Here is a 114328-nt window from a genome sequence, read left to right as displayed (position 1 = left end):
CGCGGCGACATTCCGGTGACGATCGTTTCGATGCAGAATGAAAAGACTCGGCGTCAGATGGCAGCCTATCTTTACAAGGGTCCTGGCGGATTCTATGCTAATCCGAACCGATTGAAACTGGCCTACTTGATGGAAGAAATGACGCTCGGAGACAAGCTTGACGGCGTGTTCTACCGATTCATTCCTTACTTCGAGAATCAACAGTTGTCCGATCAAGAGCAAAAAGCCAAGCTGAAAAAGTTCATCGCAGAGTATCTCGATGAAGCCAATCGGCAGAGCAACGGTTTTCTATAAGAAGCCCCTCTAAAACAAAAATGTGCCCCGGTTCTAACTTGGAACCGGGGCACAGTTGTATTTGAAATTGTTGGAGGCGCCGAGCGGATTCGAACCGCTGGATAAAGGTTTTGCAGACCTTCCCCTTAACCACTTGGGCACGGCGCCAAACGAGCCCCTATTGTACCGCACAAGGAGAGAGATCGCATGGCACGTTCTGGCAGGGAACTCGTATACTTCAAACAGATATGTCAAGCATTCACGAATATCCCGTTTCAGTTGTTTGGTCCGGAGGTCGCGACGGAGCAGGTCAAGTCACGGCCGATCGAAGTGGCAAAGTCAACGAGCTGAGCGTCCCGCCAGAATTTGGTGGTGCCGGAGCAGGCACGAACCCCGAGGAATTGCTGACTAGCGCGATTGCTGCGTGCTATTCGATCACTTTTGGCATCGTCGCTGGCGCACGAAAGATCGCCTACAAGAGCATCGAAACCAAAGCTGTCGGCATGGTCGAACAACCCAATGCTGCCACCTTCATCTTCAACAAAGTCGTGATCAAACCAACCATCACGCTCGAAGCTGGCGCCGATGAGGCCACCGTCAAGCTCGCCGAAGAGATGGCTCACAAGGCCGATTCGTACTGCATCGTCACCAACGCTGTCCGCGGAAAGGTCGATATCGTTGTCGAACCAACCGTCGTTGTAGGCTAAGGTTAAAGAGAAAATCCGATGTCACGAACACCCCTCGTTGCCGGCAACTGGAAGATGAATCAGAACCAATCCACGGGGTTGGCACTGATCAATTCCTTCGTTCAGAAAGTGGATATGAAGCAGGACGTGGATGTGGCAGTTTGTCCTCCATTCACGCTGCTGGCGAAAGTCCGTGAAGCTCTGAATTCGACCCATATCCAGCTCGGTGCTCAGGACGTATTTTGGGCCGATCATGGGGCATTCACGGGTTCGATCAGCGCGCCAATGCTGACCGAATTTTGCGTTTCGTTTTGTATCGTCGGGCACAGCGAGACTCGGGGAAGATTTGGAAAGCTCGAGGTCGAAGAAGACACGATTGGTTACTTTGCAGAGACCAACAAGACGGTCAACCTCAAGATCAAGTCGTTGCTGTACCACGGGATTAATCCGATCTTGTGCGTTGGGGAAACCCTTGCCGAGCGAGAAGCGGGGAAAACTGAGTCCGCCATCAAGACTCAGCTTGATGAGGGGTTAGCCGGTATCGATGGCGCAGAACTCCATACGCTGGTGATCGCCTACGAGCCGGTTTGGGCAATCGGTACCGGGAAGACCTGTGCGAGTGATGAGGCAGAGCGAATTTGCGGTTTCATTCGCGACTGGGTCGCGAAGAATTATCCTGAAGATGATCTAGCCAATGATGTCCGGGTGCTTTACGGTGGAAGCGTCAAAGCAGCCAATAGCAAAGAACTGTTCTCCCAGCCCAACATCGACGGCGGACTGGTAGGCGGAGCTAGCCTGGATCCAACCGAATTTGCAGCGATCGTGGCCAACGCATGAAGGATAAGACGGTCAACGAAACCCGGCTGAGGCTGGCGCAGGTGATGACGCCAAATGACGCGAACATCCTGGGAAACGTTTTCGGCGGATCGATTTTGGCGATGATCGACCTCACTGCGAGCGCGACTAGCCAGCAATTTGCCGGCACAACTTGCGTGACCGCTGCGTTTGATCGGGTCGATTTTCACGAACCGATTGAGGTCGGAAATCTGGTGACGATGGAAGGTTACATCGCCTATGCTGGCCGCACGAGTATGGAAGTCACCATCGACGTTTACGCAACGAATCTGGCCAAAGGCGTGGAGCGGCACACGAACACTGCTCGGGTAACGATGGTGGCGATCCGAGATGGCAAGCCAGCCGCCGTTCCAAAGCTGATTTGCGAAACACGAGAGGACAAAATCAACTTCCTTTTGGCCCGAGATCGCCGGGCTCGGCGCAATGTTCACCTCGAAGATCTCGAACGAAGCAAAGCCCAGCTCGAAAACTCTACCGAAGAAGAATTAAATCGGCTACTTTTACCCTAGTAAAATTAGTAGGTTGTGCCAATAATCCTGTTAATTAGACAAGTTTTTGCGTTCGAAATTACTGGTTTCTTCAGCCTGTTTAGTATAATTAGGTTTGGATTCGCGGGATGGTTTTTGAACGCGGAATTTGATTCTTTTGAGAGGAAGAGATGAATAAGACACTAATCGTAGCCATTGCAATGGCTTCCGCTTCTTTCGCTTCGGCACAGTTCAGCTATGCCGGTGGCACTTACACCCAAGACTTCAACTCGTTGGCAACAACTGGTTCGGTCACACGTCCAACTTCCAGCACTGGAACCACCGCGGTTACGGGTCAGCTTTGGAACAACGACTCGACCATTCAGGGTTGGTACAGCTCGTTCGAGAACGGCACCAACGTCGGCGCAGCAGTTCCTACCGGAACTAACGGAAACTGGATCGGCGCAGGCGTTATCAACACTCCAACACCTCACACCATCCCAACCTACGACACACGCTTTATCCGAATTTCGGACGGAACCCCTACTAACCCATCCGGCGCAACTTTCAACTACGGCACAATCAACTCGACCGATCGAGCTCTTGGTATGCTGAACTCGGGTAGCGTCGCAAGCACTGTTCCTGCACGCAACACGATCGGCCTTCGAATCAAGAACACTTCGGGCGGCACGCTCACTTCGTTCACCCTCGCCTATTGGGGCGAGCAGTGGCGACAAGGCGCAGGAAGCGGCAACCCAATTCCAGCAGACCGAATCGACTTCAGCTACCGAGTTTTCAGCGCTGGCACGTTCAACGTAGACCAGATGCCAGTAACAGTCACCTCTGGCTGGACCAACGAAGACAATCTTGACTTCGTTTCGTTGAAGACCGGTTCCGCGCAATCCGGTTTGGACGGAAACGCAGCCGATAACCGACGATTCATCACTTACACCGTGACTGGCCTCAACTGGGCAAACAACGATGAGTTGGTGATGCGATGGACCGACTTCGACCGAACTGGTGCAGATGACGGATTGGCCGTGGACGACCTGGCATTCAGCGCAGTTCCAGAACCAGGTTCGATGATTGCTCTCGGTCTTGGTTTGGCTGCTCTCGCACGAAAGCGAAAGTCCAGCAAGTAATCAATACTTGAACAGAAATCCCCTGTGCCAGATTTGGCGCAGGGGATTTTTTACACCTTCTTAGCCATCACGACGCTGAGATAATTCGTTCCAGGCCGATAGTCAATCTCCCCAACAACCTCGTATCCCCACGATTGGTAGAGGGTGATTAATCCAGTCGCTTCGACAGCGGTATCCAGCGCGATCCAACTCCTGTCCAGCTCACGCGCTCGACGGCACAATCGTTGCTCGATCCATCTTCCCAAACCCAATTGGCGCAATTCTGGAGCGACAGCAAACTGGGTGAGTTCGCAATACGGTTCATTCGGGCAGAACGTACCGTAACACTCCTTGTCCGGACTCTCCAAGGTTACGGTGGCGGCAAGCCGACCGCTCAAATTCACCAACAGGCCTTCTCCAGCGAGCAACCTTCTTTGGGTTGTCTCCGGAGTTTGGTGCGTCGCATTGAACCGCAATCCCGCAGCCGCATTGCGCTCATAGCACCGATGCAGAAAGTCGGTGATCGCGGGGAAGTCTGTTTGCTCGGCGGCTTGGGTCACCGTCAGGGCGCTGCCAGCTTCCAGCGAATCGAAGTCCGCATCAACTTGATAGACCACGTCGGGATAATCCACCTCGTCAATCGGATAGGTGCCGCTCCCGACCAGTCGCCCGGCGCACCGCTCGGAATAGAATTTCCGGGCGGCATGATTCTGCTCAAAAGAAGCAATGATCATCCCCGCGCTACCGTGCCAAAGCGCAATGCCGGACATGTGCTGGACCAAATTGAAGCCAACGCCCTTTCCGGCAAAGTCGGGGTGGACGTAAAGCGACCAAAGCTCAAACTTCGGCGGATGATCAGGATAACGGTTCGGGCCTAGAGTGGCGTAGCCTACAACCAGACCGTCGATCTCAGCCACATGCGCGTGGTGATCGTCCATCATCACCGTCCACTGCTTCCCGAAGTCCTGCGAATCCAGACCATCCAAGATCGAGGCAGGCAAGATGTGCGCATAAGCCTTGCGCCAAGCAGCGCATTTGATTTCGGAGAAAGCTTGCTGGTCTGAGGGTGCGCCAGGACGGATGATCATGAGGGGCCAAATCCAGTATGATCGACCTCCACAATCCAGTGCCTTGATCCAAGCAGAAAAAAGGCCCGCCTTCCATCGGGATTGGAAGAGCGGGCAATTGCTGTGCTTGTGACGGGATTAAGCCGCTCTAAGTTTGGGCGTCTCTTCGTCGGTACTCAATTGGAAGACAGAAACGGATTCTCGGAGAACCTTCGCCTGATCAGCCAGGTTCTGTGAAGCAGATTCGATGTTGAGGAATTCGCTCTTCTGACTGTCCAGGTAGCCGGTGACGACTTGGGCCGAAGCGCAAATCTCTTCGCTCACAGCGCTCAATTGCTGAGAATTGGCCGCGCCTTCGCTGCTCACCTCGCTGGAAACCAGGAGCGCGTTCTTGACGATGCTGGTCTGACCGATCGTGGATTCGAGGCTGCGCTTGAACCCAGAAGCGGATTCGTGGACATCACCAACCGACTGCACAATGGCAGTAAGCGCGGTTTTTGCGGCGGCGCTTTGCTCGGTGCCTTTCTCGACTTCGCGAGTGGTACCTTCCATCTCTTCGGTGGCTTTGCTCACGTTCGCTCTCACTGAGCCGATCAAGTCGCTGATTTCGCCAGCAGCTTGCCCTGCTCGCTCGGCGAGTTTGCGGACTTCGTCCGCGACCACGGCAAAACCGCGGCCGTGTTCGCCGGCCCGAGCAGCTTCGATCGCAGCATTGAGCGCCAGAAGGTTGGTTTGGCCAGAAATATCTTCGATCATCGAGACGATCTCGCCGATCTTAACTTGTTGTTCGCCCAGATCGCGGATCACGTCGGCACTTGCGTGGACCTGAGTCGCAATATTCTCAAGCGAATTGATCGCCGATTCGACCGATTCGCCACCAATCTTGGCGCGGTGGGTCGCTTCTTCGACGAGTTGAATCTGTTCGTCGCTCATCGCGACCAATCCAGCGACGGTGTTTTCCAGCGTCGACATCGCAGCAGAGGCCGAGTTCACTTCGCTGGCGGTCTTTTCGCTGACTTCGGCCAAGCGAGTGCTGGTTTGAGCCAGTTCGTTGGTGGCGTGCAGCACGTCCTGGGTGCTCTGAGCGATCGCGCCAGCCGATTCGAACGCCGACTTCGTGGTGTCCGACAAGGTTTCCGAACTCACAGCAACCAGGTCAGACTGTTGCCGGACGCCAGCAACGACGTTGCGCAAGGTGGATTGGCAAGATTGCAAGGCTTCCAAAGCGGATTCCGTATCCCGGATAAACCGGCCCATCATCTCGCTCAAAACGCCAAATTCGTCCTTGCGGCGAACCACCTCGTCATGTTCAGAAATCGAAATCTTATGCGAAAGGTCACCTTGACCGAGCGCGTTCACGCCGTTGGTCAGCGCGGTCAAATTCTCTTCAAGGACCTTGCCCAACTGCAAAGACATGCCCGCGATGGTGTTCTTCACAACCCGCGAGAAGGCGGACGCGATAACAAGACCAAAGATGACCGAGACCACTGCGGCAATCAGACCAAAAATCTTGCCATTGTGCGCTTCCTGAACCGAAATGTCCTTCGCCTGAGTGTAATAGGTGCTGATTTCTTGCTGGAAGGCAGAAAAGACGGATTCAAACTCCTTTCTCCCCGCCGCATAATCGCCCGAAATCACCTTCAGCGCGGTGGCCTTGTCGCCCTTTTCAAAGGCATCCATCGCCTTCGTTTCGTTCGGGGCGCAGAGCTCTTCGTCGGCCTTGCCAACCTTATCCGCGGCCTCCAGCAGCTTCGAATTGTTTGGCAATTTCTCGATCTTGCCCATGACGACCTTCATCGTCTCGATAAAGTCTTCGTCCGCTTTTTCCTTCGCTTCGGCAATCTTCGGGTCGCCAGTCAAAGCAAAAAGGTACATGTTTGAGCCCATATCTTGGTTATAACTGCGGGCTTGGCTCGCCAATTGATAAATCTCAATCGAAGGCAAAATCACATCCGACATCTGATTCTCGGTGCGGTCAATCGCCCGAGAAAGACCAAGAGTGCCGATCGATCCCACCAAAATGACGCTGACAATAGCGCCGATCAATTTTTGACCCAAACTGAGGTTCCCCAGGAAACCGGCTGGATTAAAAGTCGTACGAGTGCTCGAACCCATGATGTTATAGTTATCGGGACTCCAAAGGGGCGTCCTCATGGCTAGCCGCGAACTTGCGGCAGATTCAGCAACATTCCCAAAAACACGCAGCCCCAAAAAGCAAATCTGGCCCCCAGCGGAAGCTAGGAGCCAGACCCAAAAGGAACGTAAATGGCGGATTAGGCGGCTTCGCTCAGGCCAGCACCGCCCGAGCTAGGATAAGCGGCCACCGGTGGGCAAGGAGCGGAATTCACCCCGGCCCGGGTCGCCGTCACCCGATACCAAACCATCTCTCCGGGAACCTGGCCCGTGTGGTTGAACGAGGCCTTGGTCACCGCGGCGCCAAAAACCCACACCAAACTGTCTGCAGGGCGATACTCCACAATAAAGATCGTGCCGTCAGAATTGGTCGAGCGGTTCCATTTCAGCGAGTTCACGCCGTTGTCACAGCCCGTCACGGTCAGTTCGGTCACCATCACCACCGGCCCGGCGGTGCTCGAAGACACGATGCCCAGCTGGTTCAAAATGAGCGGAGAAATCCCCGGAATCGCCTTGAATTGCTTGGCGTAACCCCGCACCAAGGCGGTCATGGACTTCTTCGAATTGTTCTTGACAGCCACCGTGCCCTGCAAGGTGTCTTTCGCTTCCTGCACGTCCTTGACATCGCTCGCAAAACCGTCGGTCGCGTTGTCGATGGCCAACAAATCAGTGGAATTCAGATTCAATTCCGAGTCGTATTGTGCGCATCGCGCCGCAAAGTTCAGCGCCCACGCCTTCAAGGCCTCGTCTTGATCCGGTAAATAATCATTATTCGGCATTCTTTTGTACCTCTGGGGAACGGTTCCCCCGTATTTTCTCCATTCCATGCCTTCATAAAATTTTCACACAAAGTATATGTTTGGTTGAAAAAAATGCATGATGGTTTCATTATTTGTGCGGCAGCAGCAGGGAAGGCGAGCCGAAATCCCAGGAGGAGATTCCGCGCACCAAGGAGAAATCGGCGCGAACTCCGGGGTGCGCCGCGCGATCTCCGGGGAGAATTCTGCGCACCTGGGAGCGCACGCAATCCACTCCTAGGTGCGCGCAAATATCTCCGGCGTATGCAACAAAAGGCGGTGAACTTGTACAAAATACTCCGGGGAGGACTGCGCAAAATCCGGTGACAAATCGATGCGTCGGCGGGAGGCCGCGGGCAGGTACTGTATGAAGTATGCCCGTCGATCCTCTCACCATCCTGGCGTCGCGATGCCCCAAAATGGCGCAATTGATCCAAGATCATGGCGCGCTGGGATTCGAGCCGAAGCCGGTGAATTTTGACTCGTTTGCCCGGTCGATCATCGGCCAGCAGGTGTCGGTGGCGGCGGCGCGCTCGATCTACAACAAGGTGCTGGCGGGGCTGGGGCTGGAGGGGGAAATGAACCCAGAAGCGTTTGCCGGGCACACGCCAGAGAGCCTGCGCGAGGTCGGATTGAGCCGGCAAAAGGCGGGCTATTTGCTGGATTTAGCCGAAAAATCGCGCCAAAACCAAATCCATTTTGCAAAATTCGACCAGATGGAGGATCAAGCGATTCTGGACGAGCTGATCGCGGTGAAGGGGATTGGCGAATGGACGATCCAGATGGTGCTGATGTTTAGCCTCGGGCGGCCGGACGTGATGCCTGCCGGCGACCTCGGGATTCAGGAGGGGATTCGGCGGCTGGACGGCCTGGCGGAACGCCCAAAACCGAAGCAGATTTTGGAGCGGGCGGCGGTTTGGGCGCCGGTCCGCAGCTATGCCAGCCTGTACCTTTGGAAGCTGAAGGACACCCCCAATGTTGGCTGATGGAGTGGTTTGCCACTGCGTCGCGAAGGGGACCTCGCTGGAAAAATTCAGCGGCAAATTCCAGCGGTATGTTGTGCTGGCGTACCACAACGATGTCGACGCTTTTGTGTACCCTCTGACTTCGGTGCGGTCATCCAACCGGGCTTTGGCGGTGGATTCGAAGTCGTTTTTGGTGCTAGATCACGGCCTTTTTCGGGTGGATTTGAAGCTGTTGACGCCAACCGACCGGCGATTTGGGCGGCTTGGGGAGCTCGCGCACGTCGTCCAGCAGCATCTGGCCGACCACGGAATTCGGATGGAAAAGGGCGGAAATCGGCCGCTTTCTCACCAGCCACTGCGGGATTTGGAACGGCTGAAGAAGGCCACCGAACCGAAGAAGATCACCCGGCCCGCGCCAAAACCGCTGAGCGATCACGAGCTTTTTGAGCGGTATATGAAGGACGAGGTGGACGAGGACATCGACCGCCGAGGTGGCGATGGCCGCCGTAAATCGTGAGCCCGGCAAACCCCTCTGCCGGACCACTCCCACGAGTGCCAACTCGTAACATTTGTTTTACAACGGTTGTGGCGGCTTGAGGAAAAAGACCTAGGACCTTAGCGGATTCCGGCGTTGTTTCTGCGGACGACGGCGGCCCACCGGGTCTCGCCCGCGTAGACATCGAACCCGTAGGAGTAGTTTGGTTTGTTGTCGAAATAGACATCTAGCCAGACTCGGCGGGTGCGTGATCCGTTGTTTCGGACATACACTCGGTAGGGATGTTGGGAGGCCTGGGAGCTTGTGGTGAACCTGATTTGGGTGAAATCTGGTCCGATGAGCCGCCCGCAATCAAACCCGATGTAGCTCTCGCTACACGCGACTGTTGCGTCTGGCCCGCCTTCGTTTGGGACGACGATGAGATCGAGATCTTCGATGGCCGCGGAGTTGATCTCTACCGTGGCGAGCTGGTTTCTGCCCCACGCCGCGCTCCCGCCGCACCCTGAAAGTAACGCCAACCCGCCAAGAATTGGCAGGACAAAAAATCGAACCGGTACCCCTCTGGTTCTCACACAAATTTGACGGTTTGCGGTGGGTGCGGTTACCAAAAAAGCCAGGCCGTTTGGCCTGGCTTTTTGTGATCTGATCGCAAGATTAGCCGTTTAAGGCTTCTGCTCCGCCGACCACTTCCAAGATTTCCTTGGTGATGTTGGCTTGTCGCTCGCGGTTTGCCTTGAGCGTGAGGCTCTCAATCATTTTGCCTGCGTTATCCGTGGCGCTTGTCATGGCGGTCATTCGGCTTCCGTGCTCTGAGGCTGTGGACTCGAGCATAGCTTGGAAGACCTGGTTCATGAGGTACTTCGGCAACAGCGTCCCGAGGAGGGAAGCGGCGTCTGGTTCGAACGTGTAGGATTTGCTGGCGGTGGGTTCTTCGTCGGTGACTGGCGGCTCGATTGGCAGAATCTGGACAATCTGCGGCACCTGTCGGATCGGCGAGTAGAACTTGCTGTAGCAGATGAAAATTCGGTCGTATTCGCCGGATTCAAACTTTTCTCTGGCGAACTTGCAAACGGTGACGGCGTCGTCGTACTGCGCTCCGGCTGTCGGAACGGTGTGCGATCCTGCGATGTGGTAGCCGCGCTTGCCGAAGAACTGGAGGCCCTTCTTTCCGACGGTGAACACGTCAGAGGTGTTTCCGCCTTCCTTAAGCCAGTCGAACGCCTTTCGGATCAGGTTTGTGTTGTAGCTTCCCGCGAGTCCGCGATCGGCTGAGATCATGATAAGGCAGGTTTTGGTTCCGCTGCGCTTTTCGAGCAGTGGATGCGTTGGCAAATCTCCCCCGGAAGAAAGGCTGAGCATGAGCTCTCGCATCTTCTCGCTGTAGGGACGTGCCTCTGTCACTCGGTCCTGCGCCTTTTTGAGACGTGCAGCTGCCACGAGCTTCATGGCTCGTGTGATTTGCCGAATGTTCTTTGACGTTCGGATTCTCGCCCGGATCTGCTTCAGGTTTGCCATAAATCTAGATTAGTCTGGACCGGGTTAATGGTGGACCCGGTCCAAGAAGTGGTTAATTAGCCCTTGAAATTGCTCAGGGCTTCGTCGTAAGCCTTTTTGAGTTTGTCTTCGATGTCTCCTGACATGGACTTTGTGGACTTGAGTGTCTCGACCACGTCTGGGTACTTCTCGTGCACATGCTTGAGGATGGCTTGTTCCAGTGCGGAAACTTGGCTATTCTCAACCTGGTCGAGCGTTCCTGCAGTACCTGCGAAGATGATGATAACTTGATCGATCACGTCCATTGGAGCTGCGAGTCCTTGCTTGAGAAGCTCGGTGAGTCGCTGACCTCGCTGGAGCTGCATTTGAGTGGCCTTGTCGAGGTCGCTTGCAAACTGTGCGAATGCAGCAACGTCTCGGTACTGTGCCATTTCAAGCTTGATCTTACCGGCGACTTGCTTCATCGCCTTGACTTGAGCGTTACCACCCACACGGCTCACCGAGATACCGACGTTAATTGCGGGGCGAACGCCAGCAAAGAACAGGTCGGGCTCAAGGTAAATCTGACCGTCTGTAATCGAAATCACGTTGGTCGGAATGTATGCGGAAACGTCGCCAGCTTGGGTTTCGATGACTGGGAGTGCCGTCAAAGAACCGCCACCCTTTTCGTCGCTGAGCTTTGCAGCTCGTTCGAGCAAGCGGCTGTGAAGGTAGAAAACGTCGCCTGGATAAGCTTCTCGTCCTGGAGGACGTCGGAGCAAGAGCGATAGTGCGCGGTATGCCTGAGCATGCTTGGAAAGGTCATCGTAGACCACCAAAGCGTGCATGCTGTTGTCGCGGAAGTATTCACCAATTGCCGCACCAGCGAACGGTGCGAGGTATTGCATTGCGTTCGAGTCCGAAGCGGATGCAACCACAACCACGGTGTATTCCAGAGCACCAGTTTGTCGCAGGGTTTCTACCACACGTGCGACGTTAGCCATTTTCTGGCCGATCGCAACATAGATGCAGAACACTGGGGACTCGCCGGGCTGGTGAGTGGTTCGCTGATTGATGATAAAGTCGATGCAGACCGAAGTCTTTCCGGTCTGGCGGTCGCCGATAACGAGCTCGCGCTGTCCGCGGCCCACAGGAATCATGGCGTCAACAGCCTTGATACCGGATTGGAGTGGCTCCTTCACTGGTTGTCGTTCGACAACGCCTGGGGAGTTCGACTCGATCAATCGGAATTCGTCTGCGTGGATTGGTCCAAGACCGTCGAGAGGCTGACCGAGAGCGTTGATAACGCGGCCGAGCAGACCCTTACCAACTGGAAGCTGGATGATCTTTCCGGTTTCGCGAACCTTGTCGCCTTCCTTGATTTTGGTTTCGTCGCCAATAAGCACCGCACCGATCGAATCTTCTTCGAGGTTCAATGCCAGGCCAGAAACTCCTTCAGGGAATTCCAGCAGCTCGCCCATTTGACAATCGGGCAGGCCGTAGACGCGGGCAATACCGTCTCCAACTTGGAGTACGGTGCCAACATTGTCTACTTCAACGGACCTTTCGAACTTTTGAAGTTCTTGGGTGAGAATAGAAGTGATTTCTTCGGGTCGAATCGCCATGTGTTCTTACCAGGTTAACTTTGTTTTAAAACGTCGTAGAGGATCCGGTCCTTCAACCGGTTCAGAGAGCCGCGGACGGTGCCGTCCAAAACGAAATTGCCGATTTGCGCCTTGACCCCGCCCAGCAGGTGAGGATCAACGCTAAAAGTGGCTTCAATTGATTTGCCGGAGCTTGTTTCGAGCCGCTTGATGATGGCCTTTTGCTCCGCTTCCGAAAGAGTGTCTGCGCTCACGATTTCGGCGTAAGCGATATTTCCAGAGGTTCTTCGCAGGGTCTCGAACTGTTCAGACACGAGGGAGATGAGCCCTTCGCGTCTTTTTTCGAGGAGCAACCTCAGCAAGTGCATCGTCAAGGCGGTGATCCGGTCGCTGAATACCGATTCGAGCAGCTTGAGCTTCTTATCTCGGTTGGTCGATGGATCGTTGACGAATTGGGCAAACTTCGGATCGGCCTTGAGGGCGTAGCGAATGGCATTGAGGTCGTCGCTCACGCTCTGAATGGTGCCGTCCTTCTTGGCGACATCAAACAGTGCTTGTGCGTAACGTGCGGCGACTCGGGAATCCATTAGACGCTAGGCACCTCTGCCTTTTCGATGAATTCAGCCACGAGCTTGCGGTTCTTTGCAGAATCCACGTTCTCGCCGAGAATTCGCTCGGTTGCCGAAAGAGTGAGGTTGGCGACTTCCGTTCGCAGTTCGGTCATCAACTTCTCCTTGGAGAGGTTGATTTCTTGCTGAGCCTGAGCGATCATTTGCTCCTTGGCTTTTGCGGCGTCGGCCATCAAAGATGTGCGCAGGTCTTGCGCTTCTTTGATTTGGCTTTGAATCTTTTCGCGGGCGTCTGCTTCAGTATCCGAGATTCGCTTTTCGTAATCGGACTTCATTGCAGCCATTTCAGCGCGCAGTGCTTCGGCTTCCGAGAAGGTCTTTTCAAGTTCGGAATTGCGCGAAGTGATTGCTTCTTCCAGTGGGTCGATAAAGAAGGACCGGATCACTGGGAACAAGATCAACATGACGCCGATGACGGACACGGTCTTGCCCAGTTGGAGTGGAATGCCCTGTGCCATCAGTGGGTCTTCGATGAATTTGAAGAATCCCACATGATTCGCGTACATGCCGGCAACCATGGCGACAGCTCCAACGACCATGCGCGAAACTGCGCTTGCCGTGGATTGCTTGTTCTTAGCCTCGTTAGACATAAATTCGAGTGTAAAAATCGTGAAGAAGGTTAGGGCTGGTCCGAATCGTTAGAATCCGGACCAGCGAAGACGATAGAAGTGGGTTACTTAACCGAGCCGAGGCCAACGAAGACGGTAAGCAAGAACACGAGTTCGACGAACGCAAGAGCGATCAACATTGCGGTCTGCAATTTGCCGATAGCTTCTGGTTGTCGGCTCATGCCAGCCATAGCTGCGTTGCCGATCATTCCAAGACCGATGGCCACGCCAAGTGCGGCCAAACCAAGTGCGAGAGGTACCATGCTCATAGTATTTTCTGTTTCTTTCTCCTAAGTTTTTGTTTTCGTAGTTGAGGTGAGTTAAATTCGTTTTAGACGGCGGCTTGCAGTTCATGGTGAGCCACATCGTGCCCGTCACCAGCGTGTCCGTGATCGTCGTGATGCTCGTCATGGTCGTGATGCGTCACCAAGCTCAGGTAAACGCAGAACAGCAAACTGAAGATCAGTGCTTGAACCACGCAGGTGAGGAGCTTGATTGGCATCAAGAACGCGCCAATTGGAACGTAAGCGGATTCGCCCAATGCGTTCATCGCTTCGGCAGCCTTGTGGCCGCCATCGATGTTTCCGAACAGTCGGAGTGAGAGCGAAACCATCTTCATCATTTCCGAAACGAGTTCGATGATGAAGATCATGCCAGTGATCGGGATGAGTGCCATCCCAAGCTTCGGGCCAGCAAAGTGCGAAAAGTGGCCGAACACACCGTTCGCCCGAATACCTTCCCACTGGACATACATGATCGCAATGATTGCCAGTGCTGCGTTGAACCCGAGGTCAGCGGTTGGGCCAGTTGGGAAGAACAACGCGAAGATGTTCGAAACAAAGATGATCATCCAGAAAACCATCACCATCGGGATGTATTTTCGACCGTGGGAGCCGATGATTCCAACCGCGAGGTTTTCGATGAAGTAGTAAAGTTGCTCAAATGAGGCTGTGAGCTTGTTCTTGAAGAAGCGGGTGTTGAGGCCTTGCTTGGCGAAGTGCATCAATCCGAACAATGTGATGACGACCAGCCCAAGGTAGAACATGATTCCCCAGTAAGCAACTGGGCCGTGACCACCGCCATGCTCTTCGCCGTGTGCTGCCCCGGCCGCGAGCATCGTTCCTCTTCCAATTAAGTCCCACATATACAGAACAATAGGGGGCTCAACGTTTGACCGTTTGGCTCCACCCTATGGCCCAGCAGTATACCACCCCGAGTCCCACAAAGAAATGGATTGCCGGAACTTCGCCAAACGTTCGGGCGTACATCATCAACCCGATCATCACCGGTAGCTTGATGAAAAACAGGAGCACGAGAAACACGGCGGCTCCCTTGGGTTGAGCTTGTTCTTTGAACGATGCGCCGAGCAAATGGATGATCCCGTACAGTCCCAAAGTGTTGATCAGCGTCCCGACCAACCCGATGAGGTAGCACCACATGAACGGGAGTCCCAGCGTGAACGGGTAAATGAGCGCGATTGCCGCTGACACCGCCAAGAACCACCGGTAATCCAGAAAGATGGTTTCAGCCGCGCTTCTTTTCTTCACGATTAAGAATGAGTATTGCGTAAGCTACGCCTGCGACGGAGCCGATGAGTCCGAGAATCCCTTTCCAAGTGTCGCCACCGTTTGCCTTGTCGATCAGGAATCCAGCCCCGAATCCCGCCAGCGGCGCACCGATGATAGCGTAGGCGACAGCCAGGCCAATGCCCAATCCCCTTGCCGAATCTCCAGATTCCTTTCGCTCGGTTGCGACCTTGGTTTTGGTGGCTTCATAGCGAGCCTTTGCGGCGGCACCGCGCTTCTCGAGCTCAGCCATCCTGGCTTCAAACTCGTTCGAAGTTTCGGAAATCTTCTGCCGCGCTTCCTCAGCAATTTCTTCAGGAGAATTGGGGGTGTCGTCGCTCATGCGCTATTTTAGTTTGAATCGGCCTGAATCCGAAACAGGTTGACGTGCGTCTATTAGTATTGAAATTGGGGAATTCGCCAGTGGATCAAGTTGTTTCAGAGCTCCAATATGTAAAAGGGGTGGGGCCGCGACTTGCCAAATCCTATGAGAAACTTGGGATCCGCACTCCTCAAGAGCTCCTCGAACACTTTCCCCGTCGCTACGAGGATCGAAGCAAACTTCCGAAGATCGCTTCGATTCGGCCCGGACAGCAGGTCACGGTTCGTGGGTACATCCGCCAGCTTGATTACCGCCCCTCGGGTGGCCGTTCGCTTCCAATCAAAGCGACGTTGCACGATGGAACGGGATCGGTGCAACTTGTTTGGTTCAATCAACCTTGGATCGCGAAAAAGCTCCGAGATTGCGAAGGGGAGATTATCGCGTTTGGAACAGTCAAAGAGGGCCGTTACAGCTACGAAATCGCTTCGCCTGAGTTCGAGGTGTTGGACGCCGAGGATGACGGCGAGTCCTTTGCGCGCATTGTTCCCATATATCCTGCGACCGACGGTCTGAACCAAGGCAACATCCGAAAAGCGGTCTCGTCGGTGATGGAGAAGTTGCTTCCGTCACTTCAGGACTTTGTGCCATCCGATTTGCGGCGCAAGTTTGGGCTCGGAAATCAGCGCGAGTGCATCGCCCGATTACACCACCCAGAGAGCTTGGATGATGTGCCCAAAGCACGTCGAAGATTGGTGTTTGACGAATTCCTGGTGCCACAAGTGGTGATGGCGCAGCTCCGAGCTTCGACCCATCGCGAGACAGGGATTGCATTCGATTTTGATCATTCGTCCGGCGGCCTTTTTTCGCACGGTGAAATCTGGGAAGATGTCGCCAAAATGCTCCCGTTTGAACTCACTGGTGCCCAACGCCGAGTTGTCAATGAAATATGGGATGATATGCGCGCGCCGTTCCCGATGCATCGCCTGGTGCAAGGCGACGTAGGTTCGGGTAAGACGGCGGTTGCGGCCTGCGCGATTCTCGCCGCAGTGCGAGCTGGCTACCAAGCCGCATTGATGGCGCCGACAGAGATTTTGGCCGAGCAGCATGCCGCCGGATTGAAGCGGTTCTTCCATCCGATTGGGATCGAAGTCGAACTCGTGATGGGCAAGCAGAATGCCAAGGCGCGAAAGAAGAGCCTAGATAAGATCGCAAACGGCGAAGCTCTGGTGGTCGTCGGGACTCATGCTCTGATCGAGGACACGGTGAAGTTTCACCGGTTTGGACTTGGCGTGATTGACGAACAACACCGATTCGGAGTGAAGCAGCGGCAGGCGATCAAAGAAAAGTCTGAAATCCCGCCGGATATTCTGGTGATGACAGCGACCCCAATTCCGCGGACGATGGCGATGGCGTTTTATGGGGACCTCGACAAGAGCGTCATCGATGAACTACCGCCAGGCCGAAAGCCAATCAAGACGCACTGGAAAAGGACCAATGAGCGGCAGTCCGTCTACGAAGGCGTCCGCAAGCTCGTGCAAGAGGGTCGCCAGGCATACGTTGTCTGCCCGCTGATCGAAGAAAGCGAAAAGATGCAGGCGCAAGCGGCGACCGACCTCTTTTACCGATTGAAAGTCGAGACCTTTCCTGAATTCCGAGTGGGGCTGCTTCATGGTCAGATGAAGCCGGCGGAAAAGGAAGCGGTGATGGAGGAGTTTCGCGATCACAATCTGGACATCTTGGTCAGCACGGTGGTGATCGAAGTCGGCGTTGATGTCAAGAACGCTTCAGTGATGGTTATCGAGGACGCCAACCGCTTTGGACTGAGTCAGCTTCATCAGATTCGCGGGCGGGTAGGACGTGGCGAGCACGCGAGCTATTGCATTCTAGTCGCCGATGCCACTACTCCCGATGCAGAGGAGCGCATGAAGATCATGGTGGAAACTCAAGATGGTTTCAGGCTGGCGGAAGAGGATTTGCGGATTCGTGGCCCGGGAGACTTGATGGGGACCAAGCAGAGCGGGCAAGTATTCAAAATTGCCGATTTGATCCGTGATGCTGAAATCTTGGAAGATGCGCGCAAAGCCGCCGCAATGATTGTTTCGAGCGATCCGAGTTTAGAAAAGTCTGAGCATGCATTGTTGCGTCCTCGAGTCGAAGCGGCTGCAGCTCAAAGAGAATCCGTCGCAATAGGTTAGAATGATATCGTGGCCATTCCTGAAATACAACCTTCGGAACTTGCGGAATTTAGGACAAGATTTCCTAATTTAGTTTTGCTAGACGTTCGGGAGGCAGATGAGAGAGAAGTTTCAGTGTTGCCAAACGACGTTCACATTCCGCTAGGCATGATCGCATCAAAATTTGGTGAGCTCGACCCGAATGCGCCAACGGTCGTCTATTGCCGATCGGGCGCCCGAAGCGCACGCGTGGCAGGGTTCCTACTGGATTCTGGATTCAAGCAAGTCTGGAATTTAGCAAGAGGGATCAACGCCTACGCTGTAGAAGTTGATCCCTCGTTGAAGCCGTATTGAGCCGAATCAGGGTTTGGACGGAGAGGTCTTAGCTGTCTCTGGCTTGGTTGCGCCATCCGACAGAAGGGTCTCGATCGCTTTACCGATGAACCCAGAATTTGGTTCTTCCCGTGGCATAAATCGGTAGCGAACCTTGCCTTGCTTGTCCACCAAGAACTTTGTGAAGTTCCACTCAATCTCGTCTTCTGGACGGTCGGAGTGCTTGATCAACCAATCGAAAAGCGGGTGCTTGTCCGGGCCATTGACCGAAATCTTCGACATCATCGGGAAGGTGATGCCGTAGGTTTGAGTGCAGAACGCCTTGATCTCTGCTTCTGGAGCAGGCTCCTGGTTCTTGAAGCTGTTGGCAGGGAATCCGATAATCACAAAACCTTTAGATTTGTACTTCTTGTACAGGTCTTCTAAGCCGGAGTACTGCGGCGTGAGACCGCACTTGCTAGCTGTGTTCAGGACCATCACGACCTTGCCGCGTAGTGACTTGAAAGCAAAATCCTTGCCGTCAATGTCCTTAACTTTGAAACTATAGAATCCTGTTTCGGCTGGTTTGCAGCGAGAAAGGGAGCCGTCTTGTGGGGACGGAGAGGCCATGGTGAGGCCAGCGAGTATCAACGAAGTCAACATTACACTTTATTTTACGCGCGACTTGCCCCGACGAATCACCCTCTTTGTTTTTGTCGGTCCTGCAGCAGCCTTTGCGAGCAAAATTTTCAGCGCTTCATCGGCTGAAATCGACTCGGGCGCGGTTCCTTTTGGAAGTGTGGCGTTCGTCTTGCCGTCGGTGACATAAGGGCCATAACGACCAGAAAGCACGCGGACATTCCCTTCGGCCCCTTCTAGCTTCCCAAATTCTTGGATCGCGGAGGCTGGTGTTCGGCTTCCTCGAGTGGCTTTCGGAGTGCGGAAGAGTTCGATCGCATCCGCAACGCTCAACTTCGCCGCCGCGCGCCAGTCTGGAATGTTTCGAAACTCGTCGCCGACTTTGAGATATGGGCCAAATCGTCCGATGGCGATGGTCATGGGCGCGCCGGAATCAGGGAATTCACCGAGATCGCGCGGGAAGAGCACAAGCAGCGGGACATCCTCCTCGGCGACTTGATCGGCCTTCATTCCCGGTGGCAGGCTGACTCGCTGGGGCTTGTCCCCACGGGCGATTTCTTCTTCGGTCTGTTCGATTTCTAGGTACGGGCCAAATCGACCGGTCTTGAGGAAAACCTGTTTGCCCGAAGTTGGCACGGTACCGATTGACTTCGGTCCGTCGGCGGATCCAGCGAGCATCGCAAGCGCCGAATCGAGTGTGAGGTCTGCGGGCGGCAATTCTGGATCGAGACTGGCGGTGTTTCCTTGACCACCTTCGCCGCGTTGGAGATACGCCCCGGTGCGTCCGACCTTTACGACAATCGGATTATTCGAGCCCGGATCATCGCCTATCTTGAGCGCAGGGAACGGGATGTTTGGCGCCTTTTCATCGATCTGCTCGATCAAGCCAGGATTGCCATTTGACCCGCGATAGAACGCCTTGAGGTGTTCGGTCGCGTCGCGCTTTCCGTCGGCGATGTCATCAAGCTGGTCCTCCATCTTGGCCGTGAACTCGATGTCGACTAGCTCTTCGAAGTTGTTCTCAAGAAGTTCAGTGACGGCAAACGCGGTGAAAGTAGGCACGAGTTCGTTGCCACGCTTAAAAACGTATCCGCGATCTTGAATCGTGCTGATGATGCTGGCGTAGGTACTCGGCCGACCAACGCTCTCGGACTCGAGCTTGCCCACCAAGGATGCCTCGGTGTATCGCGCGGGCGGCATCGTGAAATGCTGCAGCGATTTCGCATCTTTGAGCACGGCGGACTGTCCTTCTTTGAGCGGTGGCAGGATTGATTCCTTTTGGTCGAGTTCAGCCTCAGGATCATCGCTACCTTCGACATAAGCCCGGAGGAAGCCAGGGAACGTAATTTGGCGGCCGCTGGCAGAGAATACAAGATCGCGACCTTTGCTCTTTGTGCCAACTTCGACCGTCGATCGAAGAACTTGGGCCGGCAACATTTGACAGGCGATGGTCCGCTTCCAGATCAACTCATACAGCTTGAATTGTTCGTCGGTGAGATATCGTTGGACATCTTGCGGCCGCTTCGAAAGATCGGTCGGTCGGATAGCTTCGTGCGCTTCCTGCGCGTTCTTTGCTTTCGTTCGGTATTGGACCGGCTTGTCGGGCAAGTACTCTCTGCCATACAGGTCAACGATCACGTCGCGAGCTTGTTTGAGTGCATTCGCGCTCAGCATCAAGCTGTCCGTTCGCATGTAGGTGATCAGACCGACGCGCTCGCCACCCAGGTCAATACCTTCATAGAGGTTCTGGGCGATCTGCATCGTGCGCTTCGATGAAAATCGAAGCTTCCGGTTGGCCTCTTGTTGGAGCGTCGAGGTTTGAAACGGCTTCGGAGGGTTTTCTTGTCCCGGCTTCGCTTCGATCTTTAAGACCTTGTAAGGGTTGCCTTCTTTGGCCGCTTCCAGAAGGCTTTGGCAAAGTGCCTGATCGATTAAGAACGACTTGTCTTTGAGCTTTCCAGTGGTCGAATCAAACGATTGACCGGAGGAGATTTTTTGGTTATCGACTCGGATCAGCTTGGCGTCGAAGCTACCAGCATCGACTTTGAAATTCGCCGTAAGGTCCCAGTATTCCGACTTGACGAACTGCATTCGCTCGCGCTCTCGCATCACGGTGAGCCGGACGGCGACGCTTTGCACTCGCCCAGCACTGAGCTTTGGCGCGACCTTTTTCCAAAGGAGCGGCGAAAGAGAATAGCCGTACAGCCGGTCTAGGATTCGCCGGGTCTCTTGGGCCTTCACCAGGCTCTCGTCAATATCGCGAGGATTTCGAAGTGCCTCGTTGATCGCTTCTGGTGTGACCTCATGGAAGACGATGCGGCGAACTTTGGTGGATTTCTTTGGCTTGACGACCTGCAAGATGTGCCACGAGATCGATTCGCCCTCGCGGTCTTCATCAGTCGCGAGTAAGACTTCGTCCACATCCTTGGCGGCCTTCTTTAGGCTATCGACGTGTCGCTTCTTGTCGTCGGGGATGATGTAGAGAGGTTCAAACTCTGAATCTGTGTTGACGCCGAGCTTTGCCCACTTTAACTTCTTGAACTCGGCTGGAATGTCGCTTGCACTTTGTGGAAGGTCTCGGACATGCCCAAAACTGGCCAAGACCTCGTACCCTTTGCCCAAGAACCGAGAGATTGTTTTGGCTTTCGCCGGAGATTCAACAATGACAAGCTTAGACATAGGGCTCTCAAAGGATACGCGACATCGAGAGGTTCCGGCGGCGGGGTCAGCCCCCTTTCGGCGACAAAAGTCCCCTAACCGTCCTCTGTTCCTCACTTTGACGTAACCATTGCCCCGATTCGACCAGTAAAAATAGAGAAAGATGAAAAGAGCGCTCTCAGTTTTTCTTGTGGCGATTGCTTCGGCGGCAAGCTTTGCTGCCGATTCTTGGTTTGGGATCTATATCGGAGATTCGAAGATCGGCTACTCCATGATGAGGTCGTTGCCTCCGGCGATTCCCGGTGGACCAGCCTCCTCGCAGAGCCTCACCGTGATGAAAGGCAAGCTGCTGGGTTCCGATCTCGACATGCAGATCAACAGCCGCACGGATTACAACAAGGATTCGAGCCCGCTGAAGCTCACTTACGATATGGAAAGTAGCGGGCGAACGCAGACCGTAGTCGCCAATTTTGAACCTGGGAAGATCATCGCTCAGATCAACAACAACGGTCAGATTTCGCAAAAGATTATCGAAGTCCCCGCCGGTGTGAAGGTGGTAGACGACGCAACCAATATGCTCGTTTTGGGCGGGGCGAACGCCACAAAGAGCTTCAAAGTGATGGTCTTGGACCCGACGACGGTGAGCTTGATCGAAAACGAAGTGGTAGTGAAGGGGCCGGCTGAATTGCTCGTCAAGGGGCAAAAGCGGTCCGGGACCCTGGTCGAGGTTCGTGATCCTCGTTCTTTGACCAAAATCTACTTCGACGGTAAAGGAGAAGTCATTCGTATTGATGCCGCGTTGGGCATGATGATGGTGCCGGAATCAGAACCTGAAGCCAAGCGAGGCGTGGGCGAAGATCGGCCAGACATTGGCACGACCGCCGCGATCCGAGTTGAACCAAACCTCGAGCGATCCCTGGATACCATTTTGGTGGAGTACGTCGTTTCTGGTGCAGATTTGTCCAAGATTCCGTCCGATAATTATCAAACTCTGGGTAAGGCCGGACCGACATGGGTGGTCAGCGTCCATCCTACGCAAGAAGACCGCTCGAACGGAGATTTGATCTCGGTCGCCGCGAGCAAAGCGAACAAGCGTTGGATTCAGCCGAGCTTGCACATCCCTTCGGACCAGAAGCGCTTCAAAGATTTGGCGGCCAAAGTCGTTGGGAATTCCAAATACTCCTTGGAGGCTTCGCGCAAGATCAGCAAGTACGTCATGGGCGTGATGAACGACAACGGCTCGATTGGTGTTCTGCGAAACGCAAATGAGATTTTGGATTCAAAAGAAGGGGTTTGCCGGGACTACGCCATTCTCGCCGCTACGATAATGCGGGCGGCTGGTATTCCTACCCGAGTCGTCAGCGGGCTCATATACTACGACGGTCAAATGCTGTACCATGCTTGGGTCGAGGTTTTTTCAGGTTCAAAGTGGATCATGCAAGATCCCACCCGGGCAAATCAGCCGACGAATGCAACCCGAATTAAGCTCGCGCAGGGTGATGTGGAGGATGCGTTTACTTTTCCCGTCTTTGAGGGCGTCGAAATAGGGCTCGGAGACGTACGATATCGATAGGTTGAGGGATTTTTGAGGACACTGCAAATTGGGTTGATCGTTTTGGGCGCTTGCCTTGGCGTGGCTCTGTTTTATGAGCCGGGCGCGCAGGGACTCGCCTACGTTTACGGCAATCTCGCCGCAGCTGGCAAGCTGAAAATCGAAAACCCGAACGATGCAGCGCTAAACCCATTCACCCGATCGGCAATGGCTGTCATCGGTGGTTTCGTTGGATCACTGCTCGGGAGCCTGGCATTCCGTTTTATTTCGAAGTTGGTCGGTCGCTGGGACGACATGCACGGCGGCGAAAAGGCCAACATCTTCATTGGCTGCTGCGTCGGCGTGATCATCACCGTGCCGTTTATGGTGCTCTTCAATTCGCAGGGCATCATCAATGGGGTGATCATGAGCCTAGGGCTGATGGTGCTCATCAGCGCAGTGGCGGTATTTGCGCTCAAGTCGATGGAAGAGGTTCTGCCTTGGTCTAGAAACTTTGGGCGGGGCCGACGTTCGAACATCAAAATTTTTGACACGAATGTGATCATCGATGGGCGGATTTACGACATCGTCCGAACTGGATTTTTGGACGGACAGATGTACGTTCCGAAGTTCGTTCTTCACGAGCTTCAGTACATCGCCGACAACGCTGACCCGCTGCGGCGACAGCGGGGAAGAAGAGGGCTTGATGTTCTCAAACAACTGCAGTCCCAGTTCACCTTGGAAGTGGGGTCACATGATCGGCTAGCACCTGAGGGTAGCGATGGCGTCGATGGCCGACTGGTGAGGCTGGCGCGCGCGTTGGGGGCGGACCTCGTCACCAATGACCACAACCTCAACCGAGTAGCCGAACTACAAGATGTTCGTGTTTTGAACATTAACGATTTGGCCGTTTCCGTTCGATTCGTCGTTCTGCCTGGTGAGTCGATGGAGGTCCATGTCCAGCGCGAAGGATCGCAAATTGGGCAAGGTGTCGGCTACCTTGAAGACGGGACGATGGTTGTCGTTGACGGTGGGAAGCGTGCGATTGGTCAAGACGCGATCGTCGTGGTGAATCAGGTTCACCAGAGCGAGCGCGGCAAGATGATTTTCGCCGAATTGCCACCAGATTCTGACGTCCCCGAAGAAATCGCGAAGCCTCGCCGATAAGCTACGATAGATTTCATGCCGCGAGTCCACGCCCTCATTCTTTGCGCCGGATCGTCCCAGCGTTTTGGCCAGGACAAGTTGCTGCTCTCGCTGGCGGGGGTTCCAGTCTGGAAGCGTTCATTCGATGCCTTCGCGAACCACCCCGAAGTCGGTACCGTGTTGATCGTCGCCCATCAAGGTTTGATGACCGAAGTACCGGGCGCGGTGCTGGGCGGAAGTTCACGAATTGAAAGCGTCCAACGGGGCCTGGCCGCACTCCAGGCTGAACCAGATGATTTGATCCTCGTCCACGACGGGGCCCGGCCTTTGGTGAGTGCTGACCTGATTTCCCGGTGCATCGCCGAAGCTAAAGTGCACGGCACCGCATGCCCTTCCTTGCCAATCGCCGACTCATTGAAGTCGAGCGATGGACGGCATGTTGATCGAGATTCTCTGGTGGCTGTCCAGACACCGCAATGCGCTAAGTATAAGTTATTGGTTGAATCTTATCGCAATGCGCCGGATTCTGCGACCGACGATATGGGTGTATTAGAAGCGAACGGCATCGTTATTCACCTGATTCCTGGCGATAAATCGAACCTCAAAATCACTACCGAAGAAGACTATGCATTGGCGCAATTTCAGCTTGGAGCTAGAACCGTGATTCGAACCGGGTTTGGCTATGATATCCATCCATTTTCGACAGATCCGGATCGAAAATTGTGGCTTGGTGGCGTGTGCTTTGAGGACGCTCCAGCGCTGGACGGGCACTCGGATGCGGACGTGCTACTGCATGCGGTGGTTGACGCCTTGCTTGGTGCGGTCGGCATGGGAGATATCGGCCAACTGTTTCCGAACACGGATCCAACATGGAAGAATGCCTCTTCGATGATCTTCTTGCGCGAGGCCGGAAAGCGGCTCGCTGATAATAACTGGACGATCAGCAACATCGACATCACGGTGGTCTCGGAACTGCCCAAGGTGATGCCGCGCAGCAGCGAGATTCGAGCATCCATTGCGAATGAACTAAATCTGGATCCTCAGCAGGTGAACTTAAAGGCGACGACGAACGAGAAATTAGGTGCGATCGGAAGAAGCGAAGGGATTGCAACAATGGCCACCGCGACGGTCGTACGAATTGAATGAGGAACCACGAAAATGATGGAAGTCATGATCCGAAACGCAGATGGAAACCTTGAGCAAACCGACCGCGATTACGCCGCAAAGAAGCTCTCAAGACTTGATCGATATTTCAACAAAGCAACTCGGGTCGAAGTGGTTCATCGTGAACTCAAATACAGCAAATCACCGACTCACCTGATCGAGGTCACGATCTTCGCTGATGGCAAAACGATTCGTGGGGAAGAGACCCACAGTACGGTTCACGCCGCGATCGACTTAGTGGGCGAAAAGCTCGAAAATCGTCTCAGGAGGATCAAAAAGCGAATTGTCGACAGCTATCGACACCAGAAAATGGAGGTGCCGAAAGGGTTTGATGAACCCACGGAGCATCACGAAGAAGACGATGCCCCGATTCGAATTCGTGAGCGCAAACGGTTTTCTCTGAAACCCCAAACGGTGGAAGATGCCGCGCTAGAAATGGAGATGTTGGGCCATTCGTTCTTCGTTTTCAAAAACCAGGACACCAGGAAAGTTGAGGTTCTGTATAAGCGCAACGAGGGCGGATACGGGCTGATCGAACCCGAAATCTAAGGGTCGTTGACGCCGCCATAGCCCGCAAAGGTCAGTACACTGATGTGGCTTGCACCAGCCTCGCGCAATGCGATGGCGCATGCTTCGGCGGTCGATCCCGTCGTGTAGACATCGTCGACCAGCAAAACGACCTTGCCCTTGACCTCTTCGCCAGCGCGGAAGGCTCCCAGCATATTGATGCGCCTTTGATCTGGATCTAGGCCGACTTGGGGGCGGGTGTACCGAACGCGAAGCAGGGGATTGTGGTCTTCGAACTGTGGAAATTTGGTCGCGAGTATCGCGGCTTGGTTGAACCCGCGCATGCAGAGCCGTCGCCAGTGGATCGGAACGGGGAGAACGATGTGTGGCATCGCCAGCCCTTGTGCGCTATAGAACTCAAACAGTCGCCGAGCCATCGGTGGGCCTAGGCCGGTGGACCTCGAGTATTTGAGACGGCACACCGCCTGAGAGGCTCGTCCGGAGTAAGAGTAAACGCAGAGCACACGCTGGATCTGATCAGCCGTGCTGAAGAGACTCACTGGGTTCTGGCTAGGCTCCATTTCCTTCCAGCAGGAGTGACAGATCGCCTCGGATTCTGGCTGGCCGCAGAGCGCGCACCTTGGAGGATAGATGAAGTCTAAGAGCCCCACGTCGGACAAAAGTTACCCTGAAAAAAGCGAGAGCCCCCTCGTTTCCCGATAAACGAGAGGGCTCATGACAAAGCTGATATTGACCGCTTAGGCTTCGCTTCCGCCACCAAACACAGGATCAAATGGAATCAATCCCAATCTGGTTGCCATTCGCAGGGCTTGTACCCGGTTATTCACCTGGAGCTTGTCATAAATGTTCGCCAAGTGGAAATCCACCGTGCGCTTCGAGACAACAAGCTTGTCCGCTGCTTCTTTACTACTGTGGCCCTGAGCGATTAAGCTCAAAACCTTGACCTCCGTCGGTGTAAGTCTTACACCTCGTGGTCCCATTTCTGTTCGTGCTGTGCTAGGCATAGCCATTCTTCCAACCCCTTACTTTTTGTTTATAAGTGTTGCCGCCGAGAAGTCAATTCCACGTCCTGATCAAATTCTTGATATCGATTTTCGACTTTTTGCAAAATAATCGCAATATCTGCCGCAAATCGATGGCTCATTCAACCGCAATCCTTACTACGGTTGGTAGTCAACTTGTTCATCGAAGTTCCAGATATTTGTTTGTACAAGAGAATATCGCCTGTGAATTCGTATGCTGGTGATTTTACTAGGACTTTGGTCGGATTGACCGACAAAAATAAAACGGGCGCCTGGGCCATTGCGGCGGCGTTGATGACCCTAGGACGCCCGCAAAGGATTCGGTTCCATCATAGTGAGCAGGCTGACAATATCAAAGATACGAGGATTTCGCCGGAAACTCGGGATAAGTTCAAAGTATCCTGGTAGGCATGCCAGAGCAAACCATCAAGGCGATCCAAAAATGGCTTGACGAACATCAAGCTGAACTTCTCGAGAACTACCAAAAGCTGCTTCAGATTCCAAGCGTCGAATCCGAAGCGGCACCGAATGCTCCGTTTGGTCAAGCCAATCGAGAAGCGCTCGACATGGCTTTAGGGCTTGGTAAGAAGTGGGGAATGGAGGTCACCGATCTCGAAGGGTTCTGCGGTTACGCAGAGTACGGATCTGGTGAGAAGATGATCGGAATCTTCGGTCACCTTGATGTGGTTCCGGTTGGCCCGGGCTGGAAGTACGATCCGTTCAGCGCGACAATCGACAATGGGTATGTGTATGCCCGTGGCGCGATCGACGACAAGGGACCGACCATCGCTGCTTTTTACGCTGCTCGTGCGATCAAGGAAGTTGTCGGCGATCCAGGTGCCCGCATTCGAACGGTGTTTGGTTGCGATGAAGAATCCGGATTCGAGTGCATTCACCGGTACACCAAGACCGAAGAGGCACCGACCTATGGCATCGCTCCAGATGCGGGTTGGCCATTGATTCATGCCGAAAAGGGGATCGCCGGATTGGTAACCGATGTGAAATTCATCACTGGCGGAATCACCATCAAGAGCTTGACTGGTGGCCAGCGTTCCAACATCGTCATTGACCACGCTGTTGGCGAACTCGTTGTGTTGGATGCGGCTCGGCCTGAGATTGAGGAGAAACTCGCTAAGAATTGGGATGCAAACCTCACGTACGCATGGAACGGCAATATTCTGACCGTGGATGCGAAAGGAAAGGCGGCTCATGGCGCATGGCCGTTCGGCGGCGACAATGCAGCCACCCGAGTGTTACGGTTCTGGATGGAAATCGCGCCTGCTGATCAAAAAACTCAGTTCGAACAACTATTTGAGATGGCACATGTTGCCGGCGATGGCCTGGGAATCCATGGGTCGGATGATTTGACTGACCTGACCGCGAATTTGGGCGTGGCAGAAACAACCGCCGACTCGCTTCGATTCACTTACTCGGTACGCTACCCGGTGACCTGGAAGGGAGAAAACGTGCGGGCAATGTGCGAGAAGCACCTCGCCGGACTCGAAATCACGGCCTCGGTCTATTCGTTCACCGATAGCAAGCCACTGTATTTCCCTCTGGAACATCCGCTCGTCAAGACCGTTGTCGATGCTTATGAAGCTGAAACTGGCTTGAAGAAAACCCCAGGCGTGATGGGCGGCGGCACCTATGCCCGCGCAGTGCCGAATACTGTCGCTATCGGAACAGGTTGGGACGGAGATGGCGAAGCACACCAGACCGATGAGCGATGCAAGATCGAGCACATCTTCAAGATGTCAAAGATTTATGCGCGAATCCTATACAAATTGACTCAAGCCTGATCCGGCGAGAGATCACCAATTGCCGTAAGTGGAGCCTTCAGCGATATCGGTTCGATAATCGCTGATGAGCTTCTTGGCGAGCTCTGGGCCGTGCCAACCCACCACATCCACGAACTTCTCTTCTAGGTCTTTGTAGACTTGGAAGAAGTGCATGATCTCTTTCAGCGTGTGCGGGCTGATTTGGTTGAAGTGGGTTCGATGCCCAAATCTCGGATCGCGAGCTGCCACGCAGAGAATCTTCTCGTCCGGGCCTTTGTCGTCCTTCATTTCCAACACGCCGATCGGACGTGCTTCAACGATGCACCCGGGGAAGGTGGGGTGCGAAACCATCACCAAAACGTCGAGCGGGTCACCATCAAGATAGTGCGTCTGCGGAATGAAGCCGTAATCGAATGGATAGAACAAAGGCGAATAAAGCACTCGGTCGAGCTTGAAATAGCCTGATTCCTTGTCCCATTCGTACTTGTTCGTACTCCCACGAGGAATCTCGATGAGCGTATTGATCTCTTCAGGACAGTTTTTTCCGATCGCAACCTCGATGGGCATAGTGCCCTGAAGGGTACCGGATTCTGACGGATAGATTCAGCGACATCGCGCTTTGGCCCACGACTTGCTGATGAAAGAATTCAGGAATTGACCATGCAACAATCAGCCCGATCAAACGCACAACAACTCTGCTTCCAAACCGCCATCTGGACATCTATTGCCTCGATGTTGCTCGGTGTGATTGGCGCAGGCGCGTATGGCTATGGTCAACTCAATGAGCTCTCAGAATTGGTCCAACTTGGTACCGCCATTTCAGGGTTCTCGCTGCTGGTTTACATCTATTCGACGATCCAGTTCACGCTGTCAAAGGGATACCACTGGGCATGGTCCATCATCGGATTGTTCGGAATTGTGGGATGGTTTGTCCTCAGCCTCCTGCCGATCAAGCGATCTGGAGTCGTGATGAGTTCGCCAAAGAAGCTCGCGAATCGTTACCAACCAGTGCCGAAAATCTCTGCGGAATGGGATACCCACCGCTAATCAGATTAGTTCGCCCGAAATGCCCCACTTGTGCGCGGCAGTAGCCCTGACATGGACAATCTCACCCCGCAATTCGTCCTTGCCCGAAAAGTGGACCATTTGATATTCGCGTGAATAACCTTGGAGTAATCCGGGGTTTTTCTGCGATGGACCTTCAACCAAGACCTCGAGGACATCGCCAACCGCTCGCTCATTCTCTTCGACAGTGATCTTGGTTTGCAGGTCGATGAGCGCGTTGAGGCGATCCCGTTTGACAGATTCTGGAACTTGATCGAGGCCTGCCGCGGAAGTGCCAGGGCGAGGAGAATACGCAAACATGTATGCGCCGGAAAACCTGATTCGGCGCATCACTTCCATCGTTTCCTCGAACAACTCATCCGTTTCGCCAGGGAATCCCACGATCATGTCGGTGGTGATTTTCACCTGAGGCATGGTCTTTCGCAACTCGGTCAGGATCGCTTCAAATTCAGCCACCGTATACACGCGCTTCATCTTGCGCAAGACTTCATTGCTGCCAGATTGAAGTGGCATGTGAACGTGCTCCATGACCACCGGGCAGTCCTTGATTGTCTGGATGAGATCGGTTTTGAAGTCGCGTGGATAGGGCGAGACGTACCGCACTCGCTTGAGATTGGGAACGTCGTTTAGCATCCAAAGGAGCTTGGCGAACGATACACGACCTTCGGCGAGGTTTTTGCCATAGCTGTTGACGGTCTGGCCGAGTAGAGTCACTTCGCGAGTGCCCAATGCCGCGAGTTTGGTCGCTTCTTCAACGATCTCTTCGGCGGGGCGGCTTCGCTCCCGGCCGCGAGTCGTCGGCACGATGCAGTACGTACAGAATTTGTCGCAACCGTACTGGATCGGGATGAACGCCTTGAGCTTTGCAGCGCTGCGCACCGCTCGGACTGGGATATCTGTTACGACTGCGCCGCGCCGTTCGGGAAGTGCAAGGCGAGCCTGGAATTTGCGTCGCTGGAGTGCTTCTTCGACCAATCCGGGAATCTGTGCCAGCTGCGCTGTGCCGATCACGAAGTCCACGTGTGGTGCCTTCTGGCGAATCTCTTTGGCGCGAATTTGAGCCATGCAACCCGCTACTCCAATGATCATGTCGGGGCGATTGCGCTTTTGAACTCCAAGCTGCCCCAGAAAGCTGAATGCTTTGTCTTCGGGCTTTCGCCGGACACTGCAAGTATTGAGGATGATCACGTGAGCGTGCCGAGGACTATCGGCGGGCGTGAAACCGATTTGCTCTAGAGAGGCTTGAATCTGCTCCGAGTCTTCTTCGTTCATTTGGCACCCCCAAGTCTGCACAAAATAAGTGCCTCGGACGGATTCTGTCCGAGGAGAATTTTGCAGACTTGAGGGAGAAATAAGAAGGTCAGACATGGTTCAGCGAATCTAAAAAGGGTACCCGCTGAACCTAGATGAGTGGCAATTTTCGAAGCTAGTCTTTGGATTCCAGATTAAATTTGCCTGACATTTCCAACTTCATTTCGAGACCAACGAAGTTCATCGTGCAGTCCAGTTTCATGTCGCTGGTTTGGAGCAAGACCTTCTTGTCGGATTTGCGGACGAAGTAGACGACCTTGCTGACCAAAGTGCCTTCCATGGTGATGTCAACTTCTTCCATATCCCCGGAAGGTGGGGTCGCACCCTGCTCGCGTAGATCTTTCTCGTTGAGTTCGAATTTGGGTGACATCGTGGCTTCAACTACCCAAACCAGTTGGCCTTTGTACTCCTTCTCACCGATGAACTTTCCTGTGGCTACGGAGTCTTTTTCGAACAGTCGATCCTTGGGGTCCGGTTCGAGTGGAATCGTCCATGTATCGCCTGGAACGACCGGTTTGGTGGGCAAGAACGAGGTGCCTCCGGTGCCAGAGGTCAGCGAATCCAGCGCGCTGACGACGGGGTCGCCCTCTTCGTCTTCTTCAGAGGGTTTCTTTTCTTCTTTGACTTCTGTTTGAGTTCCAAACGGGTCAATCTTGGCGGTGCCTTTGATGTCGTCGTCCTTCTCCTCGCCATCTTCCTCATCGGCAGGATCGCTGACGGTGACCGACTTGCCGTTGGTGAAAAGAAAATCTAGGGTTGCCGTGCCATCGGCTTGAACCTTGGAGTAGGTGAAAATCGCATCCGCGGTCGATTTGATGTTCGAACTGGATTCCTCGCCCATGAATGCCATCCGCATGTTCATGTCCGAACTCATCAAGTACGTATCCTTCATGCCTTCGGTGTAGGTTCGCTTGAAGCTGACCGGAGTTTGAGCGTGGCTGATTGCCGAGATTAGGGCAAATGCTGCAATGGAAGTTCTTAGGCGCATCATAAGATGTAACGATCCTTTTCGAGAGTACGTTACCTGAATCGAGTTCTGGTACCCGTGAACTGGAATTTGCGAGGGTTCCAAGACGTATAATTTCGCAGTGCTAGCGACGAACCTCAACCGATTATTGATCTTGCTGGGCGGCGTAGGAATCTGCATTGCCTCGGTGCTGAGCTATTCGCACTCTCAGTTCAAGATCGTCCCGTGCGGCGGTGAAGGTGGATGCGAGTGGCTGATCGGTAAGCAAGAAGCCCTCGTTTTCGGGCTATTCCCGATCGCCTTTCTCGGGCTCGCTGCATACCTTGTGCTGTTCACGGTAGCAGTGCTCCGGGCGTTCAATCATTCTAAATATGGGTTCCTAGTAAAGTTCGGGCTGATCTTTAGCGGCATTGGCACTGCCATCAGCGCTGGCCTGGTTTACCAACTCACTCAGGTTCTCCACCGAAGTTGTTCGTGGTGTTTCGGATCGGCCGTCACGATGACGTTGACCTTTATCGTCACCCTGCTACTTTCTAAGCAACCGCAGCCAGAGCCTGGAGATAGCGGCGCTGAGTCGTTCATGGCTCCATTCGCGTTAATCGCATCGATCGGAATCGCCTACGCTGTGGTGACCACCAAGACGGGCAAGCCAGGCTCTCAGCCTGTGCCCGCATTGCGATACGAAGATATCATCCCTGATCCGAGCTACCTTCACGGGAATCCAAATGCGCCGATCACGATCGTAGAAGTGGGAGATTTTTATTGCCCATCCTGCCGGCAGGTCGGCACCTTCATCTACGATTTCGAACGGCTCGGCAAAGGGAATGTGAACATCGGATTTCGCTCGCTGCCGCTCTACCGGTTAGAGGGCCATGAGCTAAGTCTTCCTGCGGCGCTTGCCGCGGAATATGCGCGAGAGAAAGGAAAGTACTTTGAGTTTGTGAAGATCATGTTTGGTACCGGAGGCTCGGTGGCCACAAGCATCGACGGAATCTCGAAGGTGCTTGACCGTGTCGGAGTCAAAGGTTCGGAATGGAAAAAGATCTATCAAGACACCGACCAGAAGATGTTCGTCGGCTTAGACCAAGGCATGAAGGTCCTGGCTGATGCAGGGATTAACACGACGCCTTCCTTTATCGTGTACCTGAACAAAAAGGATCCTGTCGCGTTCGACTACGAGCAAATCAATAACTTGGCCACAACACCTCCTTACGACAAGTACTTCCCGGACGAGGCTCGGCGCTGATGCCAAAGAAAACTGGCACGGTCCTAGTCGCCATGTCTGGCGGAGTAGATTCGAGCGTCGTCGCGGCGATCCTGAAAAAGAAAGGCTACGATGTAGTCGGCGTCACGTTGCAGATTTGGCAAGAATCGCAGAAGGATCCACGCCACGCGGGGTGCTGTTCTCTTGGCGCGGTGGAAGACGCTCGCCGAGTTGCTCGAATGCTGGATATCCCGCACTACGTTCTGAACTACAAGGATCGATTTAAGCAGACGGTGATCGAGAATTTCATCGACGAGTACGCGGCTGGTCGCACGCCGAATCCATGCGTGCAGTGCAATAAGAAAGTGAAGTTCGAGTCGATGTACGAAACGATGCAGGAACTAGGCTGCACGCATCTTGCGACCGGTCACTACGCCCGAATTCGATATTCTGCAACCACGGATCGTTACCGATTGCTTCGCAGTTGTGGTGGCAAAGACCAGAGCTACGTGCTCTATATGCTGGACCAAGAACGGCTTGCCAAGACCTTGTTCCCGCTCGGTGAGATCTCGGAGAAAGCAACGACACGTCAGATTGCGGCGGACTACAATCTGCCGGTCGCGCATAAGCCTGATAGCCAGGAAATCTGCTTTGTGGCAGAAGCGGGCGGATACACTGAATTCCTAAAGAAGTCCCGTCCGGAGATGTTCGAAGGCGGAGAAATCGTGGATTCTTCCGGAAAGAAGTTGGGAGAGCATGCCGGTGTTGCGGGATTCACGGTTGGACAGCGCCGCGGAATCGGAGTAGCCACCGGTCGACCGATGTTTGTGCTTAAACTCGAACCGAAAGAAAATCGCGTCATCATCGGCGAAGAAGATGAACTACTTGAAACGGAAGTACCGCTCGAAGACGTTTTCTATTCGCAACCCGTGGATGAACCGCTGCGAATCACCGCAAAGATACGCTACAACATGACCCCACAACCCGGAATGCTTGTGCCAGGCGAAAAACCAAAGCTCGTGTTTAAGCAGGCTGTCCGTGCGGTGACCCCGGGGCAAATCGCGGTCGCCTATAAGGGCGCCACCGTCATCGCTGGAGGAACCATATGCAAACGCTAGCCCTTGTCATTGGAATCATCGCTTTGGCCGTGTCTGGCGCGGCTCTGTATCAGATTACAAAGGTCTTGGAATCGCTCCGATCCTTATCGAAATCGGTGGACGAGATGAACAAGAACATCGAGGTCTTGGAAAAGACGCTCGAAGATCATCACGCACAACTAGCGCAATTGCACAAGAAGCCAGCTCATCAAGGTGATTTGATGCAAAACCTGTTGTCTTTGCCTGGAAATGCGAATTGGCAGAAGTTGGCTGCGGTTGGAATTCAACTGTTTGCGGCATACTTAAAGAAGCGAAAGCAGTCTCCAAATTCTTCAAAATCTAAGGCAATCGGGGCAGGAAATGCAACGGAATCGAAGAAAGTGAAGTAAATAATGAATTGCAAGCGCTTGAAAAAATAGCGGAGGACAAAAATATGAGTGATAACAACCAAAATGGAAATTCTTTGATTTATTTGTTGGCCGGTTTCGGACTGGGCGTCTTGGTGGGTGCCGCCGCCGGTTTGATGTACGCTCCTAAAGAAGGCAAGGAACTTCGTGCTGAAGTCGGCGATAAGCTGAAGGAAGTGAAAGGCAAGACTCAGGAATGGGTTAGCGAGCAGAAGTCAAAGCGGAATTCGTTGGCAGCAGCCAACGTCGATGTCGAAGAAGTCGGCGCGTAATTCAATCGTTTTGAATTGAGATCAGGTGGACGAGCTATTGCTCGTCCACCTGGTGTGTTTTTTCGATCTCGGTCTGACAGCGGCCCGCAAACTGAATTGCGGTGAAAGTTAGTGTCCGTCGACCAGACTCGAGTTGGAGGCTGATCTCCATTGGGTCCAAATTCAAATGCTCGGTGGCATCGGACCATTCAAGTATAACTTCCGATTCCGAGATCGCCCGAACTTGCAACAGCTCGCTCCAGGGCCAATGCTCCTTCCTCAGCCAAGCCCCAAAGTGAATCCCATTTTGGTCTGCGACCAACTTTGCTTCCTTGGATTCAGCCCTCGCTCGCCCATTCCAAAACTGATTCTCGACCAGTTCTCCCGCGCAAAATGCCTCGTGGAGTTTGTCGATGAACTGCTGTTCGAAATCGTCCAGCTCAGATTCTCGGGGAAGCCCACGCGAGAGGCGATGCCAATCGCTCAAAAATTCGACTTGGCCCATGTAGGGTTCGAGAGATTCGTTGGAAGTCGAAAAGAGTCGTTCTCCTTCTTGAACTGAATCGAACTCTGTGTGGCACCGATCGCACGCAAAGCCCTCGTTGCCGCTCCATTTTCCAGCGGCAATCCACCGCGCCTGATCTGTGGTCAAAAGCCGGCCCTGCATCTCGGTGAGCACGTCGTACGGATCCTGATCGGCATCCAAAAGTGTCAAGTGATCTTTATCTTGGAAGTACTCCGCAAAGCAGTGCTCGCAAGTCGCGTTACCAACTCCGGGCTCCAGGCCGAGTGCCACTCGCCCCCATTCTTCGGGATACAGCCGCTGCCAAGTGTCGGGTTTGGGGACCGGAAAAACGAGCAGCCGTCTTCCATCGGGTTCGTCATCAAATTGGGCTTTGCATGTGTCGCATTGATGGACCATGGGTTGTCGCCCCGAGCTATCACGCCATTTGTTCCAGCTGTATGACTTTCCTGATGAAAGCTCGGTCACCACTTCATTCTTCTCCGAATACTGTTCCTGACAGGCCTCGCAGGCATATTTTTTGGTCTGCCAGGGCAAACTGACCCCCTGTTTTCTAAGCCGTGAGATTCGGCACTTTGGGCAGAAAGCGAGCGGAGCGATATTCCGAATCGGCCTCAAGAACCCGGCGCGGCAGATAGGGCAGGCTGAGTTTTCGATTGCTCGAGGTTGAATCCTGCCTTCGCGGCATACGATGCAGGTGCCAAATCGTTGCGGGCGGGGCTGCACGAGCGGGCCGGAACAGCTCGGGCATTCGAACCGATCAGGTTTGAGCGCGCTAGATTCTGCGAGAATTTGATCGAGCTTCTCCCAACTTTCTGATGGGGCTTCTTCGCGTTGAGAAGGGAAGAGAAGTTCGGCCATCGCGAAGGCGTTGCGAGGGCGATCTTCAATCTTGAACGCGAGAGCCTGGTCAATGGCTTGGATCGTTGCCGGTTTCAGGTCGGGTCGCAGCGCACCAATGGACTCCAGAGTGATTCCAGCAGCGCGGTCGTTGGCGGTGATCGGTGGTGTGCCAGTCAGGGCGTGATAGGCCGATGCCGCCAGGGAATAAAGGTCGGTGCCCGGGCCACGTCTGGCAAAGTCGCTCAGCTGTTCGATCGGGGCATACCCAGGAGTGAATTCGACAGTGTGCTTCTGGGTGAGATCGCTATGCCATTGCCGGGCCGATCCCAGATCAATCAGATACGCGTTCCCGGCAGAGTCGATCAGGATGTTCGAAGGCTTGATGTCTCGGTGCAGCACTCCTTCGCGGTGCAGATCGCCGAGAATTTGGAGCAGTGAGTCGAGGATTCCGAGCATTGCCTGCTCATCCATCGGGCCATCGCGCAGACAGATTTTCTCGAGCGTCAACGCATCCGGAACATAGCTCAGCACCAAAAAAGCGGTTCCAAACTGCTGGAAGCTCTCGTAACAGCGGATGATGCCCTGAATCTTCAGCCGTGCTAGGATTGCGCCTTCTTGCTGAAACTGCGCTCGCAGTCGATGGACGGCGGCAGGGCTCAATTCATGAAAGCTGAGCGTTCCAAACTCGTCGCGGCTTGTACCAAACGGGGCGAGTTCCTTGATCACCACGAGCCGATCTAGCGTGGTGTCGTGCGCTTCATAAGTGATGCCAAATCCGCCCTGCCCCAGTAATCGCCGAAGATGGTAGCGATCCGAGAGAACTGTGCCTTCCGGTAGCGGACTCGGGCTAGTGGCCAATCCCGGGCGCGCCCTCCTGAATGAACGCAGGTGGATACTTGTAACCGAGTTGGATTCGCTTGTTTTTCAACTTTCTCACTTCCGTGAGGTGCTTTGGATCAGCATAGGGAGCGGCGGCCTGGCGAGAGAATGCGCGGGTGAGATGAGGCACAAATTTCTCGATCTCATGCGAGTAGTCGAACACCATGACGCCCTGACTGCACGCCACCGAAGCCTGCAGGGCCGCGCGGACTTCCTCCGGGTTTTGTGCGAATGAAGAGAGCGAGATTCCAGCGATCGCCCAAGTTTCATCGTTCACGGCTCGATTGATCATCTGCGCACCAGCTTCGATGGTTTGACCTTTCGGGGCGCCGGCGACCATGGCATCAAAAATCGTCGGGACGCGGTAATAACACCCTCCAATGAACATGTCGAGCAAATTTGCAAAGCCTGCTTGACGAAAACCAGCCGTCATCTGGCTAAATCCGAGGATGTTGTCGGTCGAACCGTAGTTTGCTCCGTAGTTATCGTATTCGCCGTACCAAGAACCTGCATATATCCCCAATTTGGTGCGTGATCTTTCTTGTTTGATGATGTTGCGAATAGAACTCATCCAATTCTTGATCTTCTTGGCCCGGAATTCCCACCAAGCATCCCAGTATTTGCCCGGACGGATTCCAGATTTGAGATTCCAATCGTAAGTCGTCTCGTAAATGTCCTTGGGCCAATTGACCTTTTGACCGATTTCCGACTCGAACTGGAGCTGGGTGAGGCGTGAAAAGTCGCCATCCATTCCGGTGTATCGGAGTCTGTCGTCGAATAGAACGCCGTCTACGTCGTATCGTTTGACGAAATCTCGGATAACCTCGGCCATCCTAGCCGCGACGGCCGGATGATTCGGATTCATCATCAGAGGAATCTGATTTTGGTTTTCGCTTGATACTGTGAAGCTGGCCACTGATCCAATCTTTGCTAGCTGACCAAGCAGGGCGCCAGACGATTTGGAACTAGGTAGTCGCAGGACGACCTCGCCCGTGCTAGGTGCAACTCCGGAATAAGCCCGAACTCGGCGATCCGGTCCGATCAGCACGAATTCCCCTTTCGCTGTTGGAGCTTTCGCGTAGATTGCGCCCTTGTTCGCGTCTACTTGGGTCGGGTTCACGCTCGATTCAAGTGCAAACGAGGTGCCTCCGATCGTGACCGAAGGAGAGAACTTAACTTGGACCGATTGTTGATCGGGATGGGCATAGCCAGGGCCAGGTTTGCCATTTGCAAACGGTGAGTCGGGCTTGCCTTCTTGTTCCTTCGCCATGCGATGCCCCTCAGAAAACGCGTTGAAGCAGCAAAGGAGTTGGAGTCCATTTTTGTGGCACTCCTCCGCAAAAATTGGTACCGGGTCGAATCCGGCAGGGATGGTTTGGCCTCGCCAAGACGTGAGTTGCTCGGTGATCGGACCAGGGTAGATCGTATAGCCGACGATAGGCTTCACATCAAGGGATATCGTGTTGAATCCCATTTGCTTTGCGCCTTTGACGAGAGCCGCGATCTTCTCCGCGCTGTTGTACGCGTTCATGTTTGCGGTGGCGTCCACCCACAAAATCCTCGCTTGGAGGCCGTGCGCTCTCGCGTACTGTTGCGCAACCCCGACTCCGCTGCCAATCTTATCAATTCGGACTGGCGCAATACTCGGTAATGGGGCTGCCAGATCGAACCGGTTTACCGTAGAAGTGAGGACGGCGTGTCCTAGGAGCGCGGTAAGCATCACCTTCTGATTGTGTCTGAATCGGTGCTGTGCTGGCTGACGGATTGAGCAAAAAGTACAATGAACTTCGACGTGAATCTAGAATGCGCGATTTTGACCGGAAATGATGTGCGGGATTGGCTCCAAGGCCAAATCACGCAGGACGTTCGGCTTCTGTCGCCGGATTCTCCGATCGCGTTCTGCCTGACCAGCGCGACAGGGCAGATTGTGGGACTCGGAACTTTGAGTGAGACACCTGAAGGAGTCGTGGTCGTCGCAGATCCACAGTCAATCGCTATCTTGGGACAGCGTTTAGAAACCTACGTGATCATGGAAGATGTCGAAATGAAACCGATCCCACCGGGGCCGTACCCAGTCTGGACCGGTCGAGGTTTCGAGGTTTTGGGGGACTTCAAGGTTGGCAACCGCTTAGAGAGAGGCTGGCCAGAACTCGGCAGTGATATTGATGCCAAGACCTTCCCGCAGGAATTGGGCGAAGGATTCGTAAAGGCGCATGTCAGCTTCACGAAGGGCTGTTATTTGGGGCAAGAAGTTGTTCACCGGATTCACGCTCGGGGCAAAGTCAATCGAATCTGGGCCGCGATCGAGAGTGACACCGAACTCCGAGTTGGCGATGGGCGAGTGACCCGAGTAGAAAAGATCGGTGAATCTTGGTTTGGCGGAGGGCTCTTCCCAATTTCGGAGGCTGAGAATCTAAGGCGGATTCCGATTTGAGCAAGAACGCTCGACTGTTTCTAATTCTCGCTGGCCTTAATGTTGCATGGGCTCCGGTGAATCTCGCGGTGATCACCGCTCAGCAATCGTTTTCTACAGGAATGATCGCCTTGGCGAGGTGGTCGATTTTCTGTTTGGTGATCTGGCTCTCGATGGCGAGCGGCAACATCCGCGAGATGATGCAGATTCGGTTGCCCCAGGGAATAGATCGCTGGCGCGCGATTGGGATCGGGTTCTTTTTGATCGCGCCGGCTCATGGGCTGTACTATTCGGCGCTTCCGATGACCTCGACCGGCGAGTCGACGGTGCTTAACACCACCGGGCCGATCTGGACGGCACTGCTTGCCTTTTTGATCTTGCGGGAAGTCGTTGGCCCACGACGATGGCTCGCCATCGGCATTGGGACATTGGGATCATATTTTGTGGCGGTCGGATTTTCTGCGCCAAACCTGGTGCAGGGTCACACTGCAGGGAACATGATTTACTTGCTGGGGACGCTTCTGGAGACTCTGGCAATGATCCTCGCGATCAAGGTGATCAAGGCCAGTAGCGGCCCTGGAGCGCTTGCATATGAGCTCATCGGAGCCAGTATCAGCTTTGCGTTGATGCCGTTCATCATCCCCGAGAGGATGCAGCTCTCAGTGGCGCAGGTGACCCCTTCAGCAATTGGGGCGATGGCCTATTTGGTGCTCATCGCTGGGCTGTTTTGCTTCGGGGTTTGGTACCGTTTGGCGGAAAAAGCACCGGTTAGCTTGATGGTGGTTTCGCTCGGATTGCAGGCACCGTTTGGCGCATTCCTGGGCTGGTGGGTTAGAGGCGAGCAGATCACCGCTGCGACCGCGGTCGGAACGGTGCTGATTCTCACCGCGCTTTGCCTAGCAGCAACTGAAGCAAAAGAATCGCCTGTGCCCGACTCAGTTTCGGCTTAGTTCTCCGACGCGGACTTTGACTTCGACATCATGTGAGCTGCGCCTAGAGCCAAAAACACTAAAATCGAAATTCCTCCGATCACAGCGCTTGGCCAGATTTTGCCTTTACTGATGGCGTCGGGGATGAAACGTCCGGCGATCAACAGCGCGATTACGGATGCTCCGATGTAGCCGAATCGCGGTTGCTTCGGAATGATGTAACCGCACGCGAGCACCAGCAAGCCAGAAATTCCACCCGCAATAAGCGAAATGGAGCTTTTTGAGGCGGCTTCGATTCCAGTAGCGATCAGAAAAATGCCGTAACCGTAAACGAGAATGTGGGGCCATCGCATGACTCCTTGATGGTACCCGGCAAAAAATTTCTGGCTTGCTGTCACAAAGAATCGCGCCCACCCTGCCAATCAGGATGGGCGCGCTCTTGGTCACGATTGGCTTATGCTGCGCCGAACATCGGTTCGAGTTCCTTTCGAAGCAACTTCCGGGATCGGAACAGCCAGCTCTTGATCGTTCCTTCAGGTCGGTTGACCGCTGCTGCGATCTCGCCGACTTCCATATGGCGGAAGTGCCGCATCATAAAGATCTCGCGATAGTGGCGCGGCAGTCGATTCACGGATGCCATCACCACGCTTCCTTGGATCGATTGCTCAACGTCGTCCGCATAGTCGTTGCCATCGTCCAGCGCGAATTCGTACTTGTCGATCGAATCAGTCTCAGCCTTGCGCGATCGAAGAATATCGATGCAGCAGTTTGAGCAGATTCGCGAGAGCCAAGGCAATAGCGGTCGCCCAGGTGTGAACGCGTGGATGGCTCGGAACGCCTTGTATAGCGCTTCTTGCACCGCGTCGTTGGCATCGTCCGTGTTGTGCAGTTGGCGATACGCCACTGCTAACAGCTGCCCCCGGTAAGTGTCTGCCAACAATTCAAAAGCAACGCGCTCCCCTGCTTGTGCGCGGTTCACTAAATGCGATTCCCAATCTAATGTCTGGAGAGTTTTCATTCAATAGCTCCGATATCAGAATACATGAATCCAAATGTCCAAAATATGAAATAGGACTTTTGAATCATATAAAGATATCTTTCGAACATGTTGAGATTATTGAAGTCTTGTTTCAGAATGTTGATCTGCGATGGGGCGAAAGCACTAGCAACAGTGCGGGTTTAGATTCCCGCGAGGTCAACCGAAGATTCACGTTATGCGAGCGTGGGGATTTTCGCATCAACCACTTTTGGGGACGGTGATGCTGGGGTCGATCTTGTGTCTGGCTGGTGCCAGCCGCATCAATTCGACCCAATATGAGATTGCGGAATATGGGGTGGAGTGGAACGACCGAATCACGGCGTATCGCGAACCTGTCCGCGACGCCCTGATGCTTCGCGCTCATCGAAACTTGTCTCAAGAGAAGGTCTTTGCTGTGGCGGACCACTGGATTCGGCTTCGACGGACAAAGCAATTGGTAGATGTCCCACAGATGGTGCCGGGAGACGGATCGAGAGACGGTGCAAAGGAACAGATCTTGGCCGCGCGTGACTTGGTGATTTATCACTTGCGGCGCATCGCTTCCGAAAAGAACCCATCGACCACGGACCAGGTCCGAGCTGAGGCGCTGGTGAAGTCGATCTTGATTGCAGAGGTGATGAAGTCGGCGGATACAGCGAGCTTCAACTCCGCTTGCCGTGTTCAGCTCAAGAGCATTCAGCAACTCCGTACACTGCCAGTACAGGAGACCCCACAGTTTTATCTTGCACTTGAAATCTGTGGCAACGAGGCGGATCAGCAGCGGCTTCTGCGCAGCACGTATTTGCGGCAGATGAACTTGGTTTTGGACAATAAGCAAACCCCTGAGGCTCAAAGCAAGGCAGTTTTCAAACTGCTGGAATCGGGGACGGACCGTTTTTTCTCTGAAGAGGTCAACAAAATCGGGCTCAAGGATGACCTCAGAATTGACCTTGGGGTAGTTGTTGCCAGCCAAGAACAGTGCGAAGGCGAATTAAAAAAGCTGACGAACGAAGTTCGTCAGCTTTGGGCATCGTCGGGCAAGGCGCCCGAACATCTGGTCAGTTTCGGATTTTGATCAAGTCGCCCTTGGTTTCGATGATGATGCCAGGGGTCGAGAGCTTGGGCTGAGTGACAGCCTGCTCGCTGAGCGTCCAGCGCAACAAACTATCTTGTGCTTTGGAGTAGAGCACGACCGTCTTTTGATAGCTTCCAGCCATTGCCTCGGCGAGCTCGACCAAATTGCCTTCTCCGTCAAGTTGCGACTTGGCTTCGCTTCCAGGCAGAACCACAATGAAGGACTCTTGGACATTCTGTCGTTGCACGTTTAGTGTGAGCGGTCCTTTTCCCGAATTTGAGAGCTTCGACGAGAGCTTGTCGCCCTTTGCCATTCGGAAGGTGTCCAGCTCTGTGCCATCGGCGAGCCTGGTGACAGTGATGACCTCATTCGCGGTCGCATTGAAGAGTAACCGTGTCTCACCGGCGACCGATTCGATGTCCAGATGGCTGACCTTTTGAGTCGCGGTCGGGATCGAAATCACATTTGCTTCGGAAGACGAGGTTGCGGCGTTGTTGTTCATCAACATCAAAGTTGCTGCCGCCGCGCCGGTGACGAGCCCGCCGATCATCCAGAGCTTTTTGAATGCGGCAAAACCCTTCGGCTTAGCTTGATTCTGCTCATAAATGTGCCGATCAAGCCTTGCCGAAATGCGCTCGTGGAGATCGCTAGGCACTTCGATGTCAACTTTTGATAACGCGCCGAGAGAATCGAGAGACGCCGCAAAATCGGCATACTCCTCGCGCAATGTAGGATCGTTCTGCATTAACGACTCGAATTGCGTTCGCAAACTCGAATCCAGCGACCCTTCGTAATAAGAAGAGAAGAATTCTCGGGCTTTATCTGACTTCATAGGCTGATCTCCAGAAATTTGGACTGGACTATAGCGAGAAGAGTTCCGACTCTTTGGCAAGTAATTCTCTGAGACTTAGCCGGGCGCGGTTGAGACGACTCTTGACGGTGCCGATCGGCAAGTCCAGGGAATCAGCGATCTCTTCATAAGTCAGGTTCTCGACGTGATACATGATGAGCATCGACTTTTGATACTCGGGAATCTTGTTGAGCGCGCGTTGCATGGCAGATTCGCGGGCATTCCGCTCGGCTTCTTCGGCTGGGCCGGGGCCATCGTCTTCAATCTGACGCTCGACTTCGCCTTCGCCAGTAGCCACCGTGCTGTCCAGGCTTACGTTGTACTTGGACTTGTCTTTCTTTCTGGCGTCGAGGTAGCAGTTCGTGATAATTCGGTAGAGCCAAGTCGTGAAAGCGCTGTTGCCTTTGAAATTGCCGAGAGCATTGTAAACCCGGACGAACGCATCGGCGACGATGTCTGATGCTTCCTCGGGGTTGCTCGTCAGTCGAAATGCGTATTGGTATGCCCGCTTCTCGTGCCGATAAATGAGGTCGTTGAAAGCCTGTCGATCGCCCGCACGCGAGCGTTCGACTAGAACCATATCGGATTGTGCGCCGCTCATACGCTCAGCACAGCTTTTCCGCCACGAGCTGCGGCATCAATTGCTTTTTGCTCTTCGGCGGTCAGACTGCGGTCTGATCTACCTCCTTCCAAGATTTTGCCGTAGGTTCGACAATCATTTCGACCGTACAGGCATGTGATCACCGCGCCGTCTCCGTTCTCGTCAAAGAACGCGAGGGCGAAGCTTTGGGAAGCACCGACATCATCAAAAGCATCAAATCGCACCAACCCAACATATCGAAGCGCTCCGGCGACCTTTCGTTCGAGATTTGTCGCACGCTTATCGAGCGCGTCAAGAGCAGCTGCGACGGACTTGCGATCCCCTAAGTGTTCGGTGAGCAAGGCTTCGAGTGAGCCGCCTCGCGAATCTTTCATCAATCCACCCCACTGTTTCTTTAGTTTCTTAAACTGAGCAGCTTGCACCGCGACGATACAGGAAAGCGCGAGCACAGCCAACAATAAGAATAGAACCAGTTGGGGAATCTGTGGACCAATGTTCTTTGTCAGGACGTCCATACAACTAATCAGGTTGAACTTCGGTAAGTTCGAAGTGATTCACAGTATAGCAAGCTCAGGGAGTCAAAAGTTTGGAAAAGGAAAACACCAACAAGAAAAGTCTGATCACGCTGGGGACTTCGAGTCTCCTGCTCCTGCTCGGATTTGTATACTTTTTCAACCTAAACTTTAAGACAATTCAAGTGCAAGGGGAGTCAATGGAGCCGACTTTTTTGAACGGCAATCGACTCCTTGCCAGCAACGCCTACTGGCTGGTAGGCAAGATTCACGCGGGTGATGTGGTTGTGATTGGCGGAGAAGAGCCCGGTGAATATTACATTAAGAGGGTATACAAGTTAGGCGGGGAGAAAGTGGATTGGTTGAACATTCCACAGGACTACTCGCTCGCGGAAGGAGACTACACCGTGCCACAGGGCATGGTCTATGTTCTTGGTGACAATCGCGATGTGAGTGAAGACTCCCGGCGATTTGGCCCCGTAGAAAGTGAAAGAATTCTCGGTAAAATTGTACTCAAGCGGTGGTTGTAACCTATGGCAACGCGAAAGTTTCCAGTCGGAAAACACGGACGACAGCAGTTGGTCTTTTATCCGGCGCCTTATCGGGCGCCGCTAAGAGCCTTTGCATCCCTCGTGTTCTGCTGGCTGGACGATCAAGTGCTGCTTTGCAACATCGAAGACCGTGGGTGGTGCATTCCGAGCGGGCGAGTCGAACCTTTTGAAGAACCTATCGAAGCCGCTCGTCGTGAGGCGGTCGAAGAGGCTGGCGCGAAGCTGCGCGACCTACAATATCTCGGTTGTTACCGCGTGAGCGAGCGCAGAGAAGTGCGCTGGGCGGATGTGTTTGTCGCTGAAGTCGAAGCGCTAGGTGAAATCACGTGTCCGCAAGAATCGCTTGGCCGACAGCTGATTTGCCCAACCAAAGTCCACGCAATTTATTACAACTGGTCCCCGCTGGTCGAAGAAGTGTTGGGCTATTCGCGCGAAGTGATCGAGCGAATGCGCGCTCAATCGGCTTAGTTCTCTTCAAAGAGCGGCGTCTGACCCGTTCCCACTGTCGCCAAAGTCCCGACGTCTGGAGGCATTTCGAACGCCATTTTGCTGACATTTTCTGGAACTGGGATCGGATAGTTCCCGGTGAAGCAGGCCAAACAAAAACCCTCTCCGCTCTGGCTGACTGCGGTCGTCGCGCCCTCGATCGAGAGGTAGCCAAGCGAGTCCGCACCGATCGTTTCGCAAATCTGAGCCTCAGTGTTGTGCGACGCGATCAATTCGCCACGCGAGGCCATGTCGATGCCGTAGAAGCAAGGAAATTTGATCGGTGGCGCGGTAATCCGAACGTGAACTTCCGTCGCGCCGGCGTCCCGTAGCAACTTTACGATCTGCTTGGTGGTCGTCCCACGGACGATCGAATCATCAACGAGAACCACCCGCTTGCCCCGAATATTGTCTTCGAGCGGAGTGAGTTTCATCCGAACGCCGAGCTCTCGAATCCGCTGGTCCGGCTGGATAAACGTCCGGTGGATGTAGCGACTCTTGGTCATTCCTTCTCCAAACGGAATCCCGGATTGGCGGCTATAACCCAGCGCGGCAGGAATCCCAGAATCGGGGACCGGAACCACGACATCCACGTCAACCGGATGCTCTCGGGCCAGAGCCTCGCCCATCCTTTCGCGCGCCTTGTAGAGCGAAGTGTCGTACATTCGGCTATCGGGTCGGGCGAAGTAGATGAACTCAAACAGGCACATCGTGGCTGCGGGAGATTCGGCGGCGCGGAAGAACCGTGGGCCGTCCTTGTCGATCACCACACCTTCGCCGGGTTCGAGTTCACGGATAACCGTGCCACCGATAGGACCGAAGGCGCAAGTCTCGCTGGCAAGCACATAGCCGTCGGCGACCTTGCCGATCACCAAGGGCCGCACGCCGTTTGGATCGCGGAATCCGATCAATTTATCCATCAGCAGAACGGTCACGCTGAACGCTCCACGAATCTTCTTCAGGGTTTCGATAACGGCTTGTTCGGGGCCAAGGTGGATGTAGTGCACCAACAAGCGCGCCATGACTTCGCTATCGCCTGTACTGTCGAAATGCTCGCCCCAAGCTTCCATCTCGGTTCGCAGTTCGCGGGTGTTGATCAAATTGCCGTTGTGCGCGACCGCGATTTCGCCGACCATGCTTTGGCAAAAAATCGGCTGCGCGTTTCGAAGAACGCTGGCTCCGGTGGTGCTGTAGCGGTTGTGCCCGATCGCGATATGGCCGGGTAGCGTCTTGAGAATCTCCTCGTTGAACACCAGGCTGACCAAGCCCATGTCCTTGTGCATCCTCACCAGGTGGCCATCGCTCACGGCGATTCCCGCCGACTCTTGCCCGCGGTGTTGGAGGGCAAAGAGTCCAAAGAAGGTCAATCGTGCGGCTTCTTCAGAGGGAGCATAGATCCCGAAAACGCCACACTCTTCCTTAGGCCGATCAAACTCTTCTGGCGACACGCCCCAAGTATGGCACTCGCGGCGGTCTGGAATCTTGGTGAATTGGGCGGTTGATTTTGGATGTAATCCGATCATCGAAATCTAAGCGGTTACTAACGCGATTTCGCTAATAACAACAGGAGTTGCTCGGAAAGGAACCAGCAGATGGCAATGGAAAGTAAGAACGCGGCAACTCGATGTGGCCACTTGCGAAAAGCCGCAGCAGAATAGAGCGCGATCACGAATGGAAGAACGACCGCAGCTGATACTGCCAGCGAATCGTTGATGAAACCTAATGCGAAAGACAGCCACGGATACAGGAAGGCAAAGGCTGCACACCAACCTAATTGCCTTCCGTTTACGTGCCCGAGGTTCTCTCCGGGCGGCGCAGAATCTTGCCCTTCTACGCGCTTGGGTGAGTCATGTCCATCGGGATGACCCATGCATTGAACTCCTCTTCGGTGAGGTAGCCGAGAGCAAGGGCGGCTTCCTTCAAGTTAAGCCCTTCTTTGTGAGCCTTCTTGGCGATCGCGGCGGCCTTGTCGTAGCCGATGTGGCGGTTGAGCGCCGTGACCTGCATGAGGTTCTTGTCCAAGTTTTCTTTGATCTTCGCGAGGTTGGGTTCGATGCCGACCGCGCACTGGTCGTTGAACGAGAGGCATGCGTCGGAGAGCAGCGCGATGGATTCGAGGACGTTGTGGACCATCACCGGCTTGTAGACGTTGAGCTGGAAATTCCCTTGGCTTGCGGCGAAGGCGACGGCAGCGTCGTTGCCGTAGACCTGGACGCAAACCATCGTGAGCGCTTCGCACTGGGTGGGGTTCACCTTGCCCGGCATGATGCTACTTCCGGGTTCGTTTTCTGGGATAGTGATTTCGCCGATGCCGTTGCGCGGACCACTCGCGAGCCACCGAACGTCGTTGGCCATCTTCATCAGCGCTCCGGCGAGAGTGCGAAGTGCAGCAGAGGTTTGAGCCAATGCGTCGTGAGCAGAAAGCGCCGCAAACTTGTTCTTGGCGGAAACAAACGCGTGACCTGATTCCATGCTGATGTACCGCGCGGCGAGGTCGCCAAATTCTGGGTGAGCGTTTAACCCGGTTCCGACTGCAGTGCCGCCGATGGCTAGTTCGAGCAAACCTGCGGTAGCGTGCTTGACCTCGTTCAAGCAGAAATCAATTTGGGCGACCCATCCGCCAATCTCCTGCCCCAGAGTGATTGGGGTGGCATCTTGCAAGTGCGTCCTTCCTACTTTGCAGAGGTCGGCGAACTGTTCGGACTTGGCGTGAAGCGTGTCTCGGAGGATCGTGACGTTTGGAATGAGCTTTTCATAAACATCGAGCACGGCGGCGATGTGCATCGCGGTCGGGAAGGTGTCGTTGGACGATTGCCCCCGATTCACATGGTCGTTCGGGTGGACAGGGGATTTTGATCCTACCACTCCACCGGCAAGCTGGATGGCGCGGTTGCTGATGACTTCGTTCGAGTTCATGTTGCTCTGGGTGCCGGAACCGGTTTGCCAAACGACGAGCGGGAAGTGTTCGTCAAGGGTGCCCGCAATGACTTCGTCGGAGGCACGAACGATCAGATCGGCGATATCGCTTGGCAACTGGCCCAGGTCGCGATTTGCAAGAGCAGCGGACTTTTTGAGAATCCCCAAAGACCGGATCATGGTGCGACCCCAAACAAATCGGTCGCGTCCGATCGGGAAGTTCTGGATCGAGCGTTGGGTCTGTGCTCCCCACAGTCGAGACTCGTGAACTTGAATCTCTCCCATGGAATCTGATTCGATGCGAAAACTCATATTTACTATGGTACTCAGAACGATCGTTCAGACTTTGTGCCTATCGGGAACGGTATTCGATAAAATACTTGTATAGCCTGCTATTAGAGGGATTTATGAAATCATTGAAGCGAACGATCTTTTTGGGACTGCTGGTGGCTGCTGTGGGGTCAGCTCAGGCCATTTCGGTGAACATTCCTGCCGGGCGATTGCCCAGCGTCCTGACGGCACTTAGCGCGGCGACGGGTGAGCAGTACAGCGTCAAGGGTTCGATCCGGAACGAGATTATCAGCCTGAATATCGTCGAGGCATCGGCAGAGGAAATCCGTGCGCAACTCGCGAGCGTGACCAAATCGGAATGGATGCAAGATGGCGATGTTTGGGTTCTGCAGCGCACTCCTGCCACCGATCGCAAAATGGAGCAGGAAGAGACTGCGCAAGTTCTTGATTCAATTCGCCGCGGGCTCCAATCAGGGCTGGATGACCTCAAGGCGAATCCTGAGTTCAATGCTGTCCGCGCGAATCAGGTTGCTGGAGCACTTAAGACCGAGACCGAGAAGTTGCAATCCGGCAATGGGCGCGGCGTTGGGCTCATGAATTTGATGGGGCAAACGCCTGGTGGCCGGGCGCTGACTCAACTGCTCAGCGGGATCAACCTTTCAGCTTACGCATCGGCTTACGGTCAGCCAAGGTTTGTTTACGCCCTCAATCCGACTAGGATGCAGTTCGGGTTACCCAATACAGCAATGACGGTTGCTCAAAAGTTGGTTGCCGAGCAACAAGTTTTCAATGATGCGTTGCAAGCGAGTGGAGGGAACAACGGAATCATCGGGATGATGATGGGCGGTCCATCGAGCAACAAGGGCTCCGGACCGATCGCAGGAATTTATATTGTCGTCACCAAGTTCATGGGTGGTTTCGGCATGGCCTCGATGTCCGTCGTTAACTCCGAAGGTCAGGTTATGGCGACCGCGAACGCGACCCTAGGTCAAGTTCCATTTATGGACGAAGAGGAGCAAAATCGGCCGAAGCTTGGGAATGAATCCGAGCTGAAGTTTCCAAAAGAGCTTCTGGAGTTTGACGCCGGATTGAATCCCGCAGCGATGATGGGGGGTGGCGGTCGCGTCACCGTCCGAATCAACGTCAACGGCGCTGTCCGCGGTACAGATGACCCGACTTCCGCCGGAAAGAATTTGCCCAAAGACTGGCGCGAAAAACTGCTTCAGCCGGACAAGTATGAGCCGCTGGGACTGATCTGTTCAGGACCGATGGAGAGCCTCGCTAAAGGGACTGGGAAGAACCTGATCGTGGTTTACAGCGACATGATGGCGGCGGCAACGCTGAACGCCGTTCAGGAGAAGAAGCCAACTTTGGAATCGTATGTGGAGGCATTGCGGTCACAAGCAGATTCCAATTGGTCGCAAGAAAACGGCTGGATCAAGATCTTGCCGAACGCGCCGGTCAAGCAGCGACTGAATCAATACAATCGCTCCGCCATGGCCGACTTGTTCGCCGTTGTCGAAAAGAATGCCGACCTAACGATCGATCAGAAGGCTACTTACGCCGCTGCAAGTCCTGAAGAAGTGCCCAATTTTGGGGCATTGGACACGATCTTGGCGATGTCCCTCTTTGGTGATACTGGTGCAGATGTGATGGGCAATTTCGGTGCGTTTATGCGCGACGGATATCGCGCTTACGGCTCGCTGAATGGCGCGCAGAGAAAGGTCCTAATGAGCGGCGGTTCGGTCCCGATGGCTTCATTGACGCCTGACCAGAAGGAAGTCGTCCACAAGTTGGTCTACTGGAGTTTCGACGGTCCATTTTTACTTGATCCTCGCCAGAGAACCCAGACCCGAGAGATTCGAATGGGCTTCGGAATGGGGGTTGACGTGAAGAGCGAGCGAACGGTTCTTCTTCCGAACGGATTGATTGCCGACGGGACGTTGACAATGGCGGGGCGAAATGAACCCGCAATTCAAGCACTCACGAAGCAAGGCAAAGTCGTCACGATGTCGGTTGGCGAACTGGCGTTCAACAACGTACTGACCTCCGGGCAAGGACCGCAGATTCCTGGTGCTGGGCTAGAAGGGACACAGTACGACGGATACCGAATGGCCTCCCAATCGCAGTTCACATTCAAAGTGATTCCGTTCCAGTACTACGAATTGGCCCGAACGATGACCCAAAACAACTCGGATAATTCGGTGAAATTCGGCAGTTATGCATCGCTTCCGCAGAACGTGCGCCAGCAAGTCGCGGAGACCGAGAAACAGATTGCTGAAGGGATGAAAAATGGGATGGGCTCGGCGTTCGGTAGCGGCGGAGCAATTGCCAAGCCTTAACGGCTTGGCTTCCAAAATCGGTATTTGGCGAGCGTCCAAATCGCGATGGGCGCGTCGGTCCAGCGGATCTTTTTGCCCGCCTGCTTATTGCGCGGGATGTAGCTGATCGGCACTTCAAGGATGGTCTGGCCAAGGCGGGAGGCTTTGGCCGTGACCTCCGGACAGAATTCAAATCCGGTGCATTCCAATTCCATTTGCTGAACCAGGGTGAGCGAAAGCGCCTTGTAACAGGTCGCTTCGTCGGTTATTTTCTGTCCATACAGGAGCCGTGTCATCCAGGCGAGAAGCTTGTTGATAATCTTGTTTGGAATGGCCATTCCGGACGGGAATCCATTCGAAAACCGGGTTCCATAGACAATTTGCGATTGGCCAGATTGGAGCGGAACGAGCAACTCAGCGATCTGCTCGGGGAGATATTCAAGGTCCGCGTCTTGGATGACGACGTACTCGCCTTCCGCGACCAGCAAGCCGTTGCGAATGGATTTGCCCTTGCCAGATTTGTGAGTGTTGGTAATGACTTTGATCTTGCCGGCAAACTCGGCCAAGATCGCAGGTGTACCGTCTGTACTTCCGTCATCGATGACAATCACCTCGGCAGAAATCGGCAACGCCAATAAGCGTTCGATCACCTCGCGCAAGGTGTCTTGTTCGTTGAGGGCAGGTACCAGCACCGAAACGGTGGGATGCCCATTGGAAGGTTCCATTCGACCGGATTATTGCGGATTCTCCTTGAGAATTGCCAGCGAGGGACCTCAAGTTGGCGTTACAATCTGATAACCGACATGCTCAAGTCTTTGATCACCGAAGAACAGATTAAGTCCCGAATCGCTGAATTGGGATCTCAGCTTAATGAGCGATTTGGCGACGAACCTGTGCTCATGATTGGGGTTTTGAAGGGTTCGTTCTTGTTCATGGCGGATCTTTGCCGCTACCTCGGCACGAACGTGATGACCGACTTCATCCAGGTCAGCAGTTACGACGGCCAGAAATCGAGCAGCGGCGTGGTGCAGATTCGTAAGGACCTCGACATCAATATCGAAGGCAAGCACGTGGTGGTCGTGGAAGACATCATCGACACGGGATTGACCCTTTCGCACCTCTGCCAGGTTTGGCGAACCCGAAATCCGAAGTCCCTGACTGTGGTGACTTTTCTGAGCAAGCCAGAGGCTCGATTGCACGAACTACCCGTAGATTTTGTCGGATTCGAGATTCCGAACGCTTTTGTGGTAGGATACGGATTGGACTACGAGGAAAAGTACAGAAACCTTCCGTACGTCGCTCAACTTGTTGACGATCCCGTAACCACCTGATTTTCCCTCTTTCGCTTCGATTGTTCGATGCATTGTTGGGCGGTCAAAAACCCGCGCTCCCCGCTAACTAGATTTTTGAACCTAGTGTGGACCGCTCCCCTATTTTTCTTTAACGAAAAACCATTCAGACCTTTAGGACGCCAGCATGACGCATTCGTTCCGACCACGAAAATCAGACGGTAAAAACCGACGACCATCCCGCAGCCGAGAAGGGTTGCCTAAGAATGATCCAGCCGAACTCGAGCAGATGCCCGAGATTGACTACAACCATTTCGACAAAATGACGGCTACCGAACTTGCCAAAGAATGCAAGAAGCAAAAGGTAGATATGGAGCACAGTCGCTCGGTTGTGATCGAAGAACTGCTCCAAAAGGCTAACCCCGAGGCGCAGTACGGCCGCGGAATTCTCGAAATCTTGAATGACGGATGGGGATTCCTCCGGCGAGACAATTTCAGCCTGTCCCCACAAGATATCTACGTTTCTCAATCCCAAGTCAAAAAGGCTGGATTGAAGCAAGGCGACATGGTATTCGGCCTCATCCGAACTCCAAAAGAAGGCGAGAAGTATCGTGGGATGCTCCGCGTCGAAAGCTGCAATGGATTCGGGACGCAGGCTCCAGAGATGCAATCTCGACGGGAGTTTGATCAGCTCACGCCGCTGTTTCCTGAAGATCGGATTCGGATGGAGACTTCACCAGAGAACGTTTGCGGAAGAATTATCGATTTGATCTCGCCAATCGGAATGGGGTCGCGCGGTCTGATCGTTGCGCCGCCGAAAGCGGGAAAGACCACCATCATCAAGCAGATCGCTCATGCGGTCGCGGTCAATCATCCCGAAGTCGTTTTGCTCGTCTTGCTGGTTGACGAACGCCCAGAAGAAGTCACCGACATGCGCCGATTTGTGAAGGGGCAAGTCATTTCCAGCACTTTCGACGAACCCGCAGAAAACCACATGCGCGTGACCGAGCTTTGCCTCGATCAAGCCAAACGGCTGGTCGAATCGGGCAAAGATGTGGTCATCCTTCTGGACTCGATCACACGACTATCTCGCGCAAGTAACCTCACGATCAATCCAAGCGGTCGAACGCTTTCGGGCGGTCTTGATCCGGCAGCCCTTTATCGTCCCCGCCGGTTCTTCGGTGCGGCGCGAAACATCGAAGAAGGCGGATCCTTAACCATCATCGCCACCGCACTGGTTGAAACCGGATCGAAGATGGACGAAGCGATTTTTGAAGAGTTCAAGGGTACGGGCAACATGGAAATCGTGCTCGATCGCGAACTCGCCGAACGACGAATCTGGCCAGCGATCGACGTTAAGCGATCCAGCACTCGCCACGAAGAGAAGCTATTTGATAAGGAGCAGCTCGAAGGCGTGGTTCAGCTCCACCGACTGCTCGCGAACCAAGATAAGAGCTACGAGGCCACCGAATCACTGATCAAGTTGATGCGGCGCACCCCGAACAATGCGCTGTTCCTCGAAGGAATCGTGCAGAAGCTCAAGGCCTAAGCCTCAAACTTCTACGACAGCAACCCGCGAAATGGACCGAGCCGCTTTGATGGCTTGGTCCAAATCGTTTATTAGGTCCTCGACATCTTCAATTCCGACGCTCAACCGAAGCAAGTTGGGCTTCACGCCGCGTTCGAGCCTCTGCTCCTCAGTCAGGCAACCGTGGCTCATGAGCTTAGGGTAACCGATCAGAGATTCGACGCCGCCAAGGCTCTCGGCAAGCAAGAAAATCTTGGTATTCAATCCGACCGCTTTAGCGAAAGCTTCATCGCCGATCTCGAAGGAGAGCATCCCTCCGAATCCGGACATCTGCTTGCTGGCGAGTGCATGGTCGGGGGAGTCTTCGAGGCCGGGGTAATAGACTGCATCGACTTCGGGCTGCTGTTGAAGCCATTTGGCCACCGCCAATGCGTTTTGACAGTGTCGCTCCATTCGGAGGCTCAGAGTTTTGAGTCCTCGCAACGCGAGCCAGGTGTCGAATGCGGAAGGCGACGCGCCAGTGTTCTTGATCCACTCGTTGAACGCCACTCCGATTTCTGGGTTGTTGGTCACTAGCGCACCACCGATCACATCGCTGTGGCCGTTGATGAATTTTGTGGTGCTGTGCAGGACAAGATCGCATCCCAAATCAAGCGGATTTTGCAGTGCTGGACTTGCGAACGTGTTGTCAAAAACGGTGATGATGTTGTGCTTCTTTGCGATCGCCACGATCGCCGAAATATCACAGACCCGCAAGAGTGGGTTTGATGGCGTTTCGAACACCAGCATCTTGGTATTGGGCTGGATCACAGACTCGATAGACTCTGGAACCATGGCGTCGAACGTCGAACAGCTGATGCCCTGTCGGGGAAGGATGCTTTCGATGTAGCGATGAGTTCCGCCGTAGATGTCGGTGGCCACGAGAACATGCTCTCCCGATTGGAGAAGGCTCAGCGCGCCGACGACAGCTGCCATCCCGCTGGAAAACGCCGTACAGTAGCTTCCGTTTTCCATGCTCGCCAACACTTCTTCAAACACATTTCGGTTCGGATTGTTTACGCGGCTGTAGGCCACGCGAGGTTCTTCGTCCATCTGATCCCAGGCGTAGGTGCTGCTCGGGTAGATCGGATAGGTCACCGAACGATGCTCGCTTTCTGGGTTTTGGGCGACTCGAATGGCTTTTGTGGCGAACTTCATAGCGTTCATTTTACTAAGTCCATTCTCGGTGGCGCAACGATTGATTGTTAGGAAAACACGGTTCAAATGCGCATTTGACACGCGATGCGTTAGTAAAATAATAGTAATGAGATAACAATATTAGTATATTGTTGCGATGGCACAACATTCTAAGCCAATAACCGCCGAAAGGCTTTGTTTGCATCGAATTTGATGCTCGGCATAAATTCTTCAATTCAGAGCAGTTGGTATCCTATTGAACGGCCCAAATCATGTTCAAGCGCAAGTTAAAGGAACCGCTACCGCCACCAGAATGGCTCGTCGTTGGGCTAGGGAATCCTGGTCCAGAGTACGCGGGTACGCGGCACAACGTCGGATTTGAGGTCGTGGAGTTGCTTGCCACCGACCACAAGATCAAGCTCGATCAGCGCAAACATCGCGCTGTTTATGGACTTGGGATGGTCGGTGCAGTTTCGGTCGTGCTGGTCAAGCCGATGACTTTCATGAATCTGAGCGGTCAAGCGGTGGTGCAAATCTGCAAACACTACGGGATCAAGCCTGCCAAAGTGATGATCATTGCCGACGATTTAGACCTGCCTGTCGGAAAAATCCGGATTCGGGGTGAGGGAAGTCCTGGCGGACACAACGGCCACAAGTCCGTTTCGCAGAGCTTGCAGACGACTGAATATCCCCGCCTCAAGATCGGAATCGGTAAAGGCGGCGAGACGATAGATCATGTGTTGAGCCGGTTCAAGCCCGAAGAGCGCGTGGACGTTAATAAGGCAGTCGAACAATCGGCGCGTGCCGTTGAAACGGTGCTTGATTCAGGCTTGATCGCCGCGATGAACCAATTTAATGGTGGTTAGCCGCAAGGCACAACAGGTCGCTCGGTATAGCTGTGGTGTGCGCTGAGCAAATGAAGCGTTTGCCCCAACTTGATCCAATGTGAGCCGGTCTTGCCCATGTAGCAGTTGAAGATTCTGCCTCCATCCCGCGTTACGGTCCATTTGGATTCGCCAGCCCCAGTGCGAAGGAGGACATAGGCTCCAGGATAGATGTGAACCTCTTCGTTAAAGATGAATGGGGCGGGGCAAGCATCTTGCCCATCGATGAACGCATCTGCGAGGAGAACGTGGCCCCTCAATTGAACTCGCATGGAGCCTTGATTTTGAAGCAAGACAAACTCTCGCCCAGGGTCTTCGCATCGTTCAATTCCCACAATTCGGATCATCGCTTACTCCAAAATCTTCTTTTCCTGACGTTATGTTTGTCAAAAAAGGAGCTAGTTTTCGAGGATTTCCTCCACATTGTCGAGCACGGTTTCAAGCGTCGAAAGTGTCACGTTGAGATTCGCAGGCGGTAGCTTGGCTAGCATTGCTTGCTCAAGCTGCTGGATCATTTTCCGCACTTCTTCTAGCTTCTTTTTGGCGTCGTTGGTCAGTACCAAAGACTTGACTCGGCGGTCAACTTTGGAAGTGACTTGCTCCAGCATGCCGTTGTTGACTTGAATCTGGACTGTTTCCGAAAGCGTTGCGGGCGCTATCCCGAGCCGGCGAGCAATGTCGATCTGGCTAGCGCCTTCTCCTGCTGCATGGACCGCCGCCAAAAGCTGGAAGGAACCGAGACTGAGCCCAATTTTCTTGAGTTTGGGTTCAAGGTACGCCGCCTGGTACTCGTAGATCGCGGCGATCAGAGGGACTAGCTGACTCTCGGCCATATTGCTAAGGTTACCAGATGATCTGGCAGCCTAAGCGAGAGTATCGATGTGGAATTCTTCGGATTCGTCGCCTGGCTCTGGACTATCTTCATGCGATGGTGATTCGTCCTGGTGGCGGGCATGAATCTTGCGCAGCTTTGCGTTTCGCTCTTTGGCGTCGGGATCGGATTTGGTCAGCGCGTTGAGGCGATAGCGCACTTCCGCAGCACGCACAACACTGAGCGCTTGGTAAGCCGATATTGAGGGTGAAGAAAAGTTCACGGAGTGGGGCCTCTAATTAGGCTATTCCACACCACTCTCTTTCACGGGACTCGGCAATTCTGCGGCGATTTCGTTTGCCACTCCGTAGTTGACATGCCCAACTGCGGTGTGAGGCGCGGCGCTGTCGCAATGGCTCAAATGATCATCGAAGAAGAAGTCCGGTTGGAATCCGCTGAGGAATTCGCCTTTGGACAGTCCGCCCAAGAAGAACGCTTCGTCGACTTGCAGGTTCCAACTCAGAAGCGTTCGGACCGCGCGGTCGTGAGATGGAGCGTTCCGCGCCGTCACCATTGCCGTTCGAATGTCGATCTCTTCGTGATCTTTGAAGTCGACTTGAAGCGCATGGAGCGCGGCGAGGAATGGTTTGAACGGGCCAGGAGGCAATGGGAGATCACGCTTTTCTCGCTCATGGGCATGGAACCCTTCGATGCCCTTTTCCTGATACACGCGCTCGGCGGAATCGTCGAATAGCACTGCATCACCGTCGAAAGCGATTCGGAGTTCGTTGGACTCTGCCATCTTGGACATCGCGCTTCCGACAAAGACTCGCGCCGCCGGTATTCCGTGGGCAATCGCCTCCTTGACGTCGTCGGCATCTGCGCTAAGAAAAAGGTTGGCGCGAAATGGTTTTAAATATCGAAATGGTGGCGCGCCTTTCGTGAACGCGCCACGAGAAATATCCAGCTTGAGTTCTTCGGCAGACCGGAAAACGCGCAGGCCGCTGACCGGATCATTGCGAGAAAGAACCAACACTTCGACTCGGTGCTTGCCGAAGTTGTTGAACCGGAGGAGCTTTTGGACGAGAGGGAAGGCTGGGCCGGGCTTCGCGGGCTCGTTGATCTTCTGCAACTGAAAATCTTGGTACGCCTGCTCGCCGAGGTTATTGAAAACTTGATGCGCGTCCTCAAAGTCGAATAGCGCTCTCGAGGAGATCGCCACTACTAGAACGTCGTCAAGTTGCATCGGCATAGAATTGAGTTTAGATTACTCCGCCTTGGACATGATGCACAAAAAAGCCCCAAGCACTTGATGTAAAAGGGCTTGGGGCGGGTCGTTGCCTTTCGAGAAGGCTTAGAGGTTGCGATTGATCAGGTCGGCGATGGCTTCTTTCGGAGCCGCACCCACCATTCGATCGACGATCTGACCGCCCTTGAAGAGGAGGAGGGTAGGGATGCTCATGATGCCGTACTTGGCAGCGATCTCACCTTCGGCATCGACGTCAACTTTGTAGACGTGTGCCTTTCCAGCGAATTCGGTGGCCAGCGCTTCGACGCTAGGGCCGATTTGCTTGCATGGACCGCACCATTCGGCCCAAAAGTCGACGAGCACGGGCTGGTCTGCGCCCAATACCTTGGTTTCAAATTCAGAAGTCTTAACGGCTAATTCTGCTGCCATGATCTTATTCTACTCTTGCCGGACCGCTGAGGCCCTTGCTTTTTTACTTCTACGAGTTTGTTTGGTAGACAATTTCATTTTCGTGAATGAGCTTGTAACCGTCACCCGTATTTTTGCGTCCTAAGCAATGGAGACGGCTCAGCCGCCTCAACTTCGGAGACATCTAAATCGAATGCTGAATCAGATTCGCACGCTTTCAATTGGCGCCATGCTCATGGTTGGCGCACTGGCAACCCAGGCTCAAAGCAATCGCCCAGCGCCTCGCAGCACCACCGCTGAAACCGGTTTGGTCGGAATCAAACTGTATGATTCGGGTGCCCGCGTTATCAACATGTACGGATCTCCTGATGAGATCACTGGCATCACCAAGGGCGGCTCAGGTGCCGTTGGTGGCGGCCCTGGCGGCGGTTCAGGCGGCGGCGGAAACGCTAGCGGTGCTGGTTCCCAACAGATGACCCTCGATTCGATGGTCGGCGATCCATTTGGCCAAGGTAACACCGAATGGCGACAACTTCGCCCACCAAGCGGCGATGAACCGACTGATCCAAGTGGAGCTGGCGGCGGTGGACGTCCTGGTGCCAACGGAGCTGGTGGCGGCGGTGGAGATGCTGGCGCAGGTGCAACTGGCGGCGGCGAGCGCGTGGTCTACACTCGATGGCTGTACAAGCGACCGAAGGCACACTACGCTTTCATTTTTGACAAGTTCAACCGCGTGATTCAAATCGAAGCTCTCGGACTGACCGACTCGAAGCCAAAGACTCGAAAGGGCGCTTGCTTCGGAAAGGAGTTTGGATTCTTGATCAAGGCTTACGGTAGCCCAGACGCTTACGAAATCAGTGGCAGCAACATTGTTGTGCGCTACCTCGTGAAGGATCGTGTGGCGTTCCGATTGTCCAAGATCGATCCGAAGAAAAAGCACGTGATCACTGGTATCGTGGTCGCTGCTGGTAAAGCATAATCGTAATGTGAACGACGACGTCGAACGAGTTAAATCAAGACTCAACATCGTTGACGTCGTCGGACGAAAAGTCTCCTTGAAAAAGGCCGGCAAGAATTTTGTCGGCCTTTGTCCTTTTCACTCGGACTCTAAACCCAGCCTTACCGTCAATCCCTCGCTGGGAATCTACAAGTGCTTTGCCTGCGGTGCGGGTGGAGATTCTATCAAGTTTGTCCAAGAAACGGAGCGGCTCAGCTTTGGAGATGCGCTGCGGCAGCTTGCGGACGAAGTCGGGGTCGAACTCTCCAGTAAGAAAGATGCACCTGATGCCAAACTGCGAGAATCTCGTGAAGCGGCGATGCAATTTGCTCACAAGTTCTTTGTGGCGCAGCTCGCGCAGAACAAAGTCGCTCAAGAATACTGCCGCTCTCGTGGGATAGACGAAGAAACCATCAAGAAGTATGGACTTGGTTACGCTCCCGAACAAGGGGAAGCGCTCGCGATCCAACTCAAGAAAGAAGGTTTTAACCTCGCCGACTGCCGAGAGCTCTTTCTGGTAGACCAGGACCCATCCGGTGGATACTACGACCGTTTTCGCAGCCGATTGATGTTCCCGATCCACAATGAGCGCGGGCAATTGGTCGCGTTCGGCGGGCGGATCATCGGCAATGGAATCCCGAAATACATCAACAGCAGCGATACACCTCTGTATTCCAAGCGCCGAATTCTGTACGGAATGAACTTGGCCAAGGCAAAAATGGCCGAATCGCAGCGAGTGGTTCTTGTCGAGGGATATCTCGATGCGATCGCCTGCCACAGGGCCGGCGTTTTGGATGCGGTGGCAAGTCTTGGCACGGCCATGAGTGAGGAGCACGCCAAACTGCTTTCGCGGTGGGCCAAGGACGCGGTTGTTCTCTATGATGCGGACTCTGCCGGGCAAAAGGCCGCTTTGCGCGCGGACGAGATGCTCCGGGCCGCTGGTTTACGGGTAAAGATTGCGCTGATGCCAGAAGGGCAGGATCCGGACACCTTGTTGAGGTCCGCAGGCCCAGAAATGGTGCTCAAAGCCGTTGACGGTGGGATCACTCCGCTCCGGTTTCATTTGAGCCAACTCCAATCTCGGCTCGGCACCCAAAGTCCAGAATTCTGGAAAGAAGCGGTGCAACTTTTGGCAAAGGCTCCTACTGCGATGGAGGCCGAAGAACATATCCAAGAACTAGCCGGGCTGTATCCAGGGCTTACGGACCGAATCGCGGCTGGGAATGCCATCCGAAAGCAAGTCACCAAGATTCAGGGCGGAAAGCCTGAGAAAACCGAGGAGTCTTCACCTGGCAGATTCTATGTCGAATGGCCCGAAGCGACCATCCTCCGAGGGCTACTTGAGCCTAGCGTTGCCCGTGTTTGCTGGGGACTGCTCGCGCTTCCGCTAATGATTTCGCCTTCGGCGCGAAGTCTGGCGGGGCGATTGTGCGCCCTCTTTCCTGATGGGCCAGAGGACATTCGCCCCCAAAGCTGGCTTCCAAAAATCTCGGCCGTGGATGCGCAAGCATTGACAGGATTGCCGAATCGTGATGGACGAGCGCTCAACGCAGAGGAGATCGAGCGAGCCAAGCAAAATCTTGTCCAGCGAATGGCAACCAAGCAACGCGATCAACTGAAGCGCAAAGGGGATAGCGAGGTCAGCATGCTCGCGCGGTCATCGTCCGAGAAGATGGTTTCGGCGGAAGTCACATTGCTGCGGGCTCTGCTCGATCCGAAGCTGTTCAAGCTCGCACAAAATGCGATCGCCGAAGAGGATGTCATGCAGCATCCTGAGGCGGTTCGGCTCGCCAAATCCGTTGCGGAAGTGACAGCCCTTGAGGAGTTGGACGACGAAATCAAGGCTGAATTGGTCGGGCTAGATCATGGTAGCTCTGTAGAACTCCGCCCAGAAATCTTGAAAGAATGCGTCGCGCAAATGAAGCGACGTGCGACGGAGCAGCGTCTTCAAAGCAAGAAGATCGGATTGGCGGATGATGAAGAAGCGCTTAAGAGATTCAGTTCCGAACTCACCCGCTTGAAAAATCGAAGTTGATTGCCCGAATCTCCATACCAATACGCAAGTTTGCTTGTATAGTAAGGCAAAGATTTCTAAATTCTGTGAACTTTTATGCTCGGCGAGAACTCTCCAGTTAGCCCCAAAAAAGCCAAAGACTCGTCAACTTCCGTTGGATTGCGCGATGATATGGAAGGCGGGCGCATGGATGACGCCATGGGATTTTGGATGCGAAGAGTGGGGCAGACCCCGCTCCTCACTCGCGAGCAAGAACTAAGGCTCACAGAACAATGCGCCCTCGGATGTAGCGAAGCCAAAAAGCACTTGGTCGAAGCCAATTTGCGATTGGTCGTCAGCATAGCCAAGAGGTTTATAGGGCGCGGCGTGCCCCTCACGGACCTCATCCAAGAAGGCAACATCGGCCTGATGCGAGCGGTCCAAAAGTTTGACTGCACCAAGGGATTCAAATTTAGCACCTATGCCACCTGGTGGATTCGCCAATCCATCAGCCGGGCGATTTTTGATCAAGGGAGATCGATCCGAGTGCCGGTGCATCTCGCCGAAACTGTCAGCAGGATCGGAAAGATTGCAGCGGGATTGCAACAAGAACTCGGGCGAGAGCCGAGAGATGAAGAAATCGCCGAGCGATTAGGAGTTTCGCCGGAGAAAATTCGAAGCATCCTTCGCGTGATGACAGAAACCATCTCGCTGGAAACCCCGATCGGAGACACCGGAGAAAGCGTGCTCTGCGATCTCATCGAGGATCGAACGGATAACCCTCAGGCGGTGAACGCCTTGCGAATGCTGATTTGCGCGCGCATCACCGAGGCACTTTCGGAATTCAGTCCAAAAGAGCGCCGCGTCATTATCCTGCGCTATGGACTCGAAGACGGAAACCCGTTAACACTGGAGGATGTTGCCGCGCAGTTCGGACTCACGCGCGAGAGAATCCGGCAGATCGAGCATAAAGCGATGCGGCGGCTGAAATCGCCGCAAGTTGCCGGCGAACTCCGCGAGATTTTGCTCGACTAGCGCGTAGAACTGAGCGTGAAAGCGCCAGAAATCAACGTCGTCACCGATGACGGCCGCACCTTACCGCTCGCAGAATTCTATCAAACGCAGGAGTTGGCGCTAGTATTTCTGCGTCATCTTGGGTGCATTTTCTGTCGCCAGCAGGTCGCGCAACTCCGCGTCCATTCCAGCCTTAACATCGCGTTTGTCTGTATGGCGGACGCCGAAAAAGCGGCCGAATTCAAGCAAAAAATGCGCTCGCCGCACACCTTCATCGCCGATCCTAACCGAGAAGTTTATCAAGCGTTTGGGCTCGGCAAAGGAGAATCTAAGCAGGTTTTCAACCCGAAGGTGTTCGCCAAAGGAATGGGAGCGATCCTCGCGGGGCATTTTGTTGGTCAGCCGGTGGGCGACGTGTGGCAGATGCCAGGCATCTTCGTAATCAATCCGCAAGGCGAGATCATTTGGGAATACAAATCGGTGGATATCGCGGATAATCCAAACGCCGATCAGCTGATCCGGCAGCTAACCTGAGACGACAAAAGAGTGGCCTTTTGGGCCGAAAAAGATCGGCTTCGGAAGTTTCGGGCTGCCCATCAAAGTTTGCAGATCGACCGGAGTGCCGTCCAAATGCTGGATTTCCGCGCCGATTTCCCGCGCCAAACAGAGCCCAGCCGCCACATCATAGAGCGCGCCCTTATCCGTAATCATCCCGCGATAGACCCCGTTTAAGAACTGGACCATGTCCGCGACGAAAGCGCCTTGATAGCGCATCTTCCCGCGCAGCAAACCGTGAAACTGCAACAAAGTTTCGTCGCCAAAACTCACCAGATCGTTGTTCGCGATGTCTCCAGCGGGCACATCCAAAAGCCGAACATCGTTTCGAAACGCGCCGCCGCCCAACGTCGCCGAATATAGTTCGTCTAAATCCGGCATAAATATCCACCCGGCCAGAATTTCGCCGCCATAAACATAGGCCAAAGAAACCCCCCAATGCCGCGAGCCAAACCGGAAATTCGTGGTGCCATCGATCGGGTCCAAAACCCACAACCCCGCCGATCCGGGTTCAAAAAAGCCTTCTTCCTCGCCCCAAACGGTGGAGCCAGGCAACACTTCGGCCAGGTTTTCGCGCAAAAAACGCTCGACAGCGCGGTCGGCGTTGGTCACAAAACTCCCGTCGGACTTCAGATCGACAGAAAGGGAAGCGCGGAGGTCTTGAGCCATTTTTCCCGCTCGCAAAACAAGCTCGCGAACGTCGGCAATCTGCTCAAAACTCAACCCCACGGGCTAAATGGTACTCTGCCCCTTGCATCTGTCGCTGAAGCGGGGTATAAATTCTCTTGCGCTAGCGGGCGTAGCTCAGTGGTAGAGCATCTCGTTGCCAACGAGAGGGTCGAGGGTTCGAATCTCTTCGCCCGCTCCAAATTCTTTAAAAGTCCCAGCCGAAAGGCGCGGGGCTTTTTTATTTTCTCCCCGCTTGGCCAAGAATTCACTCACAAAACCCAAACCTGCACTATAATCATCAATATGAGATGGCGTGCAATCGGTTTAGTTTTGGCAGTGTCTGGCGCAACAGCAGCGCAAGCTTCTTTTGAACTCATGCTGATGGCAGGAAGCGAGGGCATCCATCGCTACGACGCCACCAACAATATCTACCTCGGCAAGATTGGCCAGCTCGACGGGCCGTTCTATGATGTTGTCCACGACACATCGCATCCAGGAGAAGTTTTGGCCCTTAATGCATACGGCGCGGTCAATAGGTACAACGCTTATACCGGCCAATTCCTCGGTGGATTCAGCCTACCCTCGATCGATTACGCCTTCCGCCCAAAAATCAGCGTCATGAACGACGGCCGATTGCTCGTCACACAATACGATGGCAGTATCAGCAGTGGAAGAGTAAAGATCTATTCTAATTCAGGAACTTTGCTCAGCACGTTGTTTTCCGGCGGCCCGGGCTTTGGGCCAACCGACGCCCAGCAAACCCCCGACGGAAACATCCACGTGATGTTTAAATACAATGTTGGCAGCACATTCACCTATTACAAGTACCAATACAACTCTGCGGGCGCGTTCATCAACGGCGGGAGTTACGACGCCAGCAGCGTCGATAACGCTTACTCTGAAATGAGCCTGATGGGCAACAATTTGGTGCTTTCTGCAGGTTATGGAGCGGTTAATCCCTCTTACACGAAGGTTTTTACCTCGCCATACACAGGCTCCGGCACTCCAATGAACATGGTCAGCTACTACACCCTCGGAGGGATGACGAACTGGACCTTTGGCCACAACAACAACGGCTACATGATCCACGGTTTCACCAGCGGATCGTATGTGAATAAGCTGTATGTCTATAACCCGATCAGCAACATCGCCAAGGTGACTGGCGCAAACGTCGGCACTACCGACAACATCAATGCGATCTCGATGATCAACGCACCAGAACCCGGAGCGTGGATCGGGATAGGCGTTGGGTGCCTGGGAATCCTCATGCGGCGAAAGCGCCGCGCGCGATTTTAGGACTTTTCGATCCTAGTTTCAAACTCGGCCGGGCGGGAATCGTCCGGCCACCTTTTTGCAAAACCGCGCGGGGCCGCGTCACCGGATCAAAGAAATAGTGAGAGTTTCGCCAGATTCTTGTTCAAAACTGGCCTTCAGGCTGATGATTTTGCCGTTTTCGCGCTCGGCAACGACCATCCCCTGGATTGGCGCGGAGATCCAATGTCCTCCCGAAAACTCTTCGGCGTAGCGACCGTTCGCCACCGCGCCGGTGACATCCCAGCGCATTCGCACCGTGCGCCCGCCCGGTTCCCCGAGCCGAAAAAACAGCTGCAATTGGTCCTTGCAAAGCTCTACAACCTGACAATCCCAGAGTTCTGGGCTGGCATCGGGGCCAAAATCGGCTCGATTAGCGCGCCAGATCGTCGGCGTGGCGGCCTTGCTTTTCCGGCGCAGATAGCGGCGAAAGAAGCCGACCATCGCGAAATCCATATAGATAGAATCGCCGAAAGCCTCGCGAAATACTCCAAGTTGATTGATCACTGCAAATTTGCCTTTGAACGGCGCACGCCCTTCGCCGCCCTCGCGCACGAACCCGCTCTTAGTTAGATTGTACGAAAGGATTTGGCCAATTGTTCAGCAAACTGGTGCAATTTTTGTACCGGGTTTTGCGCTGGGCGATTCGTTGCTTTCTCTGATTGATCCAGGGAGTTCCCTGAGCGATTCGCTGCCTTCTCTGAATGATCCAGGGAGTTCCCTGAGCGATTCGCTGCCTTCTTTAAATGATCCAGGGAGTTCTCTGAGTGATTCGTTGCCTTCTCCGAACGATTCAGGGACTTCTCTGAGCGAGTCGGAGAACACGCCAGGAAAGCCGATGAATAACGGAAATCGTGGAAAACTTGAACTCATTCAATCGATTTTCAAAAAAAGCCTGTAGGATTTTGCTATGGATGTGGAATTGACCTCATTGAGGCAACTAGCCGAAAGGAAATCCAAGATATGGCATCCGACTACTTACCAAAACCAGACGCTCAGCTGCAGACGTGGCTCACGAATTTCGCCGCCAAGTGCAGTGAATACGATAGCGAACTCGGTCTGACATCCACCGATTTGTTATTGATTGACGGCCAAACCGATACTTTTTCGGATGACTACAACGCACAATTCGCGGCGAAAGAAGTGTTGAAGGGCTTGACCGAGACCAAGGACAAGAGCCGCAAGGCAGTCACCGCGACCGTCCGCAGCTATGCTAAGCAATTCAAGGCGAATCCTGCGGTCACACCCGCAATTTTGGGCGCGCTCGGCATCACGACCAGCTCATCCGCTGGCCCGGTGGTCACGCCGACTGGGCTGACTGTCACCGGAATTTCGACCGGCGTGAACAAGATTAAGTGGAACCGCGCGGGCAACAGCAACGGCACAACATTCATTGTTGAGTCTAGCTTTGACGGCATTACCTTTAACTTTGTTGGCGCTGTAACGCGCACCAGCTTTAGCGACGAGGGCAACACCCCCGGCGAAACTCAGTGGTACCGCGTCTTTGCGACCCGAGCCGGCAGCAGCTCTGCTCCATGCGCTCCGGTGGCCGTTTATGGCCCTGGCAGCAGCGGCGCAATCCATTTGGCAGCTTAATTCGACACTCGTAATCTTGAGAAGGCATATATGGGCGGGGCATCATGCCCCGCCATTTTTTGTTTGTCTTCTTTGGATTTCAGTGTGCCTCCTGTATACTTCTCGCATGCGCGCGATTACGTTGGCTCTTGGAATTTGTTGTGTTGGCTTGGCTTCGGCCAGCTTTGATTTGATGTTGTTAGGCGACAATACGACTGCGGGTGCCCAGCGTGTTGTGCGTTATGATCCAGTGAATCGCGTGGTTTTGGGATCTTTTGGCACGGGCTTTTTCAATAGCAATATCCAAGACATCGCTGTTGACATGAGCGCGAATCGGGCTTATGTTTTAGACTCATTGGGTTACGTGCGTACGTTTGATTATTACACCGGCGAATTTCTTCAGATGAATTATGTGACTGCTAACTACAATCAGATCACATTTGATTCGGTTAGTGGCCGCGTTCTCTTTTCTAGCATTAGCGGGCCATTGGGGCTTGTTGGAAAGGCTTACACGACTACATTTAGCTCCGCGCAAAATTATTCGCCGAATTACGGTGTTTATGGAAATATGGCCCGGCGCACGGACGGAAACTATTACGCTTATTGGGATTTAAACCCTGGCACCACAAGTTTTCTCGTGCCGCGAATGTTTAATGTGACTACAGGCGTTTCTTCTGGCGTCAATTCTTCCTCGGTTGGCCTTGGTACGATTCGTGGTTCTTTGATTGGTAACGATGGTCGTTTTTACGGTCTGCATTTAAACAGCGGCAACCTCAATCTGTATTACTGTAATACGAGTTTTTCGGGATTAGTCGGCGGTGCTGGACTGATGGTTGGATTGGGTGGAACCACCTTTGACAATCAAGATATGGTTTGGGGGCATGGTAATGTCGGCTATATCTTGGACGGAAACGAAATCTCAACGTATTATGGGGGCATGGGGATTGCTGGAACGCAAACCTTATCTTTCGCGACCGGTGCAAATATTCGCGGGATGGCATTGGTGATTGCTCCAGAACCTGGGCAGTTTGTTGCACTCGGCGTTGGGTTGTGTGGCTTGTTCTTGCGCCGCCGAAAACGCGATTCCTAATCGAACGAATCGCCTGAAAAAAGAGAAAGGGAGCGCGGTTGCGCTCCCTTTCTTATTGGTTAGAGGACGTCGCCGCTAATCCCGAAGTTTGCAACGATAATGTCGAAGTCGCTTGCGCCAACTTCGCCGTCTTCGTCCACATCTCCGGTTCCTGCATTGCCAAATTGCAACACAACAGCATCAAAATCGCCGGATGCGATTTCGTTGTCTTCGTCCACGTCACCGTTGATAAGGTTCATCGTTACGCCGGAAACGTCTGCGCTGGTGCTATTAAATGCCACAACCTTTTGCAAAAAGTGTATTGGCTTTATTGCAATTTTTCCAACTCCTGTCGGAACGGGAATGGTGAACGCGCCGGAGGGACTGGTGCCTACTCCGATGGTGTGATCGATCCCCGAAGTGCTGGTGATATCCACTTGCATGTTCACGCCGCGTGGCCGCTTGCTGTTATCCAGGTTTCCGTATTGAATAGTGCCAGAAAGTTGTCGCGAAGCCGTCGTCGAAACGATTCTGCTGAGGCGCTGACTTCCTGTCGCAAATCCTTGCTCGCAAACATAGATTTCACCATCGTTCAACGTCTCAAATGCAACGGGATTGCTCGGCGTTAAACTTGCTGTTGCGGGAACCGTCGCGGTGAGAACTGGCGAGTTGCTGCATAGCGCGGTAATCGGGTTGATCGCAAGATCTAGATTGTAGAAAAAGTTGCCGGTGTAATCGCCAAAGAAACCATCTCCCCAGTATTGAATACCGAGCCGAGTGCCTCGGTAAATCGTGCCTCCGCTAATGCTTAAGCCGATTGCGTGTGTGTATTCGAAAATAGGGAATACGGGCGACGCCAATCCAGCATAACCGGAAAGGCCAGTGCTTCGGGAGCCTTCCCAAACTCTCCAACCGTAGTTTCGGTAGGGAGTTCCGGGCCGCTGACCGATGACGACATCATATGGCGGTTCGTAGTTGACTTCCTCGCGGACATCTTGTCCGACATCGCAGATGAACATGCCGCCAAAGCCGTTTCGATCTGTTCGATCAAAAGACCACTTCCACGGATTGCGGACGCCAATGCTCCAGATTTCGTCTTCGCCGGCAACACCAACGAATGGATTTGTGGGCGGAATGCGGTAGTCCTTTGTCGCGTCTGCTGGAAAATCATCGCCATTGACATCAATCCGGATGATCTTGCCTAACGTGGTGTTGATGTCCAAGGCGCGGTTTCCGGGGTCGTTGCCACTTCCTCCGTCGCCGAGCCCAAGGTAAAGGTAGCCGTCTGGGCCGAATCGTAGAGTGCCTCCGTTGTGATTGTTGAATGGTTGATTGACTTGAAAAATCACATCACCGGTGGTGTTGGCGACGTCAGGGTTTCCGGCGGAAACGGTGTATTTTCGAATCTGGCTGACGGCGACTGAACTGACCGTGGTGGTGCAGTAAACATAGAATGTGCCGTTTGTGGCGTAGTTTGGATCGAACGCCAAACCGAGCAAACCTTCTTCGGAAGTGTTGGTCAGGCCGGTAACGAGCAAAAAGTTCGTCGCCAAAAGCGCGCCGTTCTTGATGATGCGGATTCGGCCAGACGTAGTGGGGAACGCTCCGCCGGTGCCGCGTTGCTCAACGACAAAGATTCGGTTGGTTTCTCCAGGCGGCTGTGCCACCGCGACCGGCCGAACCAAAGTGCTGACGACAGGAGAGAGACCGAGTTGAGCAAAAATAGAGACTGGCGCAAGCAAGGCAAAGCCTAAAGCAAAAGTTCTTGAGAACATCACTCTATTGTCCGTCACAACGGGTTGATTTGGTTCGAAAATTCTGCCAGTTTTTTCCGAGTAACCTTTAGGAAGATGAAGGGAACATTTGCTCACGACACTTGGATGGTGCTGGACGAGGTGGATTCGACACAGACCGTCGTGGCCAAAATGATCGAGCGCGGCGAAGATTCGAAGGTGGTTTACGCTGCGCATCAGACCGCCGGGAAGGGAAGATTCGATCGACATTGGCTGAGCAATGCTGGGGATTCTTTGACGATTTCCATCCCATTCCCGGATTACGCCGACCATCCTAAGCCTTGGCTAATCGGCATGGCGGTGGCCGTTGCCGCCGCTGGAGCGGTGCACGCGAAGGTTCGCTGGCCCAACGACATCGTGCTCGACGGCAAAAAGTGCGGCGGAATTCTGACTGAGATTTTTGCAGACTCTAAGGGCCGCCGAATTCCGGTCGTTGGGTTGGGCCTTAATCTGAATCAAACCGAAATGCCCGAAGAGATTGCAGAGACCGCGACAAGCCTCGCCATCCATCGGAGCGGGCAGCACGACCCGGTGCGGATGGCAAAGGCAATTTTGGACCGACTCGAAGGAATGCCGGAGCCGGAGGAGTGGGAGAGCATCTGTGGAGTGTGGATGCACTTCGACGCGACTCCCGGCAAGAAATATCAGCTTCCCAACGGCGACATTGCCATCGCGATTGGAATCGGGCCAGATGGTGAATTGATCGCCTCTGTGGACGGCGAAACAACGTCGATCATGGTTGCGGATGCGCTGTTTGGGCCGCAATAGCGGCTTGCAAAAACTCGTCCCAAGCTTCTTCGTTTGGCGGCCCAATCATCATGAGCTGAGGCTCGGCGCCGCATAACACGAGTGCGATCGTCCTCCGCTCGCCTGAAGCTAAGTCTAGAAGGGACCCGGTCGTACAGCAAACACAATCTTGGTGCACGGATGGTGGATGAGCTTCTAGGAACTTCGACCATTGCGCTTTAGTGGGATTGGTCGCAAAGAACCCGATCCGGAATGGGACCATAAGTTCTGCGCGGAATAATCGAAGCCACAGTTCGCGCTCTCGAAAATCCTCCGGAGTCGGGGAAAGCACGACCGCACTTGCGCCAGAAAGTGGTACTGGCGCACCGTTCGAATCCACGAGGTTGATCCCAACACCAGCGGGAATCTCGCCCCGCTGGGTGTGATAAGTGGATCGCCAAAGCATTTAGTTGAACAGATTCAGCAGGTTGACACCGTTTCCACCAGATCCGCCAAGGTTCAATGTCCGTGTTTGAATGTAAATTTGGCCTGGTCCGGTCAGATTCACCACATATCCTTCGCCAGAGGTGAACGAACCGAGCAAGCTCTTTTGCGCAGCGCGCACAGCATAGTTCATCCCGAGAGTGAACGCGACCAGATTTCCCGTATCGACAACGTATTGTTGACCAGGCTCGAGGTTGACCGCATGAACCGCTCCAAATGAGCTAAGAAGAGCCAGCCCATCGCCAATCAGTTGCATCATGAACAGACCTTCTCCCGCAAAGAAGCCTTTCATGGAGGCGACTGTCTTCATTTCGAGGTGAGTCTGCCCTGCGAGGTAACAACCGCTGGTGACTACGAGCCCGGCGCCGGGATTAATCGGAAGGATATCTCCTGGAGTGGCGGGTGCTAGCAGAACTTCTCCAATCGAATTGTGAGCGGTGAACGTGGTTTGGAAGATGCTCTCGCCACCCAATACTCGGCCGATCGCCTTGCCAATGCCACCTGGGAGCTTGCTGCTGATTTCGACATTTGGCGACATCCCAATCATCGCGCCACTTTCAGCGCGAATGCTCTCGCCAGGTTGCAAGGTGATTCGGGCCACGGCGAACGCAGGTTGATACAACAGCTCGTAATGCATGTTGTTTGAATCTTACTTCAGGTTTGTTTACCGAAACAAATTGAGTGACAAAACACGTAGACTGTGCTGTCCCATTTTGAAAGTTCCTTCACTATTGCCGTCTCTGAAAGACAATCGCGTATTGCCGATTGGGGATGTGAAGGAAGTTTGGAGACTCGCTTGGCCAGCCGTCGCTCTGAACGGCCTCCAGGTCATCAACAGCTTGTTAGACACGTATTTCGTGGGGCACCTTCCAAAGTCTGCGCTCACGGCTCATGGATCTGCGCTCAACGTGATCTTTCTAATGTTCTCGCTGATCATGACGGTGAGTGTCGCTAGCACAGCACTCGTCAGCCGGGCGTTTGGTGCAAAACAGGAAGCCGAGTACAAGGAAGCCAACCGCCGATGCCTAGTATTGGGGTTCCTCTTTGGCGTCGTCATGATGCTTGTAGGCTTGGCGATCGTCCCGCTGCTGCCCAGGATTTTGGTTCCTGAAACAGATCATGTCGCGGCGGAACAATTCATCAAGTTCCTGAGCATCTTCTCCTGTTCATTGCCGGCTTCGGCAATCATCACGGTGCTCGCGGGATCGTTGCGTGGAGTCGGAGATACCAAGTCGCCCATGTTCTTTAGCGGGCTGCAGATTCTGATCCACATGATCTTGAACTTCTTCCTGATTTTTCCGAGCAGGGAGATGTATGGCGTCAACGTCCCTGGGGCGGGGATGGGGTTACCGGGCGCAGCACTCGCGCTCGCCATTAGCGCTTGGCTCAGCGCGGTGATCTATTTGTTCTTTGTCCGAGGCACAGCGCTCGGGAATTCTTTCAACTTTGAAATTCCCACCAAGAGCTGGACCAACCGTGTGTTTAACATCGCGGGACCGGGCGCGCTGCAAGCGATCCTTCGGGTGCTGAGCTTTAGCGTTTTCACCTTCTTACTGAAAAGTGCTCCTGGCGCAGAAAACGCGATGGGCGCCCTAAGAATCGGCATCGCCATCGAAGCGATCATGTTCATGCCAGCGTTCGGACTCTCGATGGCAGCAGGCGCGCTCGTTGGTCAGAATCTCGGAGCAAAGAAGCCTGAGCGGGCGCACCAATTAGGGTGGGTTGCGGGGCATTCCGCCGCAATCGTTGTGGCTATTCTGTCTATTCCCACGTTCATCTTTGCCCCACAAATCGCAGACATTCTGACGGGCGGTGATAAGCCCGGGATTGCCTACCAAGCGATGATGTACATCCGAATCCTCATCGTAACCGAGATTCTGTTCGCCTATGCCATGGTTATGATCGGCGCGCTTCAAGGGGCGGGGGATACCAGGCGCACGACCTGGATCACGATCGCTTCACTGTGGGGACTGCGCGTACCGCTTGCGCTTGTTTTGATCCATTTCTTCGGGCCGACCGGAGCTTGGATTGCGATGAGTGGTTCGCAGGCGGCGCAAGGATTGATGGCGATGTGGACCTGGAATCAGGGGCACTGGAAAACGATCAAGGTCTAGACAAAAAAAGAACCCGGTGAGCCGGGTTCTTTTTTACATTGAGTCTTGAGTGCGATCAGTCGGCGATTGGGCTGAGCTGCCAGTCTTTGATCATGTCGCTCAGGCCTGGTTGAACGACTTCGATCTTTGCTTTCTTTCGCATTTCTGCCATCAGCTTTTCAATGTTGTTCTTGACACGGCCCCGGTCGAGCATCAAGCTCTTTCGAAGTTGCTTCTTGAGGTTGTCGTCTAGTGGAATCTTCTCTTGAGGCTTGATATCTTCGATATAGAACTTAAACAGGCCTGTGTTGCCTTGCACCCAGTCCGTCGCGGTACCGATCTTGGTCGCATCGAGTACCTTAAGAACTGGTTCGGAAAAAGCGTTGGCTGGGACCTCGCCGATGCTTCCGCCTTGAAGCGAGCTAGGATCGGTGCTGTACTTGGTGGCAACGTCTGCAAACGGTTTGCCCGCAGCGAGATCGGCCTCGACGCTCGCCTTTCGCTCGGCTGGAATGGCAATCAGGCGCAGCTTGTACCGCTTTGGAATCGTGAACCGGCTTGGATTGTCTTTGTAGTGCTTTTCGACTTCCAGATCGGTGATGGTGATGCCTTGGGTGATGATATTGAATTCGGCGAGGTCAACTCGGATTTGATTCTCCAAATCTGCCTTCGAGATGCCTACTTTGGCGAGGTTCTCGATTAGCTTTGGATTAGCAGCGACCTTGGAATCAAGTTCTGCCTTGACATCGGCCTCTTTCGGGAATACTCCTCGCTCTTTGGCGAGTTGTAGGATCAACCGCTCATTGATGAGCTGCTGCATGGCAATGTATCCCGGCCAAGTTTCGGTGAATTCTCCCCGCACCATCCGGCCGACGCCTGGCAAAAATTCCATGCGCCGGAAGTATTCGAGTCCAGAAATGGTTTCGCCATTAACGGTGGCAACTGGTTTGGTCGGATCGCTCTGAGCATTGGCCAAGCTCGCAAAAATCAGGGTGGCCAGCAAAAGGCCTTTTTTCAAATACGACATAGATTTCACGCAAGACGCAGGGCAATTTGAGAACGCCCTGACGAGTTTCCTAGGTAAAGGACGAACGACAATCGGTTGCGCGTCACCGATTTCAGGTCAAAAGTCCTGCGTAACTTTGAGCCTGTCAAGACGTTTTTCTTCTGTAAAGCGGCCAATATGCCGTTGCCCCCGAGACAAAATGGCTTCGATTGCACTTACAATAAAGCGAAAGATGACAACCCCTGTGGGTGCCTGGGATCACCAACTAGATCCCGACAGCGACGAGGCATTAGTTCTCGCGGCAAAGGCAGGCAACTTCGATGCATTCGAAAAGTTGTTTGATCGTCATCGGCAAATGGTGTACCGATTTGCTTTTCAGATGTGTGGGCGGCGCGATGATGCCGAAGATATTGTACAGGAGGTGTTTGTTCGTGCCTACAAAAACCTGGAGCGGTATCGAGACGAAGCCAAGTTCACGACATGGTTGTTGCGGATCGCGACGAACCTAGGCACAGACCGAGCGCGGATGTCCAATCGACGGCAGCATTTGGAGCAGCAAGAAGCTCAAGGTGCGCTCAGTTGGATGACCGCCAATGTCAACGACGATCCGGTCGACAATTTAGAAGGTGATCGGCGCGTGATGATTCTGCGAAAAGCGATCGCCGCGCTCCCGGAGCACCACCGAAATATGATTGTTTTGCGCGACATTGAAGAGCGCGATTATGAGGAGATTGGGCAAATCTGTGGCTGTACGGTCGGAGGCGCAAAGCTCAGAGTGCTGAGAGCACGGCGAGCGCTGAGAGACCGAATGTTGCCCCTACTGGAGGAAAAGAATTGAAACGCGAAGAACTGGAATTGCTGTTTGCTGCTGGTGAACTGACCGAGGCTGAAACCAAGGAGTACTTGGGAATGCTGTCCGCCAACGAATTGGCGACCGCAGAGCTGCTCAAAGGTGCGTTTGCCGACCTAAAGCAACTCAATGAAGGCATTCCTGAGCCCCAAGTCTCATTTGCTCGGGTAAAGGATGCGATTCAGGCCGCGCCGGCTGCAAAGCCATCGTGGATGCGGTGGATGCCGTTTGCTGTCGCCGTACCGGCTGCCGCGGCTTTGATGGTGATCGCGATGAACCAGTCGACTTCTCGAATTCAGAGTCCTATTGGTGAGACTTCGAATCCAACCGTGGCGATGCAGTCGCCGAATACGGAGTTGGCCCCAACGAACTCTGCGCCAAAGCTCGATGAAGAGATCTCAGTCTCTCCTGAAATCGAAACCGGCCCAAAGACTAGCGTTGACGTCAATTCGACTCGGGAACCAGCGCGTCCAACCAGACCTTCCACACGCCGGCATCGACCACTGATGGCCTCAAGGGACTCGGCTCCGATGCCAGGGATCGCTTCGGCAGGATCACGTATTTCTGGACATCTTTCGGTGGACGATATGGCCGCCCTCGCATCGGTTGCCTACAAGAGCTATTCGAAGAACACACAAAGTACTGGCGCCCCAATTGGTAACGCTGGCTTTGGCACTGCTGGCGCGCCAGAAAGCGAGAACGCCGTGCTCTTGACCAACGCGCCTGATTCCGAGACCGGCGCAAATGAAGCCTTTGAAGTGAACGTATCAGACGATGTTGTTATTGGCAGTTAGTACCGCTTTGCTTGCGCTCTCTGGGCAAGCCGTTCCAAGCAACAACTTGGAGATGGCTGCCTCGGGACTGGTGGCTCTGGGTTCGAAGGAATCGCCTTCGGGCTTCGCGGTACTGATCTCGGATCAAGGCTTGTTCCTTGCCTCGAGTGTTGTAGCAAAGTCCAACAGCACCATCGGGTTTTCGCGTTCTGGCCAGACATTGCGCATGCGCAAAATCGGCGCAGACTCAATGACCCAACTCGTGCTCCTGGAAGCTCAAGATTGGCGGACTGGACAATTTAATCCAGTGCGGTTGGCGAGCGAAAGCGATGTTTTGACACAGCGATTGGTGGCGATGAGTAGCGACGGACCGATCTTTGGGCAACTGATTTCCCAAAATCGAAACGGTCTTTTGCAATCGAGCCGCCGCTACGTCCGGCTATGGGAGCTTGAGTTCGAATCGACGGGCAGAAAGCTTGGGGGCGCACCAGTTCTTACCGTTGATGGCCGATTGGCTGGAATTCTGAACGCCACACTCGAACCGGTTTTTGGAATGGGCCAGGCACAGCCGAAAGGACTTGCGAACCAAGCCGCTCCAGAAAAGTTCGGACCACACGGGGTGACTGTAGGCTATGCGCTTGGTCCAAAAGTTCTCTCTCGAGTCGTCGAGGGATTTCTTTCAGAAGACCATGAAGTCGATCACCCATTCGTAGGAATTCTGTATAAGAACGCGAGCGGCGGAGTGGTGGTCACCAGCGTTTCCAAGGGATCGCCTGCAGGCAAGATAGGGCTGCGCCCTGGAGACATCATCACCCGATTCGGCGAACTTCAATCGCCCGATTCAATCTCTCTTGCCGTGATGCTGTTTGAAGCCGAAGTCGAAGAAACAATGGCAGTTCGGTTTAAGCGCGGGGAAGAGGTTTACGTTCGCGATCTCAAGATCGAATCAACATCGCGAAAATCCACTCAGTCCGGCTCGATCACCCTCGAGCCTTAAGATTCCTTCATCACGTCTTTAATCATCCACTTGGCGGATTCTTTCCCGCCGTAAGTGTCGATTTCGGTGGTGAACACCACCGAGACGGTATCTCCCGGACTGATTCCCTCGAATAGCGGCGCGATCCCGAATCCGACACCCGTCACGATGTTCTTGCGCCCGTCGCTAAACACCGCGCGGACGTGGCTAGGGTCTTTCATTGGCATCGTGTGCGAGAGCTTGACGCCTCTTGCGAGGAAGAGCGGCTCGGGATTTGCTTGTCCATACGGCTCCAATCTTGCGAGTTGGGCAAGGGAATCCAGATTCGTTTCGCGGATGGTCGTTTCTGCGTCGATGGTCAGCGTCCGGACAAGAAGTTCTGGTGAAAGCACTTTGGCTGCATCCTCCAGTAGCAATCGCTTGAATTCATCAAAGTTCTCGATATCCATCGAGAAGCCGGCTGCGAGTTCATGACCGCCGTGCGAGTTGAGCAGGTGCCCAACGCGGTTTAGCGCATCGGCAAGATGGAAGCCAGGGATCGACCGAGCGGACCCTTTCGCCTCTCCGTCCATGATCCGGGCGACGAAAGCCGGGCGGTAGTACTCTTTGACCAAATTTCCTGCCATCAAACCGACCAGCCCTTCGTGCCATCCTTCTTTGGCCAAAATGACGAGCGGAAGGTCAAAATCTTCACTGGCCCCGACCATCTCCATTGCTTCGGCGACGACTCGTTCTTGTTCGGAGCGACGTTCGTTGTTCAAGGCTTCGAGCTGGTCAGCAATCTCCATCGCGACGTCATCCTCCGTCGCCAGCATTAACTTGAGCGAGAGTGCGGCATCATCGATTCTTCCTGCTGCGTTCAATCTTGGGCCGAGGTTGAATCCGATATTACGAGTCGTGAGCTTGCCCTTGAGGTTGATCTTTGAAATGAGCGCTCGCAGTCCCGGCTTTTGGCTGAGTTGGACCCGTTCGAGCCCGTTGGCGACAATGATCCGGTTTTCGCCTGTCAAAGGCATGATGTCCGCGACTGTGCCTAGCGTAGCCAGGTCCAGGTAGGCGCGGTAGTAATGATCCAGCGAGTGGCCAAGTTCGGCGGTGATTCCCGCGCAGAGCTTGAATACAACTCCGACGCCGCTCAGATTTGGATACGGATAAATCGAGTCCGATCGGTGCGGATTGACGATCGCATCGGCTGGCGGAAGATTCTCTTTGAGCAAGTGGTGGTCGGTGACGACTACATTCATGCCAAGCTCTTTAGCGCGGATGATCTGCTCGATCGCACTCGCGCCGCAGTCGCAAGTCAAGAAGAGCTTTGCGCCTTGCTCGTGGGCGCGGTCAACCACAGAAATGTGAATGCCATACCCTTCCTTCATCCGGTGAGGAACGTGCGAGATGATGTCGCAGCCGATCTTGGAAAGGAATCTGCTGAATAGCGCGGTGCTGGTAACGCCGTCCACGTCGTAGTCGCCGTGGATAAAAATCTTGTGTCCGAGCTCTCGAGCGGAGAGAATCTGCTTGACCGCTTCGTCGTAATCTGGCAGCAGCTTTGGATCGTGAAGATTGTCGAGGCTCGGATTGAGAAAAGCTTCGATCGCGCCGGAGTCGACGATCCCTCGATTCACCAGCAGCCGAGAGACCAATGGTGGCAACCCATGTTCATTGCCGATTCTGGTCGCCAGTTCAGGATCGTGCTGTTTGACGATCCAGCGGCAGTCGGGGCGGGGCGAAATGACCATGGGACAGTGAGACTAAGAAAATAATTGGCGCACGGAACCTAACATCCCGTGCGCCGCTGGTTTGAATTCTAACGGCTTACGCCTTTTCTACCTGAGCGAAATCGAGTTCAACCGGAGTTTCTCGGCCAAAGATGTTGATAAGCACCTTGAGCTTCTCGCGCTCGAGGTTGACTTCTTCAATCTTGCCGGTGTAATCGCTAAACGGCCCTTCGATGACTCGAATGATGTCTGCCTTGACATAGGCCACCTTTGGAGTTTCCTTGCTGGCCTCGAGGTTGCTCATGATTCGGCGAACTTCGTAATCTTCGAGCGGCACTGGCTTGTTGCCAGATTGAACAAATCCTGTGACACCGCTGGTGGATTTGACCAGTTTGTAGGTGTCGTCGGTCATGTTCATCTGAACGAGAATATAGCCAGGGAAGACCTTCTTATCGACCACGACGCGCTTGCCGGACCGGGTGGCCTGTTCACGCTCTGTCGGAATCAGAATCTCAAAGAGGTCGTAATCCCAGAAACCTTCGACTTGGGCGCGGCGGGTGAGCACCTCGCGTACTTTGTTTTCGTGTCCAGAAATCGTGTGGACCGCGTACCATGCTTTTGCCATTTCTGTGGTTAACCTCGCGACTTGAAGAGGAGTTCGAGAACGTATCCGAACCCGTAGGAAAGTACGCCGAGAATGGTGACTGCCATCATACAAACGGCGATGACAACGCCGGTGAGACGCATGGCTTCTTGTCGCGTGGGCCAATGCACCTTCTTCGCTTCGGCGCGGACGTCCTGAATAAATCCGCGAACACCGCGCTTCTTGAAATTCGGCACAGGAACAGCGCCACGGTTACCCTTGGGTGCGCCGCCTGCGGGAGTCATGCCGGATGTTGGAGCTTCGTCCTTTCCCATAGTCTTCATCAAATTCTTCGTCCCTGAGGCGTGTTCAATTAAGCTGGTTACCTCGGGGGAAGTACCGAGTGTACCCGCTTAACAAACCAAAATCGCTAGGAATTTAACTGCGAATCTTCAAGATTTCGTAGGTGATCTTGCCGACCGGAGCGTCAAACGAAACCTTTTCGCCGACTGATGCGCCAAAGAGTGCCATTCCCATCGGAGACTCGTTGCTGATGTAGTCCGCATCGGGATCGGCTTCGATGCTCGAAACCAACCGGACTTCGAACTCGCTCCCCCGATCGCCATCGCGAACGGTGACGTAGTTTCCGATGTTGATCACATCATTCGTCAGGGTGGATTGATCTAGTACCTGTGCGCCGGCAAAGATCATCTTTAGGTCAGAAATTCTGTTTTCGACGATTGCTTGCTCAAACTTGACTTCATCGAGTTCGTTGTTATCCTCGCTGAATTCGCCATGTTCCTTGCTCTCGCGAATTCGAGCCGCAATCTCGCTGCGCTTAACTACCGTTAGGTGCTCCAGCTCCTCCTGCAAGCGCTGATAACCTTCCGGCGTCAGCACAAAACCTGCTGGTGATACAAATACTCCTTCCATTTCACTCATATTCGGTAGTCCTTAGCGTCTCTGGACAGACGCGTATTATAGCCCGCACTGTTCATCGCCCGTCATGGAATTACGTGCAAATGGTGCGAAAGTTCCATGCCGGGTATTTTCTTTTAGTGCGAAAGCTCTGTTCACTGTTCTTTTTCCTCATTATCGGCAGTTCTACAACCATTTCCGCACAGGAATTGCCTGTGAGTGCCAAACCGCAAGCGACGGTGGTCGTCAAAGAGGAGCCGACCGGCACCGAACTCGTGGATATCACAATGCTCGACCCGAACTTTCCGAAGCCAGTGCTCCAAAAAGTCATTGAAGGCATCGGGCTTCAACTTGGCGTCGCTCCCAAAGGCGTTTATGTGTTTGACGACGCTTTTGGGAAAGAGGCGAATCAAAAATTCGTTAAAGCCAGATTTGGCGTTAGTGGCCTGATTGACCGATCGACCGGAGCGCTGAATCTGCAAGTTCTGGCGAAAGCGTTCTCGGGCGAATTGGCGCCCAACACGATCAAGACTTTTTCTGTTGTGTTCGACGGCGAAATTCCCACTGCCCGAACCCTGCGCAGCTATTCGAGCGATGCAGTGGTTGTGGACGGCAAATTTAGCTCGAATCCCCCCAGCATTGAATATCTTATTGCGCTTCGGACCCAAGAGACTGAAAAGATCGAAATTCCACTGAGGCACGTTCCACCGCCAGTCGTGCCAGAACAATCCTCGAGCAGTAATGCAGTGCCAATGAACGTTTTGATCGCTATCATCGTCATTGGTTCGATTTCCGCCGGGCTCTTGGTATACTTCATCCTGCTCGGGCGGAGCGGAAAATCCAGCCATTGAAGTTGACCTATGCCAGACGCAGCAACAGTTAATATCCACGAACTCGTCCTTCTCGGGTTCGAAATGAACGCTTCAGACTTGATGATCAAGGCTGGATCTAAGCCACGATTTAAGCGCAATAGCGAGATTCAAGACGTACCTGGCGACTGGCCAGTGCTCACCCAGGCCGATAGCCAGCGATTGCTCTATGGCTTGATGACTCAAAAGCAGATTCAGCGATTTGAAGATCACATGGAAATGGACCTTGCCTTCCAGGTTGGGGACTCCTGCCGTGTGCGATGCAACATTTATCGCGAGCGCGGTGGCGCAGCTGCAGTCATGCGAATTATTCCGATGAAAATTCGGACTCTTGAAGAGCTTGGCCTGCCGCCGGTTCTGCGAGAAGTCACTAAGCATCGACAGGGATTGGTCCTCGTGACGGGTCCTACGGGTTCGGGAAAGACCACGACCCTCGCTGCTTTGATCGATATCATCAACGAGCAGCGGCCTTGCCACATCGTCACGATCGAAGACCCGCTCGAAATTGTCCACTCCGACAAGACCGCGTATCTTTCTCAACGAGAAGTCGGAATCGACACTGAAGACTTTATGCCGGCGCTCCGAGCTGTTGTTCGTGAAGCTCCAGACGTAATTCTGATCGGTGAAATGCGCGATACGACCACCATGCACGTGGCGTTGACCGCAGGCGAAACCGGTCACTTGGTTTTCTCAACCGTTCACACCGCTTCCGCTTACGAAACTCTGGACCGTGTGATCAACATGTTCCCACCACACGAAAAGGCTCACCTTTGCCAGCGACTTGCGAACTCGCTTCGCGCGATTGTCGCCCAGAAGCTCGTTCCTCGCGCTGACGGCGCCGGACGTGTGGTTGCAAACGAGATTCTGATCGTGACCCCAACTGTCCAAAAGGCGATTGAGGATGGCCACTTTAACGACCTCTACGCCATGATGAATGAGGGCGGTTTCTGGGGCATGCAGACCATGAACCAATCGCTGGTGCGCTACGCCAAAGCGGGAATCATCAATGAGCAAACGGCGGTTCAATATGCCGGTGTGGTTTCTGAGCTCAAACAGCTCCTCCGCCGCTAAGTTGAACTCATTGGAACTCGTCGCGCCAGAGAACCGGGAATCCGGTTTTTCTGGCGCGATTTGCGTTTGATTGACTATTTTTGCAACCTAAAATGATTGATCCCGGTTTGTTTTCAGAAGAAGATCGTCCAAGCACGGGAAGCTCTGTCCGCCAGATATTCGAACACGGTCTGCTCACGCTAAAGCGCGGTGGTCAGATTCCGAACGCCGTGACCACCTTCCAGACATGGGGGAATCTCAACGAGACCAAGGATAACGTCATTTGGGTTTGTCATGCCATTAGTGGAGACTCGAATGCCGCGGGTTGGTGGCCCAGGTTTATCGGAGCAGGGAAGCCGCTAGACACCGATCAGTATTTCGTGGTGTGCTGCAATGTGATCGGGGGATGTCAGGGATCAACCGGCCCTGACGGATTCGGCGCTACTTTTCCGTTCATTACCGTCGAGGATATGGTCCATGCCCAGCGGCAAGTCATGGATTCTCTTGGAATTCGGGATATTCAATTGGTTTGTGGCGGGAGTATGGGCGGGATGCAAGCCCTCGAATGGAGCCGACAAGAACCTCTTCGCGTTAAGAGGGTCTGGGCAACGGCAAGTGCAGGAACCCATTCGGCGATGCAGATTGGGTTCAACGAGGTTGCGAGACAGTGCATCATGCGCGATCCTAAATGGCTGGGTGGAAACTACGCGCCGGATGATCCACCTGCTGAAGGTTTAGCGCTCGCCAGGATGTTGGGGCACTTGACTTATCTGAGTCCCGAGGCGTTCGAGGCAAAGTTTGGTCGGGAGCTGCAAACTGAGGGGGTGGTGGTGCCACGGCAAGATGCGGAGTTTGCTCAGCGCGAAGTATTCCAGGTTGAAAACTACTTGGCGCATCAGGGCCAAAAGTTTGTCGCGCGGTTCGATGCCAATACTTTCATTGTCGTATCGAATGCGATCGACGGCTACAAGTTTGAACCAGTCTCCGACGGTTCGACGAGATTCTTACTCACCTCATTCTCCACAGATTGGCTCTATCCCCCTGTGCAATCGGAATTACTGGCGGCGGAATTGACTGCAGCTGGATGCGAATGTCGACACGTCAACATCGACTCGAAAATGGGGCACGACGCATTTTTGCTCGATGATCAAGAGCAAGCGCGTGTTGTCCGCGAGTTTTTAGCCGATTGAGTCTCGGTGATATCCTGTCGTGGCACCGATCCAGGTGTCTTGCGTGTTCTTGCTCACGCTACTGAGCAATCCCCGAGTGAGTCGAACGAGCGTACTCGCGAGCACCGGCTTTTCATCCCAAAGGTACATCAACCGCACTTCGCCCTTCGTTCGCCCGGACGGAGTTTCTAAGAATTCAGCGTACTTCACCTTTCTTTGCAAGAGCGTGGCGGCTGGGTCTGGCGCGGCGAGAATATCTTCCTTTGTCGGGTTCACGTTTACACCCGCACCAGCGAATGAGTACAAGGGTTTCAATACAAAGTTATCCAAATCATCGGGAATCTCGGATAAATCTGAGACAAACCAGGACTCTGGTACCGCTTCATGTTTGAGGAACGGCAGCGTGTGCTTGCTAAGTTTGTGGAACCAGTTCGGATGCGCGATCCACTCGACTTCAATTTCATCAGTTGGGTGGAACTTTAGCGGCAAGTTCTTGGACTTTAGGTCATCAAAAATGACTCTGTTATAGATCCTGTGGATCGGAGTGGGTTTGCCTTCACGAAGGTACATCAGCGTGGTGCCTTCTTGCCATACCTCGCTGATGCAAACTGGCGCGATTCCGAGCAGACGTTCTGTGCATTGAAAGTCAATCTTGGTGCGTTGCTTGCTTGGCTCAATCTCTAAAAGCACCACATTTTCGATCGGGCAGTTGCCAACGATCAGCTTCTTGAGCGCGGCTAAGAAGCTCTCGCGATTGTGCCCCGAAAAATACTGCGTCCATCCATCCGGCACAAGTCCAGCGGTGCGGTAAGCCGTGTCGAGCTCGCTTTGGTAGCAAAACATCGACGCGAAACCCTGTAGCTCGATTAGCTTTGGGACGAGACGCCCATTCTCCTCCGCGATGGCAAAGTCGATCTGAAGAAACGATGGATGCGGCGCAGGGTTTGGGACCTCTTCACCGGCAGGAATCGCGGTCTTTGCGTGCGCCTCGAACTCGGGCGTTTGAATCTGTGTGATGATGGAATCGCAGGCATCAATCGCCATTTGAGTCCATTCGTCAGTCAGGAAAACTGGGGTTTCGCAGATTCGAAACTCGGTCTTCCACTCGTACGGATCGTTGACTGCCGATACGACTTTGTCGTACTTTTGCGCGGAGAATAGCTCGTTGAATGCGGCGCGGCCAGCGGAATCCATCCGCTAATGCTACACCGTAGAAAGCGCTTGCCGCAGGAACCCTGGCAGAACGTGTTCGTGGGTTCGATGGACCTTGTCAGGATCGCCGACGCTCTCACGAATCTTGTCAATCCGATCCACGCCATGGCGACCAGCGAGTCTCTCGAGGGCGTCGACGTCGTTCAGGTAAGCCGACATGCTATCGTCATCGGCTTCAGGATGGAACTGGGTTCCGACGATTTCCGGTGTGAATCGGATCGCCATTGCCGCACGCTCAAGGGGAACGTGAGGGCGTTCGCGCTCGATAGCGATCACTTGGGCGCCGAATGCATCCATTGCAAGCCGATTGGGGTGAACGACCTGCCAATCGCGGGAATCGATGACCCAAAACGGATTTTCCAGCCCAGAAAACAGCGGATCGTGCTCACCTAGGGCGGTCTTGTTCATGGGGTAGATGCCAAAAGCTGGCTTCTGCCTTTCGGTGACGTCTGCGAGATTCCACGCCAGACAAGCCATTTGGTAGCTGTGGCAAATCAAGAATGCGTGTCGAAGTGGCTCCGATTCGGCTCGGTTCAGAACGAGGAGTTCATCGAGAAAGCGGAACCAGCCCTTTCCCCAATCGTGAGTAAGGCACTCGTGTGGATCGCCTGGCCCACCCGAACAGATGAACAATCGGTAATCGCGAACAGTGGGGAATTCAGATCGTTGTCGGACGTCAAAAACATCCATCTCGAGGCCTTCCTTTTTGATCAGATCCTCGATACAGCGCATGCCTTGATTGGCAACGCCGTTGTACATATCCAAAACCGCAATTCGATTGGAGCTCAAGCTATTCCTTAGACCCTTAACCCATCACCGGTGGTTCTGTTCCCAGTCCGAAATGGGTCTCTTGAATGATATATTCCATAACCTTTTCGAGGGAGCCGGTCTCCTTGAACACTTTGCGCTGCCGAGTGGCACCGTTGCCCTCCTTCACCATTTTCTGCAAATAGTCCATTTCGGCTTGGGTACCGAACTCTTCGACTGCATCAGCTACAAACTCGGCGAGTTCCTCAAACAACACTTCGTACGGCACCTCGGTTTGCTTTGCGAAATCGATGAGCTTTCCACGAGTTCCAAATCGTGCCGCCCGGAATCTGTTCTCGTCGAGCATCATCCTTCGATAAATTCTAAAAGTTAGGTTTGATTGGTGTAACTTGTACAAAGTGCCAACAAGAGCTTGGATGAGTGCGGCCAAAGCGATGGTCTCATCAACTCGCATTTGCACGTCGCACATTCGGAATTCGATGGTATCAAACGTCGGATGTAGACGAAGATCCCACCAAATCTTTTTTGGATTGTCGAGACAGTTGAGCTTGACCAGGAGCTTGACGTACTCTTCGTATTCTCCCAAGCTGTAAAAATGTTGGGGCAGTCCTGTGCGGGGGAAGCTCTCAAAGACCTTGACTCGGTAGGAGCTCCAATCGGTGTCTTGGCCCAGCCAGAACGGGCTGTTACAACTCAGTGCGAGGATGTGGGGGACGAAGTAGCTCGCTGCGTTGATCACCTGAATCGCGGCATTTCGGTCAGGAAAACCAACGTGTACATGCAGCCCGAAGATCAGGTTCTTCCGCGCGACGTTACCGAGTTCCTCGACCAAGCCTTCATACCGTTCGTGATCCGTGATTTCTTGGTCCAACCAGTGGCTGAATGGGTGCGTGCCTGCGCTGGCGATGGTAAATCCACGCGCCTTGGCGACCTTAGCAAGCTCGGTTCGAAGTGTGGTGACTTCTTTTCGAGCGGCGGGGATATCTGCGCAGATGCCTGTTCCCGTTTCAACGACAGATTGGTGCATTTCGCGGCGCGCGCTCTCTTTGAGCACGATGTTGCCATCGCTAAGCACTTCCTCGATATGGGATCGCAGCTCCTTGGTTTTGGGATCAACGATCTGGAATTCTTCTTCAATCCCGAGACTGAAAAAGCCCTTTTTGTGCAATTTTGCCATGTTAAACTATCCTTTTTTGGTTGCCTTAGTGGAAGTTTTCGCGACGGCTTTGTCGGGTATTTGTAGCGAGACGGCGTTGCCGGCTACGGAGTCTTTCATGAACTGGCCCCAGTTCAAATTCATTCGCCCGAACTCGTGGTTCTTGGCCTTTTCGATCAGCATATCGGCGGCGTTTTCAAGAATCCATTCGAAGTTCGCTTCTCCAACGCTATGAATGTCGGCGTCTGGCGCCGGGTTGCAGAAGTCGATCGCGTAGGGGATTCCATCGCGGATCGCAAACTCAACGGTGTTGAAGTCGTATCCGAGCGCACGATTCAGCGCAATGACGCCGTTTCGAACCTTTTCATAGGTCTTGGGCTCAATCGGAATATCCTCTTGAACGTACCGGCGATGATGCGGCTCTTGTGGGGCATAGCGCATGATGTGCACACGGTCTCCAGCAAGGTAGTAGCAGCGGAAATACTCGGTGAATTCGATATTCTCCTGCAGCATCATCGTGAGCTGACCAGTCTGGTTGTAGACATGGAAGAACTCGTGCATGTTGTGAATCTTGTAGACGTTCTTCCAACCTCCGCCAGCGAACGGCTTGAAGAAAGCAGGCCAGCCAACATATTCAAACATCGCTTCCCACTCCAGAGGGAAGGTCAAGTTTCTGAAGCTGTCCGATTCGGTGTCGGGCGGGCGCTGGTTGCTCGGCAGAAGCACCGTTTTTGGCACGGCCACACCGATTTTCTCGGCGAGACAGTTATTGAAGAATTTCTCATCGGCGCTCCACCAGAACGGGTTGTTGCATACTGCCGTGCTGTTGAGAGCAGCGTTCTTGAGCCAGGCTCGGTAGAAAGGCACGTCTTGGCTGATGCGATCCAAAACGACCGCGTAGTCCGTTTGTGCAGCCTGAACGCATTGACCAATCGACACTGGTTCAGCGACCACGCCTCGCACTTTTCGACTGTTGATACGCTCAACTAGTGTGTACGGAAAGGTGTTTTCACGGCCAAAAAGAATCCCAATTTTTTTCATATGCCCCTCAAGGCGTAATGATACAGGATTGGGATTCTCTTTGGTGATTTCAGTGGAATTCTATTCAGGCTTTTTGAACTGTTTGAGCATTCCGTCCGCGATGGCTTTCTCATTCGGCGAAGCTTGGGGGTTCCGCTCGATGGCGTAGCTCGTTCGTTGAGATTGAACTGGTTTCACGGTGACGTCGAGCCGAGTTCCGTCTCTCTCGACGGTGACCTTAATAGGTTTGCCCAATTCCAGCTTTTGAGTCACCTCGCTAAAGCGAGTTTGTCGGGCCCTAGCTGAGTCTCCCGTGATCTCCTGATCGTTCAGGGCGATGAGTTTGTCGCCAATGGCGACGGTACCTTGATTGGAGGCATCAACCCGAGTGACGGTCATGCGATCTGCACCCATCGAATTGCCCACGTCGAACCCGACATCTTGAGTGTTTTGGATCGTCGCCGAGACCATGTATCCCGCCTGGGACAGGATTTTCTCTGCACCCATGTCGCCGGGGGTCATGACGACTTGGTCGTAAAGCTTGCCGCCATTGATTCCGGCAACCTTTACGATTTGCTTTCGAATCTCGTCTTCTTTGAACCCAGGCTTATCGTTTTTGGTCATGTTCCAGAGCGCCTTCAAAACATCGTCCAGCGACTTTTTGCCCCTGGTTTCGGTCCGAATTCCGGCGTCCAAAATGAACCCTGCAATCCAACCTTGGTTGTAATAGCTGATGAGATAGCCGTTGCTGTTTCCGCGTCCATTTGAGGCTTCGCCAACGCGCATGCTGGACATGAATGGACTGATCTTGGTGTATGCCGGATTGCGGCGCACGGCGTTCAGGTTGTTGCTCGCCGAAGTCATGTAGCTAGGCAGATCGGTCCAGCCGTAGCGATAGAGCAAATTGCTAGCGTAATAGTCGGTCACGCCTTCGAGCCACCACAACGCGCCGGTCTCTGGCAACACGGTGTAATCAAACGGGCCGAGAACCTTCGATCGAATTCGTTTCACGTTCCAGAGGTGGAAGAACTCGTGGCTCAAGACCGAAACTGCGCGAGGGCCAAGACCCGCGGCCAAACTGATTTGAGTGCTGCTGAGGTGCTCCAAACCACCAGCACCATCTTGGGCGGTGTTGACGTCAAAGTGCCACACATATTTGTTGTACGGCGCCCCACCAAAGAAGTCGGTTTGCATATCACTGACGAATTTGCATGCTTTGATCAGGTTGGCGCGGTTGATGGTGTTTCGTCCGACGCCCCGCATGACGATTTCGTGAGGCTTTCCAAGCGTGGTGTAGGTATCTACCAGCAGTTTGCCTGCGCTGACTGGATTATCGGCCAGGACATCATAAGTGGCTGCGGTGAAGACATTTTTGGTCGGGCCAGTCACGGCGTCAAGCCCCACGTATACTCCCCAATTCTCGGGCGCGTTCACGATCAGCTTGCACTTTTCATTCTTGCGATTGACTTCGTAAATGTATGTCGGAGGGCCGCTCCAGTGCATTACATCTTCAACCGATCGCAAAGGTACGTCGTAGCTCAGAGTCGTCTCTGCAGCCGGAGCGATTGTCCATGTGCAGATTTGGTTGTTGGCGATCTTTTGGTCCGGAACATCGCCGTAGATTTTCTGCGCAACGACAATTTCCTGCTTGATATCGAGCGGCTTACCCTGAGGGTCAAAAGCCTTGAGGTCGGTGACCTGCTTGAAGTTGTCGCGCAAAACGTATGCGCCTGGCGCCCAATTCGGGATTTGAATCTTGGCACCTATCTGGGTCTTCGGAATATGGACGGTCACATGAAGCGCGTTGGAATCCGGTTTAAGGTCCACGGTGTAGGTGATTTCTGCAAAGGCAGCGGACATCAAGACGGCCGAAAGCGAAAGGACTAAAACGCACTTCATGGCGTTAATTTACAGGAAAACTGGTTGACTTCGTGCCCTGATTTCATTGCGAGCCTTGTTCGATGCCAAAATGTGGCGTGATTTCGAACTCGCCTGAACGTTGGAATTGGCTTCGCCCCAGTTTGTTGGCTGTTCGAAAGTGCCTGCTCCCGGTCTTGCTCATCCATGCTGTCTCGATCGCGCTGGTTGTGGCTTATTTCCGAATCCCTGCTCTGGCAACTTGGGCGAGTTCTGTTGGTGCGCTAAAGGACCGAACTGGCTTTGTAGGCGCATTCATTGCGGGTGCCATCGCGGGTGGGATCCTCAGTGAGATTGCGAAGGCGGTCACCGGAATGAGCGGTCCGTGGAATCCGAAGTATGCGCGGAGAGTCGCCTGGACCGCGTTTGTTTATGGCGTCGTTGGAATCTGCATTGATGCGCTGTACCAATTGATCGCACTGTTGTTTGGTCACCGGAGCGATGTCGGGATGGTGCTGATCAAAGTCGGGTTTGATTTGCTCGTCTACACGCCGCTCGTGACCATCCCTTTGGCCGCCGCACTGCTCAGTTGGATGAAGCTGGATTTCGCCCGAGGATTTTGGAAGCGGGCGATATCTTGGCGGTTCTACAAAGCAAAGGTTCTGATGACATTGCCGCTGTGTTACGCCTATTGGGTGCCGATTTGCTGCTGCCTCTATGCGCTACCACTGCCGATTCAGTTTCCTTTCGCCGTGTTGATGGAATCGGCTTGGAGCATCATGTTTGTGTTCCTGTTCGCGGATGCTGGGGATTCGGCTGAGGACTGGTAAACTCGTTCGCATGAGCCTCGGCACGTTTTCGTACCCACTTCCAGCAAATGAACCCGTTCTCAGCTATGCACCGGGTTCGCCAGAACGAGCAGCGTTAAAAGCCGCCATCGCCAATCTCAAGGGTGCGCCGGATGATGTTCCGATGTTCATCGGCGATCAAGAAGTACGTACCGACAACAAGGTGACGATGCATCCGCCACACGAGCGACATCACGTTCTGGGCACATTTTCGATGGGGGATCGATCGCACGTGGGGCAGGCGATTTCTGCTGCATTAAAGGCGAAGCCAGCATGGGAAGCGATGAGCTGGGAAGATCGCGCCGGCATCTTTTTGAAAGCGGCTGATCTGCTCGCCACCAAGTATCGCTACGTTCTAAACGCGGCAACCATGTTGGGGCAAAGCAAGAACGCGTTCCAAGCCGAAATTGACAGCGCTTGCGAATTGATCGACTTTCTCCGATTCAACGTCCACTTCTTGAGCGAGATTTATAAGCAGCAACCGGTTAGCGCGCCAGGAATGCACAATCGAATGGAGTGGCGTCCGCTTGAAGGATTTGTTCTCGCGGTCACACCGTTTAACTTCACCGCGATTGCCGGCAACTTGCCGACCAGTGCAGCGATGTGCGGCAACGTGGTCGTGTGGAAACCAGCCAACACCCAGGTTTATTCCGCTCAGTGGATCATGCGGATTCTGAAGGAAGCAGGACTTCCCGATGGCGTGATTAATCTGGTGTATGTCAGCGGCCCGGTGATTGGCGATGTTTGCTTCGCGCACCGTGATTTTGCGGGAGTCCACTTCACTGGTTCGACCGGGGTTTTCAATTCCATGTGGAAGACCATCGGCGAGAACATTCCGAACTATCGAACCTATCCGCGGATCGTTGGCGAAACAGGCGGGAAGGATTTTGTGCTTGCTCACCCGAGCGCTGATCCAAAGATCGTCGCTACTGCATTGCTTCGCGGGGCATTCGAATATCAAGGTCAAAAATGCTCCGCTGCTTCACGCGCTTACGTACCTAGCAACATCGCCGAGGAAGTGAAGAGGCTCCTGGTCGAAGGCATCAACAGCTTCAAGATGGGCTCAATCGAGGATTTTGGTAACTTCGTTAACGCAGTCATCGATGAGCGGTCGTTCGATTCGATTGCGGCCTACATCGAGAAGGCCAAAGCCGAAGGGGGCGAGATTCTTGTTGGCGGAGGAGTAGACAAGACCGAAGGCTTCTTCGTTCAACCGACCGTGATTGTCACGAGCAATCCGAAGAGCATCACCATGTGCGAGGAGATTTTTGGTCCCGTTTTGACCTTGCACGTCTACGATGCGAATGACTTTGAAGGCGCGCTGGATCTCGTCGATTCGACCTCTCCTTACGCGCTCACTGGTGCAGTGATCTCTACCAATCGCGCAGCTATTGCACGAGCGACCGAGAGACTGCGATATGCCGCTGGCAACTTCTACATCAACGATAAGCCAACAGGCGCAGTGGTTGGGCAACAGCCCTTTGGTGGCGCGAGAGCGAGCGGCACCAACGACAAGGCTGGGTCGATGTTGAATCTATATCGGTGGCTGAGCGCGCGAACGATCAAAGAGACATTCAATCCGCCCACTGATTACCGGTACCCGTTCCTGAAAGCGGACTAGTACGCGGTGTAGCTGACGCCGTTTGAATCGGTACCGGTCGCACTCGACCGGATGTAACCGCTTCGTCCGGGTAGATAGGTGAAACTGGTTCCACTGATCGGATCGTTGACGAGTTGCCTGAGGTAGGGTCCTCGCCAAACGCGCGAATCGATCGTCACGGTGGTGGTTCCATCGGCTGCGAATCCGTTATCTGGTGCGCGTGTGACTGTGAGGTCCGAAAGGCTGGCGGGCCAGCATTGGTTGTCTGAGACGTAATTCCCGAGTGCGGTCCGAACCGTGGCCAATTCTGCGCGGAGCGCGTTTTCACGCGTGCCGAGCGCTGAGCGAGACATTCGCGCCGATGCGAGTCCTGCAATCACAACCATGATCGTGAGCGCCGCTGTGTATTCAACTAGCGTAAAGCCACGACGTCTCATGGACCGAGCCTCCTCACACAGATGTTGTCTAGCGCCCAAGATTCGTCGTTGAGCCATTGCAGACCACCCGATTGATATTGGGCATCTTCGCCATAACCTTCAAACCTCAAAACCAAGTCTCCGCCGGGGTGCTGCCACTCAAGTCGCGAGTTTTCGACGAGTCCGCATCCGCTGTAACTTGCGCCTAGCCGCTGTCCGTAGTACGCGCAACCGGTGGTGTAATACCGACTGGTGATCGCGCCGTTTGTAATCAATGGATTCGGTACGTCTTGCGGCGAGATATCTAGAAGTGTTGTGCCGTTGGCCTTCACTCGGAGCCGGTCAGGTCCCCAGCCCCAGTCGCCGTCCCACGAGTAGAGGAAGATGAGATCACCATAGAGCACGAGTTTTCCAGCCGCAACATTCGTAAGAGTGAGTTGCGCATAGCTGGTATTTCCTCCGTTTCCGATGTTGGAAAAGTCGCCCAGAATCTTTCCGTAGCCAGGGAAGTTTGCCACGCCGTTCACCGGAACCTGGTTACCTTGAGGTCCGTTGCCATGACCGCTGTTTCGGATGTCGTTCCAAGTCCAGCTGGATGCAGAGCCGCCTTCAAAATCGTTGAAATACACCAGATTTGTTGGTGCGCCGGGAGTGACCATGTTGTTGGGAATCTCTTGCCAACTCTGCCCTGGGTACGACCACTGAAGGCTCAGGACTTCGAGCCCACCGCCTTCTTCGTATTCGACATAAATGGGTACGTTTTGACCAGAGGTCAGGTTGACGGAGCCTGAGTTTGAGGTACCGGTAGACCACTTCCAGTTACCCGTAACAAAGGTGTTGTCCACCCACATTCGCGCGGAATTGTCATGTTGCGTTCGGAATGAGTAGGTCCCAGAAACTGGTGCGATGAAATTTCCATGGTAAGTCGCCCACTTCGGATATGCAGTCCCAGCAACGCTCCAGTTAGTGGCACTTTGATTCGGCCTTCCGGGAGTCGGTTCGATTCTCCGGTGGTTTACAAATGGGATTGTTGTGGCTGATTCGTGCACTTCTGCGATACCCACCTGTATTCCAAACTCCGCGAGGAAGCCGTTGTTTTGAGCGGCCTCAGAGCTGCCCATCCAAGCGACAGCATCGATTGGAGGTTCGCGGTTGCTACTGTCATTGCCGTAAAACGTGATGTTGAGCGGGTCTGTCGAAGTCTTGATGTTCGTCCCGCCGGTGAAAGCGTCGACATCAATGAGTACCGCTGTGACCACCGTATTTGCCCCAAACGGTTCGGTCCCACTGGCGAACGCTGTTTTGTAAGTTGTGTACGGGACGTTTATTTTGTTGATGCCAGTCGTCCCGCTGAGAGCCGCGACAATACGGTTCAGACCTCTCGAAACTTCGAGCGTGGAGTAGTCCCATGTCGCTGCCGAAGAACTGTCTTTGACCATGAACGCCAGGATCTCGTAGCTATCGAATTGAGCCGCGGTTAACCCAAGCGCAGTTCTCATGCTGGCCACTTGAGCAGCGGTGTAGGTCGTCGCGGTGCGGAATCCGGTTGCAGTCACTGTGATCGCAGTCGAGAATGACTTCGACATGACGGCGGTAGTGAAATTCGGCGTTGAAGTCAGATTCGCCTGGTTGCCACCAAAGTTGTCTGACGCATAGGCGACTCCAGCCCAGTTCATCGTTTTGCCAGCTGAAGGCATCGAAGCATAGTCTTGGAAGTAGAAACTTCGGCCATTGATGACCACGGTTTGATTGATCTTGACGAGCGAGCTACCCGCCGTCACAAGCGCGGCAGTGCCGGAGATCGTCGCGTTACCAACGGTTCTAGAAATCGTGTAGGGAAGTGTGATGGCTGATCGTGCGGCAAGGTCACGCACGATGGCCACGGAGATATCCGCGGCGGCTCGAGCGCGAAGCGTGCCTGAGTTGCGCATCGTTGTGGTACCAGCGATTCCGACGACTCGTACAACTCCCCCGATGAGCGCAGCGGCAACGACGCTGAGGATTGTCGCATAGATCATCGCACTTCCACGGCGCTTCAAAATGCGTTCCTCCACATCACGGAAACGGTCCGACTGATTCCAACTGTATCTTGATTGGTCGTGGTGGTCGAGTTTCGGTTGCGATCTCGGATCAGAGAACCTGACGAGAAATTGAGCACCGTCGCTCTCTTCGCGACGTCAATCGTGAAAGTGAACGAAGAGATCGTGCTCCAGCGCGATCGACCCGAACCCGGGTAGGCGGGATTGACGATAAAATTCTGATCGACGGTATCGGGGCGGTAGTCCGAATTGAACTTGTCCCGCGTGCTCGTTCCTCTGCAAAGCGTCGTTCCAGTAGCACTGGCAGCTCCGGTGTTATTACCCCAGTAGTACCAAACGAAGCGGTCTGGAACGGTTTCTAGCTCACCGTTTGTATTGACCGAATTTGGAGCGTTCGACTCCTGGATCGAGGGGGCGACTGCTGAGTCGATATCGACGTCCTGGGCGCAAAGGAGCACTGTCGCGCCGTTGGCCAGCACTCGCGACTCGCAATAGGTGGATGCCTCGATATCCTTGCGGACGATTTCAAACAGTTGTTCGGTCTGGGTGAGCATTTCAGCCCGTGTGCCACTGACTCCTGTGCGATAGGCAACGTGGTTCCAAGTCAGCGTCCCAGCGACCACAACCGAACCGATCAGTGATGCGGTTAAGACCGTTTCTAACAGAGTCAGCGCGAGGCGGGTTCGTCTCATGGCTTTTCGATGATCTGAATTCCATGCAGAGGGACTGTTGCCGATCCCTGCCAAATGTACACAAGCACGTATGAGTCCGTAAGGTCGCGCTCGATGAACGTGTTTTGGTCGACGACAAATTGACGTCGTGACGTGTCGCTTATCCCTGGGACGCTAAGGGTCCTGGTTGGACGATTGTTGATCGTCAGCGAATAACTTCCAGTAACTCCTGATGCGCCAAGCCCGGAGTAAATGATCAAATCATATTTGGCGAATGGGACCGGAGAGATGTAGAACAGTGAAAACGAACCGCTTGAATTTGAGAGTCCGGAGCCGAAGAGGTTAACAAAGTTTTGGCCTGGGCTATTGGCTGAACTCGCTGGGATAAGGTTGTCCGTGAATTGAGTTGTTTGCGCGCCCCACGCGATGATAGTTCCCGTGAAGGAGCCGCCTGCGGAGTCCAGCATTGATGAGTACGAGAAGTAGAATGCTGTGTTGATAACGTTCCAAGTCGGCGCAGGAACCATCCCCAAGAACGCGTTTTGACTAATCGCGGGGGAGCTTGAAGATGCGAGCTTGAAACTGGCGATTCGTGGGCGGGCGTTTTTGTTAAAAGCGCTGTTGACCACCACGGATCTGGAAGTCGGGTCGTTCCAAGTCGCTGTGGTCGAGGTCATCACGACGTTGCTTGTTTCGGATGCAACGGAGTAGGTGGTGTCGATCGAGACGTTGCCCTTAACACCGGGGAGGGTTGTGACCGTCGAACTCGTGCCGGTTGTTGGAATGGTGTTTGCCCGGGCGGTCGCACGGATGTTGACCAACTGCGTGCGAACCCGATCTAGAACCTGCTGTTCGACCACATCGGTTCGGCCACGATCCGAGATAAATCGAGTAGCGGAAGTCGCGGCCAAGCCCACCGTAGCCAGCAATGTGGCTGCGATCACGGTTTCCAGCAGGGTGGTCCCCCCAATTTTGCGAGGATGCATTACTAGGGATTATCGGCATTCGGCCTCAGGTTTTTAGTCTGTGGGGGTTGTGGCCATAATACAGGTGCGTATGAGCCTGACCCCAATTCGGCAAGCCACTCCACCGACAACAAAAAGAATGTCGAAGGGTGCGCTTCGTGCCTGGGTTTTGTTGCTAGTGCATCTCGCGTTCGCGATTCACATTTGGCATTACCATTCCACCGGTTCTTCTCTGTCTCCGGTCGAGCCAAGCGAAGCGATGATGACGCTGGAACAGGGCATGGTGAACGCTGGGTTCATCTTCTTTGTCCTCGCGATCCTCTCGACACTTTTCTTCGGAAGGTTCTTTTGTGGATGGGGATGCCACATCGTTGCGCTCCAGGACGGCTGCACCTATCTTTTGAAGCGCGCGAGAATTCATGTCAAACCGTTTCGATCTCGAACGCTTGCATGGATCCCATTCCTAACCTTCTTTTACATGTTCGTATTTCCGCAGTTCTTGCGGATTTATCAGGGGCGGCCCGCACCAGCCTGGGTTTATCACTTGGAGGCCAAAAGCTTTTGGGCTACATTCCCGAACCTGCCGATAGCAATTCTCACCTTTGTCGTTTGTGGTGGTTTGGCAGTGGTGCTTCTGGGCAACAAAGGGTTTTGTACTTACGGATGCCCTTACGGTGCAGCATTCTCATTTGCAGATCGATTTTCAAAGAAGCGAATTCGCGTGACCGAGGATTGCGCTCAGTGCGGCGAATGCACAAAGGTTTGCTCATCCAATGTGCGGGTTCATGAGGAAGTCAAGCAATTCAAGATGGTCGTGGATTCCGGCTGTATGAAGTGCCTCGACTGCGTGAGCGTCTGCCCGAATGGCGCCTTGTACTATGGTTCTGGTGCGACTTCTGCGCTTCGGCTAAAGCCCGATCGAAAATACGATTTTGCACTCGGCGCCGATCTCGCGATCCTGGCTGCATTTGTTATCGGGTTCTATGCGTTTCGAAACCTGTTCGACCTAATTCCTCTTTTGCTCGCCATCGGATTGTCGTCGATTACGGCGATGCTGCTGGTGGTCTGGGCGCAGGTTCTGACAGGAAAGCACGCACGGCTTTTCCGTTGGCAACTGAAGTCTGCCGGGAAGGTCACTGGTGCTGGCGCCCTATACACCGTTTTTGGGATCGGGACAATTCTGTTCTTGGGCTATGCGAGCTTGGTGCAATTCTATGTCCATTCGGCACATAGCGATCTCGCCGTGGCGCAAGAGATTTTTGATTCGAATGACAAAACTCAAGAATCTACCGCGCTCGCTGCTGCACATCGAAGCTACGTCAACCTGAAGGAAGCTAAGCGGATTTCGCCGCTTGTCGTCCCAGAGTGGGAATGGCAAATGGGCAATTTGCAAGTGTTTATCGGCAACGAGGAGCTTGCGCAGCGCCATTACAAGGATTCTCTCACGGCAGATTCTGGGCAAATCAATGTTCTTCGCGACCTGTACAACTCGTATTTCCGGACGTCCAAGTTGCCGGAGGCGGGCCAAATCGCTGATCAGTGGGTGAAGCTGGCTCCCAAGAGTGAGCCGGCAATTCGAGCACGAATCCAATCGTTGGTGGCTCTCGGGCAGACCGATCTCGCTGAGAATTCGTTGCGAGATTTGCTTGAGATTGTCCCGAACGATCCTATGGCGAACGGCGTTTTGGGGTCCTTGCTCGCTCAAGGTGGGGACTTTGAAACCGGTATCAAGATGTTAGAGGTTGCAACGTCGGCGGAACCCAAGAATCCGATTCATTGGTACAACCGCGGAGTTGCGGAAGCAGGGAAGGGCCGAACCAAAGATGCGATTCGATCGCTTATGACCGCAACAGAACTCGCTCAGAGCCCATCTGGTCCAGTGCAAAAGCTCGCAGAAATTGCAATTGATGCGGAAGAATCGGAGCTAAGATTACGCGCACTAGAGCAATGCGTTGACATCCTCTATGAAGATGAAGAGTTAGTCAAAATTTGGGCGGCCGCTGTTGTGAAATCCGGGCAGAAACGTGACGCGCTTCTCCGCTTAAAAAGTTCACCCGCTGACCAGAAAAAAAGATCAATGCTGAACTCAATTTCAGGTGATTCCCAGTAAAAATACTAGATTGTCTAGGTACCGGTTGTCCTGGCATGAAACCCGACATAAAATAGCCCAGATAAGTCCGTATTAACGGGCATTCCTGTTCTTTGGGAAAGCAATTATGAATACTAAAAAGTGTGTATTGGCGGCTATATTGGTCGCCTCTGTTGGAGCCGCGCACGCACAACAGACTTGGAAGGTCACGGGCGGTACCGCCTCGATGAACTTCAACTCGCACCGAATGGATGCCTTTGGCCTCCGATTGAATTCGGTCAAGTCTACTGCTGTAGGCAGCTTCATGGAGGATCCGGTTGGGTTCGCCGTTGATAGCGCAAAAACAGACATCTCATTCGGAACCGTTCAAAGTCTGTTCCACCATGTTAATTCGGGCTCCATCAAGCTGAAGGGCGGTTTCACAATGTCGACCGCTTCAGGCGCGACGCTCAACTTCACCGACATGCAGGTGATCCCGTTGGCCAGCGCTCCAGATGGCGGTTGGAAATTGGTCGGTACTGTAACCGGTTCGAACGGAAAGTCCTGCAGTTTCGTTACTTCTGCTTTCCAAGTGAACTTTGATTCGGTCAACAAGAAGATCGAATTGATGGGCGCGGATTACAAGATTTCGAAGGAAATGGCGACCATGCTCCGCATGCCTGAAGCCAATTCCGAATGGATCGGCTCGTTCTCGTTTGTTTTGGACGTCGCTTGGGTCGGTGGTCTCACCAACGATCCGCTTCCAGTCCCATCGGGCCACGGTGGCGGCGGAAGTCGAGCTGGCATCTACGACGTCAGCATTTCGGCCCTGGGCTCGCTTTCATCAGCTGGCCGCGGAACCACAGCCTATCCAAACGGCGTTAGCGGTTTGACCATGTCCACTACGTCCTGTAACTCTGGAACGGTGACGATTCCTTGGCAGACAAGCGGCTTTAGTTTTGACTCCGTACTACAACCCAATCACCCAGTGATTTGTATGAACGTCTACCGAATGGTTGGCACCAAGTTTGAGCAGATCGGTGAAGGCTATTTGAAGCACGGTTGGTACGCAACAAACGCATCCTCTTGTGCTACTGGAACTTGCGGAACTCCTGGTGGATACGCTCTCGGCGCAAATTGCACCGATACGTATGGCACTGGAAACAACTCCGACCGAACTCAGCTTGGACCACGAAACGAAGTCAACCCATTTACCGGCGTATGGACTCCAGAAGGATCCTGGTTCGCGAATGGCGGTATGGACCGCGTTCGCCGAATGAACGGTACGCAGAAGCGCGATCCAGTCACGGGTGTCGTTTCGAATCTTAACCTGACCGGTGAGCAGAATCGACTCCAAGTTCGAGACCAAGACCTGTTGGCTGGCGGTTCGTTGCGATACGAAGCGTATTACATCACCGCAGACGACTACAACAAGTACAACAACCTCTGCTACCGAGTGGCGACTGCTGCTTGGAGCGGTACGACTTGGAACTTCACCACGACCGGTTCGTTGGTGCAAGGCCCAGCGATCTATTCTTGGACGGGTTCGACCAACACGATCGCTACTCCTCGAACAGAAGGTGATGTGATTGTTGCGGTCTATGTGACCAACCTTGGCAATGGTCGATACAACTACGACTACGCTGTGTTCAACCTGGACATGGATCGCCAAATCGATGGCTTCACCATTCCTGTCGACAACGCGTTGAACGTGACGAACGTTCAATTCCGAGACATCGACACCAATGCGGCTAACGATTGGACCTACACTCACACTGGCGACAAGTTGACATTCTCGATGCCAACGAGTCCAACCAATGCCATTTATTACGGCCGAACCTACAACTTCCGATTGGAAGTCAATGCGGCTGCAACTCCTGGCACTTTGAAGTTGGATCCATTTAAGGCTGGTAGCAACCCTAACTTCTCTGCAACTTTGTCGGTTCCGACTCCTGTTGCAGAAACGATTAGCGGTACTGCCAATCTCGGAACCTATTCCGGTGGTGCGATCAACATGACTGCACGCCTGACTCCAGTCGGCGGCGGAACTGCATCGAACATCCCTGTGACGGTCAACCCGAACGGCACGTTCTCGTTCCAAACCACTCTGCGCGGTAACTACGACCTCGCTCTCAGTGGCGGCACGTTCTTGCGACGCGGCCCTGCTGGTTCGTTGAATCTGACTTCGCTCGGCGTGAGCGGCGTCTCGATCGCGATGGTCAACGGCGACGTGAACAGCGATGGAGAAATCGGCTCGACTGACTTCGATGCTCTGGTAGCTAACTTTGGCAACTCTGGCGTCGGCGATGTTGATGGCGATGGTGAGGTCGGCTCGACTGACTTCGATATCGTGGTCGCCAACTTCGGCGAGAGCGACATTCCTTAAGGAATATCGAGACAAAACGATTCGAGCGGCTGGAAATATCCAGCCGCTCGTTTTTTCGTAAGTATTTCAGATCAATGGAAGACGAACGTTGACCCTGGAGCACCGCCGTTACTCGTATTGGTGGCGGTCACAGGAGAGCCATTGTAGGTGTTTCCAGTGAAGTGGTAAGTACCGTTTGCTCCAGTCTCCGTTCGAAGTGCATGTGGTGCCTGCCCTGTGAAGGTGCAAGAAGTAAAGCTGGCATTCCACGCTCCACCGCTACCAACACCCCAGAACTTGACTGGAGGGATCGAAGGGTTGTAGTTGTTGAACCCGCAGCTCTGGAAGGTGAGGGAGCAAGGATTGGTGATTCCGCCGACCTCAATGACACCGTTACCGGAGAGCAGTTTGTTTTGGAAGACCGTGTTCACGAATGTTCCGCTACCTAGCTTAGAAGGAGTCGTCGCGACATCGTTGATGAATTCCAGCGTCTTGCCGGGGAGCTCGTAGTTGCTTATGATCGCTTGTTCCGTCCGCAGTGAAATCGGTCCGATTGGTCCTGTTGGAATCCCGAAGCCATCTTGGTTTGTAAAAATCAGAATCCGCTGAGCCGTGATCGGTTCGGATGGGTGATAACCTCTAATCAGGACATCTTCGGCGTTGGAGTTGATGACAAGATCCTTAAACGCGCTGCAGTTGATGATTCTGAGATCCTTGCCTCCGCGCCGGTAGCTGGAGTTTCCGAACTTGAACTTGTCGGCGGTGCAATTTTCGTAGGTGATCCGTTTTTCGCCGCAACCGTGGCTGACGTCGAAAGACCCTCGCCCTGGAGGAATCGCACAGTTCGAAACATAGCCATCCATGGCGCCTGATTGGAAAATTATGCCAACCTGCATGTCCTGCATCGTCGAGTTGTAGGTCGAAGTAAACCGAGTAGCAGCGAATTCGATGCCATAACCAAGGTCCTTGGTGTTTCCCTCCGAGATCGTTGCGTTCTGGATTGTGACCCGCTTGCTCATCATCACGTTGATGCCGGAATTGCTGAATCCCTTAACTCTAACATTATCGATATTGATGTCTTGCGCGAGTCCTACTACGAACGCTTTTGAGACGCGATTCAATTTGCTGATAGCCGCGCGGCCATCGGTGATATCTCCCAATCGCCCGTCCATTGCAACGTTGATCACACGGATTCGAGTTGCGATCTGCCACTGAGAACTCGGCGCAGAATCTGCCTCGATCAAATAGAGTTCGGGAGTGTCGAATGCCCGCCCTATTGGCTCGGCCAGAGTCAAAGTTGTTCCGGATTGCCCAGTTACTTTGATGAGTTCGCGCTTAAATTGGAAGGTCGTGATGCCGTTCGAGTGGCGAACGATATCATTTGTCGGATGCGCCCCAACGATGGCGTAGGTACCAGGAGGGCATGTCGTGGCCGAACTGAGTTGCAGTGTGCTCGCCCCTTCTGAAGCTGGCTGGATGTTGAATTTTTGGAACGCTGCAAACGGAGTATTTGAAAAAGCGAATGTGTTTTGATTTCCAATTAACAAGAGCGGGAAGTCCGCAGCAGAAGAGCGAATCAGCTTTGTATTATCCCCGCCGATCAACGTAAAGTCGCGCGCGGTGCTCGGGATTGTCAGCGAACTCTTCAGCGTGATCGTGGTGTTCGGGAGTACAAAAAATGGCATGCCGCTCGACAATGCCGCATTGAGTTGGGCTTGTATGACATTGCCATCGGCGTATGCTTGTGCTCCGGCCACTTTGATCAGAGCCATGCCAAGCAAAATGCCTGTAGAAAACTTCATATTCATTGAGAGGGCTGCGCTCATAGCAAAAATGCAAAAAAACGAGGAACCTGACAATCTGCCAGTCCCTCGTATTTTGTCTTAAATTTCCTGAAAGTGTTAGTAGGATTGCGACTAAATAGTGATAATTTTCTCAGGGGCGCATTCCGACCTGAAATGCACCATAGACCTGAGTGTTCTGAAGCTGTGCACCATTATAGGTGTTGCCATTTTCGTCAGCAACTGCAACGTTAGCCGCATTCATGATCATCAGAGCATGTCTCCCGGTGGTGACGAAGCGATTATTCTTGAGAACCAGGTTGAATCGCCCTGCTCCAGTCGTACTGTTGATTAGGATCGGTGCACTATAAAGGTAGGTGTTCTCAAGCCGGCTGTTCTCGACGATCACATTTGAAGGGATGCTGGTGCTGTTCAAAAATAGTGCTGCACCAGTATTGGAAACCGTATTCTTGAACGACCAATTTCGAATGGTCAGCGTGCCGAGCGCGGGTGGTGTGTTGGTGATCGACAGCAGCTGGGTGTTTACGCCATCCAGAACTCCTCGTACGGTGGCACCGTTCTCCAGTGTGAGTGACTCGACATAGCTAAGGCCCTGTGGAACGCCGGAGCCGCCAGAGTCGGTGAACATGCGGATCACAGTTCCAGTCATGGTCTGGCCCGGATACATGCCGCGGATCACGACATTCTTGGCGCCGCCATAAATGCTGAAGCCGTCCAGAGCGGTGCAGTCTTCGATGGTGACGTCTGAAGTGCCTCGTCGATAAGAAGGATTCGCGACATTGAAGTTGGTTGCGAGGCATCGCCGGAAAGTGATGCGCTTGTCACCCGTTCCGTGACCGCCGTCGAGGCCAGTAACGACGTTGCTTGTTGCGACAACATCTTCGATCAAAGCGTCCATATTGCCGCTTTGGAAAATCGTGCCGCATCGAATCGTGCTGAAAGTGCAGTTGCGCACCGTGACCATTCGGGTGCCCATGAATTCAAGCCCGTAGCCGAGAGAGCTGAGATTGCCGTCCGAGATTCGAAGCTTCGTAGCCGTGATGCCCTTGCCGAACTGAACGCTGACCGCAGTATTGACGAAACCGGTGATGGTGAGATCATCAAGAGTCAAGTTCTGGACCATGCAAGCGACCACAGCCTTTTGCACCATCCCATTGTTGACCGTTGATCGACCAGCGATTGAGAAGTCCCGAAGGGTGATGTTTTCGGCCACGAACCGATTCGACGGAATGGCCCCATCTGGGCTCACGAGTCTCAATTCTGGATTGCCAAAATCCCGACCTAAAGGCTGATCGATGGTCAGGACATTGCCATTGATTCCAGTGACCCGAATAAGCTCGCGCTTGAACCAATAGGTCTGAACGCCATTGGAGTGGGTCACGATATCGTTCAAAGAGTGGGTTCCGATGATCGCGTACCAACCCGTTTGAGTCGGAGGAATGCCAGTCGTGGTGATCGTCGTGTCACCCTCAGCGGCTGGGTTTGCCGCGAAGCTCGAGTACCTGGAGAATGAACTGTTATCGTAGCCATATGGCGATCCGTCTCCGATTCGGATCAGTGGATAATCGGCCGTATTGGTTCGGACGAGCCGAGTGCCAGAGGCGCCCAAGATGGTCAGATTCTTGGTACCAGCCGGAATCACGATACTCTCAGTGAGGCTGATTTGACCTGCGGGCAGTCGGTAAGTGGTTTGACCCGCCGCAATGGCCGCATCGATCCCTGCCTGTACGGTCGCACCAGGAGTTTGCGCAAAACTCATGCAACCCAATACGGCTAGCACACTAACAAAGCTGATTCGAAATTTCTGTACCGTTCCAAACATGCGCGTTGACCCGTGCTTACCGTTCCATAGACGTGCAAGATGCCAAGATGTTAGGATTACCGGGACTTTTCTATCACCGCATCCATCGCAGGGTAATCATCGGTGCTGATCAGCTCTCGCCGATCTGCCCAGTTGCGATAAACCCACACTTCAAAGCCTGTCTTGCCGGAGTTTCGAATTCGGTCTTTCGTCCCGCGATAAACGTGTGTGGACTTCTCTCGAATGTCTCGGACTTCGTTGGACACGCTGAGTGGAGTGACCGCCTTGCCCGAGCCAGAGAGTTTGATGATGAGGCGTTCACCTTGAACTGATCCGAGAATCCGAATCGGAAAAGGATACGTGTTTCGGAATCGTAGATCGATGTTCTCAAAGGCGACGGCGGCGTCTCGCCCTGGCGGCACGTAGCTTGGCATGAACCGGTGACGATTGCGCTCGGTCACTTCCAATCCAGCGAGAAGCGCAGCATTGTAAAGCGTCGTGCTCGTCTGGCAGACCCCACCGCCCCAGCTATCCACTAACTGACCGTTGTAGCTTACGGGAGCGAGCTTGTAGCCGACGTCGCGAGTCCAGCCCTTAACGGTTTGGTTGAAGCTAAACTCCGCGCCCGGAGCGATGACCTTACCATTCAGCTCTTCGAGAGCCCGAATTGCGTTCTGGCGCTGATTGCTGTTTCGACCCTTGAGTGTAGTGGAGTACGCGCCGAGGTCCGTTTCCCCTGGGGTCTGGAGCACCGCTATCGCGCCGCCCAGACCCACTGTCGTCAACAACCCAGTCAGAGCCAGCTTCACTTCCGAACCTCGATAGTGGCTCCGGATGAACTGGCTGACATTTCTGGCGAGTACATTTCGAACACTTGCGCAGGGAGACACTTGGTCGAGCCTTGTGTTTCAGCACGCAAGTTGAAGTCGAAGGTTGTTTCGCCCTTTGGAATATCGCGAACATAGATCGCGATTCGGTCATCGAACACATCTACCATATCGAACCAATAAGTCCAGTCTTCGATGTCGAGGCGCTCTGCTGACTTCAATCCTGCCGGAAGCGGGATCAGCACCATTGCGTAGGACAACGCCTTCTTGCTGTTCACCTTGGCGATGCAGCGGACGGGCTGGCCAGGAGTGAACTGGGTGCTTGGCGACTTGGTAGGCACCAGGCTGAGGCTTCCATCATTTGACCGCTCAGTCGTGAGCGCGTGGAACGTTCGATTGACTGTGATGCCTTGAGCCGGAATTGCCTCAAGTTTGTTTTCGAACTTGGTATCCGACCAAGTGATTGCATATCGAACGACACCGGACGCTACTTTAAGTTCGACCGTGTTCTTGCCAGGCTTCAACTCATCCATTTCATTGGTGTAAGCGAAGACTGAATCGCCCGGTTTTAGAGTGCCACGCGATTTTCCGTTGACCAACACTTCGACGGGTTCAGTGATTGGCTGCTCGGGGAACTTGGCGAGCGATGCGCACATCGCTCGAACGGCAAGACCTGAATCGAGAGTGCTCGACCACATTCCGCCGTATTGAGTTTCCGATAGACCTTGCATCATTTTCTCGAACTGCTCGGCGCTGACGCCATATTGCAACAGAGCGAGAATCGTGCTGGCGGAATCGTAAGAACCCAAAGTGGACGGCCACCGAATGACGGTTTCGCGAACCTGGGCGCGTCGCCAAAGCTCTTCGGAAGCGGCGGTTGCCTTAGCCGTGTTGCCGATCGCCACATAGCCTCGGAGAGCAGCTGCAACCAAGTAAGTTGGGTGCTCGGGCTTCCAGCGAGCTGGCAAGCTAGCCTCAGCAGTGGCATCCGGGCCGAGAGTCAATACTGCCGCCGCCAACATGTAGCGGTCGATCATGTATTCGTTCTTGGCAGGCTTCGCGCTCAAAGTTCGAACCGCCCAAGCACGACCGTTGTCCAGGATCACTCCATCGACAGCGAATCCGAGTTGACGCATCCGGCCCAAACCTTCGAGCACGATTGCCGTGATGTGCTTATCGGGTTCGCCATTTTGGTACCACGCCCATCCGCCGTAAGAGGACTGCATCGTGTACAGCCGCTGGAGTCCTTTCTCCGTGGATTGAGCGATATTCTCGCGCATCTCGCTGGAGAGCGGTGTGCCGAGGGTCTGCATCGTCTGCATGTACTCGGCGGGGCCGAGGAACTTGTTGAGAGTCTGCTCTGCGCATCCGAACGGATAGTCCATCAACCGCGTGATCGAAGCATCGAGCAAGCTGCGGTAGCTGGGGCTGATTCGAATGGAGAAGTTTCCTTCCGCAAGATCTCCTCGACTGATTTCAAGCGATGTATCGGAAGTTGCCTTACCGACTAGAGCCATTGGTTTGACTCGGCCGTGAACCTTGATCGGGACGCTGACACGAAGTCCATCTTGATGTTGGGCACTCTTGGCCTGAACCAAAAATGATGCCGATCCAAACTGCTTGCACTCGATTTCGAATTGAACTTGCTGGCTACCGTTTGGTGAAACGGTGACCTTCTTTGTTGATTCGCCAATAACGTTGCAGCCTTCCGCTTGTAGCTTGACTTCAACGTCTTGGGCCGCATCGGTGCTGCTGTTCACGTTCGCCGTGACGATGGCCTTGTCGCCTTGAGTGAAATACTGCGGCGCGCTGAACCGAACCATCAGGTCCTTCGCGACCGTGACGTTGAAGGCTGATTTGCCCACCTTGGTGTCCGAGGTCAGTCCTACAGCAGTAGCCCTCCAAGAAGTGAGGTTGTCCGGCAGTTTGAGATCAACGGTGGCCCTGCCACTGCTGTCGGTTTGAATCGAAGCAAACCATCCAGCGGTATCGCGGAAATCTGTCCGAATTCTTGCCTCTCCAGACATTTTTGACTCTGCCTTGTCTCCACCGTCGAGATACACCTCGGGGAAGGAGTTGTAGGTGCCGACCTGGCTGTATCGCTCTGGATAGAACTCGTCCATCAGGTTCAACGTGTCGCTTGCGATGGCGTAGATCGCTTCGTCCACAATGCTCAGGGACAGGTCTGCAGAAACGGGATTGCCGTTGATGTCTGTGGTGGTGAGGTCGTATTTGACCGTCTCGCCAGGTTGGAGTTTCGCCTTACTCGGCTTGATGGCGATGTTGATCGATTCGTCGGAACGGTCGATCTTCAACTTTCGGCGCGCGTCGGTGAACTTCTTCTCGTAGATCGACGAGACTGTTACGAACGCGTTCGGCTTCAGATCGTCGGTGACGGGGAAGGTGAACTCGCCGATGCCTTCGCTGAGTTTGACCACCTTGGTGAGCGTGACCCGGTCCGTTTCGACGGTGACCCAAACCGAGCCAGACTTTTGACCACTCCTGACGAGGACTTTGGCGTCGTCGCCTGGCTTGTAAGTCTTCTTGTCTAGCAACAAGGTGAGGTTGGAACTCGGGGATTCCCACGATTGGCCCTGAGCCCAGCACCAAACCCACGCACTGCTTTGGATCAGGTTGCCTCGGGAATCCGAGATTCGTGCTTTGACTCGGTAGTCGCCAGTTCCACCAGGTTTGAAGGTGAACTTCGCCTTGCCGTCTTTGTCGACAGTGACGACTTGCTTCGATTCCGGGTGGAAGCTAGAATCCTTGCCGTTCCAAATTTCGAATCCGGACTCGACTTCGATCTGCTTTCCAGCCCAAGACTCGGTGCTCTTGGGGTCATTTGAACTCAGCGTGACCTCAAAATTGGCATCCTCGCCTGGCCGGACGACATAGCTTTCTTGATCGATGACGAGGTTGTAATCGCCGCGAACTAGCTTGACGCTTCCTTGACCATCGAAATAGCGATCATCGCCTTCTGAGCCAGAAATCTGGACGGAGAGTTCTTGGTCGATGTCATCCCACTGACTGAATTTGATATCAGCAGTATTGAAGGTCACGGTAGCTTCACCGTTCTGGTCGGTGACTGTGGATTGATCGCCTAGATAGTCCTCGCCGTAGCCTCCGCTAGATTCTTCTTCGCCAGTGTCAGGATCGACCCAACTCCAAAGCGGCGATTTGAAGAACGTCGCATCGATCTTCGCGCCGACCACCGGGCCGCCGAAGAAATACTCGCATTTGACGGTGAATTGGGCCACATCGCCACGAATGAAGTAGCCCTTCTTGGGTTCAACGGTGATCTTGAATTCTGGCTTTCGGTAGCTCTGAATGTTGACCCATTGCCGCTCGGCCGCATCGCCGATGGTCACTTCGATGGTGACGCTTTGTGTGCTGTACTTGGGCAGGTTGAACTTGCCATTGAGAGTTCCGAAGTTGTTGATCGGCGCGGTGAATTCTTCCAGTACTCGGTCGGTGTAATCCAGCACCCTAACCTGAGCGTTGGTCGCGGCAGGAAGTTTGTAGCGATAGCCATTTGGTTCTCGGACGATGGCTTTGAATTGCACTTCATCGCCTGGGCGATAAACCGGTCGATCGGTGTAAATGAGAATCTTCGCGCCATCCGGCCGGTAGCCGTAATCGCTGAAGGTGATGATCGCGTGGCTGCCTTTGTACTCGGCGATCACCGCGCTATCAATGCTTTGCTCAACTCCCGGAATCTTGACGTCGGCTTTTGCTTGGCCGGTTGAATCCGATGTTGCGATCTCGGTTGCTGATTCTCCGAAGGAGTAAGTCAGCTTGGCACCTGGAATCGGTTCGCCAGTGACGATGTTCGAAACAAACGCATCGAGCTTGCCCTTGGCCACCTTTGCGACCATGCCGATCTCGCTGACCATCAAGAAGGTGCTTCGCTGCGCCTTGCCCGATTCGAGCCGCATCCAGTAGATGCCAGGAGCGAGCTTCGGAGTGGCGAGAGTCTTCTTGAAAGTGCCTTCAGCATCGTTTGGTTCAATTTTCCAATCGAATTCTTGTACAGCCTTTGCGTTCGGCAGGTTCTTTTCGAGTTCGGCAAAGGAGTTAACGTTGTTGTAAGGGCGGAACAGTTCGTACCAGTTGCGAGTCTTGAGAATTGTCTCGATTGGCACGGAGTAAAGCTTAACTTTAAGACTCTTTTCCTTAACAAATCCGTGAATCTGGATGTTGGGGTCCTCTTTTGGAGTGAAGACCTTTTGACTCGTGTAAATCGTGAGATACGGTTCGATCGGATCTAGGGCGAGGTTAAGTGTTTGGGTCTTGCCTTCATTGACGACGATCTTCTTTTCATCCAACGTGTGGGCAGTGGCTGAGACTTCGACGCTGTAGACCCCAGCTGGAACGTTGCGAAATGCGAATTTGCCAGTGGCGTCGGTCCGCATGAAGTGAACCTTCGATTGCGCTTCCTGCTCTGGATCCTTCACCACCGGACGCAAGATCACCCCGACATTGGGCAGCACTTTGCCATTTTCCTTCATGGTGACGGTGCCAATGACCCCACCAGTGGGGATTTCAGTGGTCACGCCATAAGCCAAAAAGGTGCAGATGAGGCCAACAAACACCAGCAAGGCCATCAGGCCGCCGGATCGAAAAATGGAAAAGAGTTTCATTCAGGATTCACCGCAGATTGAGCAGCAGGTTTTTGACGCACGAGGAGGAAGCAGACTACGACCATAATCGCAAGGAAAATCAGGGAACCTGTGAGCATCCCAAGCTTTTCGGCACGAGTGATATCGAGTTTGTCGCTGAGAACGGATACTGTGAACAAGATTGCACTTCCAATCGTGAGTGACACGTTGACGCTGGAATGTTCATCCATTTCAACGAAAAGTGGAGCGATGCAGAGTCCAAGAAGCAATCCCGGAATTCCCTTGGCGCCCAGGAGGATGGGCGACATTGCCGTTGCAACCGATGCGCCGAGTGTGGCGACGATGCCGGCTTCGGTTCGAATCTGCTTGAGCTGGGAGGCCGCAACCACGGCAAGGACACCAAGGAGTAGCCCGACAACAGCGTAGTGTTGACTCAAATCGAGCGCTCGGGTGACTTCTGGGAAGGAATTGGCCACCCCGCGGAGAATCAGCATCGCGGTGACCGGAAGAATGGCGATTGCGGAGTTGCTCTTGCCAAAAATCGATGCGACGGCGAGGCCCGCGACAATCACTGCGCCAAGCCCGATGGATTTTCCGTCGGACATTGCGATCACTCCGGCGGTCAACCACAGAAGTGCTGAGCCAAAACTCCATGCCTTCGAGGGAAGAACCGGCGTCGCCCAGATCGTCGCCAGCATGGCGATAACACCGATTGCGCCCGCGATGCCGATAGCAGGGAACTTCAAAATCTGGTTTGAACCAACGTAAAGCAGTGCGGCAACAAGTCCTGCCGCAACGAGTTGTAGGACTGGTTTTGCTTTGCCTGATTCCGCGGTGAGGAGCAGCGGAATTCCGGCGCATAGAACAAGAAGGGCGCCCGGTGCAGGATGGATTCCCCCTAGCTGGGTGACGCTTGCAGCCTGGCAACATCCGGCGGCGATGACGAGAAGAGCGCTAAATGAAGTTTCGGAGTTACAGAGGATTTCGCCAAACGCGAGTCCTGCGGCCATCGCCATCCACACTGCAAATGGAGTGGCCGGAACCTGAGCCTGGGTGATTAACAACAACGATCCGGTTCCAAGTGATGCCGCGCCAAATGCCCGCAAGCGTGGACTGAAGATTTGCGTTGCGATTGAAATGATCAGACCTACCGCCAGGGCGAGAGGTGTGGCCGCATCGAAACCGGCAGATTTGACCGCTGGGATGAAGCCAAGGATGAACGCAACAACGACCGCCCCAATCGGCCATAGCACCCATTTTGGACGTTCGGTTTTGGATGTAAACTCGACCGCCAAAATGGCTGCCCCAACCACCAGAAGCGTGAGTGCCAACGACTGCAGATTTGCAAGAAAATTCATAGCGCGTTTGAACCTATTTGTTCAACCTTAAGACGCGCATTTCCTGCTAATCACTTCAACGATATTTTAAGTGAGATTAGGACGGGTTTCTTTAAGCTTTTCGACGATCTTTTTGACGTCTTGAACTTTGTGTTTTGGGCACACCATTATCGCGTCATCGGTGACCACTATCGTGATATCTTCGAGGCCAACAGCGCAGGTCACGGCCTTGCCGGAGTAGTTCAAAACGATGCTCCCAGACGTGTCGATCAGTAGATTTTCACCGATGCTAACGTTCTTGGATTCATCGAGTGGCATCGCGCGTTCGACCGCATCCCAGGCTCCAACGTCATCCCATTCAAACGTTGCTCGAGCGACGTAGACGCTTTCTGCCTTTTCCATCAGCGCGTAGTCGATGCTGAGGTTGGGCAAGCTGGCGAAGAGTTGGTCTGCAGCTGCGATATCGCCACCGTGCAGGGCGTCTGCGATGCTGTGTATTCCGGCGTAAAGCTCCGGTGAGTGCTTCTCTAGGTTGGTGAGGAAGGCCCTCAGAGTCCAATAGAAGGTTCCGCTGTTCCAGAAGAACTTGCCGGAAGCGACAAACTGCTTTGCGGATTCGATATCCGGCTTTTCTCGAAATCTGGAAACCGAGAACACGGGAACCTCGCGCGGCATGGCTGGAGGAGAATCGGATTGTTCGATGTAGCCGTAGCCCGTTTCAGGGCGGGTTGGGGGAATACCCACGGTAACCAGTCCGCCAGAAGTTTCCGCTGTGATCAAAGCGGCGTCTACCGTTCGGCAGAACTCGGTATCCGGAGTCACTCGGTGATCAGCGGCCAGAATCGCCATGCTGGTCGAATCTGGATCGGCACCCTTGGCGAGTAAGTTCGCGGCAACCCAGACTAGGCACCCGCCAGTGTTGCGCTTATGGGGTTCAGCAAGGATCTGATCCTCTCCCAAATTCGGCATGGCGTCCTTGATTGGCTTGGCGAGATGCGGGGCAGTGGCGATGTAAATGTCTTCGCTACGAACTAAGCCGGAAATTCGGTCGATGGTTTGTTGGAGCAATGACTTGTCTGGGTCTGCCAGTTTAAGAAGTTGCTTCGGGTGTTCTCGCCGAGAAACCGGCCAGAATCGTTCGCCCGATCCACCGGCCATGATGATGGCAATGCGCCTAAAGCTCATTGGTTGGTGCCAGATTCCGCGCCAGTCAAGGTTTGCCCTGGTTTCATCCGAGTGATGGTCGTGAGTCGGTCGCCATCAGCCTTCAGTTCAATTTCGTTGTCTGATTTCCAAACCATCGTGTACACCTGAGGCTTTTTCATCTCATCATTGATGCGCGGCTCGACGGAAGGCTTCAGAACGGCAGGAATTCCGTTGATCCCGACCTTATCCATCGTGACGGTCAGCTTGTCGCCTTCGAGGGTGTACTTTCCGTCGGCTTCAATCGAAATGTTTGCGCCGAGGCCAGTTTTTGCGGCGAAAATAGTCATTTTGGCGGTGCCGTCTTGGTTAAAGGTCATCATTGCGCTGGCGCCGGGAAGCACTTCAAGACTGCCCAATTCCCAGTTTCCAACCAGGCTTCGTTGGCTACAGCCTGCCGCAAAAATCAGGCAAGCGAGCCCGAGACCGCCCAAAATTGACCGTTTCATAGGTTCGATTTTAACACAATCGGCAGGGCTACAATCGCGTGGGTAAACTGGAATTCTTGGACTCTAACTGATGACGACTGTTGATATTCAATTGACCGCTCGAGGCGAGCAAGTGACCCAACCCTGGCTTTGCCGGTTGTGCCGGGAGTTCGACGTTGAAGTGAATTTGGTGAAGGCCAGCATTGAGCCCGATTTTGGCTGGGTTCACCTGCAATTGACGGGTCCGGTCGAGATGATCCAGCGCGCAACCGCCTGGCTGATGACCACCGGCTTGCACGTCGACGCTCTTCAACGATCCGTTGGCGTTCCAAAGTAAGTGACTGAGTTTCAGCCTTACGTCCCAGACGATTTCGATGAGTTTTGGGCGGAGATTTTGGCGGAAGCCCACGGTGTTCCGCTCTATTTTCGGCGTGAACGTGCCCCAGAACACGACACGAGCACCCACCTTGTAGACCGGATCTCGTTTCGTGGCGGGCAAGAATTGATGCTCGAAGGTTGGATCGCCTATCCCGAAGGAGCTCGTCGGTCGCCCGCGTTTGTCTGGGTGCCTCCTTACGGCCGCGAGAGTCTTTTGCCGAACGAATACGGCACAAGGGAAGGCCTGGTTAGCCTGTCTTTGAACCTACACGGCCTGGGCGCATTTCACCAAGAAAAGTACGTCGTTCATCGCGGGTACTTCGGTCAAGGCGCGCTGGAACCAGGAACCTGGATTTTTAGAACCCTGATTCAACATGTTCTGGTCGCGCTCAGGATTTTGCAAGCCCAAAGCGAGGCTGACGAAGACCGAATTGCCGTGAGTGGGATGAGCCAGGGAGCCGGACTTTCGCTGTGGGCTGGGGCTTTCTCGCCGATCGTGCGCTGTGTTTGTGCGGACATGCCGTTCCTGGGTGCGATGCGATTTGCCCTGAGCCGAAATGCATACCGCTACCCACTGAAAGAGCTGGTGGATGTGATGGACGACGCGCCGCTTGGGCGGGAGCGGGTGATGCACACACTTTCTTATTACGACACGATGAATGTCGCAACCCGGGTGAAAGTCCCAGCGCTGGTGAGCTACGGGTTAAAGGATCCTGCTTGCCGTCCGGAAGCTGTGAAGGCGATCTTCGATGCTATTCCGGGCGATGCGAAAAGGCTTGTTGAATACCCCGGAGGGCACGATTGGGACCGAGAAATGGTGGGTCACAACCGTGCCTTTATGCTCGAGAATATGGGCTAGACGCCTTCCGAGAGCACTTGCTTCTGGAGGTCGATTAGGTTGAGAATGCCCTTCTTGCCCAGTGCGAGCATTTTGCCAAGAGTTTCTGCGCTGAAAGGTTCGCTTTCGGCGGTGCCCTGGACCTCTACAAACTTGCCCGATTCGGTCATGACGATGTTCATATCGACCTGGGCTCGGGAGTCTTCTTCGTAGCAAAGGTCCAGAAGTTCGGTGCCGTTGACCACACCGACGCTGATCGCGGCGACAGGTTCGTTGAGCAAAACCTTCTTCAGCATTCGTTGATCGATCATCCAGCGCATGGCGTCGTAAGTTGCCACGTAGGCTGCAGTGATGGCAGCGGTGCGGGTCCCGCCGTCGGCTCGGAGCGCATCGCAGTCCAGGGTGATCGTCCGTTCGCCCATTGATTCGAGGTCAACGACGCTTCGCATGCACCTTCCGATGAGCCGTTGAATTTCCATGCTTCGACCGTTTGGACCGCGATTGCTATCGCGCTGGTTTCGTTGTCGGCCCGATCGCGGGAGCATCGAGTATTCGGCGGTCAGCCAGCCTTTGCCTTGCCCTTTCATGAACGGTGGGACTCGGTCTTCGACGGTAGCAGTCACCAGCATATGGGTGTCACCCATCTGGATGAGGCACGATCCCTCGGCGTATTTTGCGAAGTTTCGAGTCATCTCGACTGGGCGAAGCTGGTCAGCGGTTCGGCCATCAATTCTCATTTCGGAGGGGAGGGTACCAGAATCTTGGGTATGGATCAGAGGAGGCACGGGTACCCTATGGGGTAATGATTTCCGAACGCATCCGGCTTGAAGGTGAGGTTCTTTCCAATCAACGATTGAACCGGATTGCCGAGATTTTGCACGAGCACGGAGTTCGAGTCCAAGTTACTTTTCTGAGGCTGGGCGAGCCTTCGGTGGCTGAACTTCACCTCGAAGCGAGCACTCCTGACCAGCTTGATAAGGCCCTGTTGGAATGCGAGCCACTGAGTCCGGTTTATTCCCGCGCCCAGGCTCAACTCGCCGTCGCTGATATGGATGGCGTGCTTCCAGAGGACTTTCACTCCACCACAAATTTCCCGACTTATGTTCAAATCGATTCGAACTGGATTCCAGTTGAGCGATTAGAGATGGACTGCGGCATCAAGGTTTGGCAAGAAGGAGGGAAGTGGCGGGCGATCACTTGCCCGATGCACCGAGTGAAGGCTGGGGATTCTCTTGTCGTGGGGATGGATGGGGTGCGAGTCACCACCGAGACCGAACTGGGCGATGAAGCGGACGCATTCCGATTCATGAGCAGCGATGTCAGCAGTGAGCGACCCAAGGCCCGCATGATCGAAGAGTGCGCCGAAGCGATGCGCCACGCGAAATCGCAAGGCAAAGACGTACTTTTGGTTGGTGGCCCCGCGATCATTCATTCCGGTTGTGCCGAAGTGCTCGCGGCCTTGATTCGGTCGAAGTGGATCACGGTGTTGTTTGCTGGCAATGCACTTGCCGCGCACGACATCGAGGCGAGCATGATGGGCACGTCGCTTGGGGTTCAGCTCGCAACTGGAATGAGCTTGCATCACGGTCACACGCATCATCTCCGAGCGATCAATCGAGTGCGAAGAGTGGGTTCAATTCGTGCAGCGGTTGAAGCAGGAATCATCCCTGGTGGCGCGATGCATGCTTGCATCACTTCAGGCACTCCGTACGTATTGGCTGGCTCTATTCGCGACGACGGTCCTTTGCCGGATGTGATCACCGATGTGGTCAAAGCGACCGACGCGATGCGCGAAAACGTTCAAAACGTGGGTGTTGCGTTGATGGTGGCGACGACCTTACACAGCGTGGCTACTGGGAACATCATTCCAGCGGCGGTGGTGACGTATTGCGTGGATAGTGACGCCGATACCGTGATCAAACTCACCGATCGCGGGACACATCAGGCGATTGGAATTGTCACAGACTGCGAGTTCTTCATGAAAGAGCTTGCGCGAACACTCGGCGTGATCTGACGCCATTTTTTGAGTAACGA

Annotated in this window: 112 protein-coding genes, 2 tRNA genes and 1 pseudogene (1 of these 115 cut by a window edge); 52 read left to right on the top strand and 63 right to left on the bottom strand. The window is 53.9% G+C overall.

Features of this window, described 5'->3' with window-relative positions:
* On the top strand, positions 1-294 hold the 3' end of the coding sequence (locus J0L72_11900; GenBank protein MBN8691470.1) for an exosortase-associated EpsI family protein. 378 nt of this gene lie to the left of the window's left edge; 294 of the gene's 672 nt are visible here — the last part of the coding sequence; its start codon lies off the left edge, out of view; it ends in the stop codon at positions 292-294.
* Between the two features lie 71 nt (positions 295-365).
* Here the strand turns inward: J0L72_11900 and J0L72_11895 are convergent.
* Positions 366-441: transfer RNA gene (locus J0L72_11895), tRNA-Cys, on the bottom strand.
* Between the two features lie 80 nt (positions 442-521).
* On the opposite strand from J0L72_11895, the gene J0L72_11890 reads away from it, so the two are divergent.
* The 4 genes from J0L72_11890 to J0L72_11875 all read left to right on the top strand — a co-directional run bounded on the left by J0L72_11890 (position 522) and on the right by J0L72_11875 (position 3423).
* On the top strand, positions 522-980 hold the full coding sequence (locus J0L72_11890) for an OsmC family protein (protein MBN8691469.1): 459 nt from the start codon (positions 522-524) through the stop codon (positions 978-980).
* An 18-nt stretch (positions 981-998) separates the two neighbouring features.
* Complete coding sequence (locus tag J0L72_11885; GenBank protein MBN8691468.1) at positions 999-1796, top strand: triose-phosphate isomerase; 798 nt, start codon at positions 999-1001, stop codon at positions 1794-1796.
* Complete coding sequence (locus J0L72_11880; protein ID MBN8691467.1) at positions 1793-2323, top strand: acyl-CoA thioesterase; 531 nt, start codon at positions 1793-1795, stop codon at positions 2321-2323. Before J0L72_11885 ends, J0L72_11880 begins: the two co-directional genes overlap by 4 nt.
* Positions 2324-2472: 149 nt before the next feature.
* Positions 2473-3423: a PEP-CTERM sorting domain-containing protein gene (locus J0L72_11875; GenBank protein MBN8691466.1), complete on the top strand. Its 951-nt coding sequence runs from the start codon at positions 2473-2475 to the stop codon at positions 3421-3423.
* A gap of 50 nt (positions 3424-3473) precedes the next feature.
* Here J0L72_11875 and J0L72_11870 read toward each other — a convergent pair whose 3' ends face one another.
* The 3 genes from J0L72_11870 to J0L72_11860 all read right to left on the bottom strand — a co-directional run bounded on the left by J0L72_11870 (position 3474) and on the right by J0L72_11860 (position 7381).
* On the bottom strand, positions 3474-4490 hold the full coding sequence (locus tag J0L72_11870; GenBank protein MBN8691465.1) for a GNAT family N-acetyltransferase: 1017 nt from the start codon (positions 4488-4490) through the stop codon (positions 3474-3476).
* Positions 4491-4607: 117 nt separating this feature from the next.
* Positions 4608-6623, bottom strand: a complete 2016-nt coding sequence (locus J0L72_11865; GenBank protein ID MBN8691464.1) for a methyl-accepting chemotaxis protein — start codon at positions 6621-6623, stop codon at positions 4608-4610.
* 119 nt (positions 6624-6742) lie between these two features.
* Positions 6743-7381, bottom strand: coding sequence for a fibronectin type III domain-containing protein (locus J0L72_11860; GenBank protein ID MBN8691463.1), 639 nt, complete (start codon positions 7379-7381; stop codon positions 6743-6745).
* 97 nt (positions 7382-7478) lie between these two features.
* Between J0L72_11860 and J0L72_11855 the strand changes: the two genes are divergently transcribed.
* The 3 genes from J0L72_11855 to J0L72_11845 all read left to right on the top strand — a co-directional run bounded on the left by J0L72_11855 (position 7479) and on the right by J0L72_11845 (position 8881).
* On the top strand, positions 7479-7640 hold the full coding sequence (locus J0L72_11855) for a hypothetical protein (protein ID MBN8691462.1): 162 nt from the start codon (positions 7479-7481) through the stop codon (positions 7638-7640).
* Positions 7641-7773: 133 nt separating this feature from the next.
* Complete coding sequence (locus J0L72_11850) at positions 7774-8385, top strand: DNA-3-methyladenine glycosylase 2 family protein (GenBank protein ID MBN8691461.1); 612 nt, start codon at positions 7774-7776, stop codon at positions 8383-8385.
* Positions 8375-8881, top strand: a complete 507-nt coding sequence (locus tag J0L72_11845) for a hypothetical protein (GenBank protein MBN8691460.1) — start codon at positions 8375-8377, stop codon at positions 8879-8881. Before J0L72_11850 ends, J0L72_11845 begins: the two co-directional genes overlap by 11 nt.
* Before the next feature lie 98 nt (positions 8882-8979).
* Here the strand turns inward: J0L72_11845 and J0L72_11840 are convergent, their stop codons facing one another.
* From J0L72_11840 to J0L72_11800, 9 genes are all read right to left on the bottom strand, one after another.
* A complete protein-coding gene (locus J0L72_11840) occupies positions 8980-9432 on the bottom strand; it encodes a hypothetical protein (GenBank protein MBN8691459.1) in 453 nt (150 codons plus the stop codon).
* A gap of 82 nt (positions 9433-9514) precedes the next feature.
* Positions 9515-10375: an ATP synthase F1 subunit gamma gene (atpG, locus tag J0L72_11835; GenBank protein MBN8691458.1), complete on the bottom strand. Its 861-nt coding sequence runs from the start codon at positions 10373-10375 to the stop codon at positions 9515-9517.
* Positions 10376-10431: 56 nt separating this feature from the next.
* Positions 10432-11958, bottom strand: coding sequence for a F0F1 ATP synthase subunit alpha (locus J0L72_11830; protein ID MBN8691457.1), 1527 nt, complete (start codon positions 11956-11958; stop codon positions 10432-10434).
* Between the two features lie 14 nt (positions 11959-11972).
* A complete protein-coding gene (gene atpH / locus J0L72_11825) occupies positions 11973-12524 on the bottom strand; it encodes an ATP synthase F1 subunit delta (protein ID MBN8691456.1) in 552 nt (183 codons plus the stop codon).
* On the bottom strand, positions 12524-13156 hold the full coding sequence (gene atpF / locus J0L72_11820; protein ID MBN8691455.1) for a F0F1 ATP synthase subunit B: 633 nt from the start codon (positions 13154-13156) through the stop codon (positions 12524-12526). The genes atpH and atpF overlap by 1 nt, the downstream gene beginning before the upstream one ends.
* Positions 13157-13239: 83 nt before the next feature.
* Positions 13240-13443, bottom strand: a complete 204-nt coding sequence (locus tag J0L72_11815; protein MBN8691454.1) for an ATP synthase F0 subunit C — start codon at positions 13441-13443, stop codon at positions 13240-13242.
* A 62-nt stretch (positions 13444-13505) separates the two neighbouring features.
* A complete protein-coding gene (locus J0L72_11810; protein MBN8691453.1) occupies positions 13506-14318 on the bottom strand; it encodes a F0F1 ATP synthase subunit A in 813 nt (270 codons plus the stop codon).
* A 19-nt stretch (positions 14319-14337) separates the two neighbouring features.
* Entirely contained in the window at positions 14338-14721 is a 384-nt protein-coding gene (locus J0L72_11805; GenBank protein ID MBN8691452.1) for a hypothetical protein, read from the bottom strand.
* Positions 14699-15082, bottom strand: coding sequence for a hypothetical protein (locus tag J0L72_11800; protein ID MBN8691451.1), 384 nt, complete (start codon positions 15080-15082; stop codon positions 14699-14701). The genes J0L72_11805 and J0L72_11800 overlap by 23 nt, the downstream gene beginning before the upstream one ends.
* An 80-nt stretch (positions 15083-15162) precedes the next feature.
* Here J0L72_11800 and recG point away from each other — a divergent pair, with 80 nt between their 5' ends.
* Positions 15163-17256 (top strand): ATP-dependent DNA helicase RecG, encoded by a 2094-nt coding sequence (gene recG / locus J0L72_11795; protein MBN8691450.1) that lies wholly within the window; start codon positions 15163-15165, stop codon positions 17254-17256.
* A gap of 75 nt (positions 17257-17331) precedes the next feature.
* Complete coding sequence (locus J0L72_11790) at positions 17332-17589, top strand: sulfurtransferase (protein ID MBN8691449.1); 258 nt, start codon at positions 17332-17334, stop codon at positions 17587-17589.
* A 6-nt stretch (positions 17590-17595) separates the two neighbouring features.
* Here J0L72_11790 and J0L72_11785 read toward each other — a convergent pair whose 3' ends face one another.
* Together J0L72_11785 and topA are read right to left on the bottom strand one after the other, a co-directional pair.
* A complete protein-coding gene (locus tag J0L72_11785) occupies positions 17596-18177 on the bottom strand; it encodes a glutathione peroxidase (GenBank protein ID MBN8691448.1) in 582 nt (193 codons plus the stop codon).
* 39 nt (positions 18178-18216) lie between these two features.
* The gene (topA, locus tag J0L72_11780; GenBank protein ID MBN8691447.1) at positions 18217-20865 is read right to left on the bottom strand and encodes a type I DNA topoisomerase; all 2649 of its coding nucleotides are present in this window, start codon (positions 20863-20865) and stop codon (positions 18217-18219) included.
* 142 nt (positions 20866-21007) lie between these two features.
* On the opposite strand from topA, the gene J0L72_11775 reads away from it, so the two are divergent.
* Genes J0L72_11775 through raiA form a run of 4 tightly spaced genes read left to right on the top strand, consistent with a single transcriptional unit; the run spans position 21008 to position 25234 of the window.
* Positions 21008-22417: a transglutaminase domain-containing protein gene (locus J0L72_11775; protein MBN8691446.1), complete on the top strand. Its 1410-nt coding sequence runs from the start codon at positions 21008-21010 to the stop codon at positions 22415-22417.
* A gap of 12 nt (positions 22418-22429) precedes the next feature.
* Positions 22430-23542 carry a TRAM domain-containing protein gene (locus tag J0L72_11770; GenBank protein MBN8691445.1) on the top strand — a complete coding sequence of 371 codons (1113 nt, stop codon included), beginning with the start codon at positions 22430-22432 and terminating at the stop codon, positions 23540-23542.
* A 15-nt stretch (positions 23543-23557) separates the two neighbouring features.
* Positions 23558-24667, top strand: coding sequence for a 2-C-methyl-D-erythritol 2,4-cyclodiphosphate synthase (gene ispF, locus J0L72_11765; GenBank protein MBN8691444.1), 1110 nt, complete (start codon positions 23558-23560; stop codon positions 24665-24667).
* A gap of 24 nt (positions 24668-24691) precedes the next feature.
* Positions 24692-25234, top strand: coding sequence for a ribosome-associated translation inhibitor RaiA (gene raiA / locus J0L72_11760; protein MBN8691443.1), 543 nt, complete (start codon positions 24692-24694; stop codon positions 25232-25234).
* On the opposite strand, the gene J0L72_11755 is transcribed toward raiA, so the two are convergent.
* Together J0L72_11755 and J0L72_11750 are read right to left on the bottom strand one after the other, a co-directional pair.
* Positions 25231-25872, bottom strand: coding sequence for a ComF family protein (locus J0L72_11755; protein ID MBN8691442.1), 642 nt, complete (start codon positions 25870-25872; stop codon positions 25231-25233). The genes raiA and J0L72_11755 overlap by 4 nt on opposite strands.
* A gap of 78 nt (positions 25873-25950) precedes the next feature.
* The gene (locus J0L72_11750; GenBank protein MBN8691441.1) at positions 25951-26217 is read right to left on the bottom strand and encodes a helix-turn-helix transcriptional regulator; all 267 of its coding nucleotides are present in this window, start codon (positions 26215-26217) and stop codon (positions 25951-25953) included.
* A 428-nt stretch (positions 26218-26645) separates the two neighbouring features.
* Here J0L72_11750 and J0L72_11745 point away from each other — a divergent pair, with 428 nt between their 5' ends.
* Complete coding sequence (locus tag J0L72_11745; GenBank protein ID MBN8691440.1) at positions 26646-28034, top strand: Sapep family Mn(2+)-dependent dipeptidase; 1389 nt, start codon at positions 26646-26648, stop codon at positions 28032-28034.
* A 12-nt stretch (positions 28035-28046) separates the two neighbouring features.
* On the opposite strand, the gene J0L72_11740 is transcribed toward J0L72_11745, so the two are convergent.
* On the bottom strand, positions 28047-28580 hold the full coding sequence (locus tag J0L72_11740) for an inorganic diphosphatase (protein MBN8691439.1): 534 nt from the start codon (positions 28578-28580) through the stop codon (positions 28047-28049).
* 93 nt (positions 28581-28673) lie between these two features.
* Here J0L72_11740 and J0L72_11735 point away from each other — a divergent pair, with 93 nt between their 5' ends.
* Entirely contained in the window at positions 28674-29060 is a 387-nt protein-coding gene (locus J0L72_11735; GenBank protein MBN8691438.1) for a hypothetical protein, read from the top strand.
* Here J0L72_11735 and miaB read toward each other — a convergent pair whose 3' ends face one another.
* Complete coding sequence (gene miaB / locus J0L72_11730; GenBank protein ID MBN8691437.1) at positions 29061-30350, bottom strand: tRNA (N6-isopentenyl adenosine(37)-C2)-methylthiotransferase MiaB; 1290 nt, start codon at positions 30348-30350, stop codon at positions 29061-29063.
* Positions 30351-30504: 154 nt separating this feature from the next.
* Positions 30505-31380 carry a hypothetical protein gene (locus J0L72_11725; protein MBN8691436.1) on the bottom strand — a complete coding sequence of 292 codons (876 nt, stop codon included), beginning with the start codon at positions 31378-31380 and terminating at the stop codon, positions 30505-30507.
* Between the two features lie 97 nt (positions 31381-31477).
* Here J0L72_11725 and J0L72_11720 point away from each other — a divergent pair, with 97 nt between their 5' ends.
* The 4 genes from J0L72_11720 to J0L72_11705 are packed head-to-tail and all read left to right on the top strand — an operon-like array spanning position 31478 to position 34336.
* Positions 31478-32602 carry a vitamin K epoxide reductase family protein gene (locus tag J0L72_11720; protein ID MBN8691435.1) on the top strand — a complete coding sequence of 375 codons (1125 nt, stop codon included), beginning with the start codon at positions 31478-31480 and terminating at the stop codon, positions 32600-32602.
* Positions 32602-33678: a tRNA 2-thiouridine(34) synthase MnmA gene (mnmA, locus tag J0L72_11715; GenBank protein ID MBN8691434.1), complete on the top strand. Its 1077-nt coding sequence runs from the start codon at positions 32602-32604 to the stop codon at positions 33676-33678. The genes J0L72_11720 and mnmA overlap by 1 nt, the downstream gene beginning before the upstream one ends.
* Positions 33666-34046, top strand: a complete 381-nt coding sequence (locus J0L72_11710; GenBank protein ID MBN8691433.1) for a hypothetical protein — start codon at positions 33666-33668, stop codon at positions 34044-34046. Before mnmA ends, J0L72_11710 begins: the two co-directional genes overlap by 13 nt.
* A 44-nt stretch (positions 34047-34090) precedes the next feature.
* Complete coding sequence (locus tag J0L72_11705) at positions 34091-34336, top strand: YtxH domain-containing protein (protein ID MBN8691432.1); 246 nt, start codon at positions 34091-34093, stop codon at positions 34334-34336.
* Positions 34337-34370: 34 nt separating this feature from the next.
* On the opposite strand, the gene J0L72_11700 is transcribed toward J0L72_11705, so the two are convergent.
* Together J0L72_11700 and J0L72_11695 are read right to left on the bottom strand one after the other, a co-directional pair.
* Positions 34371-36539 carry a protein kinase gene (locus tag J0L72_11700; protein MBN8691431.1) on the bottom strand — a complete coding sequence of 723 codons (2169 nt, stop codon included), beginning with the start codon at positions 36537-36539 and terminating at the stop codon, positions 34371-34373.
* A complete protein-coding gene (locus J0L72_11695; protein MBN8691430.1) occupies positions 36529-38280 on the bottom strand; it encodes a family 10 glycosylhydrolase in 1752 nt (583 codons plus the stop codon). The genes J0L72_11700 and J0L72_11695 overlap by 11 nt, the downstream gene beginning before the upstream one ends.
* Before the next feature lie 60 nt (positions 38281-38340).
* On the opposite strand from J0L72_11695, the gene J0L72_11690 reads away from it, so the two are divergent.
* Entirely contained in the window at positions 38341-38994 is a 654-nt protein-coding gene (locus J0L72_11690; GenBank protein ID MBN8691429.1) for a hypothetical protein, read from the top strand.
* Complete coding sequence (locus tag J0L72_11685; protein ID MBN8691428.1) at positions 38991-39923, top strand: DMT family transporter; 933 nt, start codon at positions 38991-38993, stop codon at positions 39921-39923. The genes J0L72_11690 and J0L72_11685 overlap by 4 nt, the downstream gene beginning before the upstream one ends.
* Here J0L72_11685 and J0L72_11680 read toward each other — a convergent pair.
* Positions 39920-40255, bottom strand: coding sequence for a TMEM14 family protein (locus J0L72_11680; protein ID MBN8691427.1), 336 nt, complete (start codon positions 40253-40255; stop codon positions 39920-39922). The two genes, J0L72_11685 and J0L72_11680, sit on opposite strands and share 4 nt — an antisense overlap.
* Before the next feature lie 101 nt (positions 40256-40356).
* Positions 40357-40881, bottom strand: a complete 525-nt coding sequence (locus tag J0L72_11675) for an RNA polymerase sigma factor (protein ID MBN8691426.1) — start codon at positions 40879-40881, stop codon at positions 40357-40359.
* Positions 40882-41116: 235 nt separating this feature from the next.
* Here J0L72_11675 and J0L72_11670 point away from each other — a divergent pair, with 235 nt between their 5' ends.
* Positions 41117-41995 carry a hypothetical protein gene (locus tag J0L72_11670; GenBank protein MBN8691425.1) on the top strand — a complete coding sequence of 293 codons (879 nt, stop codon included), beginning with the start codon at positions 41117-41119 and terminating at the stop codon, positions 41993-41995.
* Here the strand turns inward: J0L72_11670 and J0L72_11665 are convergent.
* Genes J0L72_11665 through J0L72_11655 form a run of 3 tightly spaced genes read right to left on the bottom strand, consistent with a single transcriptional unit; the run spans position 41979 to position 43961 of the window.
* Positions 41979-42827 (bottom strand): hypothetical protein, encoded by an 849-nt coding sequence (locus tag J0L72_11665; GenBank protein MBN8691424.1) that lies wholly within the window; start codon positions 42825-42827, stop codon positions 41979-41981. The genes J0L72_11670 and J0L72_11665 overlap by 17 nt on opposite strands.
* 28 nt (positions 42828-42855) lie before the next feature.
* A complete protein-coding gene (locus J0L72_11660; protein MBN8691423.1) occupies positions 42856-43446 on the bottom strand; it encodes a sigma-70 family RNA polymerase sigma factor in 591 nt (196 codons plus the stop codon).
* Positions 43443-43961 (bottom strand): DUF4446 family protein, encoded by a 519-nt coding sequence (locus J0L72_11655; GenBank protein ID MBN8691422.1) that lies wholly within the window; start codon positions 43959-43961, stop codon positions 43443-43445. Before J0L72_11655 ends, J0L72_11660 begins: the two co-directional genes overlap by 4 nt.
* Positions 43962-44032: 71 nt before the next feature.
* Here J0L72_11655 and lepB point away from each other — a divergent pair, with 71 nt between their 5' ends.
* A complete protein-coding gene (gene lepB / locus J0L72_11650) occupies positions 44033-44488 on the top strand; it encodes a signal peptidase I (GenBank protein MBN8691421.1) in 456 nt (151 codons plus the stop codon).
* Between the two features lie 3 nt (positions 44489-44491).
* A complete protein-coding gene (locus J0L72_11645; protein ID MBN8691420.1) occupies positions 44492-44977 on the top strand; it encodes an NUDIX domain-containing protein in 486 nt (161 codons plus the stop codon).
* Here the strand turns inward: J0L72_11645 and purF are convergent.
* Both purF and fumC read right to left on the bottom strand, forming a co-directional pair.
* A complete protein-coding gene (gene purF / locus J0L72_11640; protein MBN8691419.1) occupies positions 44974-46518 on the bottom strand; it encodes an amidophosphoribosyltransferase in 1545 nt (514 codons plus the stop codon). The two genes, J0L72_11645 and purF, sit on opposite strands and share 4 nt — an antisense overlap.
* A 307-nt stretch (positions 46519-46825) precedes the next feature.
* Complete coding sequence (gene fumC / locus J0L72_11635; GenBank protein ID MBN8691418.1) at positions 46826-48223, bottom strand: class II fumarate hydratase; 1398 nt, start codon at positions 48221-48223, stop codon at positions 46826-46828.
* Positions 48224-48318: 95 nt separating this feature from the next.
* On the opposite strand from fumC, the gene J0L72_11630 reads away from it, so the two are divergent.
* Positions 48319-50544, top strand: a complete 2226-nt coding sequence (locus J0L72_11630) for a hypothetical protein (protein ID MBN8691417.1) — start codon at positions 48319-48321, stop codon at positions 50542-50544.
* On the opposite strand, the gene J0L72_11625 is transcribed toward J0L72_11630, so the two are convergent.
* Positions 50541-51248, bottom strand: coding sequence for a glycosyltransferase family 2 protein (locus J0L72_11625; protein ID MBN8691416.1), 708 nt, complete (start codon positions 51246-51248; stop codon positions 50541-50543). The two genes, J0L72_11630 and J0L72_11625, sit on opposite strands and share 4 nt — an antisense overlap.
* Positions 51249-51326: 78 nt before the next feature.
* On the opposite strand from J0L72_11625, the gene hpt reads away from it, so the two are divergent.
* Positions 51327-51854 (top strand): hypoxanthine phosphoribosyltransferase, encoded by a 528-nt coding sequence (gene hpt / locus J0L72_11620; GenBank protein ID MBN8691415.1) that lies wholly within the window; start codon positions 51327-51329, stop codon positions 51852-51854.
* A 247-nt stretch (positions 51855-52101) separates the two neighbouring features.
* Positions 52102-53361 carry a transcription termination factor Rho gene (rho, locus tag J0L72_11615; protein MBN8691414.1) on the top strand — a complete coding sequence of 420 codons (1260 nt, stop codon included), beginning with the start codon at positions 52102-52104 and terminating at the stop codon, positions 53359-53361.
* Between the two features lie 3 nt (positions 53362-53364).
* On the opposite strand, the gene J0L72_11610 is transcribed toward rho, so the two are convergent.
* Complete coding sequence (locus tag J0L72_11610; GenBank protein MBN8691413.1) at positions 53365-54537, bottom strand: PLP-dependent transferase; 1173 nt, start codon at positions 54535-54537, stop codon at positions 53365-53367.
* Between the two features lie 251 nt (positions 54538-54788).
* Between J0L72_11610 and J0L72_11605 the strand changes: the two genes are divergently transcribed.
* On the top strand, positions 54789-55382 hold the full coding sequence (locus tag J0L72_11605) for an aminoacyl-tRNA hydrolase (protein MBN8691412.1): 594 nt from the start codon (positions 54789-54791) through the stop codon (positions 55380-55382).
* On the opposite strand, the gene J0L72_11600 is transcribed toward J0L72_11605, so the two are convergent.
* The 5 genes from J0L72_11600 to trxA form a co-directional block, all read right to left on the bottom strand.
* Entirely contained in the window at positions 55379-55747 is a 369-nt protein-coding gene (locus tag J0L72_11600; protein MBN8691411.1) for a hypothetical protein, read from the bottom strand. The two genes, J0L72_11605 and J0L72_11600, sit on opposite strands and share 4 nt — an antisense overlap.
* 51 nt (positions 55748-55798) lie before the next feature.
* On the bottom strand, positions 55799-56233 hold the full coding sequence (locus tag J0L72_11595; protein ID MBN8691410.1) for a winged helix-turn-helix transcriptional regulator: 435 nt from the start codon (positions 56231-56233) through the stop codon (positions 55799-55801).
* Between the two features lie 30 nt (positions 56234-56263).
* Entirely contained in the window at positions 56264-56494 is a 231-nt protein-coding gene (locus J0L72_11590; GenBank protein MBN8691409.1) for a hypothetical protein, read from the bottom strand.
* A gap of 21 nt (positions 56495-56515) precedes the next feature.
* Positions 56516-57463 (bottom strand): 5'-nucleotidase, encoded by a 948-nt coding sequence (locus J0L72_11585; protein MBN8691408.1) that lies wholly within the window; start codon positions 57461-57463, stop codon positions 56516-56518.
* A 102-nt stretch (positions 57464-57565) separates the two neighbouring features.
* The gene (gene trxA / locus J0L72_11580) at positions 57566-57889 is read right to left on the bottom strand and encodes a thioredoxin (protein MBN8691407.1); all 324 of its coding nucleotides are present in this window, start codon (positions 57887-57889) and stop codon (positions 57566-57568) included.
* Between the two features lie 172 nt (positions 57890-58061).
* Between trxA and J0L72_11575 the strand changes: the two genes are divergently transcribed.
* The 4 genes from J0L72_11575 to J0L72_11560 all read left to right on the top strand — a co-directional run bounded on the left by J0L72_11575 (position 58062) and on the right by J0L72_11560 (position 62406).
* Positions 58062-58847, top strand: a complete 786-nt coding sequence (locus J0L72_11575; GenBank protein ID MBN8691406.1) for a hypothetical protein — start codon at positions 58062-58064, stop codon at positions 58845-58847.
* Between the two features lie 7 nt (positions 58848-58854).
* Entirely contained in the window at positions 58855-60900 is a 2046-nt protein-coding gene (locus J0L72_11570; protein MBN8691405.1) for a DNA primase, read from the top strand.
* A gap of 150 nt (positions 60901-61050) precedes the next feature.
* A complete protein-coding gene (locus tag J0L72_11565; protein ID MBN8691404.1) occupies positions 61051-61893 on the top strand; it encodes a sigma-70 family RNA polymerase sigma factor in 843 nt (280 codons plus the stop codon).
* Between the two features lie 15 nt (positions 61894-61908).
* The gene (locus tag J0L72_11560; protein MBN8691403.1) at positions 61909-62406 is read left to right on the top strand and encodes an AhpC/TSA family protein; all 498 of its coding nucleotides are present in this window, start codon (positions 61909-61911) and stop codon (positions 62404-62406) included.
* Here the strand turns inward: J0L72_11560 and J0L72_11555 are convergent.
* Positions 62398-63150, bottom strand: coding sequence for a hypothetical protein (locus J0L72_11555; protein ID MBN8691402.1), 753 nt, complete (start codon positions 63148-63150; stop codon positions 62398-62400). The two genes, J0L72_11560 and J0L72_11555, sit on opposite strands and share 9 nt — an antisense overlap.
* 70 nt (positions 63151-63220) lie before the next feature.
* Here J0L72_11555 and J0L72_11550 point away from each other — a divergent pair.
* Both J0L72_11550 and J0L72_11545 read left to right on the top strand, forming a co-directional pair.
* A tRNA-Gly gene (locus tag J0L72_11550) sits at positions 63221-63295 on the top strand.
* Positions 63296-63399: 104 nt separating this feature from the next.
* The gene (locus tag J0L72_11545; protein ID MBN8691401.1) at positions 63400-64392 is read left to right on the top strand and encodes a PEP-CTERM sorting domain-containing protein; all 993 of its coding nucleotides are present in this window, start codon (positions 63400-63402) and stop codon (positions 64390-64392) included.
* A gap of 78 nt (positions 64393-64470) precedes the next feature.
* On the opposite strand, the gene J0L72_11540 is transcribed toward J0L72_11545, so the two are convergent.
* Positions 64471-64962 (bottom strand): hypothetical protein, encoded by a 492-nt coding sequence (locus J0L72_11540; GenBank protein MBN8691400.1) that lies wholly within the window; start codon positions 64960-64962, stop codon positions 64471-64473.
* Positions 64963-65370: 408 nt separating this feature from the next.
* Between J0L72_11540 and J0L72_11535 the strand changes: the two genes are divergently transcribed.
* Together J0L72_11535 and J0L72_11530 are read left to right on the top strand one after the other, a co-directional pair.
* Positions 65371-66003, top strand: coding sequence for a hypothetical protein (locus J0L72_11535; GenBank protein ID MBN8691399.1), 633 nt, complete (start codon positions 65371-65373; stop codon positions 66001-66003).
* Positions 66004-66109: 106 nt separating this feature from the next.
* Positions 66110-67072, top strand: coding sequence for a PEP-CTERM sorting domain-containing protein (locus J0L72_11530; GenBank protein MBN8691398.1), 963 nt, complete (start codon positions 66110-66112; stop codon positions 67070-67072).
* Positions 67073-67131: 59 nt separating this feature from the next.
* Here the strand turns inward: J0L72_11530 and J0L72_11525 are convergent, their stop codons facing one another.
* The gene (locus tag J0L72_11525) at positions 67132-68826 is read right to left on the bottom strand and encodes a PQQ-dependent sugar dehydrogenase (protein ID MBN8691397.1); all 1695 of its coding nucleotides are present in this window, start codon (positions 68824-68826) and stop codon (positions 67132-67134) included.
* Positions 68827-68901: 75 nt separating this feature from the next.
* On the opposite strand from J0L72_11525, the gene J0L72_11520 reads away from it, so the two are divergent.
* The gene (locus J0L72_11520; GenBank protein ID MBN8691396.1) at positions 68902-69612 is read left to right on the top strand and encodes a biotin--[acetyl-CoA-carboxylase] ligase; all 711 of its coding nucleotides are present in this window, start codon (positions 68902-68904) and stop codon (positions 69610-69612) included.
* Here J0L72_11520 and J0L72_11515 read toward each other — a convergent pair.
* Both J0L72_11515 and J0L72_11510 read right to left on the bottom strand, forming a co-directional pair.
* Positions 69578-70036 (bottom strand): hypothetical protein, encoded by a 459-nt coding sequence (locus tag J0L72_11515; GenBank protein MBN8691395.1) that lies wholly within the window; start codon positions 70034-70036, stop codon positions 69578-69580. The two genes, J0L72_11520 and J0L72_11515, sit on opposite strands and share 35 nt — an antisense overlap.
* A complete protein-coding gene (locus tag J0L72_11510) occupies positions 70037-70711 on the bottom strand; it encodes a TIGR00266 family protein (protein MBN8691394.1) in 675 nt (224 codons plus the stop codon).
* Positions 70712-70832: 121 nt separating this feature from the next.
* On the opposite strand from J0L72_11510, the gene J0L72_11505 reads away from it, so the two are divergent.
* Positions 70833-72188, top strand: a complete 1356-nt coding sequence (locus J0L72_11505; protein MBN8691393.1) for an MATE family efflux transporter — start codon at positions 70833-70835, stop codon at positions 72186-72188.
* Between the two features lie 55 nt (positions 72189-72243).
* Here J0L72_11505 and J0L72_11500 read toward each other — a convergent pair whose 3' ends face one another.
* Positions 72244-73194, bottom strand: coding sequence for a peptidyl-prolyl cis-trans isomerase (locus J0L72_11500; GenBank protein MBN8691392.1), 951 nt, complete (start codon positions 73192-73194; stop codon positions 72244-72246).
* A gap of 211 nt (positions 73195-73405) precedes the next feature.
* Between J0L72_11500 and J0L72_11495 the strand changes: the two genes are divergently transcribed.
* From J0L72_11495 to J0L72_11485, 3 genes are read left to right on the top strand one after another with little or no spacing between them, the layout of a single operon-like run.
* Positions 73406-74011: an RNA polymerase sigma factor gene (locus J0L72_11495; protein ID MBN8691391.1), complete on the top strand. Its 606-nt coding sequence runs from the start codon at positions 73406-73408 to the stop codon at positions 74009-74011.
* Positions 74008-74817: a hypothetical protein gene (locus tag J0L72_11490; protein MBN8691390.1), complete on the top strand. Its 810-nt coding sequence runs from the start codon at positions 74008-74010 to the stop codon at positions 74815-74817. The genes J0L72_11495 and J0L72_11490 overlap by 4 nt, the downstream gene beginning before the upstream one ends.
* On the top strand, positions 74807-75793 hold the full coding sequence (locus J0L72_11485) for a PDZ domain-containing protein (protein MBN8691389.1): 987 nt from the start codon (positions 74807-74809) through the stop codon (positions 75791-75793). Before J0L72_11490 ends, J0L72_11485 begins: the two co-directional genes overlap by 11 nt.
* On the opposite strand, the gene recJ is transcribed toward J0L72_11485, so the two are convergent.
* From recJ to J0L72_11465, 4 genes are all read right to left on the bottom strand, one after another.
* The gene (gene recJ, locus J0L72_11480) at positions 75790-77508 is read right to left on the bottom strand and encodes a single-stranded-DNA-specific exonuclease RecJ (GenBank protein ID MBN8691388.1); all 1719 of its coding nucleotides are present in this window, start codon (positions 77506-77508) and stop codon (positions 75790-75792) included. The two genes, J0L72_11485 and recJ, sit on opposite strands and share 4 nt — an antisense overlap.
* A gap of 76 nt (positions 77509-77584) precedes the next feature.
* Positions 77585-78112: a transcription termination/antitermination factor NusG gene (gene nusG, locus J0L72_11475; GenBank protein ID MBN8691387.1), complete on the bottom strand. Its 528-nt coding sequence runs from the start codon at positions 78110-78112 to the stop codon at positions 77585-77587.
* Positions 78113-78120: 8 nt separating this feature from the next.
* Entirely contained in the window at positions 78121-78414 is a 294-nt protein-coding gene (gene secE, locus J0L72_11470; GenBank protein ID MBN8691386.1) for a preprotein translocase subunit SecE, read from the bottom strand.
* A gap of 94 nt (positions 78415-78508) precedes the next feature.
* Positions 78509-79003: a transcription elongation factor GreA gene (locus tag J0L72_11465; protein MBN8691385.1), complete on the bottom strand. Its 495-nt coding sequence runs from the start codon at positions 79001-79003 to the stop codon at positions 78509-78511.
* Between the two features lie 200 nt (positions 79004-79203).
* On the opposite strand from J0L72_11465, the gene J0L72_11460 reads away from it, so the two are divergent.
* From J0L72_11460 to J0L72_11450, 3 genes are all read left to right on the top strand, one after another.
* Positions 79204-79839: a hypothetical protein gene (locus tag J0L72_11460; protein ID MBN8691384.1), complete on the top strand. Its 636-nt coding sequence runs from the start codon at positions 79204-79206 to the stop codon at positions 79837-79839.
* A gap of 9 nt (positions 79840-79848) precedes the next feature.
* Entirely contained in the window at positions 79849-80928 is a 1080-nt protein-coding gene (locus J0L72_11455; protein ID MBN8691383.1) for a PilT/PilU family type 4a pilus ATPase, read from the top strand.
* A gap of 92 nt (positions 80929-81020) precedes the next feature.
* A complete protein-coding gene (locus J0L72_11450; protein MBN8691382.1) occupies positions 81021-82097 on the top strand; it encodes a homoserine O-acetyltransferase in 1077 nt (358 codons plus the stop codon).
* Here the strand turns inward: J0L72_11450 and J0L72_11445 are convergent.
* The 5 genes and pseudogenes from J0L72_11445 to J0L72_11425 all read right to left on the bottom strand — a co-directional run bounded on the left by J0L72_11445 (position 82086) and on the right by J0L72_11425 (position 88131).
* The gene (locus tag J0L72_11445; protein ID MBN8691381.1) at positions 82086-83270 is read right to left on the bottom strand and encodes a hypothetical protein; all 1185 of its coding nucleotides are present in this window, start codon (positions 83268-83270) and stop codon (positions 82086-82088) included. The two genes, J0L72_11450 and J0L72_11445, sit on opposite strands and share 12 nt — an antisense overlap.
* Before the next feature lie 9 nt (positions 83271-83279).
* Complete coding sequence (locus J0L72_11440; protein MBN8691380.1) at positions 83280-84077, bottom strand: GMP synthase; 798 nt, start codon at positions 84075-84077, stop codon at positions 83280-83282.
* Between the two features lie 16 nt (positions 84078-84093).
* The gene (locus J0L72_11435) at positions 84094-85233 is read right to left on the bottom strand and encodes a carboxylate-amine ligase (protein MBN8691379.1); all 1140 of its coding nucleotides are present in this window, start codon (positions 85231-85233) and stop codon (positions 84094-84096) included.
* 81 nt (positions 85234-85314) lie between these two features.
* Positions 85315-86253: pseudogene (locus J0L72_11430) on the bottom strand (hypothetical protein).
* A gap of 60 nt (positions 86254-86313) precedes the next feature.
* Entirely contained in the window at positions 86314-88131 is a 1818-nt protein-coding gene (locus tag J0L72_11425) for a M61 family metallopeptidase (GenBank protein MBN8691378.1), read from the bottom strand.
* A 62-nt stretch (positions 88132-88193) separates the two neighbouring features.
* Between J0L72_11425 and J0L72_11420 the strand changes: the two genes are divergently transcribed.
* Both J0L72_11420 and pruA read left to right on the top strand, forming a co-directional pair.
* Positions 88194-88919 carry a hypothetical protein gene (locus tag J0L72_11420; GenBank protein ID MBN8691377.1) on the top strand — a complete coding sequence of 242 codons (726 nt, stop codon included), beginning with the start codon at positions 88194-88196 and terminating at the stop codon, positions 88917-88919.
* Between the two features lie 10 nt (positions 88920-88929).
* On the top strand, positions 88930-90558 hold the full coding sequence (gene pruA / locus J0L72_11415) for an L-glutamate gamma-semialdehyde dehydrogenase (GenBank protein MBN8691376.1): 1629 nt from the start codon (positions 88930-88932) through the stop codon (positions 90556-90558).
* On the opposite strand, the gene J0L72_11410 is transcribed toward pruA, so the two are convergent.
* Genes J0L72_11410 through J0L72_11395 form a run of 4 tightly spaced genes read right to left on the bottom strand, consistent with a single transcriptional unit; the run spans position 90555 to position 94649 of the window.
* Positions 90555-90974 (bottom strand): prepilin-type N-terminal cleavage/methylation domain-containing protein, encoded by a 420-nt coding sequence (locus J0L72_11410; GenBank protein MBN8691375.1) that lies wholly within the window; start codon positions 90972-90974, stop codon positions 90555-90557. The two genes, pruA and J0L72_11410, sit on opposite strands and share 4 nt — an antisense overlap.
* Positions 90971-92992 carry a hypothetical protein gene (locus J0L72_11405; protein ID MBN8691374.1) on the bottom strand — a complete coding sequence of 674 codons (2022 nt, stop codon included), beginning with the start codon at positions 92990-92992 and terminating at the stop codon, positions 90971-90973. The genes J0L72_11410 and J0L72_11405 overlap by 4 nt, the downstream gene beginning before the upstream one ends.
* The gene (locus J0L72_11400) at positions 92989-93684 is read right to left on the bottom strand and encodes a hypothetical protein (GenBank protein ID MBN8691373.1); all 696 of its coding nucleotides are present in this window, start codon (positions 93682-93684) and stop codon (positions 92989-92991) included. Before J0L72_11400 ends, J0L72_11405 begins: the two co-directional genes overlap by 4 nt.
* The gene (locus J0L72_11395) at positions 93681-94649 is read right to left on the bottom strand and encodes a hypothetical protein (protein ID MBN8691372.1); all 969 of its coding nucleotides are present in this window, start codon (positions 94647-94649) and stop codon (positions 93681-93683) included. The genes J0L72_11400 and J0L72_11395 overlap by 4 nt, the downstream gene beginning before the upstream one ends.
* Before the next feature lie 70 nt (positions 94650-94719).
* Between J0L72_11395 and J0L72_11390 the strand changes: the two genes are divergently transcribed.
* Both J0L72_11390 and J0L72_11385 read left to right on the top strand, forming a co-directional pair.
* Positions 94720-96738 carry a tetratricopeptide repeat protein gene (locus tag J0L72_11390; protein MBN8691371.1) on the top strand — a complete coding sequence of 673 codons (2019 nt, stop codon included), beginning with the start codon at positions 94720-94722 and terminating at the stop codon, positions 96736-96738.
* A 106-nt stretch (positions 96739-96844) separates the two neighbouring features.
* Positions 96845-99082 carry a hypothetical protein gene (locus tag J0L72_11385; GenBank protein ID MBN8691370.1) on the top strand — a complete coding sequence of 746 codons (2238 nt, stop codon included), beginning with the start codon at positions 96845-96847 and terminating at the stop codon, positions 99080-99082.
* A gap of 71 nt (positions 99083-99153) precedes the next feature.
* On the opposite strand, the gene J0L72_11380 is transcribed toward J0L72_11385, so the two are convergent.
* From J0L72_11380 to J0L72_11350, 7 genes are all read right to left on the bottom strand, one after another.
* Positions 99154-100863, bottom strand: a complete 1710-nt coding sequence (locus J0L72_11380) for a hypothetical protein (GenBank protein MBN8691369.1) — start codon at positions 100861-100863, stop codon at positions 99154-99156.
* Between the two features lie 133 nt (positions 100864-100996).
* Positions 100997-102622, bottom strand: coding sequence for a right-handed parallel beta-helix repeat-containing protein (locus tag J0L72_11375; GenBank protein ID MBN8691368.1), 1626 nt, complete (start codon positions 102620-102622; stop codon positions 100997-100999).
* 119 nt (positions 102623-102741) lie between these two features.
* Positions 102742-103473, bottom strand: coding sequence for a VanW family protein (locus J0L72_11370; protein ID MBN8691367.1), 732 nt, complete (start codon positions 103471-103473; stop codon positions 102742-102744).
* Entirely contained in the window at positions 103470-108131 is a 4662-nt protein-coding gene (locus tag J0L72_11365) for a carboxypeptidase regulatory-like domain-containing protein (GenBank protein ID MBN8691366.1), read from the bottom strand. Before J0L72_11365 ends, J0L72_11370 begins: the two co-directional genes overlap by 4 nt.
* Positions 108128-109468 (bottom strand): hypothetical protein, encoded by a 1341-nt coding sequence (locus J0L72_11360; protein MBN8691365.1) that lies wholly within the window; start codon positions 109466-109468, stop codon positions 108128-108130. Before J0L72_11360 ends, J0L72_11365 begins: the two co-directional genes overlap by 4 nt.
* Positions 109469-109534: 66 nt before the next feature.
* A complete protein-coding gene (locus J0L72_11355; protein MBN8691364.1) occupies positions 109535-110632 on the bottom strand; it encodes a mannose-1-phosphate guanylyltransferase in 1098 nt (365 codons plus the stop codon).
* Positions 110629-111099, bottom strand: a complete 471-nt coding sequence (locus tag J0L72_11350) for a hypothetical protein (GenBank protein MBN8691363.1) — start codon at positions 111097-111099, stop codon at positions 110629-110631. Before J0L72_11350 ends, J0L72_11355 begins: the two co-directional genes overlap by 4 nt.
* Before the next feature lie 70 nt (positions 111100-111169).
* On the opposite strand from J0L72_11350, the gene J0L72_11345 reads away from it, so the two are divergent.
* Positions 111170-111415, top strand: coding sequence for an NIL domain-containing protein (locus tag J0L72_11345; protein ID MBN8691362.1), 246 nt, complete (start codon positions 111170-111172; stop codon positions 111413-111415).
* Positions 111416-112315 (top strand): acetylxylan esterase, encoded by a 900-nt coding sequence (locus J0L72_11340; protein ID MBN8691361.1) that lies wholly within the window; start codon positions 111416-111418, stop codon positions 112313-112315. It abuts the gene before it with no gap.
* Here the strand turns inward: J0L72_11340 and rph are convergent.
* On the bottom strand, positions 112312-113031 hold the full coding sequence (gene rph, locus J0L72_11335; GenBank protein ID MBN8691360.1) for a ribonuclease PH: 720 nt from the start codon (positions 113029-113031) through the stop codon (positions 112312-112314). The genes J0L72_11340 and rph overlap by 4 nt on opposite strands.
* Before the next feature lie 65 nt (positions 113032-113096).
* Between rph and J0L72_11330 the strand changes: the two genes are divergently transcribed.
* Positions 113097-114308, top strand: a complete 1212-nt coding sequence (locus J0L72_11330) for a TIGR00300 family protein (protein ID MBN8691359.1) — start codon at positions 113097-113099, stop codon at positions 114306-114308.
* Positions 114309-114328 lie beyond the last annotated feature (20 nt).

This window comes from Armatimonadota bacterium (genome assembly GCA_017303935.1).
Taxonomy (GTDB): domain Bacteria; phylum Armatimonadota; class Fimbriimonadia; order Fimbriimonadales; family Fimbriimonadaceae; genus JAFLBD01.
The sequence above is the reverse complement of the archived record's forward strand: the minus strand, read 5'-3'. Positions and strand labels throughout refer to the sequence as shown.

Coding starts and splice junctions, on each gene's coding strand:
- pruA (MBN8691376.1), top strand. CDS start 88,930: ATGAGCCTCGGCACGTTTTCGTACCCACTTCCAGCAAATGAACCCGTT.
- J0L72_11395 (MBN8691372.1), bottom strand. CDS start 94,649: ATGCATCCTCGCAAAATTGGGGGGACCACCCTGCTGGAAACCGTGATC.
- J0L72_11655 (MBN8691422.1), bottom strand. CDS start 43,961: ATGGACGTCCTGACAAAGAACATTGGTCCACAGATTCCCCAACTGGTT.
- J0L72_11885 (MBN8691468.1), top strand. CDS start 999: ATGTCACGAACACCCCTCGTTGCCGGCAACTGGAAGATGAATCAGAAC.
- J0L72_11360 (MBN8691365.1), bottom strand. CDS start 109,468: ATGAATTTTCTTGCAAATCTGCAGTCGTTGGCACTCACGCTTCTGGTG.
- fumC (MBN8691418.1), bottom strand. CDS start 48,223: ATGAGTTTTCGCATCGAATCAGATTCCATGGGAGAGATTCAAGTTCAC.
- atpH (MBN8691456.1), bottom strand. CDS start 12,524: ATGGATTCCCGAGTCGCCGCACGTTACGCACAAGCACTGTTTGATGTC.
- J0L72_11420 (MBN8691377.1), top strand. CDS start 88,194: ATGCCAAAATGTGGCGTGATTTCGAACTCGCCTGAACGTTGGAATTGG.
- J0L72_11565 (MBN8691404.1), top strand. CDS start 61,051: ATGGAAGGCGGGCGCATGGATGACGCCATGGGATTTTGGATGCGAAGA.
- J0L72_11845 (MBN8691460.1), top strand. CDS start 8,375: ATGTTGGCTGATGGAGTGGTTTGCCACTGCGTCGCGAAGGGGACCTCG.
- J0L72_11605 (MBN8691412.1), top strand. CDS start 54,789: ATGTTCAAGCGCAAGTTAAAGGAACCGCTACCGCCACCAGAATGGCTC.
- J0L72_11455 (MBN8691383.1), top strand. CDS start 79,849: ATGCCAGACGCAGCAACAGTTAATATCCACGAACTCGTCCTTCTCGGG.
- J0L72_11735 (MBN8691438.1), top strand. CDS start 28,674: ATGCAACAATCAGCCCGATCAAACGCACAACAACTCTGCTTCCAAACC.
- J0L72_11855 (MBN8691462.1), top strand. CDS start 7,479: ATGATGGTTTCATTATTTGTGCGGCAGCAGCAGGGAAGGCGAGCCGAA.
- J0L72_11450 (MBN8691382.1), top strand. CDS start 81,021: ATGATTGATCCCGGTTTGTTTTCAGAAGAAGATCGTCCAAGCACGGGA.
- J0L72_11625 (MBN8691416.1), bottom strand. CDS start 51,248: ATGGAACCTTCCAATGGGCATCCCACCGTTTCGGTGCTGGTACCTGCC.
- J0L72_11465 (MBN8691385.1), bottom strand. CDS start 79,003: ATGGAAGGAGTATTTGTATCACCAGCAGGTTTTGTGCTGACGCCGGAA.
- J0L72_11410 (MBN8691375.1), bottom strand. CDS start 90,974: ATGAGACGTCGTGGCTTTACGCTAGTTGAATACACAGCGGCGCTCACG.
- J0L72_11680 (MBN8691427.1), bottom strand. CDS start 40,255: ATGCGATGGCCCCACATTCTCGTTTACGGTTACGGCATTTTTCTGATC.
- J0L72_11355 (MBN8691364.1), bottom strand. CDS start 110,632: ATGAGCTTTAGGCGCATTGCCATCATCATGGCCGGTGGATCGGGCGAA.
- J0L72_11630 (MBN8691417.1), top strand. CDS start 48,319: ATGAAATCATTGAAGCGAACGATCTTTTTGGGACTGCTGGTGGCTGCT.
- secE (MBN8691386.1), bottom strand. CDS start 78,414: ATGAAGACTATGGGAAAGGACGAAGCTCCAACATCCGGCATGACTCCC.
- J0L72_11495 (MBN8691391.1), top strand. CDS start 73,406: ATGACAACCCCTGTGGGTGCCTGGGATCACCAACTAGATCCCGACAGC.
- J0L72_11610 (MBN8691413.1), bottom strand. CDS start 54,537: ATGAAGTTCGCCACAAAAGCCATTCGAGTCGCCCAAAACCCAGAAAGC.
- J0L72_11870 (MBN8691465.1), bottom strand. CDS start 4,490: ATGATCATCCGTCCTGGCGCACCCTCAGACCAGCAAGCTTTCTCCGAA.
- J0L72_11830 (MBN8691457.1), bottom strand. CDS start 11,958: ATGGCGATTCGACCCGAAGAAATCACTTCTATTCTCACCCAAGAACTT.
- J0L72_11705 (MBN8691432.1), top strand. CDS start 34,091: ATGAGTGATAACAACCAAAATGGAAATTCTTTGATTTATTTGTTGGCC.
- J0L72_11385 (MBN8691370.1), top strand. CDS start 96,845: ATGAATACTAAAAAGTGTGTATTGGCGGCTATATTGGTCGCCTCTGTT.
- J0L72_11390 (MBN8691371.1), top strand. CDS start 94,720: ATGAGCCTGACCCCAATTCGGCAAGCCACTCCACCGACAACAAAAAGA.
- J0L72_11595 (MBN8691410.1), bottom strand. CDS start 56,233: ATGGCCGAGAGTCAGCTAGTCCCTCTGATCGCCGCGATCTACGAGTAC.
- J0L72_11880 (MBN8691467.1), top strand. CDS start 1,793: ATGAAGGATAAGACGGTCAACGAAACCCGGCTGAGGCTGGCGCAGGTG.
- J0L72_11365 (MBN8691366.1), bottom strand. CDS start 108,131: ATGAAACTCTTTTCCATTTTTCGATCCGGCGGCCTGATGGCCTTGCTG.
- J0L72_11350 (MBN8691363.1), bottom strand. CDS start 111,099: ATGAAACGGTCAATTTTGGGCGGTCTCGGGCTCGCTTGCCTGATTTTT.
- ispF (MBN8691444.1), top strand. CDS start 23,558: ATGCCGCGAGTCCACGCCCTCATTCTTTGCGCCGGATCGTCCCAGCGT.
- J0L72_11585 (MBN8691408.1), bottom strand. CDS start 57,463: ATGCCGATGCAACTTGACGACGTTCTAGTAGTGGCGATCTCCTCGAGA.
- J0L72_11525 (MBN8691397.1), bottom strand. CDS start 68,826: ATGTTCTCAAGAACTTTTGCTTTAGGCTTTGCCTTGCTTGCGCCAGTC.
- J0L72_11545 (MBN8691401.1), top strand. CDS start 63,400: ATGAGATGGCGTGCAATCGGTTTAGTTTTGGCAGTGTCTGGCGCAACA.
- recJ (MBN8691388.1), bottom strand. CDS start 77,508: ATGGTCATTTCGCCCCGCCCCGACTGCCGCTGGATCGTCAAACAGCAC.
- J0L72_11665 (MBN8691424.1), bottom strand. CDS start 42,827: ATGAAGTCAGATAAAGCCCGAGAATTCTTCTCTTCTTATTACGAAGGG.
- mnmA (MBN8691434.1), top strand. CDS start 32,602: ATGCCAAAGAAAACTGGCACGGTCCTAGTCGCCATGTCTGGCGGAGTA.
- J0L72_11860 (MBN8691463.1), bottom strand. CDS start 7,381: ATGCCGAATAATGATTATTTACCGGATCAAGACGAGGCCTTGAAGGCG.
- J0L72_11500 (MBN8691392.1), bottom strand. CDS start 73,194: ATGTCGTATTTGAAAAAAGGCCTTTTGCTGGCCACCCTGATTTTTGCG.
- J0L72_11810 (MBN8691453.1), bottom strand. CDS start 14,318: ATGTGGGACTTAATTGGAAGAGGAACGATGCTCGCGGCCGGGGCAGCA.
- J0L72_11535 (MBN8691399.1), top strand. CDS start 65,371: ATGGCATCCGACTACTTACCAAAACCAGACGCTCAGCTGCAGACGTGG.
- hpt (MBN8691415.1), top strand. CDS start 51,327: ATGCTCAAGTCTTTGATCACCGAAGAACAGATTAAGTCCCGAATCGCT.
- J0L72_11380 (MBN8691369.1), bottom strand. CDS start 100,863: ATGAAGTTTTCTACAGGCATTTTGCTTGGCATGGCTCTGATCAAAGTG.
- J0L72_11875 (MBN8691466.1), top strand. CDS start 2,473: ATGAATAAGACACTAATCGTAGCCATTGCAATGGCTTCCGCTTCTTTC.
- J0L72_11575 (MBN8691406.1), top strand. CDS start 58,062: ATGCTGAATCAGATTCGCACGCTTTCAATTGGCGCCATGCTCATGGTT.
- J0L72_11660 (MBN8691423.1), bottom strand. CDS start 43,446: ATGAGCGGCGCACAATCCGATATGGTTCTAGTCGAACGCTCGCGTGCG.
- J0L72_11645 (MBN8691420.1), top strand. CDS start 44,492: ATGGCAACGCGAAAGTTTCCAGTCGGAAAACACGGACGACAGCAGTTG.
- J0L72_11515 (MBN8691395.1), bottom strand. CDS start 70,036: ATGCTTTGGCGATCCACTTATCACACCCAGCGGGGCGAGATTCCCGCT.
- J0L72_11800 (MBN8691451.1), bottom strand. CDS start 15,082: ATGAGCGACGACACCCCCAATTCTCCTGAAGAAATTGCTGAGGAAGCG.
- raiA (MBN8691443.1), top strand. CDS start 24,692: ATGATCCGAAACGCAGATGGAAACCTTGAGCAAACCGACCGCGATTAC.
- J0L72_11710 (MBN8691433.1), top strand. CDS start 33,666: ATGCAAACGCTAGCCCTTGTCATTGGAATCATCGCTTTGGCCGTGTCT.
- J0L72_11400 (MBN8691373.1), bottom strand. CDS start 93,684: ATGAGACGAACCCGCCTCGCGCTGACTCTGTTAGAAACGGTCTTAACC.
- J0L72_11510 (MBN8691394.1), bottom strand. CDS start 70,711: ATGCATTACGAGCTGTTGTATCAACCTGCGTTCGCCGTGGCCCGAATC.
- rho (MBN8691414.1), top strand. CDS start 52,102: ATGCCCGAGATTGACTACAACCATTTCGACAAAATGACGGCTACCGAA.
- J0L72_11425 (MBN8691378.1), bottom strand. CDS start 88,131: ATGAAGTGCGTTTTAGTCCTTTCGCTTTCGGCCGTCTTGATGTCCGCT.
- topA (MBN8691447.1), bottom strand. CDS start 20,865: ATGTCTAAGCTTGTCATTGTTGAATCTCCGGCGAAAGCCAAAACAATC.
- J0L72_11445 (MBN8691381.1), bottom strand. CDS start 83,270: ATGGATTCCGCTGGCCGCGCCGCATTCAACGAGCTATTCTCCGCGCAA.
- J0L72_11890 (MBN8691469.1), top strand. CDS start 522: ATGTCAAGCATTCACGAATATCCCGTTTCAGTTGTTTGGTCCGGAGGT.
- J0L72_11745 (MBN8691440.1), top strand. CDS start 26,646: ATGCCAGAGCAAACCATCAAGGCGATCCAAAAATGGCTTGACGAACAT.
- J0L72_11670 (MBN8691425.1), top strand. CDS start 41,117: ATGCGAGCGTGGGGATTTTCGCATCAACCACTTTTGGGGACGGTGATG.
- J0L72_11375 (MBN8691368.1), bottom strand. CDS start 102,622: ATGAGTTTTGCGCAAACTCCTGGTGCGACCGTACAGGCAGGGATCGAT.
- J0L72_11815 (MBN8691454.1), bottom strand. CDS start 13,443: ATGAGCATGGTACCTCTCGCACTTGGTTTGGCCGCACTTGGCGTGGCC.
- J0L72_11850 (MBN8691461.1), top strand. CDS start 7,774: ATGCCCGTCGATCCTCTCACCATCCTGGCGTCGCGATGCCCCAAAATG.
- J0L72_11520 (MBN8691396.1), top strand. CDS start 68,902: ATGAAGGGAACATTTGCTCACGACACTTGGATGGTGCTGGACGAGGTG.
- miaB (MBN8691437.1), bottom strand. CDS start 30,350: ATGAACGAAGAAGACTCGGAGCAGATTCAAGCCTCTCTAGAGCAAATC.
- atpF (MBN8691455.1), bottom strand. CDS start 13,156: ATGTCTAACGAGGCTAAGAACAAGCAATCCACGGCAAGCGCAGTTTCG.
- J0L72_11435 (MBN8691379.1), bottom strand. CDS start 85,233: ATGGCAAAATTGCACAAAAAGGGCTTTTTCAGTCTCGGGATTGAAGAA.
- J0L72_11695 (MBN8691430.1), bottom strand. CDS start 38,280: ATGCTTACCGCGCTCCTAGGACACGCCGTCCTCACTTCTACGGTAAAC.
- J0L72_11345 (MBN8691362.1), top strand. CDS start 111,170: ATGACGACTGTTGATATTCAATTGACCGCTCGAGGCGAGCAAGTGACC.
- J0L72_11775 (MBN8691446.1), top strand. CDS start 21,008: ATGAAAAGAGCGCTCTCAGTTTTTCTTGTGGCGATTGCTTCGGCGGCA.
- J0L72_11530 (MBN8691398.1), top strand. CDS start 66,110: ATGCGCGCGATTACGTTGGCTCTTGGAATTTGTTGTGTTGGCTTGGCT.
- J0L72_11725 (MBN8691436.1), bottom strand. CDS start 31,380: ATGATGCGCCTAAGAACTTCCATTGCAGCATTTGCCCTAATCTCGGCA.
- J0L72_11690 (MBN8691429.1), top strand. CDS start 38,341: ATGAACTTCGACGTGAATCTAGAATGCGCGATTTTGACCGGAAATGAT.
- atpG (MBN8691458.1), bottom strand. CDS start 10,375: ATGGCAAACCTGAAGCAGATCCGGGCGAGAATCCGAACGTCAAAGAAC.
- J0L72_11785 (MBN8691448.1), bottom strand. CDS start 18,177: ATGGCCTCTCCGTCCCCACAAGACGGCTCCCTTTCTCGCTGCAAACCA.
- J0L72_11750 (MBN8691441.1), bottom strand. CDS start 26,217: ATGCCTAGCACAGCACGAACAGAAATGGGACCACGAGGTGTAAGACTT.
- nusG (MBN8691387.1), bottom strand. CDS start 78,112: ATGGCAAAAGCATGGTACGCGGTCCACACGATTTCTGGACACGAAAAC.
- J0L72_11330 (MBN8691359.1), top strand. CDS start 113,097: ATGATTTCCGAACGCATCCGGCTTGAAGGTGAGGTTCTTTCCAATCAA.
- J0L72_11600 (MBN8691411.1), bottom strand. CDS start 55,747: ATGATCCGAATTGTGGGAATTGAACGATGCGAAGACCCTGGGCGAGAG.
- trxA (MBN8691407.1), bottom strand. CDS start 57,889: ATGGCAGCAGAATTAGCCGTTAAGACTTCTGAATTTGAAACCAAGGTA.
- J0L72_11865 (MBN8691464.1), bottom strand. CDS start 6,623: ATGAGGACGCCCCTTTGGAGTCCCGATAACTATAACATCATGGGTTCG.
- rph (MBN8691360.1), bottom strand. CDS start 113,031: ATGAGAATTGATGGCCGAACCGCTGACCAGCTTCGCCCAGTCGAGATG.
- J0L72_11740 (MBN8691439.1), bottom strand. CDS start 28,580: ATGCCCATCGAGGTTGCGATCGGAAAAAACTGTCCTGAAGAGATCAAT.
- purF (MBN8691419.1), bottom strand. CDS start 46,518: ATGATCGGATTACATCCAAAATCAACCGCCCAATTCACCAAGATTCCA.